Source organism: Clostridium sp. AF29-8BH (assembly GCF_003478145.1).
GTDB classification, from domain to species: Bacteria; Bacillota; Clostridia; order Lachnospirales; family Lachnospiraceae; genus Otoolea; species Otoolea fessa.
Genome location: NZ_QUEL01000003.1, coordinates 1 through 115,343, shown reverse-complemented (window position 1 = coordinate 115,343; position 115,343 = coordinate 1). Strand labels below are relative to the sequence as shown.

General features: G+C 46.4%; 117 protein-coding genes, 1 tRNA gene, 9 pseudogenes and 1 riboswitch (1 of these 128 running past the window's edge). Of the genes and pseudogenes, 95 read left to right on the top strand and 32 right to left on the bottom strand.

Features of this window, described 5'->3' with window-relative positions:
• Positions 1–1,023: pseudogene (locus DWZ16_RS03610) on the top strand (relaxase/mobilization nuclease domain-containing protein); it begins 388 nt to the left of the window's first position.
• Between the two features lie 278 nt (positions 1,024–1,301).
• On the opposite strand, the gene DWZ16_RS03605 reads toward DWZ16_RS03610, so the two are convergent.
• The 15 genes and pseudogenes from DWZ16_RS03605 to DWZ16_RS03520 form a co-directional block, all read right to left on the bottom strand.
• Entirely contained in the window at positions 1,302–2,171 is an 870-nt protein-coding gene (locus DWZ16_RS03605) for a zinc metalloprotease HtpX (RefSeq protein WP_002588966.1), read from the bottom strand.
• Between the two features lie 49 nt (positions 2,172–2,220).
• Complete coding sequence (locus DWZ16_RS03600) at positions 2,221–2,484, bottom strand: DUF1292 domain-containing protein (RefSeq protein WP_002304397.1); 264 nt, start codon at positions 2,482–2,484, stop codon at positions 2,221–2,223.
• Between the two features lie 16 nt (positions 2,485–2,500).
• Positions 2,501–2,755, bottom strand: a complete 255-nt coding sequence (locus DWZ16_RS03595; RefSeq protein WP_002588965.1) for a hypothetical protein — start codon at positions 2,753–2,755, stop codon at positions 2,501–2,503.
• 9 nt (positions 2,756–2,764) lie between these two features.
• Positions 2,765–3,805, bottom strand: a complete 1,041-nt coding sequence (locus tag DWZ16_RS03590) for a hypothetical protein (RefSeq protein ID WP_117527657.1) — start codon at positions 3,803–3,805, stop codon at positions 2,765–2,767.
• 19 nt (positions 3,806–3,824) lie between these two features.
• Positions 3,825–4,694, bottom strand: a complete 870-nt coding sequence (locus tag DWZ16_RS03585) for a hypothetical protein (RefSeq protein ID WP_002578944.1) — start codon at positions 4,692–4,694, stop codon at positions 3,825–3,827.
• Positions 4,695–5,197: 503 nt separating this feature from the next.
• Positions 5,198–5,501, bottom strand: a pseudogene (locus DWZ16_RS16535) (toxin zeta); the annotation flags it as partial.
• A gap of 286 nt (positions 5,502–5,787) precedes the next feature.
• Positions 5,788–6,333, bottom strand: a complete 546-nt coding sequence (locus tag DWZ16_RS03565; protein ID WP_002304402.1) for an AAA family ATPase — start codon at positions 6,331–6,333, stop codon at positions 5,788–5,790.
• A gap of 60 nt (positions 6,334–6,393) precedes the next feature.
• Positions 6,394–6,542 (bottom strand): annotated as a pseudogene (locus DWZ16_RS03560) (zeta toxin family protein); the annotation flags it as partial.
• A gap of 1 nt (position 6,543) precedes the next feature.
• The gene (locus tag DWZ16_RS03555; RefSeq protein ID WP_000301765.1) at positions 6,544–6,816 is read right to left on the bottom strand and encodes an antitoxin; all 273 of its coding nucleotides are present in this window, start codon (positions 6,814–6,816) and stop codon (positions 6,544–6,546) included.
• A 16-nt stretch (positions 6,817–6,832) separates the two neighbouring features.
• Positions 6,833–7,048 carry a peptide-binding protein gene (locus tag DWZ16_RS03550; protein ID WP_001835296.1) on the bottom strand — a complete coding sequence of 72 codons (216 nt, stop codon included), beginning with the start codon at positions 7,046–7,048 and terminating at the stop codon, positions 6,833–6,835.
• 91 nt (positions 7,049–7,139) lie between these two features.
• On the bottom strand, positions 7,140–8,036 hold the full coding sequence (locus DWZ16_RS03545; protein ID WP_002304405.1) for a ParA family protein: 897 nt from the start codon (positions 8,034–8,036) through the stop codon (positions 7,140–7,142).
• Positions 8,037–8,137: 101 nt separating this feature from the next.
• Positions 8,138–8,398 (bottom strand): annotated as a pseudogene (locus tag DWZ16_RS03540) (topoisomerase DNA-binding C4 zinc finger domain-containing protein); the annotation flags it as partial.
• A gap of 169 nt (positions 8,399–8,567) precedes the next feature.
• Complete coding sequence (erm(B), locus tag DWZ16_RS03530) at positions 8,568–9,305, bottom strand: 23S rRNA (adenine(2058)-N(6))-methyltransferase Erm(B) (RefSeq protein WP_002292226.1); 738 nt, start codon at positions 9,303–9,305, stop codon at positions 8,568–8,570.
• A gap of 46 nt (positions 9,306–9,351) precedes the next feature.
• Positions 9,352–9,441 (bottom strand): annotated as a pseudogene (locus tag DWZ16_RS16530) (peptide-binding protein); the annotation flags it as partial.
• Positions 9,413–9,649, bottom strand: a complete 237-nt coding sequence (locus tag DWZ16_RS03520) for a helix-turn-helix transcriptional regulator (protein WP_229217805.1) — start codon at positions 9,647–9,649, stop codon at positions 9,413–9,415. The gene DWZ16_RS03520 and the pseudogene DWZ16_RS16530, both read right to left, overlap by 29 nt.
• Before the next feature lie 314 nt (positions 9,650–9,963).
• On the opposite strand from DWZ16_RS03520, the gene DWZ16_RS03515 reads away from it, so the two are divergent.
• A complete protein-coding gene (locus tag DWZ16_RS03515) occupies positions 9,964–10,341 on the top strand; it encodes a helix-turn-helix domain-containing protein (RefSeq protein WP_002578940.1) in 378 nt (125 codons plus the stop codon).
• 162 nt (positions 10,342–10,503) lie between these two features.
• Here DWZ16_RS03515 and DWZ16_RS03510 read toward each other — a convergent pair whose 3' ends face one another.
• Both DWZ16_RS03510 and DWZ16_RS03505 read right to left on the bottom strand, forming a co-directional pair.
• Positions 10,504–11,058 (bottom strand): ImmA/IrrE family metallo-endopeptidase, encoded by a 555-nt coding sequence (locus DWZ16_RS03510; protein ID WP_002304410.1) that lies wholly within the window; start codon positions 11,056–11,058, stop codon positions 10,504–10,506.
• A gap of 51 nt (positions 11,059–11,109) precedes the next feature.
• Positions 11,110–11,559 carry a helix-turn-helix domain-containing protein gene (locus DWZ16_RS03505; protein WP_002304411.1) on the bottom strand — a complete coding sequence of 150 codons (450 nt, stop codon included), beginning with the start codon at positions 11,557–11,559 and terminating at the stop codon, positions 11,110–11,112.
• 286 nt (positions 11,560–11,845) lie between these two features.
• On the opposite strand from DWZ16_RS03505, the gene DWZ16_RS03500 reads away from it, so the two are divergent.
• The 29 genes and pseudogenes from DWZ16_RS03500 (at position 11,846) to DWZ16_RS03360 (ending at position 33,501) form a co-directional block, all read left to right on the top strand.
• Positions 11,846–12,409 (top strand): hypothetical protein, encoded by a 564-nt coding sequence (locus DWZ16_RS03500; RefSeq protein ID WP_002304412.1) that lies wholly within the window; start codon positions 11,846–11,848, stop codon positions 12,407–12,409.
• 262 nt (positions 12,410–12,671) lie between these two features.
• A complete protein-coding gene (locus DWZ16_RS03495; protein ID WP_002304413.1) occupies positions 12,672–12,977 on the top strand; it encodes a helix-turn-helix transcriptional regulator in 306 nt (101 codons plus the stop codon).
• A 513-nt stretch (positions 12,978–13,490) separates the two neighbouring features.
• Entirely contained in the window at positions 13,491–13,898 is a 408-nt protein-coding gene (locus DWZ16_RS03490) for a type II toxin-antitoxin system PemK/MazF family toxin (RefSeq protein WP_002578938.1), read from the top strand.
• Between the two features lie 6 nt (positions 13,899–13,904).
• Positions 13,905–14,141, top strand: coding sequence for a helix-turn-helix domain-containing protein (locus tag DWZ16_RS03485; protein ID WP_002304418.1), 237 nt, complete (start codon positions 13,905–13,907; stop codon positions 14,139–14,141).
• Positions 14,142–14,258: 117 nt separating this feature from the next.
• Complete coding sequence (locus DWZ16_RS03480; RefSeq protein ID WP_002304420.1) at positions 14,259–14,882, top strand: helix-turn-helix domain-containing protein; 624 nt, start codon at positions 14,259–14,261, stop codon at positions 14,880–14,882.
• A gap of 4 nt (positions 14,883–14,886) precedes the next feature.
• On the top strand, positions 14,887–16,260 hold the full coding sequence (locus DWZ16_RS03475; protein WP_002304423.1) for a tyrosine recombinase XerC: 1,374 nt from the start codon (positions 14,887–14,889) through the stop codon (positions 16,258–16,260).
• Positions 16,261–16,345: 85 nt separating this feature from the next.
• Positions 16,346–16,651 (top strand): hypothetical protein, encoded by a 306-nt coding sequence (locus DWZ16_RS03470; protein WP_002304425.1) that lies wholly within the window; start codon positions 16,346–16,348, stop codon positions 16,649–16,651.
• A gap of 751 nt (positions 16,652–17,402) precedes the next feature.
• Positions 17,403–18,017, top strand: a complete 615-nt coding sequence (locus tag DWZ16_RS03465; RefSeq protein WP_243021912.1) for a ParB/RepB/Spo0J family partition protein — start codon at positions 17,403–17,405, stop codon at positions 18,015–18,017.
• A pseudogene (locus DWZ16_RS03460) lies at positions 17,935–18,270 on the top strand (AAA family ATPase); the annotation flags it as partial. The gene DWZ16_RS03465 and the pseudogene DWZ16_RS03460, both read left to right, overlap by 83 nt.
• Positions 18,264–18,566: pseudogene (locus tag DWZ16_RS03455) on the top strand (NifB/NifX family molybdenum-iron cluster-binding protein); the annotation flags it as partial. The pseudogenes DWZ16_RS03460 and DWZ16_RS03455, both read left to right, overlap by 7 nt.
• Before the next feature lie 264 nt (positions 18,567–18,830).
• Positions 18,831–19,040, top strand: coding sequence for a DUF6219 family protein (locus DWZ16_RS03450; RefSeq protein ID WP_015516636.1), 210 nt, complete (start codon positions 18,831–18,833; stop codon positions 19,038–19,040).
• A 3-nt stretch (positions 19,041–19,043) separates the two neighbouring features.
• Positions 19,044–19,499: a thioredoxin-dependent thiol peroxidase gene (bcp, locus tag DWZ16_RS03445; protein WP_107000940.1), complete on the top strand. Its 456-nt coding sequence runs from the start codon at positions 19,044–19,046 to the stop codon at positions 19,497–19,499.
• Positions 19,499–20,248 (top strand): peroxide stress protein YaaA, encoded by a 750-nt coding sequence (yaaA, locus tag DWZ16_RS03440; RefSeq protein ID WP_118522287.1) that lies wholly within the window; start codon positions 19,499–19,501, stop codon positions 20,246–20,248. Before bcp ends, yaaA begins: the two co-directional genes overlap by 1 nt.
• A 127-nt stretch (positions 20,249–20,375) precedes the next feature.
• Positions 20,376–20,783 (top strand): Fur family transcriptional regulator, encoded by a 408-nt coding sequence (locus tag DWZ16_RS03435; protein WP_107000938.1) that lies wholly within the window; start codon positions 20,376–20,378, stop codon positions 20,781–20,783.
• The gene (gene rbr, locus DWZ16_RS16525) at positions 20,776–21,957 is read left to right on the top strand and encodes a rubrerythrin (protein WP_107000937.1); all 1,182 of its coding nucleotides are present in this window, start codon (positions 20,776–20,778) and stop codon (positions 21,955–21,957) included. Before DWZ16_RS03435 ends, rbr begins: the two co-directional genes overlap by 8 nt.
• Entirely contained in the window at positions 21,941–22,255 is a 315-nt protein-coding gene (locus DWZ16_RS03425; protein WP_347475107.1) for a hypothetical protein, read from the top strand. Before rbr ends, DWZ16_RS03425 begins: the two co-directional genes overlap by 17 nt.
• 44 nt (positions 22,256–22,299) lie before the next feature.
• Positions 22,300–22,674 carry a desulfoferrodoxin family protein gene (locus DWZ16_RS03420; RefSeq protein WP_107000936.1) on the top strand — a complete coding sequence of 125 codons (375 nt, stop codon included), beginning with the start codon at positions 22,300–22,302 and terminating at the stop codon, positions 22,672–22,674.
• Between the two features lie 90 nt (positions 22,675–22,764).
• Positions 22,765–22,923, top strand: a complete 159-nt coding sequence (locus tag DWZ16_RS03415; protein ID WP_107000935.1) for a rubredoxin — start codon at positions 22,765–22,767, stop codon at positions 22,921–22,923.
• A 573-nt stretch (positions 22,924–23,496) separates the two neighbouring features.
• Positions 23,497–23,769: pseudogene (locus DWZ16_RS03405) on the top strand (antirestriction protein ArdA); the annotation flags it as partial.
• Positions 23,770–23,885: 116 nt separating this feature from the next.
• Positions 23,886–25,352: a phospholipase D family protein gene (locus DWZ16_RS03400; RefSeq protein ID WP_118522286.1), complete on the top strand. Its 1,467-nt coding sequence runs from the start codon at positions 23,886–23,888 to the stop codon at positions 25,350–25,352.
• Entirely contained in the window at positions 25,337–26,008 is a 672-nt protein-coding gene (locus DWZ16_RS03395) for a response regulator transcription factor (protein WP_107000933.1), read from the top strand. The genes DWZ16_RS03400 and DWZ16_RS03395 overlap by 16 nt, the downstream gene beginning before the upstream one ends.
• The gene (locus DWZ16_RS03390; RefSeq protein ID WP_118522285.1) at positions 26,008–27,051 is read left to right on the top strand and encodes a sensor histidine kinase; all 1,044 of its coding nucleotides are present in this window, start codon (positions 26,008–26,010) and stop codon (positions 27,049–27,051) included. Before DWZ16_RS03395 ends, DWZ16_RS03390 begins: the two co-directional genes overlap by 1 nt.
• Before the next feature lie 31 nt (positions 27,052–27,082).
• Complete coding sequence (locus tag DWZ16_RS03385; protein WP_118522284.1) at positions 27,083–28,144, top strand: FUSC family protein; 1,062 nt, start codon at positions 27,083–27,085, stop codon at positions 28,142–28,144.
• Positions 28,145–28,264: 120 nt separating this feature from the next.
• Complete coding sequence (locus tag DWZ16_RS03380; protein WP_227589456.1) at positions 28,265–28,486, top strand: calreticulin; 222 nt, start codon at positions 28,265–28,267, stop codon at positions 28,484–28,486.
• A 151-nt stretch (positions 28,487–28,637) separates the two neighbouring features.
• The gene (locus DWZ16_RS03375; protein ID WP_118522283.1) at positions 28,638–29,870 is read left to right on the top strand and encodes an ATP-binding protein; all 1,233 of its coding nucleotides are present in this window, start codon (positions 28,638–28,640) and stop codon (positions 29,868–29,870) included.
• Between the two features lie 54 nt (positions 29,871–29,924).
• On the top strand, positions 29,925–30,098 hold the full coding sequence (locus DWZ16_RS15400; RefSeq protein WP_182426663.1) for a hypothetical protein: 174 nt from the start codon (positions 29,925–29,927) through the stop codon (positions 30,096–30,098).
• 31 nt (positions 30,099–30,129) lie between these two features.
• Positions 30,130–31,770: a hydroxylamine reductase gene (gene hcp / locus DWZ16_RS03370; RefSeq protein WP_107000928.1), complete on the top strand. Its 1,641-nt coding sequence runs from the start codon at positions 30,130–30,132 to the stop codon at positions 31,768–31,770.
• A gap of 382 nt (positions 31,771–32,152) precedes the next feature.
• Complete coding sequence (locus DWZ16_RS03365) at positions 32,153–32,638, top strand: YbaK/EbsC family protein (RefSeq protein ID WP_022359144.1); 486 nt, start codon at positions 32,153–32,155, stop codon at positions 32,636–32,638.
• Between the two features lie 26 nt (positions 32,639–32,664).
• Positions 32,665–33,501, top strand: a complete 837-nt coding sequence (locus DWZ16_RS03360) for a Tim44 domain-containing protein (protein ID WP_118522282.1) — start codon at positions 32,665–32,667, stop codon at positions 33,499–33,501.
• A 129-nt stretch (positions 33,502–33,630) separates the two neighbouring features.
• Here the strand turns inward: DWZ16_RS03360 and DWZ16_RS03355 are convergent, their stop codons facing one another.
• Positions 33,631–34,461, bottom strand: coding sequence for an alpha/beta fold hydrolase (locus tag DWZ16_RS03355; RefSeq protein ID WP_243021916.1), 831 nt, complete (start codon positions 34,459–34,461; stop codon positions 33,631–33,633).
• Between DWZ16_RS03355 and DWZ16_RS15880 the strand changes: the two genes are divergently transcribed.
• The gene (locus DWZ16_RS15880) at positions 34,384–34,617 is read left to right on the top strand and encodes a hypothetical protein (RefSeq protein WP_243021917.1); all 234 of its coding nucleotides are present in this window, start codon (positions 34,384–34,386) and stop codon (positions 34,615–34,617) included. The two genes, DWZ16_RS03355 and DWZ16_RS15880, sit on opposite strands and share 78 nt — an antisense overlap.
• 38 nt (positions 34,618–34,655) lie before the next feature.
• On the opposite strand, the gene DWZ16_RS03350 is transcribed toward DWZ16_RS15880, so the two are convergent.
• Entirely contained in the window at positions 34,656–36,464 is a 1,809-nt protein-coding gene (locus DWZ16_RS03350) for a bifunctional lysylphosphatidylglycerol flippase/synthetase MprF (protein WP_118522280.1), read from the bottom strand.
• Positions 36,465–36,952: 488 nt separating this feature from the next.
• Between DWZ16_RS03350 and DWZ16_RS03345 the strand changes: the two genes are divergently transcribed.
• Positions 36,953–38,143: an iron-containing alcohol dehydrogenase gene (locus DWZ16_RS03345; protein WP_022359140.1), complete on the top strand. Its 1,191-nt coding sequence runs from the start codon at positions 36,953–36,955 to the stop codon at positions 38,141–38,143.
• Positions 38,144–38,334: 191 nt separating this feature from the next.
• Here the strand turns inward: DWZ16_RS03345 and DWZ16_RS03340 are convergent, their stop codons facing one another.
• Positions 38,335–39,624, bottom strand: coding sequence for a RelA/SpoT domain-containing protein (locus DWZ16_RS03340; RefSeq protein ID WP_118522279.1), 1,290 nt, complete (start codon positions 39,622–39,624; stop codon positions 38,335–38,337).
• 413 nt (positions 39,625–40,037) lie between these two features.
• Here DWZ16_RS03340 and DWZ16_RS03335 point away from each other — a divergent pair, with 413 nt between their 5' ends.
• Complete coding sequence (locus tag DWZ16_RS03335) at positions 40,038–41,021, top strand: 3'-5' exonuclease (RefSeq protein ID WP_022359138.1); 984 nt, start codon at positions 40,038–40,040, stop codon at positions 41,019–41,021.
• 158 nt (positions 41,022–41,179) lie between these two features.
• On the opposite strand, the gene DWZ16_RS16520 is transcribed toward DWZ16_RS03335, so the two are convergent.
• A complete protein-coding gene (locus DWZ16_RS16520) occupies positions 41,180–43,549 on the bottom strand; it encodes a TIGR01906 family membrane protein (RefSeq protein ID WP_333489789.1) in 2,370 nt (789 codons plus the stop codon).
• Between the two features lie 440 nt (positions 43,550–43,989).
• Here DWZ16_RS16520 and DWZ16_RS03320 point away from each other — a divergent pair, with 440 nt between their 5' ends.
• Positions 43,990–44,652: an HAD family hydrolase gene (locus DWZ16_RS03320; RefSeq protein ID WP_107000922.1), complete on the top strand. Its 663-nt coding sequence runs from the start codon at positions 43,990–43,992 to the stop codon at positions 44,650–44,652.
• Between the two features lie 139 nt (positions 44,653–44,791).
• Here the strand turns inward: DWZ16_RS03320 and DWZ16_RS03315 are convergent, their stop codons facing one another.
• The gene (locus tag DWZ16_RS03315; RefSeq protein ID WP_118522278.1) at positions 44,792–45,694 is read right to left on the bottom strand and encodes an SH3 domain-containing protein; all 903 of its coding nucleotides are present in this window, start codon (positions 45,692–45,694) and stop codon (positions 44,792–44,794) included.
• Positions 45,695–46,338: 644 nt separating this feature from the next.
• On the opposite strand from DWZ16_RS03315, the gene trmB reads away from it, so the two are divergent.
• From trmB to trxA, 3 genes are all read left to right on the top strand, one after another.
• A complete protein-coding gene (gene trmB / locus DWZ16_RS03310; protein ID WP_118522277.1) occupies positions 46,339–46,974 on the top strand; it encodes a tRNA (guanosine(46)-N7)-methyltransferase TrmB in 636 nt (211 codons plus the stop codon).
• 250 nt (positions 46,975–47,224) lie between these two features.
• The gene (locus DWZ16_RS15395; protein WP_182426662.1) at positions 47,225–47,368 is read left to right on the top strand and encodes a hypothetical protein; all 144 of its coding nucleotides are present in this window, start codon (positions 47,225–47,227) and stop codon (positions 47,366–47,368) included.
• A 61-nt stretch (positions 47,369–47,429) separates the two neighbouring features.
• Complete coding sequence (trxA, locus tag DWZ16_RS03305; protein ID WP_022359131.1) at positions 47,430–47,747, top strand: thioredoxin; 318 nt, start codon at positions 47,430–47,432, stop codon at positions 47,745–47,747.
• 261 nt (positions 47,748–48,008) lie between these two features.
• On the opposite strand, the gene DWZ16_RS03300 is transcribed toward trxA, so the two are convergent.
• Positions 48,009–48,081: transfer RNA gene (locus tag DWZ16_RS03300), tRNA-Lys, on the bottom strand.
• Between the two features lie 735 nt (positions 48,082–48,816).
• Here DWZ16_RS03300 and nrdD point away from each other — a divergent pair.
• The 4 genes from nrdD (at position 48,817) to DWZ16_RS03280 (ending at position 52,765) form a co-directional block, all read left to right on the top strand.
• Complete coding sequence (nrdD, locus tag DWZ16_RS03295) at positions 48,817–51,006, top strand: anaerobic ribonucleoside-triphosphate reductase (protein ID WP_118468978.1); 2,190 nt, start codon at positions 48,817–48,819, stop codon at positions 51,004–51,006.
• Between the two features lie 78 nt (positions 51,007–51,084).
• Positions 51,085–51,582, top strand: a complete 498-nt coding sequence (nrdG, locus tag DWZ16_RS03290) for an anaerobic ribonucleoside-triphosphate reductase activating protein (protein WP_118522276.1) — start codon at positions 51,085–51,087, stop codon at positions 51,580–51,582.
• A gap of 209 nt (positions 51,583–51,791) precedes the next feature.
• A complete protein-coding gene (locus DWZ16_RS03285) occupies positions 51,792–52,406 on the top strand; it encodes a hypothetical protein (protein ID WP_118493264.1) in 615 nt (204 codons plus the stop codon).
• The gene (locus DWZ16_RS03280; protein ID WP_118493262.1) at positions 52,349–52,765 is read left to right on the top strand and encodes a hypothetical protein; all 417 of its coding nucleotides are present in this window, start codon (positions 52,349–52,351) and stop codon (positions 52,763–52,765) included. The genes DWZ16_RS03285 and DWZ16_RS03280 overlap by 58 nt, the downstream gene beginning before the upstream one ends.
• 195 nt (positions 52,766–52,960) lie before the next feature.
• On the opposite strand, the gene DWZ16_RS03275 is transcribed toward DWZ16_RS03280, so the two are convergent.
• A complete protein-coding gene (locus DWZ16_RS03275; protein WP_022359127.1) occupies positions 52,961–53,200 on the bottom strand; it encodes a helix-turn-helix domain-containing protein in 240 nt (79 codons plus the stop codon).
• Between the two features lie 217 nt (positions 53,201–53,417).
• Entirely contained in the window at positions 53,418–54,335 is a 918-nt protein-coding gene (locus tag DWZ16_RS03270; RefSeq protein WP_118493260.1) for an AraC family transcriptional regulator, read from the bottom strand.
• 447 nt (positions 54,336–54,782) lie between these two features.
• On the opposite strand from DWZ16_RS03270, the gene DWZ16_RS03265 reads away from it, so the two are divergent.
• The 28 genes and pseudogenes from DWZ16_RS03265 to DWZ16_RS03140 all read left to right on the top strand — a co-directional run bounded on the left by DWZ16_RS03265 (position 54,783) and on the right by DWZ16_RS03140 (position 86,007).
• Positions 54,783–56,726 carry a glycoside hydrolase family 127 protein gene (locus DWZ16_RS03265; RefSeq protein ID WP_118522275.1) on the top strand — a complete coding sequence of 648 codons (1,944 nt, stop codon included), beginning with the start codon at positions 54,783–54,785 and terminating at the stop codon, positions 56,724–56,726.
• A gap of 106 nt (positions 56,727–56,832) precedes the next feature.
• Positions 56,833–57,390 carry an ABC transporter permease gene (locus DWZ16_RS15875; RefSeq protein ID WP_243015326.1) on the top strand — a complete coding sequence of 186 codons (558 nt, stop codon included), beginning with the start codon at positions 56,833–56,835 and terminating at the stop codon, positions 57,388–57,390.
• Entirely contained in the window at positions 57,279–57,767 is a 489-nt protein-coding gene (locus DWZ16_RS15870) for an ABC transporter permease (RefSeq protein ID WP_243015327.1), read from the top strand. The genes DWZ16_RS15875 and DWZ16_RS15870 overlap by 112 nt, the downstream gene beginning before the upstream one ends.
• Before the next feature lie 11 nt (positions 57,768–57,778).
• Entirely contained in the window at positions 57,779–58,708 is a 930-nt protein-coding gene (locus tag DWZ16_RS03255; protein ID WP_243021911.1) for an ABC transporter permease, read from the top strand.
• A gap of 29 nt (positions 58,709–58,737) precedes the next feature.
• Entirely contained in the window at positions 58,738–58,902 is a 165-nt protein-coding gene (locus DWZ16_RS15865; protein ID WP_243021910.1) for a hypothetical protein, read from the top strand.
• Between the two features lie 11 nt (positions 58,903–58,913).
• On the top strand, positions 58,914–59,993 hold the full coding sequence (locus DWZ16_RS03250) for an ABC transporter ATP-binding protein (RefSeq protein WP_118522274.1): 1,080 nt from the start codon (positions 58,914–58,916) through the stop codon (positions 59,991–59,993).
• Positions 59,990–60,928, top strand: a complete 939-nt coding sequence (locus DWZ16_RS03245; RefSeq protein ID WP_022359121.1) for an ABC transporter ATP-binding protein — start codon at positions 59,990–59,992, stop codon at positions 60,926–60,928. Before DWZ16_RS03250 ends, DWZ16_RS03245 begins: the two co-directional genes overlap by 4 nt.
• Positions 60,929–61,121: 193 nt before the next feature.
• Positions 61,122–62,810 (top strand): peptide ABC transporter substrate-binding protein, encoded by a 1,689-nt coding sequence (locus tag DWZ16_RS03240; protein ID WP_243021909.1) that lies wholly within the window; start codon positions 61,122–61,124, stop codon positions 62,808–62,810.
• A gap of 257 nt (positions 62,811–63,067) precedes the next feature.
• Complete coding sequence (locus DWZ16_RS03235; RefSeq protein ID WP_118522272.1) at positions 63,068–63,775, top strand: FCD domain-containing protein; 708 nt, start codon at positions 63,068–63,070, stop codon at positions 63,773–63,775.
• Between the two features lie 585 nt (positions 63,776–64,360).
• A riboswitch (molybdenum cofactor riboswitch) is annotated at positions 64,361–64,480 on the top strand.
• A 193-nt stretch (positions 64,481–64,673) separates the two neighbouring features.
• Positions 64,674–65,114, top strand: a complete 441-nt coding sequence (locus DWZ16_RS03230; protein ID WP_117796806.1) for a C-GCAxxG-C-C family protein — start codon at positions 64,674–64,676, stop codon at positions 65,112–65,114.
• Between the two features lie 85 nt (positions 65,115–65,199).
• Complete coding sequence (locus tag DWZ16_RS03225) at positions 65,200–68,121, top strand: molybdopterin-dependent oxidoreductase (protein ID WP_118522271.1); 2,922 nt, start codon at positions 65,200–65,202, stop codon at positions 68,119–68,121.
• A gap of 513 nt (positions 68,122–68,634) precedes the next feature.
• Positions 68,635–70,929 carry a pyridine nucleotide-disulfide oxidoreductase/dicluster-binding protein gene (locus DWZ16_RS03220; protein ID WP_181357205.1) on the top strand — a complete coding sequence of 765 codons (2,295 nt, stop codon included), beginning with the start codon at positions 68,635–68,637 and terminating at the stop codon, positions 70,927–70,929.
• 5 nt (positions 70,930–70,934) lie between these two features.
• The gene (locus DWZ16_RS03215; protein ID WP_022360474.1) at positions 70,935–71,171 is read left to right on the top strand and encodes a DVU_1557 family redox protein; all 237 of its coding nucleotides are present in this window, start codon (positions 70,935–70,937) and stop codon (positions 71,169–71,171) included.
• Between the two features lie 175 nt (positions 71,172–71,346).
• Positions 71,347–72,840: a radical SAM (seleno)protein TrsS gene (gene trsS / locus DWZ16_RS03210; protein ID WP_207663866.1), complete on the top strand. Its 1,494-nt coding sequence runs from the start codon at positions 71,347–71,349 to the stop codon at positions 72,838–72,840.
• A gap of 29 nt (positions 72,841–72,869) precedes the next feature.
• Positions 72,870–74,759: a DVU_1553 family AMP-dependent CoA ligase gene (locus tag DWZ16_RS03205; RefSeq protein ID WP_107000904.1), complete on the top strand. Its 1,890-nt coding sequence runs from the start codon at positions 72,870–72,872 to the stop codon at positions 74,757–74,759.
• Between the two features lie 129 nt (positions 74,760–74,888).
• Complete coding sequence (locus tag DWZ16_RS03200; protein WP_022360477.1) at positions 74,889–75,290, top strand: NifB/NifX family molybdenum-iron cluster-binding protein; 402 nt, start codon at positions 74,889–74,891, stop codon at positions 75,288–75,290.
• 11 nt (positions 75,291–75,301) lie between these two features.
• Entirely contained in the window at positions 75,302–76,987 is a 1,686-nt protein-coding gene (locus DWZ16_RS03195; protein WP_107000902.1) for a DVU_1551 family NTP transferase, read from the top strand.
• Between the two features lie 21 nt (positions 76,988–77,008).
• The gene (locus tag DWZ16_RS03190) at positions 77,009–78,028 is read left to right on the top strand and encodes a molybdopterin-binding protein (RefSeq protein ID WP_107000901.1); all 1,020 of its coding nucleotides are present in this window, start codon (positions 77,009–77,011) and stop codon (positions 78,026–78,028) included.
• Between the two features lie 69 nt (positions 78,029–78,097).
• Positions 78,098–78,952: an XdhC family protein gene (locus tag DWZ16_RS03185; RefSeq protein WP_182427291.1), complete on the top strand. Its 855-nt coding sequence runs from the start codon at positions 78,098–78,100 to the stop codon at positions 78,950–78,952.
• On the top strand, positions 78,949–79,173 hold the full coding sequence (locus tag DWZ16_RS03180; RefSeq protein ID WP_118522270.1) for an XdhC family protein: 225 nt from the start codon (positions 78,949–78,951) through the stop codon (positions 79,171–79,173). Before DWZ16_RS03185 ends, DWZ16_RS03180 begins: the two co-directional genes overlap by 4 nt.
• A 390-nt stretch (positions 79,174–79,563) precedes the next feature.
• A complete protein-coding gene (gene modA, locus DWZ16_RS03175; protein WP_107000899.1) occupies positions 79,564–80,418 on the top strand; it encodes a molybdate ABC transporter substrate-binding protein in 855 nt (284 codons plus the stop codon).
• 200 nt (positions 80,419–80,618) lie between these two features.
• Positions 80,619–81,398 (top strand): molybdate ABC transporter permease subunit, encoded by a 780-nt coding sequence (modB, locus tag DWZ16_RS03170; RefSeq protein ID WP_107000898.1) that lies wholly within the window; start codon positions 80,619–80,621, stop codon positions 81,396–81,398.
• Positions 81,395–82,483, top strand: coding sequence for a sulfate/molybdate ABC transporter ATP-binding protein (locus tag DWZ16_RS03165; protein WP_107000897.1), 1,089 nt, complete (start codon positions 81,395–81,397; stop codon positions 82,481–82,483). Before modB ends, DWZ16_RS03165 begins: the two co-directional genes overlap by 4 nt.
• Before the next feature lie 22 nt (positions 82,484–82,505).
• Positions 82,506–83,495, top strand: a complete 990-nt coding sequence (locus DWZ16_RS03160; RefSeq protein WP_181357203.1) for an NTP transferase domain-containing protein — start codon at positions 82,506–82,508, stop codon at positions 83,493–83,495.
• A complete protein-coding gene (moaC, locus tag DWZ16_RS03155; RefSeq protein WP_107000895.1) occupies positions 83,470–83,946 on the top strand; it encodes a cyclic pyranopterin monophosphate synthase MoaC in 477 nt (158 codons plus the stop codon). Before DWZ16_RS03160 ends, moaC begins: the two co-directional genes overlap by 26 nt.
• Positions 83,943–84,923: a GTP 3',8-cyclase MoaA gene (gene moaA / locus DWZ16_RS03150; RefSeq protein WP_107000894.1), complete on the top strand. Its 981-nt coding sequence runs from the start codon at positions 83,943–83,945 to the stop codon at positions 84,921–84,923. Before moaC ends, moaA begins: the two co-directional genes overlap by 4 nt.
• A gap of 130 nt (positions 84,924–85,053) precedes the next feature.
• Positions 85,054–85,489 (top strand): annotated as a pseudogene (locus DWZ16_RS03145) (MOSC domain-containing protein).
• Between the two features lie 29 nt (positions 85,490–85,518).
• Positions 85,519–86,007, top strand: coding sequence for a molybdenum cofactor biosynthesis protein B (locus DWZ16_RS03140; RefSeq protein ID WP_107000893.1), 489 nt, complete (start codon positions 85,519–85,521; stop codon positions 86,005–86,007).
• Between the two features lie 176 nt (positions 86,008–86,183).
• Here the strand turns inward: DWZ16_RS03140 and DWZ16_RS03135 are convergent, their stop codons facing one another.
• The 5 genes from DWZ16_RS03135 to DWZ16_RS03115 form a co-directional block, all read right to left on the bottom strand.
• Entirely contained in the window at positions 86,184–86,885 is a 702-nt protein-coding gene (locus DWZ16_RS03135; RefSeq protein ID WP_022360489.1) for a response regulator, read from the bottom strand.
• Positions 86,878–88,839, bottom strand: coding sequence for a DUF4118 domain-containing protein (locus DWZ16_RS03130; RefSeq protein ID WP_107000892.1), 1,962 nt, complete (start codon positions 88,837–88,839; stop codon positions 86,878–86,880). Before DWZ16_RS03130 ends, DWZ16_RS03135 begins: the two co-directional genes overlap by 8 nt.
• Before the next feature lie 81 nt (positions 88,840–88,920).
• The gene (locus tag DWZ16_RS03125; RefSeq protein ID WP_146143920.1) at positions 88,921–89,205 is read right to left on the bottom strand and encodes a hypothetical protein; all 285 of its coding nucleotides are present in this window, start codon (positions 89,203–89,205) and stop codon (positions 88,921–88,923) included.
• Between the two features lie 17 nt (positions 89,206–89,222).
• A complete protein-coding gene (locus tag DWZ16_RS03120) occupies positions 89,223–89,870 on the bottom strand; it encodes a potassium channel family protein (RefSeq protein WP_022360492.1) in 648 nt (215 codons plus the stop codon).
• A gap of 13 nt (positions 89,871–89,883) precedes the next feature.
• Positions 89,884–91,224, bottom strand: a complete 1,341-nt coding sequence (locus DWZ16_RS03115; RefSeq protein WP_107000890.1) for a TrkH family potassium uptake protein — start codon at positions 91,222–91,224, stop codon at positions 89,884–89,886.
• Positions 91,225–91,310: 86 nt separating this feature from the next.
• Here DWZ16_RS03115 and DWZ16_RS15390 point away from each other — a divergent pair, with 86 nt between their 5' ends.
• The 17 genes from DWZ16_RS15390 to DWZ16_RS03030 all read left to right on the top strand — a co-directional run bounded on the left by DWZ16_RS15390 (position 91,311) and on the right by DWZ16_RS03030 (position 105,706).
• Entirely contained in the window at positions 91,311–91,463 is a 153-nt protein-coding gene (locus DWZ16_RS15390) for a hypothetical protein (RefSeq protein WP_182426182.1), read from the top strand.
• A 187-nt stretch (positions 91,464–91,650) separates the two neighbouring features.
• Positions 91,651–92,145: an NAD(P)-binding domain-containing protein gene (locus DWZ16_RS03110; RefSeq protein WP_118522269.1), complete on the top strand. Its 495-nt coding sequence runs from the start codon at positions 91,651–91,653 to the stop codon at positions 92,143–92,145.
• Positions 92,145–92,417, top strand: a complete 273-nt coding sequence (locus tag DWZ16_RS03105) for a hypothetical protein (RefSeq protein ID WP_118522268.1) — start codon at positions 92,145–92,147, stop codon at positions 92,415–92,417. Before DWZ16_RS03110 ends, DWZ16_RS03105 begins: the two co-directional genes overlap by 1 nt.
• Positions 92,418–92,671: 254 nt before the next feature.
• Entirely contained in the window at positions 92,672–93,850 is a 1,179-nt protein-coding gene (locus DWZ16_RS03100) for an ATP phosphoribosyltransferase regulatory subunit (RefSeq protein ID WP_118522267.1), read from the top strand.
• Positions 93,844–94,560 (top strand): ATP phosphoribosyltransferase, encoded by a 717-nt coding sequence (gene hisG, locus DWZ16_RS03095; RefSeq protein WP_107000887.1) that lies wholly within the window; start codon positions 93,844–93,846, stop codon positions 94,558–94,560. Before DWZ16_RS03100 ends, hisG begins: the two co-directional genes overlap by 7 nt.
• A 6-nt stretch (positions 94,561–94,566) precedes the next feature.
• Entirely contained in the window at positions 94,567–95,394 is an 828-nt protein-coding gene (locus DWZ16_RS16515; protein ID WP_118522266.1) for a pyridoxal phosphate-dependent aminotransferase, read from the top strand.
• A complete protein-coding gene (locus DWZ16_RS16510; RefSeq protein WP_118522265.1) occupies positions 95,391–95,774 on the top strand; it encodes an aminotransferase class I/II-fold pyridoxal phosphate-dependent enzyme in 384 nt (127 codons plus the stop codon). The genes DWZ16_RS16515 and DWZ16_RS16510 overlap by 4 nt, the downstream gene beginning before the upstream one ends.
• Before the next feature lies 1 nt (position 95,775).
• Positions 95,776–96,372, top strand: coding sequence for an imidazoleglycerol-phosphate dehydratase HisB (hisB, locus tag DWZ16_RS03080; protein WP_107000885.1), 597 nt, complete (start codon positions 95,776–95,778; stop codon positions 96,370–96,372).
• A 62-nt stretch (positions 96,373–96,434) separates the two neighbouring features.
• The gene (gene hisH, locus DWZ16_RS03075; RefSeq protein ID WP_107000884.1) at positions 96,435–97,052 is read left to right on the top strand and encodes an imidazole glycerol phosphate synthase subunit HisH; all 618 of its coding nucleotides are present in this window, start codon (positions 96,435–96,437) and stop codon (positions 97,050–97,052) included.
• Between the two features lie 127 nt (positions 97,053–97,179).
• A complete protein-coding gene (gene hisA, locus DWZ16_RS03070) occupies positions 97,180–97,890 on the top strand; it encodes a 1-(5-phosphoribosyl)-5-[(5-phosphoribosylamino)methylideneamino]imidazole-4-carboxamide isomerase (protein ID WP_107001021.1) in 711 nt (236 codons plus the stop codon).
• 84 nt (positions 97,891–97,974) lie between these two features.
• Complete coding sequence (hisF, locus tag DWZ16_RS03065) at positions 97,975–98,733, top strand: imidazole glycerol phosphate synthase subunit HisF (RefSeq protein WP_107000883.1); 759 nt, start codon at positions 97,975–97,977, stop codon at positions 98,731–98,733.
• Positions 98,734–99,019: 286 nt separating this feature from the next.
• A complete protein-coding gene (gene hisIE, locus DWZ16_RS03060) occupies positions 99,020–99,706 on the top strand; it encodes a bifunctional phosphoribosyl-AMP cyclohydrolase/phosphoribosyl-ATP diphosphatase HisIE (protein WP_107000882.1) in 687 nt (228 codons plus the stop codon).
• 264 nt (positions 99,707–99,970) lie between these two features.
• Positions 99,971–100,783, top strand: a complete 813-nt coding sequence (locus DWZ16_RS03050) for a dCTP deaminase domain-containing protein (protein ID WP_107000880.1) — start codon at positions 99,971–99,973, stop codon at positions 100,781–100,783.
• Between the two features lie 83 nt (positions 100,784–100,866).
• Entirely contained in the window at positions 100,867–103,494 is a 2,628-nt protein-coding gene (locus DWZ16_RS03045; RefSeq protein ID WP_147352092.1) for a P-loop NTPase fold protein, read from the top strand.
• Positions 103,495–103,632: 138 nt separating this feature from the next.
• The gene (locus DWZ16_RS03040) at positions 103,633–104,502 is read left to right on the top strand and encodes a retron St85 family effector protein (protein WP_107000878.1); all 870 of its coding nucleotides are present in this window, start codon (positions 103,633–103,635) and stop codon (positions 104,500–104,502) included.
• A 170-nt stretch (positions 104,503–104,672) separates the two neighbouring features.
• A complete protein-coding gene (locus DWZ16_RS03035) occupies positions 104,673–105,347 on the top strand; it encodes a reverse transcriptase domain-containing protein (RefSeq protein WP_118522264.1) in 675 nt (224 codons plus the stop codon).
• Positions 105,344–105,706, top strand: a complete 363-nt coding sequence (locus tag DWZ16_RS03030; RefSeq protein ID WP_118522263.1) for a hypothetical protein — start codon at positions 105,344–105,346, stop codon at positions 105,704–105,706. The genes DWZ16_RS03035 and DWZ16_RS03030 overlap by 4 nt, the downstream gene beginning before the upstream one ends.
• 284 nt (positions 105,707–105,990) lie before the next feature.
• On the opposite strand, the gene DWZ16_RS03025 is transcribed toward DWZ16_RS03030, so the two are convergent.
• Positions 105,991–106,572, bottom strand: a complete 582-nt coding sequence (locus DWZ16_RS03025; RefSeq protein WP_107000876.1) for a hypothetical protein — start codon at positions 106,570–106,572, stop codon at positions 105,991–105,993.
• Positions 106,573–106,715: 143 nt separating this feature from the next.
• Positions 106,716–107,525 carry a hypothetical protein gene (locus DWZ16_RS03020; RefSeq protein WP_107000875.1) on the bottom strand — a complete coding sequence of 270 codons (810 nt, stop codon included), beginning with the start codon at positions 107,523–107,525 and terminating at the stop codon, positions 106,716–106,718.
• A gap of 479 nt (positions 107,526–108,004) precedes the next feature.
• Here DWZ16_RS03020 and DWZ16_RS03015 point away from each other — a divergent pair, with 479 nt between their 5' ends.
• The 8 genes from DWZ16_RS03015 to DWZ16_RS02985 all read left to right on the top strand — a co-directional run.
• Entirely contained in the window at positions 108,005–108,517 is a 513-nt protein-coding gene (locus DWZ16_RS03015) for a transcription termination/antitermination NusG family protein (protein WP_107000874.1), read from the top strand.
• A 228-nt stretch (positions 108,518–108,745) separates the two neighbouring features.
• Positions 108,746–109,516: a hypothetical protein gene (locus DWZ16_RS16505; RefSeq protein ID WP_412694275.1), complete on the top strand. Its 771-nt coding sequence runs from the start codon at positions 108,746–108,748 to the stop codon at positions 109,514–109,516.
• Positions 109,443–109,958, top strand: coding sequence for a sugar transferase (locus tag DWZ16_RS16500; RefSeq protein WP_412694274.1), 516 nt, complete (start codon positions 109,443–109,445; stop codon positions 109,956–109,958). Before DWZ16_RS16505 ends, DWZ16_RS16500 begins: the two co-directional genes overlap by 74 nt.
• Positions 109,959–109,961: 3 nt before the next feature.
• A complete protein-coding gene (locus tag DWZ16_RS03005) occupies positions 109,962–110,912 on the top strand; it encodes a DUF4422 domain-containing protein (protein ID WP_107000872.1) in 951 nt (316 codons plus the stop codon).
• Between the two features lie 27 nt (positions 110,913–110,939).
• A complete protein-coding gene (locus DWZ16_RS03000; protein WP_107000871.1) occupies positions 110,940–111,728 on the top strand; it encodes an ABC transporter permease in 789 nt (262 codons plus the stop codon).
• A gap of 9 nt (positions 111,729–111,737) precedes the next feature.
• A complete protein-coding gene (locus DWZ16_RS02995) occupies positions 111,738–112,478 on the top strand; it encodes an ABC transporter ATP-binding protein (protein WP_118522262.1) in 741 nt (246 codons plus the stop codon).
• A gap of 61 nt (positions 112,479–112,539) precedes the next feature.
• On the top strand, positions 112,540–114,423 hold the full coding sequence (locus DWZ16_RS02990; protein WP_107000869.1) for a DUF4422 domain-containing protein: 1,884 nt from the start codon (positions 112,540–112,542) through the stop codon (positions 114,421–114,423).
• Between the two features lie 17 nt (positions 114,424–114,440).
• A partial coding sequence (locus DWZ16_RS02985) for a glycosyltransferase family 2 protein (RefSeq protein WP_182427290.1) occupies positions 114,441–115,343 on the top strand: 903 nt, incomplete at its 3' end.

Below are 115,343 nucleotides of genomic sequence, written 5' to 3'. Positions count from 1 at the left end.
CCTCGCTGGATGCCACACGGAAATTCAAAAACTTCTTTCTTTCCGGTCTGGCGGTGCAAAGACTCAGTGATATGGTTTGCCTGGAACACGGGCTGTCCATTATTACACCGAAGCCGTATCGGGAGCGCCAGAAAAGAACTGTTTATCCCAAGAAGCGTACCCAGCGTGACGAATTATGTGATGCGATTGATGCGGTGCTGAAGCAGAAACCAAAGAGCTTTGATGGCTTTGTTCAGGCTCTGGCTGACATGGGATTTGAGTTCAAGGATGGAAAGCAGCCTGCGTTCAAGGGCGAGAATCAGAAGCGTTTCATTCGGCTGCGTTCCCTGGGCGAAGGATATAGCAAAGAGGAAATTCAAGCGGTTATCTCCGGCAAGAACCTGCACAAATCAAAAGGCGGCTCTGCCAAGCTCCTGCCCCGAGCAGTTCCAGATGCTGATTGATATTCAGGCAAAGATGGCCGAGGGCAAGACGGTCGGTTATGAAAAGTGGGCGAAGAAGTTCAACCGAAAAGAAGCTGCCCGAACGGTAATCCTACTGAAAGAAAAAGGCTTGGGCAACTACGACGATCTGACTGCTCATATTGAAAATCTGTCTGCCCGGTTCGATGCGCTTTCTGATTCTATCAAGGTCGCAGAGAAACGTATGGTTGAGGTTCAGGCGTTGCAGCAGCACATCAAAAATTATCGCAACACAAGGCAAATTTATATCGAGTACCGCAAGTCTGGATATAGCAAAAAATTCTTTGAAGAACACCGTCAGGAAATCACAATTCATAAAGCGGCGAAGCAAGCCTTTGATGAATTGCAGATTACAAAGCTCCCGTCCATGCAATCATTGTATGAGGAGTTTCATCAGCTGGCAGTCCAGAAAAAGCAGGACTACGCTGAGTACCGTCAGATCAGAAAAGAGAAAGAAGAACTGCTGATTGCCAAACGGACGGTTGAAACGATTTTGAATATCGACAGGCAGAAAGAGCAGGAAAAAGAGAAAGAGAAAGAGGAAAAGAAGAACTTCCGTTAAAGCAAAAAGCCACGGTCTGCACTCCCCAAAGGGTGCGGATCGTGGCTGCTTTTTTGCTTTTCGATTTCGGTGCTTTCAACCATGGGCAAATTTTTATTCTACTGTTCTTTGAGAAACGATTGAAAATCGTGTAGCCATCATCGGCAGATGATGTTCAAAGGGGATTGGGGATGCTTCCCCAACAAGCAAATTTGCGAAGATTGCACCGAAGGGAAAATCGAGAAAATGAGTGAACCTGTACAGGTTTACACTGCTTGCCAATTTGTGAGATTATGAATTTAGTATCGAGAATAGGGTACACCTAAATTTTGCAATGCTGCAACCCTATCATCGTTGCATGGATGAGTTGAGTATATTGCACTGAGAAAACCATCATGCGGAACATCTGAGATATGTTGGTCTAATACCGTCGCTAATTCAAGACCAAAACCAATTTTATAAGCAAATTCATCAGCCAGATACTCATTTTGTCTCATAGACCACATCAGAAAAAGCATACAGAACTTTACCCATAACCAAGAAAGTGCTGTTGATATTCCTGCGAAAACTGCGGTAATTATACCCATTACACCACTACGAGAGCATATTGCGAACAGCCCCATGATTGCAGAAAAAATCCAGTAGGATATTTTGATTAACAGGAGGCACCCGGATATAAATATATTGCCCCCGCCAATCAATAATTGGATAACAGTATGTCCGTATGAGAGATGTCCGATCTCATGGGCGAGAATTCCAAGTATCATATCATCGGAGAGTAAAAGCAATCCGTCAGTTATGCATAGTGTTTGCCTACCTAGAGCAAATGCATTTGGAGCAGGATCATGGATAATCTTCACTTTCACTTTTTTAGGACAGTATGATGTGTTCTCTTTTGCTTTATCTAAAACATATTGAACCAGCGGGACAACTCGAAGTTTTATATCTACTCTTTTTATATCGCTTGCTCCTGCGAAGGCAGCCAGGCACATTTCGCCTAATGGGGATAAGCTGATAGCTACTGTGAAAAAGTAAATACAAATCAGTTCAACAATGCTTCCTGACGAACCGAACACAGCAACAATCAGCAGAATATTAAGAGTAAAGAACAGAAGAGTTCCTAAGTTTGAGAAGCGAACAATTCTGCCTACACGATGCCAAATATCCATAATGCACCCCCCTTTTATCGTGTTGTTGGTTTGAGCTTGCATTGTTTAATTACTCAAATGTAAAGAAATCTTTGTTTCGCTCTTTGAACAGAGCAAAGACAGTCTCTAACACAAATTCGTTTTCAACACCAACATATTCTTCTGTTTCATCGTCAATTTCTTTCAGCTGCAAAATAACAACTTGCCCATCCGAATCTCCAATAGGAAGCAGGACAACATATTCGTTCTGGCGATACGGTATTAAGTCAAGAAATTCAAATTCAACTTCGTTCCCATTCTCATCATTCAAAGTTATAATGTTGTCTTCATCCATGTCGTCGTTCCTTTTCTTAATATAAATAATTATCGTTGATAATGATGCCTAATAGTTCAAAGAGATTATCCTTTTTGGAAAGAATGCATTTTTTCATGGCTTGTTTAATTTGTTCCGTTGAAATGCTATCAGGCAACATTTCCCTTGGGACACCATGACCGAATTGCCGAAAATACTGTTCTTCGATTTCATAATACTCATTATCAATTTTCGGTTCAGGTGTATTAAGGAAGCTATTCATAAAATCTGCAACGCTCTTGTTTTTGTCCATTGTATGCACCTACCTTTCTCTGCTCAAGACCCTAACATGATTATCTGGTCTAATAGAATCAATCATTGAAGAAAAAATACCAAACGCTGTAGAAAAGAAATTTGCTAATAGCTCTAATTTGCCTTGGTCTCCCATAGACGCTTCAAAAAAGTGGGCAAAGGCTTCTGCTTGTAGATTGCCCGGTCTCGTCCAATAGTTCCTTGAGTGACCATAATTTCCGTGCAATTGACCATTTGTTGTCGCATCAATTAAGTCCGAGAAGGAGTGAGCTGAATCCTGCCTAATACGGGTCAGAAAAGCAGTTTGCTTTTCCACTGGAAGATTGTTATATAAGCTCAGGATTCTTTGTCCGTCCTCAACCAGTGCCTCAGCAAATTCTGGAGTATTGGATAGATTGCTCCGATAGTTGCACGAAGCATGGTCGATCATGTGAGCAAGCTCGTGGAAATAAGTTGTTCCTGCACCTCTTGGATTTGTCATATCAGAAGCTGCATTGTAGTAGACTCCTCGTGAATGCCCTATATAATTTCCCGGTGAGTAATGTGCTGTCTGATCCGGTGGATATTCAGAATCTTGTATCATCAGTTTACCAGCGAAATGGTCAAACACTTCTCTGACATTCTGCTCTGCATTTTCATGGCGTTGTGATATAACAGCGATATATCCGTCTGGTGTGCTACCTTGGGTTAGCACGCCAAGGCAATACTGATAAGACGAATTACCAACATTAGGTGTTTGCAGACCCTGGAGGAAAGAATTTCGTGCAGAAGGAGTGTCCAAATTAACATTATCATATTCTTGTACACTTTTGGCAAGTGAAGCAACGTATTTTTCGGCCTGAAGCATAATCTGTAAAATATCATTCAGGGCTTTGTTGCAATCTTTTACGATAGTTCCCAGCTCATCGTACTTCTTGTCATTCCATCCAATTCCCAATTGCTGATATTTCATCTTCACAGAACTTCTTGTAGTTTCGATAGAAGAAATGGAGGTCCGCATATTTTTCAGTATTGTCAGTAATTGAGTTGCATCAGCATTTACGTTGCTCAAACACTCACCTCCTCATTTGTTAATCATTTCGAGTGTAGCTACCTGTTACTAAAACCGGGATATATGTATCAAGCGATTGAGCTGCAAGTGTTCGATGTCGCCCATCACTCTGAAATACATAATAAGAACCTACCTGCGCAACCTGGACAGGATTATTGTAATAGCTACGAATGGTATCATCTAACACTGGGTTTTGTGAAAGCTCATCCAAAGACATTCCTGACTCAGTATTTTGACGAACATCTTGGATGTGCGAAGCTCGCCTTAGAATGTTTTCTCTCGACCATCCCTCTCGACCATTCCGTGTCCAAAATCCTTCCGGGTTCCCAAGTTCTCGGTCACTGAGATAAACTCCTTCAATATCCCTTGCTCTAACGTATACGAGTTCTGGATTTTCATTTCGAGAAAAGGTATAGTTCCCGTTCTCCCAATAATCTCGATATTCTTCATAGTGATTTCCACGGGAAAAATATCGTTCAGCTGATAGTCTGTCTTGAACAAATGCAAGATTAGAACCAAAGGTATTTGACTCAAAGGTGGTTGTATCTGCACTTGATGGTGTAACAGCAAAACTACTGGTCTGAGGTGTGCTTGCAGATATTCCATTTGTAGATCCTAGTTGAACACTTTCGTATTCACTAAGGCTCTTGGCGAGTAAAGCCACATATTTTTCTGCTTGAAGCATAATTACCAATATGTCATTGAGAGCCTTGTTGCAGTCTCTTACAACCACGCCCAACTCGTTGTATTTTTTATCTTGCCATCCAGCACCTAACTGTTCATATTTCATCTTTACAGATTTTTTGGTAGTTTCGATGGAGGAAATGGAATCCTGCATTTTTTTCAGCATTGCGAATAGCTGAACGGAGTCAGCATTTACCATACTCATTTCATCACCTCCTGGCAGCGGATTTTGTGAAGTGCAAAGCGGCGATGTGTCAGGAAAGTCTGACACATCACTGCTTCGGCAAGATTTAATTTAGAGAGGAAAGAAATTGTTCCAACTCAGCAGCGGTCGGTGCAATGTACGGTTTCATCTGGTAACTATCCTTAACACCGTCTGTGAAGTATACGCTCCTTTCTTTTTTCGTTTTGTTGGTTCATTTTCGCCAGTGTGTTCGTGTCGTTTGCTGTGACGAGAACGCAACATAGACACAAAGAAAACACAAGGGCGAGCTTGCTCGTTTATATACCCTTGTGTTTTCGACTGGATATGTTAAGGTAACAAACAGTAAATGACACGTTACAGACTGCAAAATGTACCAACTGAAAAAAGAAAGAATACCGTTGTGTGCTTTATTTCTCGATCAGCTTTTCAAACATGAGGAAAGGTTTTTATAAAAAAAGAGTAGTTACCGTTTTTTGGTAACTACTCTTTTCCTTTTTTAAGGTTTAAAGTCCTGGAAGTTTAGGTGTTTTGGGTATTGGTGGTGTAGGTAGCTGCAAGCTTTCCAATTTTTGTTGAATTGCTTTAAATTCAGGGGTTTCTTGGTGTTGATTTTGAACCATTTTTTGCTCTATTCTCTCCAAAGTCGGTTGAATTTCTTTCCCTGATACTTTACGATTTAATTCTCTTTCTAAGGTCTCTTTCGGACTAATGGAAGGCGTTTCTAAACTTGAATAGAAGTTTCACTCCTTCTCTATTATAAAGCCTTATATCGCTAAATAAGCCCGTTTTATGAAGGGTTTCTAAGCTGAAATGAACGGGTTTACACCCGGCCTTGACCTCCGCCCGCTGTCCCGCTGAATGGGTGGACAAGGCGGCCAATCCCTCAAAGTGCTTGGACGCTCTCTTTCTGATTTTGGAGCGTTTCTTTTCTAAAAATTGAAATGGGCGGGAAGCCATTTTAGGGCTTTCCCGCCTTGATTACTTTTTAGCAAAGACGGGCGTGACTGTCAACGGCGGCGCATGAAATGCGCCGTTCATCTTGACCGTTGACTGGCTCGGCTGGCTTTGCTATCTTCCTGACAAATGGGAATGTCTAAGATAGTAAAGACGTCCCACATGCAACTCTTTCTTTTATTGCGGAAACCGTATCTTTAATTGTGAATGTAGTTGTGTCTATGACATTTGATTCATATATCCCCAAACCGGAAAATTGCTCCCACATTGTTTCCACTAATTCAATATTTGTTTTTCTATCTAATTTTGAGCGTTCCACAGCTCGCTTCATAGTTTCTTTTTTACTCGCTCTTAATACAATATAGTGTACCTCGTAATCTTCTTGGGCAAGAGCTTTCCATGGCTCCAAAAACCATGGCCCGACAATCCCATCTACAATTACATCATATCCGCCACGAGCATATCGCTTTGCAGCTTCTAAAAAGGCTTCAATGACAACCAGATTTTGCTTGTTGGATTCTGGCAAATGTGGTGGTATTGCGCCTTTGCTTAAGTAATGAAAAAAGTCATCGGTGTGCATATGCACTGATTTATCCATATCTGATTCCTTTGCGACAATTGACGCAGTTGTTGTTTTTCCTGTCCCCGGTGAGCCTGTAATCACAATAATTCTTCCTTGATTCATCTGTATTTTCCCTCACAATTTGAATTTATCACTTTGTTCCTGCCTGCTCAATCATCTTCTTCGCAAACTGGTTTTCCCTGACCCTGATTGCCCACCAAGTAAAAAAGCGGTTGGCGATTCAACCGCTTTTTTACTTGAACCAATTCTTCTAAATTATCATTTAAGCGATTCTCAAACTGTTTGTCAGTAAAATTGACTATATTTGCCATATTAAGCCACTTTCTCTTTATTCAAAACTTGTTTTGAGTAACGATTCATTGACCGCCAATACTCATGAACGGCTTGTAATTCTTCTAAAGAATAATCAAAAAGATTTACACGTTTTGCAAGCTTTAATTGGTTTAATAAATTGACTTCCAATAATTGAGAGTCATTTTTATTTAATTCATGGTTCAAAACATAGTTTAATACTCGATTATAAACGCTTGCCGATAATTCGTTAATGATCTCTATTTCAAATGTTTTTTCATACGTAACTGCCATTTCATTTTCACTCCTTTTAAAGTTTGTCAGGTAAATATTTCCGTATATATTCTTCTAAGGCTTGATCCATAACTTCTTTTACGTTTCCGCCATTCTTTGCTGTTTCGATTTTTATGATATGGTGCAAGTCAGCACGAACACGAACCGTCTTATCTCCCATTATATCTTTTTTTGCACTGATTGGTGTATCATTTCGTTTTGCTTTTTGTGCGCCTAAATTTCCCACAATCACTCACTTCTTTCTATTTCTTCTTATTCTTATTTTATCATCAACAATCACAAATCACAAGTGATTTGTGATTAATCACTTGTGATTTGTGATTCTATTCTTTTTCGTTTTCTAATTGAATGATTCGCTCAAGCATTTCAAAAAATACGTTCTCATACATGGATAAAACTTTTTTGTCATAGCCTTTGTGTTCTGTAATTCCGTTTTTAGACCAGGTACTTACTTTATTACTTCGCTTGATAATATTTTGGAAAACCAAGTTATCTTCTTTATGTTGCTTGTACAGTTCTTCCAGGTTTGATTTTATCGTTGCGCTGTCCGTATCAACTAAATAAGGAACAAAACCGATCATATCTAGTCCAGGGTTAAACTGTTCTTGTAAATCAATCAAATAGGAAATATAGTTTTGAATGTTGTTTGTACTTTCTTCTTCTGCTTGTAAAGGGATCATAACGTAATCACTTGCCACGATTGCATTATTTGTATAAACGCTTGGCGTTGGTACAGTATCAATAATAATGAGATCATAGTCACTTTTTAAAGGTGCTAAAAGAGTAGCAAGCAATCTACTTTCATTTTCAAAAGTCCATGAGCGAGTTAATTTTGGCAGTAACATCAAATCAAACGTGCCAGGGATCAAGTCTAAATTATCAGTCAAATGAACAATAGAAGAAGCCAAGTTTCCATTTTTCAGTCCTTCATAAAAATTAACACGTGGCAATTCTACCTTAAATGTTTTTGCTAAGTCTTTTGTCAATGTTGCTTGTAAGTCCTTATCGATCATTAAAACTTTTAAATTAAATTTGTCTGTCAAGTAAGCAAACATAGTCGATAATTTTGACTTTCCAACACCACCTTTAAAATAATTGTTTAAGATAACAATCGCTTCATTTTTACTGTTTAAAATACGTCTTAATTCTTCAAGTATTTTGAGTTCTTCCTTCTCCATAACTACGCCCCATTCTTTTTTTGTATAGTAATATTGTATCATTAGGAATCACAAATCACAAGTGATTTGTGATTAATCACTTGTGATTTGTGATAAGTGATTTGTGATTAATATATAAAAGCCCTCTTTAAAGGCTTTTATGCTTATTTTGAAAAAGAGATAAAATCAATATATCCCTTTTCTCCGATTTTTACAACGGCATTGTAGGACTTTCTATCTTTCGTTTTGATTCCTTTTACCAGGGTTTCTTTTCCCTCTAGTAATTCTTTTACATTTGTTTTGGTGAGTTTTTTCTTTCTAAAATGTTCAGCTAAAGTGAAGGTACATTCAGGATAATTTGAACAACCATAAAACGATTTTTTTAATACAATATTGTTGCCACACTTAGGACATTTTCCTACAAGGGGTCCCGAGCGCTTAGTGGGAATTTGTACCCCTTATCGATACAAATTCCCCGTAGGCGCTAGGGACCTCTTTAGCTCCTTGGAAGCTGTCAGTAGTATACCTAATAATTTATCTACATTCCCTTTAGTAACGTGTAACTTTCCAAATTTACAAAAGCGACTCATAGAATTATTTCCTCCCGTTAAATAATAGATAACTATTAAAAATAGACAATACTTGCTCATAAGTAACGGTACTTAAATTGTTTACTTTGGCGTGTTTCATTGCTTGATGAAACTGATTTTTAGTAAACAGTTGACGATATTCTCGATTGACCCATTTTGAAACAAAGTACGTATATAGCTTCCAATATTTATCTGGAACATCTGTGGTATGGCGGGTAAGTTTTATTAAGACACTGTTTACTTTTGGTTTAGGATGAAAGCATTCCGCTGGCAGCTTAAGCAATTGCTGAATCGAGACTTGAGTGTGCAAGAGCAACCCTAGTGTTCGGTGAATATCCAAGGTACGCTTGTAGAATCCTTCTTCAACAATCAGATAGATGTCAGACGCATGGCTTTCAAAAACCACTTTTTTAATAATTTGTGTGCTTAAATGGTAAGGAATACTCCCAACAATTTTATACCTCTGTTTGTTAGGGAATTGAAACTGTAGAATATCTTGGTGAATTAAAGTGACACGAGTATTCAGTTTTAATTTTTCTGACGATAAGTTGAATAGATGACTGTCTAATTCAATAGACGTTACCTGTTTACTTATTTTAGCCAGTTTCGTCGTTAAATGCCCTTTACCTGTTCCAATTTCGTAAACGGTATCGGTTTCTTTTAAATTCAATTGTTTTATTATTTGGTTGAGTACTTTTTCACTCGTTAAAAAGTTTTGAGAATATTTTATATTTTTGTTCATGTAATCACTCCTTCTTAATTACAAATTTTTAGCATCTAATTTAACTTCAATTCCTATTATACAAAATTTTAAGATACTGCACTATCAACACACTCTTAAGTTTGCTTCTAAGTCTTATTTCCATAACTTCTTTCATTTGGGAATAATTCAAGCTGGCGAATCATATAATGTGTACTTGGAATGTAATCAAAATAAAACAATAGTGCTAGATATAAACTCCATGGAATTGGGCGTGTCCGATTTTCGTAGGCACTATAAGTTTGTCGTGAAATACCAACAGCCGAAGCAATTTCTTCTTGTGATGCACCAACTTTTCCTCTGAGTGCGGGTAACTCAATCGCCAATTGAGTGGCCAAGTTCTCTTTCTCATCTTTACTAAAATTCCAAAACTGCTTATAAGCATCTCGCCCTACAAATTGAATCAATAAATCTCCTCCTGGGTATACTCTTTCGTAGAGTAATGTACTCTACGAATTTTTTATTTTAAAGAACCTCAAGATAGCTCATATTGTCGTCTTGGGGTTCTTTTCATTCTATCATTTAATGCAATCTGCCTATAAAATTTTATCATATTGCATTTATAAATGCAACTTGCACCCGATGTTGGTTGTTGAGATTTTTGGTACATTTTATAATGTATAGCAGAATCATACACAGCATGGAGGTGATTGAAACGCAACCGGAAATTGATTACGTTAAGATTGGTCAGCGCATTAGAGCTGCCCGACTGGAAAAGGGTTATAGTCAGGCTGATTTGGGTGCGTTGGTTGGTTGCTCGAACAATCATATGAGCCATGTTGAAGTTGGACAGACGAAAGTTTCTTTGGCAATGCTTCTAAAACTGGCATTCGTCTTGGAAAAGAACTTTGACTATTTTTTACTGGATACCCCATATGCAAAATGCGACAGCATCATTGATAATGAGATTGCTGCAAAACTGAAAAAGTGTAATGTAACAACATTGATAACCGTAGGAAAGTTGATTGATGTCTTGATTGACCAGCAAGAGATGATAAAAAAAGCGGAGCTTGATTGATATAATGAAAAAGAAGCCCATTGACGGTACAGAGTGAACTGCTATGGGGTTCTTTTTTGCAGCACAATATACTGATTCTTTAAGAAGCAAAAAGTCCACCAGTCATGATGCACTACGCATCGTACTGGTGGACTTTTTCTGTAAAGATATAAAAATAGATATTCATATATCGCCATAACCAATGTCGTTATCGTAGGCATGAAGATCTTCTTTCAGGAAATCTGCTTTACGAATATACATCGAATTTACCAGCTCTCCTTTTTCGTGGAGCAGGCTGAATTTGTAGTCTAATAATGCTGCCGGTACATAGAGCATTTTAGCCGTTTCAAAAAATGTGTGTTCCGAAAGGCATTCCAGGACTTTCCCATCTTCTAACAGAAGCTCCGCCGCAAAGAAGTTTGCTTCATTTTCTTCGATTGATCTATCATCAAAAACTTCCATTTCTTGAAAGCCGTGCATCATAGCGATTTTTGTATGCAGGACAGCGTGTCCTAATTCATGTGCGACTAATATACGCTCCAGGATACCGTTCACATTGTGATCTATCACGATATTCTTTTGTCTGGACTGGTAATAGAAGAAGCCCTTCAATTTCTTCTGTAAATCGTAATAGTGGATTTTGATACCTAACAGCTGACATAGCTCGTAAGGGTCTCTGGTGTGATATTTTCGCACAAGCTTATCGACAGTTTCAATGATATGCTCTGCCGTTTTCATTTGCTTCACCTCCGAATCGCACACAGAAAACATATTCTGTGCTTGAGGATTTTACTCTTTATCTTTATGCTTTCTGTATTTCTTCGGAGTGTACTTTTCCCGTGCTGTTTTCTTAGAGTCCATATAAACTGACATAATCGCCTGGAAGAATACATCTTTTGCGTCCTCGTCCAATTCTCCACCGGCAAACAGAGAATTTACACGACCCAACACTTCCTGAGCTTCTTTTGCTCCTTTTGAACCGAAGTTTTCCTTTGCCTCTAAAATAAACATATCCTGATCTATATGGCTCTGGCTATCCGTTTCAGATTCGTCCAAAAGATAGGACACAGAGATATGCAGTGCTTCAGCAAGTTTTCTGATGTTGCTTTTTCTGGGGAGTGTTCCGAGCTGCTCATAGGTGTAAAGGGATCTTTCGGAAATGCCGGTCATCTGGGCAAGCTCCGTTTGAGATAGGTTCATAGCCAAACGAGCTTCTTTAATTTTTTCTCCAAATGTCATGGTAGTATCCTTCCTTTCAAAAAATATTTATTCGTAACTTCCGATTATTTGTTGACAAACTTCTGGAAAATGCTATAATAAGAATCATAACAGAAGTTTTAATTCCACTTAATTATATATCGGAACTTTTATAAAGTCAAGAACTTCCGATTTCACTTCTGTTATTTTAATCAAATATCGGAAGTTATAGTCATTCTTGTCCCATGGTATTTGTTTCCCTTTAGCCAAGTGACAGGAGTTAGAAAGGAATTCTTATTTTATGGATTAGGCTGAAAGGAGATTCTGAATGAGCAGATATAATACACAGGTATTAAGCAGTATTCGAATGCTTTGCCGGATGCAGAACATTGACGAGAAGGTTCTGTATGAAAGAGCAAAGCTGATTTTATCCATATATCGAGAGGTGTGCTGGTCTACCATTGATCGTGCGAATGATGTATGTGATACCCTTATTTGTACTTACGGTGACAGCTTAGATGGTGCATTGATTTATCTGGAGAACTTTGCTCCGGATGAAGCGAGAGAACGATTTGAAGAACGCATTCGCAGCTTATTTGAGACAAAGTGGATCATTGAACTGGTAGATATGGCTATGTTGAAAATCAGAGAATATCCAGATAAAGGCGCTCTGTACTGTGAGATTATCTCAAAGGCATATCTCAACCGCTTCAAGTACAGGGAATCAGAAATGCTGGAGGTTTTGAATATGGAACGCAGCACCTACTATGACCGAAAGAAAGAAGCGATACTGTTATTTGGTCTGTCACTTTGGGGAACAGCCATTCCTAAATTGAAAGATTTCCTGGAAAGTGCCCGGGAGGAAGAAGCATTGTGTTATTGTGAATGCTAAGACAGGATTTTAGTCCGACTAAAATCCGATGAAAATACGACGGTTCCCCTACTGAAAGTCCGACTTGTCCAGTGTTAAAATGGCTATGCTGGGAGATAGCGGCATAAAATTGAATAGAGAGAGTTACGCCTCGTGCCTGTAATGGGTACGGGGCTTTTTTTATACCTGCCTATTTTCCCCCATAATTAACACAAAGGCATGAACGAGAGCTTGGAGTAATTTACTCCGGCTCTTTTTTTATGCCTGCAAGGAGGACAGGCAGATGGCAAAGGGTATTGAGAATCGGGCACGATCTCCTCCCGCTGTTTTTGATTTTGCAACTTCACAAATTCAAAAACACGGAGGAACGAAAATGTATTACGACTTGGTTGAAAGCGGAAAAAGAATTAAAGCCTTGAGAAAGGAACATGGGCTTACACAGGAACAGCTTGCGGAGCAGTTAGGTGTTGCCGCAAACACCATTGCACGAATTGAAACCGGCAACAGAGGTATCTCTATTGATTTGGCAATCGAACTGGTTGTGCGCTTTGAGACAACCCTTGATTACATATTTTTAGGTCGTGAATAACCTCAAAACTATACCTACGAGGCAATAAAAACTTGCATGAGGAACAGGTACAATTTAGATACAGCCAAAGAAAATCGGCTGCTTGATCCTTGAAAACTGAATACACAGTCATCGAATACGTTCCTGTTGCCGGTGCGAGAGCATCAGCCACATCAGCGGTACGCCGAGACGTATCGGATAGAGAAACAGAACGACTTTCTTCTATAAATTAAGCGCTTGTCTCTCTCCCGATGCCAGCGATCAATACTGGCTTGTAAATATTGGGTTGCTCCCAATACGGCCATGAAAGCAACAGGATTAAAGATACTTCTCTACGGAGCTGGCGGAGAACCCGGCAGAGGTTAGATTCCTATGGAACTGATTCGCAATCAGTCGTTCGGTGATTCCCTGAGGGCGTAAGCCTCTTTCCCAGGGGTGCGTGGCAAATATGGGACACATAGACTTTTGGACTGACTGCCTGATTCCTTTCTGGCAGTCAGTTATTACATAGCCAACGAAAGGAGGTCATGGCACATGATGAAAGAAAATTGGGTATATTGCCGTGGTGATATTTATTGCGCCAAGCTGGACCCGGTAGTTGGGTCGGAACAAGGCGGCATCCGTCCGGTTATCGTCATTCAGAACGATACCGGTAATAAACACGCTCCCACATTGATTGTGGCAACGGTCACCACCAGAATCCATAAGAAAGCGAATATGCCGACGCACTTTGTTATTTACGACAATCCTGCATTCAAAGAAGCGTCCGTTGTTCAGCTGGAACAGATTCGTACCATTGATAAAAGCAGGATTGATAATTACTTAGGTAAGGTAACGCCCCGTGAAATGGTAGCGATTGAGAAAGCCTTATCTGTCAGCCTGGCAATGGAACAGCTGAAAAAGCGTTCCCCAAAACATAAAGCAAAGAGAGCGAAGGAGTGAACATAAATGTTTGAAGAAAGAATCGCTGCCATGAATCAGCGCACCGAAGAAGCGATGGCTGCTAACGCAGTTCAGTTTGATAAGAGAACCTATACGGTTGATGAGATTCAGGATATTCTGGGCATCAGCAGAACCAGCGCATACAACCTTGTGAAAAAGAAAGTTTTCCATAGCGTCCGCATCGGTGGCAGTATCAGAATCTCCAAAAAGAGTTTTGATGAGTGGTTGGATCATCAAATGTAAGATTTGTCAAGGGCGTCGTACAACCCGGCGACAAACTTCAAAACATATTGAGAGTTCGATAAAATGTAGCCATGACAAGAAACACATGGCTACATTTTTTACATAGGAGGTTGTACGATGGCGGAAATGAGAAAACGCACGAGTATGTCTGTTCTGGAAATGGGCAGGATGCTCGGTCTTGGTAAAACGGAGTCATACTGGCTCATTAAGAAGAATTACTTCAAAACCATTCTTGTCGGCAACACCATGAGGGTGATGATCGACAGCTTTGAAGAATGGTATGCCAATCAGTTCAAATACCAGAAGGTCGATGGAACCCCTCCCGGCGAGGAATTGAAGAAAACTACATATTCAATGGAGGAGCTTGGACAGCGCCTTGGGCTGAAAGAAGCGACTGCTTACGAACTGGTTGCCAAAGGGCATTTTGATGTGGTCGATGTCCTGGGCAAGCGCAGAGTGACAAAGGAGAGCTTTGAAAGATGGTATGCTTCTCAAACCGATTACCGCACGGTAGAGGATCAGGAACTGGATGCAGATATTATGGCATCCACCTACGGTCTGCCGGAAATGGCAAGAATGCTTGGGGTACATCGTCAGACCATTTACTATATCGTTGCCAATGAAGATTTTGAGCTTATCAAGGTTGGCAGGTATAAGCGAGCTACCAAAGAGAGCTTTGAAAAATGGTATCACAATCAGACCCGCTACCAGTTAGCGGAAGATAGACAGGAAAGGAGCTGATTACATGGCATCTATCGTTAAGAGAAAAAAGAAGTATTCTGTGGTTTATACATACACCGATGAGAACGGCAACAAGCGTCAGAAGTGGGAAACCTTTGAAACGAATGCCGAAGCAAAGAAAAGGAAGTTGCAGGTTGAATATGAGCAGGAGTCCGGAACCTTTATTCCCCCTTCTGCTAAAACCGTCAATGATCTTTTGGATGAGTATATGTCAATCTATGGTGTGAACACCTGGGCGATGTCTACCTATGAAAGCAGAAAGAGCCTGATTGCAAACTATATTCGTCCCCTCATCGGTGATATGAAGCTGGAGGATGTCACGCCGAGAATCATGGACAAGTATTACCGAGATTTGCTTTCTGTCAAAGCGGTTTCTTCTAAGTATGTAAAAGCCCGTACAGAATATCTGACTCCGCATACTGTCCGAGAGGTTCACAAGACATTGCGAAATGCTTTCAATCAAGCGGTCAAGTGGGAATTGATGACCAGAAACCCTGTGGAGCACGCTACGCTGCCGAAAGAAGAACACAAGACCAGGGATATCTGGACAGCAGAAGTGCTCCAGAAGGCTCTGGAAGCCTGTGACGATGATATTCTTCGTCTGGCTATTAACCTTGCCTTCTCCTGTTCCCTGCGAATGGGCGAGCTTCTGGGGCTTACCTGGGACTGTATTGACATTTCCCCCACCAGTATTGAACTTGGTCAGGCAAGCATCTTCGTTGAAAAGGAGTTGCAGAGAGTAAATCGTGAAGCGATGGCAGATCTGGACGGTAAGGACATCATGTTCAAGTTCCCACCGACCTTCGCCAGTACGCATACCGCATTGGTTCTCAAAACTCCTAAGACCAAAACAAGTGTCCGCAAGGTGTTCTTACCGAAAACCGTAGCGGAAATGTTGGTACAGCGAAAGGCTGACATCGAAGAACTGAAAGACCTTTTCGGTGACGAGTTCGTAGACTTCAATCTGGTTTTCTGTTCTTCCAATGGCAAGCCGATTGAGGGGCAGGTTATCAACCGTGCTTTCAATAAGCTGATTGAGGAGAAGGGACTGCCGAAAGTGGTTTTCCATAGTCTCCGACATTCCAGTATCACTTACAAGCTGAAGCTGAACGGCGGCGATATGAAATCCGTTCAAGGCGATTCCGGTCATGCACAGGTCAAGATGGTAGCGGATGTTTACTCCCATATCATCGACGATGACCGCAGACTGAACGCTGAAAGAATGGAAGCTGCGTTCTACTCAGGCAGACAGGCAACGCCTGAGCCGGTTCAACCAGCCGCAACGGAAAGCTCCGCTGATGATAAAGAACTTCTTCTGAAGCTTCTGCAAAATCCGGAAATGGCAGCACTCCTGAAGTCGCTGGCAAAAACATTATAGTAACTGCAAGGGCAGATCCTTTTACATAGCTACAATAGCTGTAAAAGGGTCTGCCCTTATTTTTTTGTTATGGAGGTCAACGAGTATGGATAGAATCTTTATGGACGAGTATTACGAGCATCTGAGAGCTGACAATATCGAGGCATTTTCCAAGGAAAGGAACGACGAATATGTTGGCAGAGCTGAGGAATACAAAGCAGCAAAGTCGGCATTGCTTGAAGGATTGGGACTTGAGCATTTGTTTGACCATAGCCATGAACTGACTCCGAAAGAGAAAGAAATATGGATGCTGTTCGATAGGGTTGATGTAGCAGAGCTTCTTGCAAGGGATGCTTTTGCCAAGGGTGCTTATATGCTCGGCGCTGAGGATAGAGAGATTATGCTGAAATAAAAAAAGACCTGCTTCGGCGGGTCTAAATTACATAGAATCATTGAGTCTGAAAAACCTTTGAAATTCTTAATAATTCTGGTTGAAAAATTCATTTTGAAATGATATATAAAACAGACTGAAATCTGTGTCTAAGGACACCCGCACCCTCACACGAGAATGAATAGGATTTCCTATCATTTCGCATCACGAGAAGTTACATAGTGACATTTACTTGCACTTGCAACGTCCACCAAAAATCGAAAGACTTGCTAATTTCGAGCCAATCGGACGGTGTAAAATCCCTCTGAATTAGCTATCACAGCGTAGTATCAGATGGGATTTGAAATGCTGAAAAACCTTGTATTTCCAAGCATTTTTAAGCATTAGATGCCACTTCCCGATGTCGTATCGGGTCTACTCCTAAGCACTAGTTGAGGGTTCGATTCCCCCTGGGAACGTGCATTTTTTGCAGCAATGATCGTAAAAGTTCATTGCTGCTTTTTCTTTTTTCCGGTGCTCGTGAGCACCGAGAGAACACTTAAACGCAGATATTGAGCACCGAAATTTCTTAACGGGCACCAATGCAATAATTCAATCCTGGTACCGAACGGAGATAACTACAGCGTAGGATAAGGATTGGGGTGTCAATGAATGTAAATATGGTTTTCTTGCCTGAACAAAACAGGCCTGACGGATCTATCCGCTCAGATTAGATTAAGAATCTATTCTGGGCGGATTTTTTCGTTACAGATATTTTAGAGGAGGATAGCTTATGGATAAAAAAACGGATGTAAGAGATCCGGATGAAAAAGTTGTTGAGATTGAAATGGAACGGTTAAGAGCATTTCCAAATCATCCATTTAAAGTGATCGGAGACAGTCAGATGATTGAGCTGCAGGACAGCATAAAAAAGTATGGTGTACTGAATCCATTGATTGTTCGTCCAAAGATTGAAGGCTACTACGAAATTATTTCTGGCCACAGAAGAAAATATGCGGCTGAGAAGCTGGGATATAAGAAAATTCCGGTAATCATTTGTATGTTGCAGGATGATGAAGCAGTAGTGATCATGGTCGATTCCAATTTGCAGAGAGAGCAAATTACACCAAGTGAAAAGGCCTATGCCTATAAGATGAAATATGATGCCATCAAAAAAAAGGCAGGCAGAAAGAATTGTAGTCAAGTTGACCACAATACAGGAAAGAGGAGTATTGACGTAATCGGAGAACTTTGTGGTGACAGTGCGAAGCAGGTGCATAGCAGTATCAAATCAAAAAGGTGGAGTTGGAAAGACGGTATCGTGCGTGAATTTAGGAATCGGACTGGCACAGGAAGGGAAAAAGGTTCTTCTGATAGATGCAGATCCGCAGGGCAGTCTCACAATTAGTTTAGGGTATGAGGAACCGGATGAAATGGAGTATTCTCTTGCAACGCTGATGCTAAATATTGTGAATGATGAAAAACTGAACATGGAAAAAACAATCCTTCATCATAAGGAAGGTGTGGATCTGATACCGGCCAATATAGAATTATCAGCGATTGAGGTATCTTTGGTAAACGCAATGAGCAGGGAACTGATTATGAGGTCACTTATTGAGAGATTAAGGGAATTTTATGATTTTATCATTATAGATTGTATTCAGAAGTAGTAGATACGAATGGAAGCGGACATGGTGCATTGGCAGGAGTTCTTAATGCATTAAATGCCGATGTTTTGATCTGCGGCGGAATAGGAGGAGGTGCCCAGACTGCGTTAGCGGCAGCAGGCATTAAGCTTTTTGGCGGAGTTTCAGGAGATGCAGATAAAGCAGTAGAAGCTTTTATCAATGATACACTTGATTATAATCCAGATGTTAAGTGTTCTCACCATGAGCACAGCCACGGAGAGGGACATACATGTGGTAAACATGGATGTGGAAACCATAGCTGTCATTAAGAAGAATAGCAAAAAATACAATACGAAAGGATGCGTCAAGGTAATGGGAGAATTATCGTGATACATCCTTTTGTATTATTTGATAAGATGGCAGATTACATTTTCAATAAGGCGGTTAAAAACTGTGAATGCTATATCGATCTCTACATGGATTGAGTATTTTTCTTTTCTTACTTGTAGAAAGTGATGAATGGAAGGTATAATATTGTTAATGATCCAGAGATATTTATTTTGGAAACAGCTTAATCAATTTGGAGGTATAAAATGAAAGCACATAAATATTGGTCAATCGGAGCAATAGTTACAATGGTTGGAACTTTTTATACAGGATATAAAGGGTTAAAAGCAGCACACAAATACTTTGCATTTGGCTCTCTGATATGCATGATTATGGCAGTCTATTCTGGTCATAAAATGATTTCAGGTAATAAAAGAACAAGAAAACAGGTGGAAAATACAAAAGCGGAGGAATAGTAAATGTTAGAGATAGGAACAAAAGCACCGGATTTTGAATTGCCGGCTCAGAACGGAGAAGTGCATAAATTAAGTGATTATTTAGGTAAAAAAATAATTTTATATTTTTATCCAAAGGATAATACACCAGGATGTACGAAGCAGGCATGTGGCTTTTCTGAGCGTTATCCACAATTCACCGAGAAAGGTGCGGTGATCCTTGGAGTCAGTAAGGATTCTGTAGCCTCTCACAAGAAATTTGAGGAAAAATATGGATTGGCATTTACACTTTTGGCAGATCCGGAGCGTAAGGTGATCGAAGCATATGATGTCTGGAAAGAAAAGAAAAACTATGGCAAGGTTTCTATGGGTGTGGTAAGAACCACATATCTTATTGACGAGCAGGGAATCATTAGAAAGGCAAATGATAAAGTCAAGGCGGCAGATGATCCTGAAAATATGCTTAAGGAATTAAATTGATGAAGATTATATTGTCACCTGCAAAAAAGATGATTGTAGATACAGATAACATAGCACCGGTTGAACTGCCTGCCTTTATTGATAAGACAGCAGAGATATTAAGCTGGATGAAAAGCAAATCAAAAGAGGAACTGAAAGCTATCTGGAAATGTAATGACAAGATTGCAGAGCAGAACTTTCACAGATTGGAAAATATGGATCTTTATAACAGACTTACTCCGGCTGTTTTAGCATATGAAGGAATTGCATTTCAATATATGGCACCAGCTGTGTTTGAAATCCAGCAGTTTGAGTATCTGCAAAATCATTTAAGAATCCTGTCTGCGTTTTATGGCATTTTAAAACCACTGGATGGTGTGACTCCTTATCGCCTTGAAATGCAGGCAAAAGCTGAGATTGAAGAAACAACAAATCTATATGATTACTGGGGGGACCGGTTATATCATTCAGTAATTGATGACAGCAGGATTATCATTAATCTTGCATCAAAAGAATACTCGAAATGTATAGAAAAGTATCTGACACCACAGGACAGATATATTACGATTGTATTTTGTGAGTTATCCGGAGATAAATTGGTAACAAAAGGTACCTATGCCAAGATGGCTCGTGGTGAAATGGTCAGATTCATAGCGGAAAATAATATTGAAAATCCGGTGGAGATTCAGAAATTTGACAGACTCGGATATTCGTTTAGGTCTGATTTATCTTCAGATTCAGAATATGTATTTGAACGCAAAATAAAATAGTTATTCAGGTAAAAGATGCTCAGTTTAGCACCTTTTATAATAATGAGAATCATTACTATTTTTATTGACAACAGGATGATAGTGGTATATAATCCTTATTAAGAACTAATCCTAATAAGGAGGACGGATGACAAGTAGGAGAAATACCATTCAAAAAGATCTCGTAAGAAATACCGTATACGAAATGAGAAGACACGTTACGGCAATTGAAGTGTATGAATTTATAAAAGAAGCATATCCATCAATTGGAAAAGGAACTGTATATAGAAATCTTGATATATTGGTAGAGGAAGGTGCATTAAGAAAGGTTGAAGTTCCGAATGGACCGAACCGATTTGATTTTACATTGAAAAATCATTACCATGTAAGATGTATAAAGTGCGGTGAAATTTTTGATGTGGATATGGATCAAATACCGGATTTGCTGGAAAGAATTCATAACACTCATGGAATTGAATTTGTGGATTACGATATTTCATTTAAAGGCATTTGCCCGAAATGCAGGGAGAAGGTAAAGGAGGAACAGCATGGATAGGAAAGCAATGTATAAGTTGAGTTATGGACTGTTTATATTGACCGCTAAAGAAGCAGAAAAAGATAACGGATGCATCATTAATACAGCCATTCAGGCAGCTTCGGAACCAAACCAGTTAAGTATCTGTGTAAATAAGGCAAATTATACGCATGATATGATTCAAAGAACCGGAAAATTTACTGTATCAGTCTTAAGTCAGAAGGCACAATTTGAATTGTTCAAACATTTTGGCTTCCAATCAGGAAGAGATACCAATAAGTTTGAAGCATTTGAGCAGTGTGCCAGGGGCACGAATGGTATTTATTATATTACAGAAGGTACAAATGCATACATTTCTGTGACAGTTACTAAAACAGAGGACTTAGGTTCACATACGATGTTTATCGGTGAGATAACCGATATGGAAGTTTTAAGCAATGTTCCTTCAGTAACATATGATTATTATCAGAATAACATTAAGCCTAAGCCACAGGAGGTTGGAAAAACAGAGGACAGTCAGACAATATGGCGTTGCAGAATTTGCGGATATGAATATGTAGGCGAGGAATTACCGGATGACTTTATATGTCCTTTGTGCAAGCACCCGGCATCAGATTTTGAAAAAGTAGTAAAGAAAACGGAGGTAAAAGAGATGGCAGAAAACAAATATGTAGGAACACAGACAGAGAAGAATTTACAGGAGGCATTTGCGGGGGAATCACAGGCAAGAAATAAGTATACCTATTTTGCTTCTGTAGCGAAAAAGGAAGGTTACGAGCAGATGTCAGCATTGTTTTTAAAGACTGCAGATAATGAGAAAGAACATGCAAAGATGTGGTTCAAGGAATTAGCAGGAATTGGTGATACAAAGGAAAACCTGGCGGCAGCGGCAGAAGGCGAAAATTATGAGTGGACAGATATGTATGACGGCTTTGCTAAAACAGCTGAGGAAGAAGGATTCCCTGAGCTTGCAGCAAAATTCAGGGCAGTAGGTGAGATTGAGAAGCACCATGAGGAAAGATATCGTGCACTTCTTAAGAATATTGAAACTGCACAGGTATTTGAAAAGAGCGAAGTTAAGGTATGGGAATGCCGTAACTGCGGACATATTGTGGTAGGAACAAAGGCTCCTGAGGTATGTCCGGTATGTAACCATCCACAAAGCTATTTTGAAGTACATGAAGAGAATTATTAAGGAGATAAGATTATTAGCAGTCAAGAACAGTGCTTATGAAATAATAAATAAAAAGCACGCTACATATTATGGAATGGCAATGTCTGTAAAAAGAATCTGTGAAGTAATTATGAGAAATGAAAAATCAATACTTCCGGTATCGCACATAATTCATGGCGTATATGATATTGACGGAGTATCGTTAAGTATGCCAGTTATTGTAGGTGTTGATGGTATTGAGTCTAATATACCTATTAATTTAAGTGGTGAGGAAGCATTAAAGCTTAAGAAATCTGCAGATTCTTTGAAAAGATTATAGAGACGATTGAACTATAAATTATACACATGGAAGGAGATAAAAGCATGGAAGTAAAGTATTATATATGTAAGCATTGTGGAAACATTGTTGAAAAGGTAAAGGATAAAGGTGTTCCTGTAATTTGTTGCGGAGAACCTATGCAGGAATTAAAAGCCGGTGTGACAGATGCGGCTGTTGAGAAGCACGTGCCTGTATATACAGTGGAAGGCAATTATGTTCATGTCGTGGTCGGAGAGACAAAACATCCAATGCTTGAAGAACATTTCATTGAGTGGATTACATTAAATACCAATCAGGGAATATACAGAAAACAGTTAAATCCAGGGCAGGAGCCGATAGCAGATTTTTGTCTTTGCGATGGTGAACAGGTAGAAGAAGTATATGCATATTGTAACCTGCATGGATTATGGAAATGCTAAAAGCATTTATACATATTAAGATTTAAGAACAACACAAATATAACCGTAATATAGGCTGTGTATTAATGTATTTACAAGGAGGAACAACAAATGAAATATGTATGTGATGTTTGCGGATGGGAATACGATGAGGAGAAGGGATATCCAGAAGGTGGTATTGCACCTGGTACAAAGTGGGAGGATATTCCGGAAGATTTTGAATGTCCGTTATGTTTTGTAGGCAAAGACCAGTTTTCAAAGGCTGAATAAAAATGAAAGCAGGACTAATGGATGTATGAAATGAAACCAGAATATTATAATGGAATAAATATGATAGAATTGATATAATATTGGAAAATCTTCGTGATTATACAGTAAAACACTTTACTGATGAAGAGCAGTATATGGAATCTATTAATTATAAGAAGTTATTTACACAGAAAGTTCAACATCTGAAATTTATACACAAACTTGATGAATTTATAGAACATCATAATGATGAGATAGAAGATCAAGATGAACAGATTATGGTTATATGTGTAGAGTCTGCGGATAGAGGATAGGGGAATGTGCAGCATGTTTCCGTATTACTCCCATGTTGTTACCAATTGCTATCCTTTTGCTACCATTTTACCTCTTTTTTTCAGAATTGACCTGTGCTAATATTATCATAGACAAATGAGACATGAGCTACAAACTTACATTTCATTTGTTTCTCTTTTGCAAAAGAATACGGACAAAATATAAAGCGTCTGCTCATTGCCGGAATGGTGATGAGTATGGCGCTTTTTTTGATGCCGAAAACCGGGTGATGACCTGAAAAATGAAACAGGAGGAAATAGCATGGCATATGAATATGGCCACGATTGCCCATTTGAAGCTTACATCACGAATCTCGGAAAATATAACGAAGGGGAGTTGGTAGGCGAATGGGTAAAGTTTCCTACCACATCAGAAGATCTGAAAAAAGTATTTGAACGAATTGGAATCGGTTCAAAAGATGACTTTGGTAATCCTTATGAAGAATGGTTCATAAGTGATTATGACTGTTATGTCGATGGACTGTATGAAATGCTGGGAGAATACGAAAGTCTGGATGAACTCAATTATCTGGCTTTCTTTAAAAAGAAGCCGGTCATATTTTTTTATGAAAAATAAATTTTGTTGAGGTTAAATTGAGATTGACTTTGTATTGTATAAGTATGAAATAAAAAGGAATCAGGTGCTGTACAATGAAAAAGCATAAAATATGTAAAATCCTTCTTGTTATACTGGCAATTTTTTTATGTGTGGCTTTTTATGAATTGCTCGGAATCTGCGTTGCATATAAAAAGCAGCCGGAAGTGTCCAATACAACCAAAAAAGAAACAAAAAATGGGTCATGGAACGAATGCAGTGAAAATACAGAACGGGCAGTAATCATAGAAAAGAATCCAGAAGCGCTTTTACAAAGAGTGCGTTTGATCAAGAATGCAAAAGAAGACATTATTCTTTCTACTTTTGCATTTCAATCCGATGAAAGTGGAAAATTGATCTTAGGAGCACTGCATGATGCGGCAGACAGAGGTGTGCATGTTCGTCTGTTAGTAGATGGAATGGAGAGCTGGATTGATATGGAAGGAAATCCGTATTTCTATGGATTATCTTCCCATGAGAATGTTGAAATTAAACTGTATAATAAGGCCAATCCGTTGAAACCATGGAAGATGATGGGGAGAATGCATGATAAATATTTGATTGCAGATGGTAAGACATATATTCTTGGTGGAAGAAATACATACAATTATTTCCTGGGTGATTTTCCGGGACATAAGAACTATGACAGAGATGTGTTAGTGGTTTGCAATGAACCTGAGAAAGAAAATTCAGTTAACCAGTTGTTAGAGTATTTTGAAACGATATGGGAACAAGAAGACAGTGGTTATTTTCATGACAATAAAAAACTGGCAAATAGAAAATCTGTAAAGAACGCAGTTTTAGAGCTGCAGAACGGCTATCAGAAATATTTTGAAGAGAATAAGGAAAGAATCTGCGATACCGATTACACGGACGAAACTTTTGAGACAGAAAAGATTGCATTAGTGTCAAATCCTATCCACACAGGTCCCAAGGAACCAGTAGTCTGGTATCAACTGGGAGAACTAATGAAAAATGCAAAAGAGCGCGTGAAAATTCATACACCATATATTATCTGCAATGATATGATGTATAATACATGGAAAGAGATTGCGGAGAGAGTTCCGGATTTTTCTATCATGACCAATTCGGTTGCCAACAATGGAAATCCGTTTGGTTCTGCTGATTATGCGAGAAACAGAAACAGAATTTTAAATACAGGAATTGATATCTGGGAGTATGAAGGCGGCTATTCTTACCACGGAAAAAGCATCCTGATTGATGATGATCTATCCGTAATCGGTTCCTTTAACATGGATATGAGAAGCACGTATCTGGATACGGAACTGATGCTTGTAATACGTAGCAAAGAGATTAATAAACAGTTGGAAGAAGGTATGATGGAATATGAAAGAGTGTCCCGACAGGTATTGGAAGATGGAACCTATCGTGATCCGTATCATGTAGAGCCAATTGAATTGACAAAGAAGCGTCAGAGAAACGTACTTTTGGTACAGCATCTGCTTGGATGGCAAGATATCTGTTCTGATAAAGGAGGAAGAAGATCATGTTTCAAATATTAATTGTAGAAGATGATAAAGAATTAAGCCAGCTATTCCAAAAAGTGCTTGAGAAGAATGGATATCAGGTCAAAAGTGCATCGGATGGAGCACTGGCATTAGAAATATTGGATAAAGAGTATATTGATCTGATCATTTCCGATATTATGATGCCGGTTATGGATGGTTATGAACTGGTGTCGAAACTCCGTTCAGCAGGATATCAGATACCGGTACTTATGATCACTGCGAAAGGTTCCTTTGATGATATGCGCCAGGGATTTCTTTCGGGAAGTGACGATTATATGGTAAAACCGGTAAATGTGAATGAAATGGTTTTAAGAGTCGGAGCACTGCTTCGCCGTGCACAGATATTGAATGAACACAAAATTGTGATCGGTTCAACAGAGTTTGATTATGATGCAATGACGGTTACAACTGATAAGGAAAGTCTTGTTTTGCCTAAAAAAGAATTCCTGCTTTTATATAAGCTTGCAGCTTCGCCAGGCAGAACATTTACAAAACAACAGTTGATGGATGAAGTATGGGGATACGAGACGGAGGCAGACCCACATACGATAGAGGTACATATAGGAAGAATCAGGGAGCGTTTGAAAGATAACCCGGATTTTGAAATCGTAACAATGCGTGGAATTGGATACAAGGTGGTGAAAAAATAATGGAACAAAAGAAAGAAAAAGGATTGCGGATCCGATCCTGTCTGACTGGTGCAATCTGGCTGGCACTTGTATTTTCAACAGTCATATCTGCGTTATTATTTGCTTTTTTGAATCATTTTTTTAATCTGCCGGGCAGCATACCTGTGCTTGGCTGGCTTTTGATTTTCAATACATTGATTGCAGGGCTGATCACTTCCTTTATCAATGCAAAGTTACTGGAACCAATTACCAGACTCAGTAAAGCAATGAAGAAAGTTTCGCAGGGAGATTTTGAACAGCATTTGGAAACGAACAGCCGTATCGCAGAAGTTGGAGAATCTTATCAAAGTTTTAATGTGATGACAAAAGAGCTTCGTGCAACAGAAGTACTGCAGATGGATTTTGTCTCCAATGTTTCTCATGAGTTTAAGACTCCGATCAATGCCATTGAAGGATATACAATGCTGCTTCAGGGAGAAGAACTGTCTCCGGATCAAGAGGAATATGTAGAAAAAATCTTATTTAACACCCAAAGACTTTCTGGATTGGTTGGTAATATTTTGCTGTTATCCAAGTTAGAGAATCAGAACATACCAATGAAAAAAACAGAATATCGTTTGGATGAACAGATCCGTCAGGCATTTCTTTCCCTGGAGACAAAATGGACAGAAAAAGAAATTGGTTTCCAGGTAGAGCTGGAGGAAGTTAAATATACTGGGAATGAAGGACTTTTTATGCATATATGGATGAATCTTTTAGATAATGCGATTAAGTTCAGTCCTGCAAAGGGGACAATTATGATGTTTCTGAAGCAGAAAAAGGATTCTGTAATGTTTATTCTGGAAGATGAAGGACCGGGAATAGAAGATGATGTGAAAACCAGAATATTTGACAAGTTCTATCAGGCAGACGGTTCTCACAAAGCAGAAGGAAATGGTCTCGGCCTTGCACTTGTGAAACGGATCGTAGATAGTGCTGGCGGGACGATCAAGGCAGAAAACCGGGAATATGGAGGATGCAGATTTGTTGTAGAGCTTCCAATACAGAAAGATGAGGCCATATAAGTTTAAGAAAAACAGATAGAGGAGGAATTACATGACATTTTATCAGGAATTGCAGTTAAATCAGGCAGGTTCTAAAAATCTGTTGAAAAAGAGTGAAACAGTGAAAGAAAAATTATATCATATGTGGGTATATCTGGTGAAGATAGCTGTTACAATGGCATTTTGTTTTTTATTTGTTACTATTTTCAGTATCTTATTTGGAAATGAGAATAGTATTGTGGGTGTAGTAGTTTTATTATGCCTTATGGTATTTCGGAATGCGGATCTGGGGATCCACACCGGACAATCTACGATGCTTTTGGCTTTGTTCTTTGTAATTATGACTGTATGTCCGCATTTAGCAAATCAGTTTTCACCGGTATTGGGAATGCTGTTAAATATTGCGGCACTGGCTGTGTTGATTCTGTTCGGATGCCATAATCCATTCATGTTTAACCAATCCACATTGGTTCTTGGTTATCTGTTATTGTATGGATATGATGTAACAGGAAAAAGTTATCAGATGCGATTAACCGGAATGGCATTAGGTGCAGCACTTACCTGTTTCGTATTTTATCGAAATCATAAAAACAGAACGTATAAAAGAAATTTGAATGATTTGGTACAGGAATTTGATATATCTTCTTCCAGAACAAAATGGCAGATATGTCAGATTTTATGCGTACCGATTGTCCTTTGCATTGCAGAACTTTGTAATATGCCACGTGCAATGTGGGCTGGTATTGCGGCCATGTCCGCGATTTTGCCGTTTATGGAAGATATGCACTACAGAGTCCGTAAAAGGATTGTCGGAAATATTGCAGGTGTTATATGTTTTACAGTACTATATTTTCTGCTTCCTTCGTCAATCTATGCATATATAGGAATCCTTGGCGGAATTGGTGTAGGACTTTCTGCAAAATATGGCTGGCAGGCAGTATTTAACACATTTGGTGCTTTGGCCATTGCTACAGAGAGTTATGGACTAAAAGGAGCAGTTGGCCTTAGAGTGATTCAGAATGTTTTTGGCGTTGTATTTGCATTAATATTTTGTGCTGTGTTTTATTGGCTTATGTCAAAAAAAGGAAACGTGGTAACCGTAGATGCAGAATAACGTGGGATGGAAAGAAAAAGGGTTAATCCGGAAATGGCAGCTTTGCTGACGAGTCTGGCGAAGAGTATGAAGATGTAAGGGAAAATGTAAGATCTGTTGGCTTTGGGAAGAATCCTAAGGGTGACAGATCTTTTTTTATACCTGCCTATCTTCCTTCATTTTAACACAAAGGTATTCTTCGTATTTAAGAAAGTCCAGGAAAAGAAGAAGGAACAGGAAGCGGCAAAGCCTGATCCGGATGCTGATTATGTGGACGATGACGAGGACTATGGGTACGATCCGGAGTTTGAGAACGATGATGCAGATAGCTCCGTCGATGAAGATGATAATGAACCTGTGTAAACAGGATAGGCTTGATGCCTGGGGCAGCCTTCGGAGTGCCTTTACATAATTTCCACTTTCAAAAAATAAAAAATTTTATGTTTTTGAAAGCGACATCTTGCATATACTATTAGCAGACAGTATAATAAGTACAGTGAAGCGGTTTCGAGAAATGAAAAAATTTCAATTTTTGAAAGCGGGTGACGATATGAAAACAATCACGAGAGCAAAATATCTCAATAGAATCATTGAACTGAATGACACTCCTGACATCAAGATCATCACGGGCATTCGTCGATCCGGTAAGTCCAAGCTGATGCAGGCGTATATTGAGTATCTGAAAAGCCATTTTGAAAACATCAATATCATATTCATTGACTTCATGGATTTGGCGTATGAGGAAATCAAGGAATATCATGCCTTACACGCCTATGTGGAAGAACATTATCAGGAAGGTAAAACGAACTACCTGTTTGTAGACGAGGTTCAGATGTGTCCCAAGTTTGAGTTGGCAATCAACAGCCTGTACTCTAAGGGAAAATACGACATCTATGTAACCGGCTCCAATGCTTTCATGTTGAGTGCGGATCTGGCAACTCTGTTTACCGGACGCTATATTGAAATTCATGTGTTTCCTTTCAGCTTCCAGGAATATTGCCAGTATTATGATGATGTTAGTGATAAAGATAAGCTCTTTGATGATTACGCTATCAAGGGCGGTTTAGCAGGTTCTTACGCTTACAGAACCGAAAAAGACAGAACAAACTATATCAAAGAGGTCTACGAAACGATTGTAACAAGGGATTTGGTGCAGAAATATGCGCTCCCGGACACTTTGGTTTTACAGCGTCTGAGCGAGTTCCTTATGGATAATATCAGCAACCTGACTTCTCCTAATAAGGCCAGTCAGCTGCTGACAGCAAATGAGACTCCGACCAATCATGTAACCGTCGGCAAGTACATTAAGTATTTGTGCAATGCTTTTGTATTTTATGATATTAAGAGATACGACATCCGAGGCAAGAAATACCTTGAAAGCTCTGAAAAGTTCTATTTGTGTGACAGCGGCATTCGATATGCAATACTGGGAAGCAGAAATATGGATTACGGCAGAGTATATGAAAACATCGTTTGCATCGAACTTCTTCGCCGTGGATACGATGTCTATGTCGGCAAGCTCTATCAAAAGGAGATCGACTTTGTTGCTCAGAGAGGCAGCGAGAAGATTTATATTCAGGTCAGTGACAACATTTCCGGGCAGGAAACATTTGAGAGAGAATGCTCTTCTCTGCTTCAGATCCGAGATGCTTATCCGAAAATGATTATTGCCAGAACCAAACATCCAAAATATAGTTATGAAGGAATCGAAATCCATGATATAGCCGATTGGTTGCTACAAGAATAAGCAGGGCGAAATATCTCCGTCATTCTCTTTTGAAATGACGGAGATTACAGAAAATTGTATCAGGCTGCAAAAATCCCTCCGGAACTTTTAAATCAGATGACAAATAGCACCACGGATGACGCTATTCTTGACGCTGATGGCGCTAATCATGGCGCTGATAATATGGAAGGCAGCTTCGTTATCTATCCCTATCAAGAATATAAATCACGAGAAATGCAGATTATATAAGACACGATAGATGCGATAGGAGGAGTGAACAATGGATCAGAAAATGTTTTGTTATCAATGTCAGGAAACGGCCGGATGCAAGGGCTGTACGGTGGTCGGTGTCTGCGGTAAGCAGCCGGATGTGGCGGCAATGCAGGATTTGCTTGTGTGGGTGACGAAGGGTATCAGCGCGGTGACGACACGGCTTCGCGAGGAGGGACGTGCGGTGGCAGATGAGGTCAACCATCTGGTTACCGAAAATCTGTTTACGACGATCACGAATGCCAATTTTGATAAGGCGGCGATTGAAAAAAGAATTGAAAAGACGCTGGAAATGAAGACGGCACTGTGGGAGCAGCTGGAACGTCGGGACAATCTGCCGGAGGCGGCTGGCTGGACAGGTGAGCCGTCTGAATTTATAAAAAAAGCGTCGGAAGCGGGCGTTCTGATCGGGCAGAACGAGGATATTATTTCCCTTCGCAGCTTGATTACGTATGGCTTGAAAGGTTTGTCTGCCTATACCCGGCATGCGAACGTCCTGCTGCAGGAGGACCGGGAGGCGGATGCATTTTTACAGCGGGCGCTTGCGGCGACGCTGGATGACGGTCTGAGTGTGGATGATTTGATTCACCTGACGCTGGAAACCGGCGAATATGGTGTCCGGGGAATGGCGCTTTTGGATCGAGCAAACACCGAGACTTATGGAAATCCGGAGATTACTACGGTTGATATCGGTGTCGGAAGTAATCCGGGCATTCTTGTTTCAGGACATGATCTGCGCGATATGGAAATGCTTCTGGAGCAAACGCAGGGAACCGGCGTCGATGTATATACACACTCAGAGATGCTTCCGGCGCAGTATTATCCGGCATTTAAGAAATATCCGAATTTTAAGGGTAATTACGGCAATGCATGGTGGCGTCAGAAGGAGGAATTTGAGACGTTCAACGGACCGATCCTGATGACGACGAACTGCATCGTGCCGCCGAAGGATAGCTACAAGGATCGTCTCTACACAACCGGTGCGGCGGGATATCCGGGCTGCACGTATATCAACGGTGGAATCGGAGGAAAGAAGGATTTTTCAGTGATCATCCAGCATGCGAAGCGCTGTGAGCCGCCGACCGGGATTGAGCAGGGGCAGATTGTCGGAGGCTTCGCCCATGCACAGGTGCTGGCGCTGGCAGATAAGGTAGTGGATGCGGTCAAATCGGGAAAAATCCGAAAGTTTGTCGTCATGGCGGGGTGTGATGGGCGTGCTAAGAGCCGCATTTACTACACCGATTTTGCAAAGGCGCTGCCGGAGGACACGGTAATTCTGACGGCTGGCTGTGCGAAATACCGCTACAATAAGCTGAATCTGGGCGATATTGAAGGAATTCCGCGTGTCCTGGATGCGGGGCAGTGCAATGATTCATATTCCCTGGCGGTCATTGCGATGAAGCTGCAGGAGATTTTTGGGCTGGATGACATCAACGACCTGCCGATTATTTACAACATTGCCTGGTATGAGCAGAAGGCGGTCATTGTTCTTCTGGCGCTACTCTCACTCGGTATCAAGAATATCCATCTTGGACCGACGCTTCCGGCATTTTTAAGTCCGAACGTGGTAAATGTATTGGTGGAAAAGTTTGGAATCGCGGGAATTGACAGCGTGGAGAGCGATGTGGAATTATTTTTCGGGGAGAAGTGATAAATACAGGACGGAACTGGATAAGAGGGAATCGAACAAAGCCGGGATTTGGATCTGAAATCTGGAGATAGATTTGCAAAAAATCTGTGTTGGTTTTACAAAAAGCGGTCGGAACGATCTTGAAAATGGCAGTTAGTGAAATAGGGGGCGGTTCTCTGGCAAATGCAGGGAACTGCCTTTTTCGTGTAATAGGAAATTCCTTGGAATTCCCTATTACACAAAAAGACACTAACGTGCCAATGATGTGCATTCTTTTTTATTTATAGAAATATTGATATGGAAAATGAAAGTGTGATATGATGGGAAAGATGAATGAGTTCTAAAATATAAAAGAAATTGATACGGCAGATCAATCGATAGAGGATACGGGAGGAAAACAACCATGTCACTGGAAAAAGCAGAAAGTTACTTAAAGGAAGCCGGATTTTTGGATCATGTTATTGAGTTAAAAGAGTCCACAGCGACGGTTGCGCTGGCAGCGGAGGCATTAGGCGTGGAGCCGGGGATGATTGCGAAAACGATGTCTTTTTTGCAGGGAGAACAGCCGGTATTGATTTTGACAGAAGGTACTGCGAAAGTGGATAACCGGAAATATAAAGATACGTTTCACGTGAAAGCAAAGATGATCCCGTTTGAGCAGGTGGAGGAGGTTACCGGTCATGCGCCGGGTGGGGTCTGCCCGTTTGGTATCAAGGATGGAATCGAAGTGTATCTGGATGAGAGCCTGAAGCGTTTTGAGACGGTTTATCCGGCAGCGGGAGACGACCACAGTGCGGTACGTCTCACGATCCCGGAGTTGGAAGAAGTGTCCGGAGCGAAAGGCTGGGTGGATGTCTGCAGGGAGCCGGAGGATCAGCAGCGCGAGTAGGTGTGGGAGATTTTAGGAGAATTCATATGAGAGATGTGAAAGCAACGGGGAGAAGCAGGGGAGAAAATGAAAACGGCGGAATCGGGGTGGGTTCCAGATTGGGAAAGAAAGGTCGCCTGTGCCGGAAAACGTTCGTCCGCCTGCTTTGCCTGACAGCAGCCATGATGGTTCTTGGATCTTTTACCGCCTTTGCCAGAGCGGGAGGTGCTTCCGGCGGCGGAGGCGGCGGAGGTGGTGGAGGTGGTTCTTCCCATCATCATACAAGCAGCAGCCGGGGACAAGGCGGACGGGCGGGTGCGTTTCAGGCGCTTTTGCTTACGGGAACCTTTGTGATGCTGGGAAGTGCCGGAACCATTACATACCTGCACCGGGCAAAAAAGAAACAGGCGGCAGCCCGTGAAAAATTGAAAGAATTTTCCATCGGAGAAGATCATTGGGATCGGAGTGAGATACAGGAGCGGGTGCGGGAATCATATTACCGGATTCAGGAATGCTGGCGGGATCGTGATCTGGAAAAAGGGCATCCTTACCTGAGCCAGAAGATGCAGCAGGAGTTTCAGACGAAATTTGAGTGGAGCAGGATGCGCCATGAGGTGTTTGTCATGGAAGGGATCCAGCTTCTGGATGCGATTTTGGTGGAAGCGGAGAATGAGGACGGCGACGACCGCGACTATATCTGGTATTTGATCCATGGAAAGATGATCGACTATGTGTATCACGAAGAAACCGGAGAACTTTTGAAGGGTTCCCGGAAAATGGAAGATTTCTTCGAATATTGGAAGTTTGTTCTGGAAGATGGAAACTGGGTGCTGGATGAGATCTGCCAGAAGGAAGAAGTGGATAATGGGCGGAAGTTGTGCTGAGAGGTGCTTTGAGTGCTCGAACACGGCAGCTGCGGATGCTGTCCGGTAGATATGCTTGAAGAGGAAAAGTATAGAACCTAAAAGTGAATGGAGCAAGGAAAGCGGAGCAGCAGGAAGAGTGAGGAGACTTTAGCTGCGGCGCAGAAATGCCAGAATTGCGCGCAGATAAGGCGCCGGTGTCCGGAATATGGAAGTATGCCGCCCCCCGGTCATTAAAAGAAGCCGACTGGTTGGAATCTGCCTTGCTAACCAGCGGGAGTGTGAGGGCTTAATGAGATCCCGGGTTCCGGCGATCAGCAGCACAGGAACGGAGATGGTTTGCAATTTCCGGGCACTTAAACGGGGCGAGTGAAGTAAAAGAGAAGTCAGATTTCGACGGCGGAGGACGCGGTGCGTCAGCCGGGTAAGAAAGTCAGGCTTCTTTTTTTGTTCTGCCGGAATCCGGGGGAAAATTGACCCGAAATGGCATTGCCTTTCTTTGTCGGCACAAACTGCGGATGTGGCGGAAACAGAGAGATTCTTCTGAAATGGCAGGGAAACTTTCGGGGTGGACAGTGCAGAGACCGCAGAGGACCCGGAGGATGCAGAGGCAGAAGAAAAGCTGCATTTTAAAACAGGCAGCAGGAGATTCCCCAGGAGATTTAAAATGCTGTGCAGCATTTGGGCGGCAAGGTGCAGCGGCGTGAGCAGCCCGTCCGGTGAGGCGTTGGCGCTGATACAGATGAGCGTTTTCAGCCGCTCCGGGTATTTGCATGCGATCTCCAGCCCGATATTGGCACCATCGCTGAATCCCAGCAGGTGGACGGAGGAAAGATGTAAGTGGTTAAGCAGGGCGATAACGTCGTCTGCCATATCCTCTGTAGAGAACCCGTGGAGCGCTGTGTGGACAGACAGCCGGGAACGCCCATGTCCCCGGCTGTCCATCAGAATCACCTGAAAATCGGGCAGAAACGTGCGCAGAAATGGGTAAAAGACGGCAAGGGACTGGCTGTTTCCATGCAGGATAAGGAGCGGTGTGCCGCTGCCGTACTGTTCATAGTAGATTTCTGCGCCGGAGGTGGTGAGATAGCCGGAACGTTTCATCGTAAGAGCGCCTCTTTTCTGGTAAAAAAATGAAATTTATCAGGCTGCATCCAGCATGATAAAAGCTGAGTTTAGTCTGCCTTTTTATCTGCATCTGTCTGCTTTCTTGTGTCGGGCTGCTTCGTGCTGGAAGAAGCAGCCCAACTTACCTGGCGAGATGGTTTACTCTGATGTGTCAGGGAAGTCCTCTTGTTTCTTAGTCGCTGAGCCCATCCTTTTACCAGATCCTCCGCTGCCTCGCGGATCTGATGCGGATTCTGAATCGTCACAAGGGCATAAAACATGTCTGGTGTTGGAATCTTCGGCAGGTAAATATAATAAGAAGGAACCCATTCGGTCGGGCTGTATTTTTCCTTGGCACGGTAGAGGTCGCGGAATCCATAACAGTCGTTCAGGTGGTTGTAAGCGAAGCAGAGCAGCTTTTCGACCGGATTAGAGCTGTCATTTTCCAAGCCAGCGAGCGGGGCAACACCGAGGCTGCCATACTCAATGCCCTCGTCTTTGAAAACCTGAAATGCGTCGTAAAGAATCGTCTCCATCACGCCGCTCGGTGCGCCGGTTCCGTGGCGGGTGACGTCCGCCATGTAGCCTCTTTTGCCGAGAAATGGGACAAACACGATGAATGCCACGATTTTTCCGTCGGCGTCGGTGGCGTAGAAATATCGCTTGTCCATCGGATTTTCCAGCCCGACAGTTCCCATAACGAAAGTCAGCATCGAACTCTTTTTCTGTTGCAGCCATTCGTTCGTGATGCGGTTCAGATCTGCCTCAATCTGTGCATCCCGCTGCTTCAGCGGGCAGTATTCATGGACGACGACCCCGGCTTTCCGGGCGTGGTTGATGTTCATCCGCATCTTGGCGCCTTTCTTGCCAGAGATTTCATAGTCCGCAAGGTGGAAACGGGCTTCCTCCCCGTTTTTGACCCATCCAAAGCCTTGCTTCTTATATTCTTCCAGAAAATGGTCAGTGACGCTGATAAAAAACAGGTTGTGAGCGCTGCGCTGGCAAAATTCTTTAAATTCTGCCAGGAGAACCGGAAAATCGCTGTCCGCGCAGATGGGATCGCCGTTGATAACGATGGTGCTGCCAACGACTCCGTAGGGGATGACGCCGTCCACCTTCTGACCGAAATATAGGAGCTTGTCATCTTCCAGCGTCAGGTAGGCGCTGGGATTCTGGCTGTACAGGTTGACGAGGGTGCGGGCATGCATCAAATCCGAAGCATGGCTGACTGGACGAAGCAGCCATGGGCGGACCGCATACAGAATGGAGGCGAGGATGCAGCCCCAGCTGAACCAGAATGTAACCAGTTCGACTACATGTGTTTCACGTGAAACATTGCCCGGATTTCCCATGCCGAAAATCATGGCAGTTCCCTGAATGAGACTATCCATCAGCGAATCAAGAGAGGTTTCTCCCAGCGGTTTTACCGAAAAATGATAGCTGATACCGGCATTGACGATGATGCCTGCCAGTGCCAGCAGTAGAAACAGGAGAGAGCGTCCGAGGCTGCGCCGGTCAGACGGGCAGCAGAAGTCCTTCCGAAAACACAGGAGAAGCAGAAATAATACGGCTTCTGCCAGGTGAAACGGAAGATACAAAGGCGAAGAAAGTGCTGTCAGCCCGCGTAAAAAGCTTAAAAACAGCAGGAGAACAGCAATGTTCCAGGCGGCGCGCTTCCGTTTCCAAAGCTGGAAGGTCAGGATGAAGAGCACGACAGAAAAGGCACGCTGTACCATGTGCCCCATTTCCAGAAGGATACCGACGCGGTTTGCCAGTCCCAGCTCTGGCAGGAAGCTGAGAATAAAAAGTACAAGGGAAAGAACGCCAAGTGCGCCGATCAAGGTGTTTTCCAGTTGGATTCGTGAGTTCTGTTTCATATTATAATGTCCTCCGTGTCAGTCTTGTACAGATATAATCTGTAAGGTGCTATGAAACGGGCATAAGCGCACAGGCGGCTTATGCTTGCCCTTGTTATAGTACGGAAAAACAGGGATGTCAAGATAAGATTTTGCATGGAAATAGGCGTGGAGAAATTCCGTTACTGTTTACGGGTAGGCACTTTTGGAAGCGAAGGTGCCGTAAGAAAACATGGTGGCAGCAGGAATTCTTTATGATAGAGGCAAAGGCACAGGGGGATTATGCAGACAGAAAAGGAACGGTTCAAAATGGAGAAAAGAAGCAGTTTGTTGGATGATTGACAAGCGAAGAACGCAGTTCTATGGAAATCAAAGTAATAAAATGTAAAATTTTTGAAAAATACACAAATATATCAAAAGTGAATAGTTAAAACAGTTGAAATCCACCAGAATGCGTGCTATAATCTGGGTATAGGGTGGTTAAAAAATTAACAGGAGGTAGTATCAATATGGCTAGATTTACATTACCGAGGGATCTCTATCATGGAGAAGGATCTTTAGCGGAACTGAAAAATCTGAAAGGCAAAAAGGCAGTCGTTGTCGTTGGCGGTGGTTCCATGAAACGCTTCGGTTTCCTTCAGAAAGTAGAAGATTATCTGAAAGAAGCTGGCATGGAAGTGGCTCTGTTTGAGGGAGTAGAGCCAGATCCGAGCGTTGAGACCGTTATGAAGGGCGCAAAGCTTATGCAGGAATTTGGTCCGGACTGGATCGTAGCGATCGGCGGTGGTTCTCCAATTGATGCAGCGAAAGCGATGTGGGCATTCTACGAGTATCCAGATACCAAGTTTGAGGATCTGATCACTCCGTTCAATTTCCCGACACTGCGTACAAAAGCAAAATTCTGCGCGATTCCGTCTACTTCTGGTACAGCAACTGAGGTTACGGCATTCAGCGTTATTACCGATTATCATAAGGGTATCAAATATCCGTTAGCAGATTTCAATATCACACCAGATGTAGCGATCGTGGATCCGGAGCTGGCTGAGACCATGCCGCAGAAGCTGACCGCAAACACCGGTATGGATGCGATGACCCATGCGATCGAGGCGTATGTATCCACACTTCATTGTGATTACACCGACCCGCTGGCACTTCACGCAATCAAGATGATTCATACCTATCTGGTTAAATCTTACAATGGCGACAAAGAAGCGAGAGCACGTATGCACAACGCACAATGCCTGGCAGGTATGGCATTCTCCAATGCACTGCTTGGTATCGTCCATTCCATGGCACACAAGACAGGTGCAGCTTACTCCGGCGGACATATCGTTCACGGTGCAGCGAATGCGATGTATCTTCCGAAGGTTATTAAATTTAACTCCAAGGAACCAGAAGCAGCTTCCCGTTATGCAGATATCGCGAAGTTCATCGGTTTACAGGGAGACAGCGACGAGGCTCTGGTTGACGCTCTGATCGCCGAGATCAAAGAGATGAACAAGCAGTTAAATATCGCTCCGAGCATTAAGCTCTATGAGGGCGGAATCATTGACGAGAAAGAATTCAATGACAAACTGGCAACCGTGGCAGAGCTGGCAGTTGGCGATGCATGTACCGGTTCCAACCCGCGTTCGATCAATCCGGAGCAGATGGCGAAACTTCTGACCTGCTGCTTCTATGATACAGAGGTTGATTTCTAATTTAAGAAGCTTCTGAATTTAGAATGCAAAATTAGAATGTAAAACATCGTGTTTCGATGTTGGAAGCGGTTCTGAAAAGAATCAAATATGTAAAATAAAGAAGCCATCCGGCTAAAAACTGGATGGCTTTTATCGTTGTGTTTTTTTGCTATCTGGTGTTTTGCATTTTTGGTGATTGGCGCGTTTGTGTCCTATGTGTTTTCTGCATGGCTGTTTTTCTCACCGTTTTCTCCGTCTGCCATTGCGTCATGCTGTCCGGTCAGCTGTGCCAGAAGTGCTTTCGCTTCCTCCGTACAGCGGAGAATCTGTGCCTGGTCCGGCAGCTCGATGTCGTGGATCAGGACATTCCGCAGCTTGCGGAGCTGGACAATCTGGTTGATCATTTCTTTGTCAAAGAGATCCATCCGCTTGAGTGTATTGATATTGAAGGCACCGCGGGAACGCGTCGAGGTGCGCCGTGCAGTCTTGTTGAGCAAGCGCTCTAATGGTACCCACTCATCGAGGAACTGGTTGACTGCCTGCAGGGTTTCCGGTGAGGCGGTCTCCGGTTCCGTCCGCAGCTCCTGGTAGCACTGGTAGCGCTTTTCATTGCCGGAGATAATCTGATCGATGATCTGCTGGGAAATGGTGCGCCGATCCTTTTCAAATTTGACAGACCGCAGAATCGGGGTAATATCTTTGAGGCCGGTAAGCTGTAAACGCTGCAAAAGCCGGTAGAGCAGGGCAATATTTCCCATTCGAAGCTCGATGTCCTCGGTTTTGAGATGGCTGCTCAGGAAATTATAGAGATAGGACGCCAGCTCGTACTGGCTTCCAAACGCGGCATTGCGGCTGCGGAGCCGCTCATTTCCGGCTGCCTGTAGGCGTTCCAGCGCGATCTCGCCGGCAAGGACCAGACCATTTAACTCATCTAAGATCGACAGCTCTTCCTCGGATAAAGTTCCCTGCATTGGCTTGTAAATCAGATCATGTTCAACCTCGGACCAGGCGTGCATGATCAGGGACGCCACCTGGATCTCGATGCGCGCCGATCCGTATTTTTTCTGTGATTCATTCAAAATTTCATCGCGCATCCGCGCGCGGTAATGGTTCGCCCAATAGCCGGAAAACCGTTTGTGGTAAGTCGGGGGTTTCGACTGTTCCGGGAACTGTTTAAATTCCAGGATGTTGAAAAGCTCCGAGATGATCGCATCTACCTTGCCGCGGTCACCGGGGAAATACAGGGAGACGCGTACACCGGACAGATCGGCAATGTCGTCGTAGATTTCCTCGAGTGTCTGGTATGGTTCTTCACGTCTGGAATTGCGCCGCTGCACTTTTGTGCGGAGTCTGGCGGGATTCTTGGCGCGAGAGGTCACGATCGCCCGGATACCGGCATTTTGCAGGGCGAGCTGGAGTTTCTCTGCCGCGAGCCGCCCGGCTGCGTCGTAGAACGTCCATTTCATCTTGTATGTATCGATAAATTGTTGTATTAAATCCATAAGCAGCCCCTCCCAAGGTGCATAATAAAGCTTAGAAGAAAGCATTCTGATAAAAGAAATGCTTCTTCTTTCTATCATGAAGTATAGCAAAGATGGAAGCACTCTGCCAGTGGTTCTATGTAAAAAATATGTTACTGTACACGCATACGTGTCCAGTAACGGAATTTGCCGTGGCTTCGCATTTAAATACGGCAAATTCCTGCTGCCACCACGTTTTCTTACGGCACTTTCGGTTCCAAAAGTGCCTACCCGTGTATAGTAACAAAAATATTACTGTCCCCGCATGTGTGCCCGGTAACCTAATATGGACTTATACACAGATTTGTGGTAAAGTTATGGACAGTGACAACGTGAAGAAAGAAAAGTAAGAGGTAACGCGGAGAAAACGGAACCGTTACAAAGAGACGAGAATTATGGGACAGTTTATAGTATTGGATCTGGAATGGAACCAGAGTCCGGCGGGCAAGGAAGGCTCGATGAACCGGCTTCCATTTGAGATTATTGAGATAGGCGCGGTAAAATTAAATAAAAATCTTCAAATCATTTCGGAATTTCGCCGTCTGATCCGCCCGCGGGTGTACCGGCAGATGCATTATAAGATATCAGAAGTGACGCATATGTCGATCGAGCAGCTTGACACAGAAGGCGAGGATTTTGTGCGTGCGATGACCGAATTTTTAGAATGGTGCGGGGATGATTACCGGTTCTGTACGTGGGGCTCGATGGATCTGACCGAATTGCAGCGGAATATGGTATATCACGGGATGGAGCTGCAGTTTCCATCGCCGCTTCTCTATTATGATTTGCAGAAAATCTATGCTCTGATCCACGGCACCAAGCAAAAGGAGTCGTTAGATACCGTGGTAGAGGAATTGCACCTCACGGAAGACCGCCCGTTCCACCGGGCGCTGGATGATGCGTACTACACGGGGCGTGTCATGAGTGAGATGGACTTTTACAGCATGATGGAGTATGTTTCAGTGGATTATTACCAGCCGCCGCTGACGGAGGAGGAAGAGATCTACCTGGAATTTCCAGAATATGCGAAATTTGTGTCGCGTGAGCATGAGACGAAGGAAGAGATTTTGGAGGAACGGCGTGTGGCGGAGATGGTTTGTTACAAATGCCGCCGGACCTTGCGGAAAAAGATCCGCTGGTTTTCCTCAAACCAGAAATTTTACTTCTGTCTGGCGGTCTGCCCGGAGCACGGTTATATGAAGGGAAAGATCCGGATGAAGAAGTCGGAGGACGGCTCGTTCTTTGCTGTTAAGACGACGAAGCTGGTCGGTGAAGAGGGAGCGGCCTACGTGGAGCAGAAGAAGGAGGAAACGAAGAAGAAGCGCGCGGAACGCAACAAGGCGAAGAAGTCTGGAAAGGCGGCAGAAGCAGCCGAGTAGGGTGAAGGCAGCCGAGCGGATGGAGCGTATGAAATAGAAATTAGAGAAAAGAAAAAATTCATAGAAAAGAGTTACTGGATATGGAAATGTTTCTCCTGCCTGTTTAGAGTAAGGTAAAAGAAGAGAATTTCCACATCTGGTAACTCTTTTTGTGTCAGTTATGGGATTTTATGCGATCGTTTCTTCCTTTTTTTCGCCAGCGCCGTTCGGCGGTCCTGCATCATCAGGTCGAAATCTGCTTCGGACATTCCGCTGTCGCGCAGACGTTCCGCGCGCCGTCTGCGGCGTTCTGCGAGGGCGTCCTCCTCCTGGCGGCGCTGCATCTGGAGAAAACGGATGCCGGCGGTGACCGCGCCGATCACGACAAGAATGGCGGTCAGTGCGGCGATGAATGCCGGTGGAACGCGGACGGAAATATGAAACAGCTGTCCAAAGGATTTACCGGTGGAACTATTTTCCTGATTAGCAGCCGATTCGGGCGGATTGGAGAGCGGCAAGGCCTCCGAGGAGCCGTTTGAGAGGGCAGTGTCGGAGCTGTCCTGCGCGGCAGCTGTTGCCGCCTGGGATACAAGCTTTTCGGGAATATCTGCCGCTGTCTGGCTGCTGTCGGTGAGGGTCAGATATGCCTGGCCAACCTTGTGATCCCCGAGCGAATAAGTGACACAGGCGATCGTGCCGTCCGGTGCGCCAGCCGGGATCTCATAGTCGAAGGAGGTCGTTGTCTCCGAGAAATCCGCTGTTTTTGGAAGTACCACGCGGCTATCTGGGTCGATGGACAGGGATTCGCCTCCGGCGGTAGACACATCTGAAATTTTCAAATCTTTTCCGATATTTGAAAAAGTTTGATCATAATCTGCAATTTTGACCGACTGGAAATTGTTAAATCCAAAGTCGAGCAGCCGGCTGGTATCCTCATACTGCGTGTTGTTGCTGTGCAGGATGACGGTAATCAGTGTCGTATCGCCCTGTCTGGCACCATTGACCAGTGTGTTGAGGGCGATGGAGGTATAACCGGTTTTGCCGCCGAGGACGTCCGGACGGTAGTACTGCGGCCAGTTCTTTTTGACCAGCTTATTGCCCGGGGAGATGCCCTGTCCCTCGGGATTTTTCTGGTTCGGCGGCAGTTTATAGTAGGTTGTCTCGACGATCTTGGCAAACGTAGGATTTTCAAATGCCGCCCGCGTGATGAGCGCCATGTCGTAGGCGCTGACATAGTGTTCCTCGTTATTCAGACCGCTCGGATTTGCAAAATGCGAATCCTGGCACCCAAGCTCGGCGGCTTTTTCATTCATCAAAACAGCAAATGCATCAGCGGAGCCAGCTACGTGCTCGGCGAGTGCGTTGGCAGCCTCATTGGCTGATTTTAAAAGCAGGGCGTAGAGGCAGTCCTTGACGCTGGCAGTATCGCCTGTATCGTATCCGGCGCTGCTGCTGTTGGATTCCACGTTGTAGACCGCGCTCTCGGAAAAGGTGACTGTCTCATCGAGGGAACAGTGCTCCAGAACGATGAGGGAGGTCAGAACCTTCGTGATACTGGCAGGAGAGTAGGTTTCGTGGATGTTTTTTCCATATAAAACGACTCCAGTGTTGGCGTCCATGACGATCCCGGCATCGGAGTCAATCGAAATGTCCGACGGCCATTCAGTGGAGGCAAGCGCCTGCATCGGGGCGGCGAGCAGGGACAGCAAAAGTGTACCAATTAAAAACAAGGACAACTTGCTGCCTGTGCTGCCAGCTATTTTCGTCTTCAAATCCGGAGCAGCCGGGTGGCTGGAACTACCTGGAGAGCTGACACCTCCGGAATTTCCGGAATTTTCTGCCCCTGATTTGCCCCTGCGGTGTTCCCGCAGGATACATGCAAGGCAGAGAAGAAACAGGGCGCCGGTCATCAGGCAGAAGGTGATGCCGATCCGGGCGGCGGTGTCCATGAAAAATGGTTCCGGCACGATGTTGATCAGAAGATCGGTCCGCGGATCGAGCTGCCAGAGATCGTTGGTAAAGAAGATTTTGTGGAAAATAATAAAATATTTCGTAAAATCAGTGGAAATGATCCCGGCAAGCAGGGCGGTCACGCCCAGAAATAAAACCGTCCCGGCGCAGAGCATCCGTGGCAGCAGGTGTTTTAACGGAACCTTTAAAAGTGCCAGCAGTGCAACCGATGCCGCTGCCAGAAACAGGCAGAGGCGGCGCAGCGCCAGTCCTCCGAGAAAGAGGTTGCGGACATCCGCCATGTGCGCCTTTTCCCTGGCGTTGAAAAATTCGCGCGGCGTCCCGTCTACGACGGTGTCAATGTTCAGATCGTCGCGGCTGCCGCGCAGATACGCCATCATCTCGTCCGTCACGTAAAGCAGGTCGTCCATCTCCATATGGACATCATCGGCAACCTGGTAGCGGGTGTATTCATTTTCATAATAATGCGGCGTCCAGTAAGCGACGGCTTCCACCGAGGTGATCAGAAACATGATCATCAGACTGAAAGCACAGATAAGCCCCAGAAGCCAGCTTAAATATGTTTTTTTCTGTGTCATATAAAACCTTTCGCGGCTGTCAGATTGTGGTACAGCTGCAGCCTTTCATTTTATGTGATAAATTTGTAAAGAGGTCGTTTGTTTTATTTTCCTTGAAACGGCTCTGTATGTTAAAGTTTCCGTTTCGTTATCCAGTATAACAGTTTCGGGGAAGCATGAAAAGGCGCGAAATGGAAAAATATGTGAAATTTTTGTTACTGTTTACGGGTAGGCACTTTTGGAACCGAAAGTGCCGTAAGAAAACATGGTGGCAGCAGGAATTTGCCATATTTAAATGCGAAGCCACGGCAAATTCCGTTACTGGGCACGATGCGTGAACAGTAATAAATTTTTCGAAAGAATGGCGGGAGGGTGGAATAGGGGCTTGTCAGCTGGCGGGGGATTCCTGTATACTGGGGGAAGATGTTATAATCTGGAGCAGAAAGAGAGAGGATACGAATATGATAAAGGCAGTCATCTTTGATATGGATGGGGTCATCATTGACAGTGAAGGAATTTATCTGAATTATCTGTATGAATATGCAAAAACGAAAAATCCGGAGGTGACTCTGGAGAGTCTGCACGGGACGGTGGGGACGACGAAGCAGGACTGCTGGATGGTTGTGGAGAAGGCGATCCACAATGGTCAGACCTGGCAGGAGCTGCATGACGAGTATCTGGGGCGCTGGACGGACATTTTTAATTCGATTGATTATCTCTCGATCTTCCGCCCGGAGATTCTGGATGTGATGGATCGCCTGAAAGCAGAGGGCTTCCGGCTGGCGGTCGCATCCGCGACGAATATTGAGCAGGTGGAGCGCATTTTAAAGGAAAATGGCGTGGCGTCCCGTCTGGAGCGGATGATCAGTGCGAGTACGTTCAAGCGCAGCAAGCCGGATCCGGCGGTTTACCTCTATACGGCGGAGCAGATGGGCCTGCAGCCGGAGGAGTGCCTTGTGATTGAGGATTCGACGGTCGGCATTACGGCGGGGCACTGCGCGGGAATGACAGTGGCGGCGCTCATCGATAACCGTTTTTCCTTTGACCGGAGTCTGGCGGACTATGAGTTAAATTCGCTGGAGGAGATTGTGCCGCTGGCGGAGAAAATTCGGGATTTAAAGTAAAATTTGAGTTGAGTAAATTCAGGGATTCATTGCGGAAAGTATAATTGCGAAAGTGATGAACCATTGTACAAAGAAAATGAAAAGGAACCATATATGTCAGGGAGAAGAATCACTGCATGTATGGTTCCTTTTTGGCTGATTACTGCGAAACCTGCCGGATAAAGTCTCTGGAAACGTAGGCTTCCTGTCCGTTGTAGCTGATTACCGCCCATTTTTCGTCGTAATCACGGAGATATTCCACATCGGTATCTGGTGCTAGAACACCAATTCTGTCGGTGTCGGTGGATGGTTCCGGACGGACATTGACTGTGTCGGTGGTCCGGTAAACGGTCGATTCTGCGGCAACGGTCTCTGCCTCGGTTTCTGGAGCCAGCGATTCGGTGCTGACGGCTGCAGTAGAATCCGGTTTGGCATCCGTCGCAGGGCGTATCATCTTGATGATCAAAAGCAGCAGGATGATAATAATAATCAGAAGCACTGGTTTAATAATGCTTCGAAATTCAAAAGACGGACCGCCTGCATAGGCGCGCGGACGGCGTCCCTCGGAGCTGCCGGAACGTGTGCCGGCAGGTTTTCCGTTTCCAGAGCCGGCAGAGGGATGGCGGCTGTTCCCACGAAGGCGGGAAGAAGCGGAGGTTGGAGCTGCACTTCGGGAAGCCCGGGTGGATTTTTTTGTGTCATTGTAGTCATTTGCGAAGGTGTAGACCTCCTGCGACAGAAGGTGATGCGCCTGATTGGCGTTGTAGGCGCTGTTGTCTCCCTCATGGATCGCCTTGTTGCCGATCGTGCGGATCTTGTGGTAATGTTCGCAGGTGGTCTTGCTGATTTTTCCGGCGCTGTAGAGGGCATCGATCATTTCCAGAAGGCCGGTCTCCAGGATGCCATACCGCTCGCAGAGGCATTTGACCATGTATTCAAGGGTCTGGCGGGCTTTCACCATCGCCAGGTTATAATTCTTCTGTCCGATCAGGCGCTCGGTCTCGCGAACCCCGCCGTGGATTTGTTCCCAGGTGCTCTGACCTGTGTTAGCTGTTGTTCCCATAGGCATATCCTCCTGTGTATATGATGCAGGTCCGAAACCGGCGTGCCGACGGCTGTTCCCGGACGGATCCTGACTTTTGAATGTCCGGCGAACGGGTGAAAAGACGGCAGCCATTTCGTGACCGTATGTTTGGTTTTGCTCTAAAATTATTATAATATAATCGCTTGAATTATTCATCTATAAAATGATAAAAATTGGAAAAGTTATGAAATTTGTAAGAAAAGAAGGCAAAGTCGGACGGATTAGAATGGGTGGCATGGAGGAGAGCGGTTGCTGTTCACGGGTAGGTATTTTTGGAACCGAAAGCGCCGTAAGATGATGTGATGGTAACGGCGATGTTACTGTTCACGGGTAGGCATTTTTGGAACCGAAAGTGCCGCAAGAAAACGTGAGGGCAGCAGGAATTTGCCGTATTTAAATGCGAAGCCACGGCAAATTCCGTTACTGGGCACGTATGCGTGAACAGTAACACGGGGATCGTAAAATGGTGTGAAAATAGAGCACCTTTGCTTGCGAAATGGGGGCTTCAATGGTAAGATAAGGATAGATCCGGCGGGTAAGCCGGGGCGTCTCAACGGAATGATACGGTACGGAAGAAAGTCCATCCGGGACGGCGCAGATTGTAGACAGCAGGAGGAACGAAGATGAGATTACGCCATATACCGGGCGCAGAGCAGATGATAGAAGAAACCCCGCATGTGGTTCATGGGGCGAAGGAGAAGAAGGGAACCTGGCAGCAGATTTTTGGAAATGACCATCCGATCCGCATCGAGGTGGGTATGGGTAAAGGTCAGTTTATTTTGGAGCAGGCGTCCCGCAACCCGGATGTGAATTTTGTGGGTATTGAGAAATATTCGACGGTTCTTTTAAAGGCGATCCGCAAGAGAGAACAGATGGAACTGTCCAATATCTATTTCTTATGTGAGGATGCCAGAGAACTGGCAGAGATTTTTGGACCGGGGGAAGTAGAGCGGATTTATTTGAATTTTTCGGATCCGTGGCCGAAGGACCGCCATGCGAGACGGAGACTGACCTCGCCGCCATTTATGGCAGTGTACGATCAGATTCTCCAGAAGGATGGAAGAGTCGAGTTCAAGACGGACAACCAGGATTTATTTTCCTATTCCCTGGAAGCTATCCCGGAGGCGGGCTGGCGCATCATAGAATATACCCGTGACCTGCACCACAGCGAGATGGCAGAGGGTAACGTCATGACCGAGTACGAGGCAAAGTTCTCGGCGCAGGGCAAGCCGATCTGCAAGCTGGTAGCAGTGCGGTAGGAAAATCGTTACTGTACACGGGTAGGCACTTTTAGAACCGAAAGTGCCGTAGGAAAACGTGGTGGTAGCAGGAATTTGCCGTATTTAACGGTTATCTGAGCTGGCAGAGCCGGAATAAAGAAAATAAAAGCTGCATATATTTACTATAATATAAAGAAGGATGGCTGGATGCGCGGCGGTGCTTTTTGTGAGAAACCTGGGATCACATGAACGGTGACGATGCGCGCCGTGTGTTTGCCAGAAGTCAGGAATGGATATTAAAAAGCAGCTCACACGGAAACTTGTTCAGGCGACCAGCGATAAGGTGGAACTGAATAAACAGGCGTTAAAATGGAAAAAATCGATGGAAGAGGCAGCAAAGGCACTGGGAGGCGGTAAAAAGAAGCCGTCGTAAAGAGAAACAGGGCACTTCTGTTGACTGCCTGTATGGATAGAACGAAAGGAGGAAATGAGTGATGGAGATGAAGTTTACGACCGCGAATTTTGAGGAGGAGGTACTGAAATCGGAGATTCCGGTACTGGTTGATTTTTATGCAGACTGGTGCGGTCCGTGCCAGATGATGGCACCGGTGATCGGGCAGCTGGCGGGCGAGTATGAGGGAAGAGTGAAGATCGGAAAGCTGAATGTCGATGAGAACCCGGATATTGCAGTCCAGTATAAGGTTATGTCGATTCCGACGATGATTATTTTCCGGAATGGGGAAGTGTTCAGCAAGGAAGTCGGAGCTAGTTCAAAGAAGGAAGTGGAGAAGGCGATTGGGCGGGCGCTGTAAAAGCTGCGTCTTTAGAGTCCGGCGTGGGGCAGTTTGAAAAGAATCGCATCTTTGAAATCCGGCGTGCGGCAGCTCGAAAAAGCTGGCGCTTTTCCTCGCTGTCGGGCATTCGCCCTATAAAGAAAAAAAGAGATAACGGATGCTGCTTATGTGCAAGCACAACGCGTCATCCGCCATCTCTTTTTTTCTTTGCACGCCTCATTGCTAACGCACAAAGTGCCTGCCCCACAGCTCTCGGTCTGCGAAACAAGCACTTGATAGTGCGCCTTCAGGGACTCGAACCCTGGACAAATAGATTAAGAGTCTACTGCTCTACCAACTGAGCTAAAGGCGCTTGTTTTGTTTTCTTGCGGATGCCTCATCCGTAAGACATGTGTTATTCTACTCCATCCAGAATAAAATGTCAACAGTTTTTTAAATATTTTTAAAAATATTTTAAAAGCATTATTTTCGGTATTTTTAAAACAGATAAGGGTATGGGCGAAGGAGACTCAGAGGGTATATGGGATGCAGCCATGGGAGAAATGACGAGGTGGGTTTTGCACATGGGACGGTGGATAAGTCTGGAAAGAACGTCGTGGAAAGGGGATCACAGATTTGGGTGTTTGTAAAGGGAGAAAATGATTTTTGTGCAAAATTCTGATTCGAAAAAATATAGGGGAATCCTCTTCCATTTTTAATCTAATTGGTGTATGCTTAAATACGTCACGACGAACACACTATATATTGTGTTATGAAAGAAAATGAGTTCAATATTTTGTGTGTAATTCTAAAAATTACCTAAATACAAATCAAAAATAAAGCCAATCGTAAGACAAGTCGGAACGGAAAAGAATCCTGTCAGTGAAGGCATCCGGACATGAAAAATAGCCTGTCAGAAGAAGGCGCTTCTCTCATGAATGAGGAAATGAGGGTAAGCTGGGGGACGGGAAATGGATACAGATGGATGTTCGATGTATGCCATACAAAGTAGAAAGAGAAATCACAGAAACAGGAACCGGCGAGTCAATTTATAGATTATAGAAGACAAGTCATAAAACGGGCTTAAGGGTAAGGAGAGGGAACAGGGATGGAAGACACAGTAACAACCAATGTAATCAAACGAAATGGAGAAGAAGTACATTTTGACCGGGCGAAGATCGTAAATGCGATCACGAAAGCGAACGGCAATGTGGAGCGTATTCACCAGATGAACCCGTACCAGATTGAAGCGATTGCAGATACGATCGCCGAGCAGGTGCAGGAGACGCCGCACGCGGTGAATGTGGAAGACATCCAGGATATGGTAGAGACCAGCATTATGGAGATGCGTGGTTATGAGGTTGCACAGAAATATGTGCGCTACCGCTACCGCAGGGAGTTAAAACGCAAGTCCAACACGACCGATAACGGCATCCTGGCACTTTTGGACCATATTAATGAAGAAGTGAATCAGGAAAACTCCAACAAGAACCCGGTCATCAACTCGACCCAGCGTGACTACATGGCGGGCGAGGTCAGCAAGGACTTATCCAAGCGTGTGCTGCTGCCGGAGGAGATCGTCCGCGCGCATGAGGAAGGCATCATCCATTTCCATGATACCGACTATTTTGCACAGAAGGAGCACAACTGCGACCTGATTAATCTGGAGGATATGCTGCAGAATGGCACTGTGATCAGTGAGACGATGATCGAGAAGCCGCACAGTTTCTTTACGGCCTGCAACGTGACCACCCAGATCGTGGCGCAGGTAGCCAGCAACCAGTATGGCGGACAGTCCTTTACTCTGGCGCATCTGGCACCGTTTGTGGACATCAGCCGTCAGAAGCTGCGCAAGAACGTGATTGCAGAGCGCACCGAGTGCGGCGAGGCACTGGATGAGGATATCATCAACCGCGTGACCGAACGCCGTCTGCGCGAGGAGGTTAAGAGCGGCATCCAGACGATCCAGTACCAGCTTATCACCCTGATGACCTGTAACGGACAGGCTCCGTTTGTCACGGTATTTATGTATCTGGACGAGGTCCCGGAGGGACGGACCAGAGATGACCTTGCGATGATCATCGAGGAAGTGATGCTGCAGAGAATGCAGGGCGTCAAGAATGAAAAGGGCGTCTGGATCACACCGGCGTTCCCGAAACTTATCTATGTGCTGGATGAGGACAATATTACGGAAGGTTCGAAATATTGGCACCTGACTGAGCTGGCAGCGAAATGTACCGCGAAACGGATGGTTCCGGACTACATTTCCGCTAAGATTATGAAGGAATTAAAGAAGGGCGAGGTTTACCCGTGCATGGGCTGCCGTTCTTTCCTGACGGTAGAAGATTCCCAGATGCTGCCGAACGGTAAGCATAAATTCTATGGACGTTTCAACCAGGGTGTTGTCACGATTAACCTGGTCGATGTGGCTTGTTCTTCGGAGGGAGATATGGACCGTTTCTGGCAGATTCTCGATGAGAGACTGGAACTGTGCCATCGTGCGCTCCGCTGCCGTCATGAGAGGCTGCTCGGCACGATCTCCGATGTGGCGCCGATTCTGTGGCAGAATGGTGCGCTTGCCCGCCTGAAAAAGGGTGAGACGATCGACAAACTCCTGTACAACGGCTATTCTACGATTTCTCTGGGATATGCAGGTCTGTATGAGATGTGTATGCGGATGTTAGGAAAATCCCACACCGATCCGGAGGCGAAGCCATTTGCACTGAAAGTTATGCAGCGTCTGAATGATAAATGCAAAGAGTGGAGAGAGGCAGAGAATATCAGCTATTCTGTATACGGCACGCCGATGGAGTCTACGACTTATAAATTTGCAAAATGCCTGCAGAAGCGCTTCGGTATCATTCCGGGCGTTACGGATAAGAACTATATCACGAACAGCTACCATGTACACGTATCCGAGAAGATTGACGCGTTCAGTAAGCTGAAATTTGAGGCAGAGTTCCAGAAGCTCTCCCCGGGCGGTGCGATCAGCTACATCGAGGTGCCGAATATGCAGACTAATATTCCGGCAGTTCTCTCTGTGATGCAGTTTATCTACAATAACATTATGTACGCGGAGCTGAACACCAAGAGTGATTTCTGTGAGAAGTGTGGCTATGACGGCGAGATCAAGATTGTTGAGGATGAGGCTGGCAAGCTGGTGTGGGAGTGCCCGAACTGCGGCAACCGTGACCAGAACAAGCTCTTTGTCGCACGCCGTACCTGCGGCTACATCGGAACCCAGTTCTGGAATCAGGGACGTACCCAGGAGATCCGCGATCGGGTGCTGCATCTGTAGGATGTGGTGAAAGCCTTGGCTTGCCAGGTTCGGACGGTTATAATAAATGGAAAATGAGATGGTCTAGGGGAGGAAGATATGTATTACGGAACCATCAAAAAGCATGATATTGCCAACGGTCCTGGCGTGCGCGTCAGCTTGTTTGTGTCGGGGTGCCGCCATCACTGTAAGGGCTGTTTCAATGCGGAGACGTGGGATTTCCGATATGGACAGTTATATACAGAAGAGACGGAGAAAGAGATTTTAGCGGCATTGGAGCCGGGATATATACAGGGCTTTACGCTGCTCGGCGGAGAACCGTTTGAGCCAGAAAACCAGATGGAACTGGTACATTTACTCCGGAAGGTGCGCGAGACGTATCCGGAGAAGGATATCTGGTGCTACAGCGGCTATCTCTGGGATCGGGATCTGGCAGCCGGCGGCGTTGTCCATACAGAGGTGACAGACGAGATGCTGTCCTACGTGGATGTGCTGGTGGACGGCGAGTTTGTCGAGGCAGAGAAGGATCTGACGCTCCAGTTCCGCGGCAGCCGGAACCAGAGGATTCTGGAGCTTAAGAGAATAGGAAGAAAATAATAAGAATGAGATAAAAAGCTGCTGCAGATCGGAAAAAAACTTTCTGATCTGCGGCAGCTTTTTGCATTACAAGGGAGATACAGCAAGCATATACGTGCCTTTGTAATCCGGGGCAGGCTATCATAAGTGGATATTTTCTTCAAGGGGCATAAATAACCCACCTAAGCATCCGCATTTGTGGTAAGATGGACTTAATAGGGGGTATAGCTATGGAGTCTGGAATTCTGATGATTGTGATAGTGGTTATTGGTGTCTTTTATCCGGTATATACAGCCTGGATTTCTCTGGTGGCGGCACCGGTGTATCTAAAGATAGGTTTCCTGTTTGCGATGGCAGGAGCACTTCTCGTCATGAGAATCCTGCGGAAAGAAAAGCAGATAAAATGGATAGTTCTGATCGGCATTCTGGGGGCATATGCCTGGAGTCTGTATAGTTGGTATGACGAAGAGTGCCATTACCAGTATGCGAGAAGCGTGCATGGAGATTCGGGCAATGCTTTGATGCTGTTTGTTGGCACCTTTACATGTCTGATACCGTTGTTTTTGCTGGATGCCGAACTGACCTGGTGGATGGAGTCCCGGAAGAAAAAGAAAGAAGAGAGTCCTGAATCTGAGAAGGAAACAGAGAAAAAAGAAAACCGTCTGGCAGCAGGAATGAAAAACTGGTTTGGAAAGCATCGCCAGACTCTCTGTACGCTGCTTATCTGTGCGATGGGCTGTGGACTTCTCGTGGTTCTGCTATATCCGTATAAGTGCCGGGAGGAAGGATGTTACAATCTGGCCTCGATGACTTATACTGTGAACAGCACTGGGCAGAGAAGATAGAAGAAAGTAAACGGGAAGAAGAGGAACGTAAAAAAAGAGAACGGGCTGAGCTGATAGAATTACAGAAGAAAAAAGAAGAAGAGGAATCCAGAAGCCATGAGGAATATCTTAAACGGATAGAAGAGGATCCCTTGTGGGAACTGAAACAACGGAGTCGTAAAAACACACCTGCGCAGAGGGGAATACCACCGGTGCAAAAGAAGCTCCAGAATCCATATGCAGCGTATGATGCGGGATATGATGATGTTATGGAAGGCGATGATTATGACTGGGATCGCTACCGCCGGGATTCAGAATATGCCGATGGTGTAGATGATGCCCTGGATGAGCGGGAAGAGTATGGACGGGATGACTGGTAAGGTATCTTGCTGGTGGACACCTTATATATAATATTCGGATAGGTTAAGCGGTACTGTCTTTTCAGAGGCGGTACCGCTTCTGTTTTTAAAAATAGGATCACCAAAAAGAGCTGTCACAAAAGCCGGTGCAAACCGTCGGTTGACAGCTCTTTTTTGGCGTGCGATCCGCACATGAAATCACTTGTTTCCGAATGTTTAATACATTCCATCGTAAGGATCTTCTTCCTCATGAACTTCAAATAGATCGCCGGGCGTACAGTCCAGTGCGGAGCAGATGCGGGCGATGGTGCTGAAGCGGATGGATTCAGTTTCATTGTCCAGAATTCGGCTGGCATTTTTATAGCCAAGCCCGGTCATGGCGATAAAACGGTATTTCGTCAGACGCTTTTCAGCCAAAAGTTTATGAATGCGAAGTTTAATCGTGACAGTTTTCAATTCGGAATTTCCTCCTTTGTATACACACAGTGTTACCTTAAATATAAAGGATTTTCAATGTGCGGATAACTGGCTTAAACAATAGCTGATGTAGAGGAACTGATAGATACATTAGAAACGATTCACTGGTTTGGGTATAAAAAAAGAACTGCCACGCTCATGACAGTTCTTACGAAAACAAATAGTATAGTAAAAAAACATCAGCGGTGAATCGCCTCTAAGGCGTCTCACTCCCCCCATTCTCTTCTGCGTAAAACATCCGGTACTGCGCCGGGGTGATGCCGATCTCCTGCTTAAATACGCGGATAAAATAGGAGGGGATCCGCAGTCCTACCATCTCACCGACCGACTGGATCGCCGCGTCGGAGTGGAGGAGAAGCTGGGAGGCGTGTTCGATGCGTAGTTTTTTCAGGTACTGCATCGGGCTGGCGCCGTATGCCTGGTGGAAACTGCGGATTAAGTGGGACGGGCTGTAGGAATACTGGCGCGCCAGATCGTTTAAGGAGATCTCCTCCGTGTAGTGGGCATCCAGATAGTCGCGCAGCGTCCGGGCGATGCTTTCCTTCTCGCGGCTGTAGCAGTACGGCGCATAGAGAACCTGGAGAAATTCAATGAAATCATTCTGGATCTCAAACGGTGTCCGCACGGAGGATGGAAAGCTCTTTTTCTGTGTGTATTTGCTGAAAGAAACCAGGTTCATCCGCTGCAGATACTTTTCCAGCTTCTCCCGGTTGGCTTCCGGCACGGTGCCGGTGCGCGGCAGGGAGAGAATGAAATTCTGCGGCGAATAGTAAAATTTCGGCGCGGCGCGCCGGGTTATGTTGTCCGGGTAAAATTCATCGGACAGGCTGTATTTGCCGTTGGTATAGAAATGCACCCAGCTCGTCGTGGTCTTTTCCTGGCAGACGCGGCTGCCGCGGTGCGGGGTATCGGGGGTAATGATAAAAAACTGCCCGGCATTCAGTTCAACGCGGAACGGATCCTGTTCGAGATATAAAGTTCCGCTGTGAACATAGATAAGATCAAAGACATTTCGGATCGTCCGGCGCTCATGGATATCGCCGGGGCGGTAAACACATCCGCCTCCGACGATAAAATAAGGAAGGGGCGGACAGTTTAAATTAATAAAATTCATGATGTATGTACTCCCGTTAAAAAAAACAGCCACGTAACAGGAATCCTGTCTGAACCGCAGAGAAGCAAACGAAAAACAGGACAACTTTGTCAGGTTGTTAAACAAATTTAAAATATCAATTTTATTATATCAAATAGAGAGAAAAACAGCAAGAATCTGTTTGGAAAATCTCTTATATTTGCAGAAACAAAACACTCTACTTGGGAAAATAAGAGGGGATGAATGAAGAATAAAGAAAAATCAGAGAAAAAGAAGGAATGAAATCAGGCTGATTTTGTTCTATAAAAATACGCGTATTCTTTTCTATAATATGCAAAATGTGTTAGATCGCTTTTCCACTATTTGAATGGTATACTTATAAGAAAACATACAAAAAAAGAAGTCTTTTTCAGATTATTGATAGGCGCTTACGGATAAGTGAATAATAAATCAGGAGGTTTTCTGTGAATGATAAAAAAGGAGACAAGTTTCATTGATTTGAAACAGGTAAAGATAGACGACCCGTTCTTTTCGCGGGTACAGAATGTGGTAATTCACACGATGCTTCCGTATCAGGAACGGGTGCTTCACGATGAGGTGTCCGGAATCCGAAAGAGCCATGTGATTAAAAACTTCCGCATTGCAGCGGGAGATGAGAAAGGAACGTATTACGGGCGTGTATTTCAGGACAGCGACCTGGCGAAATGGCTGGAGGCGGTGGCGTACTCACTGACCGTCGAGGCAAATCCAGAGCTGGAGGCGCGTGCCGATGCGATCATCGACCTGATCGGGCGGGCGCAGCAGCCGGATGGCTACCTGGATACCTATTTCATTGCGGCGGAGCCGGAACATAGGTGGCAGAACCTGACGGACTGCCATGAGATGTACTGTGCCGGACATATGACGGAGGCAGGCGTCGCGTACTATCAGGCGACGGGAAAGACGCAGCTTTTAGATATCTGCTGCAAGCTGTGCGATCATATCGATCGGCGGTTCGGACGGGAAGCAGGCAAAGTAACCGGCATTCCGGGACATGAGGAGATCGAGCTGGCGCTGATGCGGCTTTATCAGGCAACCGGGGAAGAGAGATACCGGAAGCTGGCGGCATATTTTATCGATGAGCGCGGACGGGATCCGGAGTTCTTCCATAAAGAAGCGGCGGCTAGAAGCTGGAGCCGCACCGATTACATGGACAAGCAGCCGCCGTCCTACATGCAGAACCACAAGCCGGTGCGTGAGCAGGATACGGTGGAAGGACACGCGGTCCGTTGTATGTATCTTCTGACGGCGGCGGCAAACCTGGCAGCGCAGAATCATGATGAGGCGCTGATGGCGGCCTGCCGGAAGATGTGGGACAACATGGTAGACCGGCGGATGTACATAACGGGTGGAATCGGTTCCACCTATTACGGCGAGGCATTTACCGTGGATTATGATTTGCCGAATGATACCGCTTACGCGGAAACGTGTGCGGCGGTGGGGGTCTGCTTCTTCGCGAAACAGATGCTGGAGGCGGATCCGGACGCGCGGTATGCAGATATTCTGGAGCGGGAGATTTACAACGGAACCATCAGCGGCATGCAGTTAGACGGAACGAAATTCTTTTATATCAATCAGCTTGAAGCCAATCCGGGCATGCCGACCAACGCATATGGCGAAGAAGAATACACACCGGAGCGGATCGGCTGGTATGACTGTGCATGCTGTCCTCCGAACCTGGCGCGTCTGATGACCTCACTTGGTTCCTATGTATGGTCTTCAAGTGAAAATACGATCTATTCCCATCTGTTTGTCGGGGGAACGGCTACCTTTGAAACAGCGGGCGGCGTGAAGATAGCGCTTACATCGAAATATCCGTGGAACGGCTCCGTTACCTACACGGTAGAACCGGAGCAGGCGGGAGCAGAATTTACTTTGGCAGTCCGTTATCCGGGCTGGTGCCATCAGATGCAGGTGAAGGTCAATGGCATACCGGTTTCCGGGGCAGTCAAGACAGACAAGGGCTACTGGATGATCCAGAGAAGCTGGCAGCCTGGTGATACTGTTTCCTGCGAGATGGAGATGGAGCCGGAGCGGGTCTATGCACACCCGATGGTGCGGGCGGATGCCGGATGCGTGGCACTCAGACGCGGACCAATCATCTACACCTTTGAGGGCGTGGACAACGGAGAGGATCTTCAGACACTGCGGATTCCGCGGGAGGCGAAGATTGAAGCGCTTTCGTATCAGGCGGATCTGCTGGAAGGTATCGTGGCGCTGCGCGTGACGGGCTGCCGGAAGAAAGCGGCGGTTAATCCGGCGCTTTATGCAGAAGATGCGGCACCGGAAAAGATGGTAACCCTGCAGGCAATTCCGTACTATGCATGGTGCAACCGCGGCATGACGCATATGCGCGTGTGGATGCAGGAATAGAGAGATAAAACCGTTTGTCTTATTTTATACTTCGGAGTTGAAAGAATATCCGGGCTATAAGAGAAGGAGAGAGACGTATTATACTAAGAAAGAAGGGAGTACGGACATGAAGAAATATATCGGAAAACGTATCATGATTTCTCTTGTCACGCTTCTGATCATCATCCTGGTACTTTTTATGCTGCTGCAGCTGATGCCGGGATCTCCGTTCAACGATGAAAAGCTGACCGCGGATCAGATTGCGATGATGTCGAAGAAATATGGACTGGACAAACCGTTGATCGTACAGTTTTTCACGTATGTGAAGAACCTGCTGCAGGGCGATTTTGGTGTATCGTATGTTATCTCCAAGGATACCTCCATCTCGGTTCTGTTAAAGAACCGTGTGCCGGTCAGCTTTGGAATCGGACTGGAGGCAGTTTCCTTCGGTGCGGTAGTCGGACTGATTTTAGGTATTCTGGCAGCGCTCAAGAAAAATAGCTGGCTTGATACCATCTGTACTGTGATTTCAGTTCTGGGCGTCAGCTTCCGTCCTATGTTTTTGCATTGGTTATGGCATATTTCATCGGCTACAAGGCACAGTGGCTGCCGCTTCTGTTTGACGGCAAGAAGTTCTTCGCATCGTCGATCATGCCGATGCTGGCGCTGTCGATGTTTACGGTAGCGACGGTGGCTCGATTTACGAGAACCTCCCTTCTGGAGGTGCTGGACAGCGACTACATGCTGCTTGCGGAGAGCAAGGGAATCACGGGACGCCCGCTTCTGGTGCGCCATGCACTTCGAAACGCGCTGATCCCGATCATTACGGTACTGGCGCCGCTGGTTGTCGATCTGATGATTGGTTCCCTGGTTATCGAGAAGATCTTCTCGATTCCGGGCATCGGAAGTTTAATGATTGCAGCGATTCAGTCCAACGATTACAACGTGACGATTTCGCTGGCATTTATCTACAGTGTCATGTACATTGTCCTGATGCTGGTGGTTGACGTCCTGTACGGAATTATCGACCCGAGAATCCGTCTGGCGAAGAAATCGGATTGAGAGGTGATGGCATGAAAAAACGGAGTGACGAAAAGACAGATGAGAAAATGACAGTCGGGGATGTGGCTTCCGTTCGGGAGCATGTGTTATCACCCGAAGAATATTTAAGCCAGATCGAATTTCTGGACGATGATTTTGAATTCCAGCACAAAGACGGCTTTGAACATGTCGATACAAACTTTGCAAGCCAGAGCTACTGGAAAGAGGCAATTGCACGGTTTAAGAAAAATAAGGGCGCAATGTTCAGCTTTGTCTGTATTCTGTTTCTGATTGTGATGGCGCTTGTCGGACCTCACATGAACCAGTTTACCTACGATCAGCAGATTATTACCAACCAGAACATGGCGCCGAGAGTGCCGGGACTGGAAAATATGGGTATCTTAGATGGTTCTGAGACGATCCGTACATCCACCGGAAGCAAAGAAATCAACTATTATGAGAGCAACGATCTGACCGATACCTACTACTGGTTTGGTTCCGATTCGCTGGGACGCGACCTCTGGACCAGGACCTGGAGCGGAACGCGGATCAGCCTCTATGTAGCGGTTCTGGCGGTATTCATCGACCTTGCGTTTGGTCTGACGTATGGACTTGTATCCGGATATTTCGGCGGAAAAGTCGATATGATCATGCAGCGTATCGTCGAGATACTAAACAGTATTCCGTACCTGATCACGGTTACCCTGCTTTTGTTAGTTATGAAACCGGGGCTTATGTCTATCACGTTCGCCCTGATGTTTTCCGGGTGGCTGGGCATGAGCCGAATCGCCCGCGCGGAGGTCTTAAAGCTGAAAGAGCAGGAATATGTGCTTGCTTCCCGGACGCTGGGAGCAAAGAGTTTCCGCATTATTTTCAAAGAGATTTTACCAAATATTTTTGGTCCTTTGATCACACAGACGATGTTCTCGATCCCGCATGCGATCTTTACCGAGCATTCTTAGCCTTTATTGGCCTGGGGGTGCCGGAGCCGATGGCTTCGCTGGGTTCCCTGATTTCGAGTGGATATCAGAACTTTACAAGCCATCCGTACATGATCGTGTTCCCGTTAATTGTCATGGGACTTCTGATGCTGTGCTTTAACATGCTGGCGGATGGTCTGCGTGATGCATTGGATCCGAAGATGAAGGATATGTAGGAGGAAATGGCATGGAGAAAAAAGAAGAAATTTTACGAGTGCGGAATCTGGACATTTCCTTCGAGACGACAGCCGGAGTGGTCAATGCCGTCCGGGGCGTCAACCTGACGGTAAACCGGGGCGAGACGGTTGCAATCGTTGGGGAATCCGGTTCCGGTAAATCGGTTTCTGCGAAGGCGATCATGGGAATCCTGGCAAAGAACGGAACGATCGACCGCGGACAGATCACATTTTCATATTATCGTAACCCGGAGGAACGGGTCACCAGAGAAATTCTGCAGATGAAAAAAGAGGAAATCCGCCGCCATATCAACGGAAAACGGATCGCGATGGTCTTCCAGGATCCGATGACCTCCTTAAACCCGCTGATGCCGGTTGGGAAACAGATCATGGAAGGCATGATCTGGCATTACCATACACCGAAGGAAGAGGCATATGAGAAGGCGCTGGAGCTGATGAAGCTGGTCGGCATCACCGACGCGGAGAAGCGAATCAAAAACTATCCGCACCAGCTCTCCGGTGGTATGCGCCAGAGAATCGTCATTGCGATCGCACTGGCGTGCGATCCGGAACTTTTAATCTGCGACGAGCCGACGACGGCGCTGGACGTTACGATTCAGTCGAAGATTCTGGAGCTGATTCAGGAGATTCAGAAAAAACGGCAGCTGTCGGTTATCTATATCACGCACGATCTGGGCGTCGTTGCGAAGGTTGCCGATTATGTCAACGTCATGTATGCAGGCAAGATCGTCGAGAGCGGCACGGTCGAGGATGTATTCTACGATCCGCGCCACCCGTACACATGGGGACTTCTCTCCGCGATGCCAGATCTGGGAACGGACGACGAACGTCTTTACACAATCCCGGGCAGCCCGCCAAACCTGCTTCACAAGGTAACGGGTGATGCGTTTGCACCGCGGAATAAATATGCGTTAAACATTGACAGTCGTCTGGAGCCGCCGATGTTCAAGATATCGGAGACACACAGCGCCGCGACATGGCTGCTGCATCCGAAGGCGCCGAAGGTCGATATGCCGCCGGAGCTTCGGGATCGAATTGAGAGAATGAAGAAAGAGGGGGGAATCGCATGAGTACAGTGACAGAGACAAACAAAAAGCCCCTTCTGGAAGTAAAAGGACTCAAGCAATACTTTCCGGTCAGCCGGAAATTTACCGTAAAAGCGGTTGAGGATGTCAGTTTTTATATCAATCCGGGCGAGACCTATGGTCTTGTGGGGGAATCCGGATCGGGAAAGACGACGATCGGGCGGGCGCTGATCCGCCTCTACGATCCGACCGCAGGACAAATTACCTTTGACGGGATGGATATTTCCGGAAAAATGAGCCGCCAGACAGAGGCGAGACTCAGAAGTGATATGCAGATGATTTTCCAGGATCCGATGGCATGTTTAAATCCGCGCCAGAAAGTAGCGGATATCATTGCACAGGGGCTGGATATCCATCACCGGTACCATTCCCAGAAAGAGCGGACCGAGATGGTGGCAGACATCCTCCACAAGGTAGGTCTGGCGCCGGAACATGCAAACCGGTACCCGCATCAGTTTTCCGGTGGTCAGCGGCAGCGTGTCGGCATCGCCCGGGCGCTTGTCATGAACCCGAAGCTGATCATTGCCGATGAGTGTATCTCGGCGCTCGATATGTCCATTCAGGCGCAGGTTGTCAACCTGATGAAGGACATCCAGGACGAGACGGGGCTTGCATACCTCTTCATCGCCCACGACCTCTCGATGGTTAAATATATTTCCGACCGCATCGGCGTTCTTCATCTGGGCTACCTTTTGGAGACGGGCACGACGGAGGAGATTTTCTCCCATCCGGTACATCCGTACACCCGAAGCCTGATTTCGGCGATCCCGAACCCGAACCCGGTGGTAGAGCGCAGCCGGATTGCACTGCACTATGATTATAAGACGAGCGGCCTGGATTACGGCGCAGGTACGATGCATCAGATTGAGGGCACACATTTTGTGCGCGGAACCGATGCAGATTTGGAAAAATGGGTGTAGATTTAAAAGAAAGCCGATGCATTCCGGCACAAAATCAACCATAATAAATGTGATAAAATGACCTGTTTAGCGGGTGATTTTATAGATGAGCCGAACCAGCAGACAACTGAGGATAGACAGCCGGGACCAGGAAATGCAGCATGAAACGGGAATGGTTTGGTTTTATTAAAAAAACAAAAAAGGAGGAAGTATTATGAAGCTAAGAAAAGTAATGGCGTGGACGCTGGCTTCTGCCATGTTTGCTGGACTTTTGGCAGGCTGCGGCGGATCGACCCAGACAACAGAGACAGCAGCGGTTGAATCTGGAAGCGAAGAGGGCGGCAGCTCGGCTGAGGGCGGCAAGGTGCTTCGCTATCAGGCAAGCACTCTGGTAGACTCCCTGGATCCGGCACTTTCCAACGACTACACATCCAGTGGTGTTATCTCCCAGTTTATGATGGGTCTGATGACCAAGGATGAGTCAGGTGCTCCGGTTTACGGCGTGGCGGAGAGTGAGGAGAAGTCCGAGGATGGTCTGACCCTGACCTTCAAGATCCGTGACGACGCAAAATGGTCCAACGGCGATCCGGTAACGGCAAACGATTTCGTTTACGCATGGAGACGAGTAGCCGATCCGGCAACTGCAAGTGATTACCAGTTCTTTATCACAACCGCCTGCATCGCAAATGCGGAAGAGGTAACAACAGGTGAAAAACCGGTTGAGGAACTGGGGGTAGAGGCAGCGGACGATAAGACATTAGTCGTAACTTTAAGCTCCCCGTGTGCTATCTTTGATTACCTGATGGCATCCGGCGCATGCTTCCTGCCTTTAAATCAGAAATTTGTAGAGAGCTGCGGCGGCAACTTTGCAACTTCCGCAGATACCCTGCTAGCAGATGGTCCGTTCAAGGTATCTTCCTATGAGCCGTCTGCCATGAAAGTAGAATTAGTAAAGAATGATCAGTTCTTCGGTGCATCCGATGTCAAACTGGACGGTGTTGAGTTCTCGATCATTACCGACAGCCAGACAGCAGCCCTTTCTTTTGAGAATGGCGATCTGGACGTTGTAACCTTAAGCGGTAACCTGGTAGAGCAGTATGAGGATGATCCGAGATTCTCCACCAGAAGTGACGGTTACAACTGGTATCTGACCCCGAACATGAAGAAAGAGGGGCTTGACAATGTAAATATCCGTAAGGCACTGGCAAAATCGTATGACAAAGAAGCGATCACAACCCGTGTTCTGAAAGATGGTTCCACACCGATGGATTACTTCGTACCGCAGGGCCTTGCAACCAATGAAAAGGGCGAAGATTTCCGTGAGGCAGCAGGCAGCGCATACGACAGCTGGACCTACGATGTAGAGGCAGCAAAAGAGCTGTGGAAGACAGGTCTTGGCGAGCTTGGCAAAGATTCCTTATCCTTCACTTTAATGTGTGAAGATACTGATTCTGCACAGGCTGTTGCACAGTTCTTACAGAGCGAGTGGCAGAACAACCTGCCGGGTCTGACCATCGAACTTCAGGTACTTCCGAAGAAAGCCCGTCTGGAATACATGCAGAAAGGTGAATATGATATCGGTCTTACCCGCTGGGGTCCGGACTACGCAGATCCGATGACTGATCTGGATATGTGGATAACCGGCAGCTCCACCAACTACTCCCAGTTCTCCGATGCAGACTACGATGCAACCATCCAGTCCGCAAAGAAGGGCGATCTGGCACTCGACCAGGATGCTCGTTGGGAAGCTTTAGTTGGCTGTGAGAAGACGCTGGCAGATCAGTGTGTTCTGTTCCCGATTTACGGACAGTCTGTAGCCGTTATGACCAATCCGGATGTAAGCGGTATCCAGTACTACTCCGTAGGGCTTCCTTATCTGTTCATCAATGTAGATAAAAAGTAATAAATAAAAACAGATGGATCAAAATCTGAAATGATTTTAGATTCAAAGCGGACCGCAGAGTGAGAAAATGTACCCTGCGGTTCGTTTTTTTTGTTATTTTATGGCATTTTCGCTGTCAAACTGCAGCCTGCTTGTAACGGTTCACAGGTGGGAATTTTCTGAACTGAAAATTCCGTACGATACAGTAAGGGATGATTTACACGAATCGGAAATGATGATACAATCATAGAAATAGTACAGAGTATTGAGGTGGAAAGATGGCAGGGAAAAAACGAAACAGCAGCTTTGAAATACTGACAGCCATGCAGGACTTAAACACCCCGGCGGGAGCACTCCAGCTGGCGCAGATCCTGCATCTTCCGTCCGCCAGCATTGGGCGGGAGCTTCTGGATCTGGAGAAAGCAGGGCTGCTTGTCAAGGTGCAGAACAAGGGGCGGATCCTGACGCCGCAGGGCGAACGCTTTTTGGAAGAAGAACGGTCACGCCGGGAGAAGATGAAGGCGGCGAATGAGCTTATCGAGGCGGCGTCGATGGAGACAGAAAGCGGGCTGGAGGATATTCTTTTGGTGCGGAAACTCCTGGAGGGATATGCGGCGGAGGCATGTGCAGAGCGGATTGAGCCGAAGGAACTTCAGAAATTAAAAGATCTGCAGGCAGACTATCTCTATGCAATCCGCCATGGAAGGGCGGGAAGCGAGGAAGATCTGGCGTTCCATCTGAAAATCGCGCATCTCTCAGGCAGCCCGTCTATCTTGCGGATGTTAAAGCTCATCCTGACCGACCAGGACGCTTATGCGCGCTTCAACCAGGCAGCAGTCCGCTCTGACGAAGTCCGGGAAAATGAACACGAAAGCCTTCTGGCAGCGATTGAAGCCGGAGACGGGGCACTGGCGCGCCGGGAGATGGAGCGGCATCTGGAGCATGTAGGGGAGAACCTGCAGGCGTATTTTGTGGGGAGAAAGTAGGATTTGTACGGATTATAAATAAGAAAAAATTTATGCAAATCACATCTTCGATGCGGAATTTGTATGTGCAAGAATTCTGTTCTTAAATATGCTTGCGTTATCTGAAATAAAAAATAATGGTTTGCAGAATAAAATTTAAAACAGAAAAAGAAAATGAAAAAAGGATACTTAAAAATGTGAGGATTTATAGCGGATAAATAACAGATATTCATGTTTGATTATGAATCAAAAAGATATAAATTTCATATAAGTGAAATCAAAGTGAACAAAATTCACGTTTAAACAAATGAAAATGAAAAATTATGAAAGCGTGTGAACCGTTATTTTTTTAAAAAATACTCGATCAAATAGTAGAAAGGAAGAATACAAATCTTCAAATAATACAACATTTGAACGGAAGTTATGCTGAAATTCTGTAAGTAAACAGATATTACAAGGGTAAAATAGCATGTTGAAAATCCCGTATTGAGGTAAAATAAGGGGCGAACAAGTATCCTGTCGATGTAAAAAATTTCAAAATTATGAAAAATGAGATTGACTTTCGATGAAAAGCAGAGTACCATAGAGGTATCAAAACCAAAATAGAAACAATCTGTTTTTCGAGCCGAAATTGCTAAGCGGGAAACCGTATGCAGTCAGGCCAATGGGTACATCTGGAAATGGAAGTGCCTTCCGCATTTGAAAAGAAAGAGAGATTCGCTTTACATCGATGGATACGAGAAGCTGTCAGGCTTCTTGTATAGATAGGGTATATATGTGCTGACAGATAGGTATAGATATAGGTGTATCCATATCTATAGGTGCAGATGTATATACAAACTCGGATACGTTAAGCGGTACTGTCTTTTCAGAGGCGGTGCCGCTTTTCTTTTTGTGTTTCTAAGAACAGGAGGTGCGGATGGAGCCGGATATTAAAAAACTGAACCAGCTGCTTTTATCGGGAAGCTGCTGCAGTCAGGCATTTGTTTCGCTGGGACTTACCCTTAAGGGCGAGGAGAACCCGAGCCTTCTGAAGGCATCTGCAGCACTCTGTCTGGGAGTCAGAAGCGGGCTGACCTGCGGAGCTTTGACCGGTGCGGCGATGATGATGGCGCTCTTTGAGCCGGAAGCGGCATACAGCGAGATGATACCGGAACTGGCAGACTGGTTTCAGGAAAACTATGGTGAAATCTATGGAGGAAGTGATTGTCATTCGATTTTAGGAGATAACATGGCCAACAAGGCACTTCGGTGTCCCCAGGTGGTAGAGAATACCTACCGCAAGGCCAGAGAACTTCTGGAGGACTATGGCGTGGATCTGACGGATCTGGCAGAGATGCTGGAAAACGCGGATGACTAAGGAATCGTAAGTATTGGGTATGATGCGGAAGGATAGTCGGAAGCATCAGGGCTCTATTTATTTTAAAGAAGGAGGACGAAACAGCATGAAATTAAGAAAAATGATGTTGAACATCAACGGTGTTGATCGTATGTTTATGTGCGATCCGGAAAACGATAAACTGTCAGATGTTCTGCGCCGGATCGGTCTGACCGGTGTTAAGGTTGGATGTGGAACCGGTGTCTGCGGTTCATGTTCCATCATTCTGAACGGACAGGTAATCCGTTCCTGTACCAAGAAAATCAGCCAGGTAGAAGAGTATTCCAAGATTACCACCATCGAGGGTATCGGTACTCCGCAGCATCTGCATCCGTTACAGGTTGCATGGATGAACTGCGGTGCTGTACAGTGTGGTTTCTGTGTACCAGGCTTCATCGTTTCCGCATATGCTCTGTTAGAGCAGAACCCGGATCCGACCCGTGAAGAGGTTCGTGACTGGTTCCAGAAGACAAGAAACGTATGCCGTTGTACCGGATACAAACAGATTGTAGATGCAGTTATGGCTGCAGCTAAGGTTATGCGTGGCGAGTGCAGCATCGAGGATATCAAGTTCCACAATCCGGAAGATGGCAACTACTACGGAAAACCGGTTGTTCGTCAGGATGCACTTGGTAAGGTTTGTGGTCTGACCGACTACGGCGATGATCAGGCTCTTAAGATGCCGCAGGGCGTTTTATATGCAGCTATCGTTCAGCCGAAGGTTACCCATCATGCAAAGATTCTGGCTATCCATACTGAGGAAGCTGAGAAGATGCCGGGCGTTGTTAAGGTTATCACAGCAAAAGACCTCATCGCAGCAGGCGGAACTAACATCATGGCTGAGGGTCAGTTCCATGAGAGAAGTACTGTTATGACACCATCCCGTAAAGTTCTTCAGGATGAGAAGATCTATCGTTACGGTGATGTTATCGCTATGGTAGTAGCTCATACACATCGTCAGGCTCGTGCAGCAGCCGCTAAGGTTACGATGGAATACGAACAGCTGCCAGAGTATCTGACATATCTGGATGCAGTTATGCCGGATGCTATCCGTATCCATGAGGATACCCCGAACATCTTCTGCGAGCAGCCGGTATTAAAGGGAGCAGGTCTGGAAGATGCAGAAGAAGTAAGAGACTTAATCGACAAAGCACCGCACGTAGTAGAAGGAAGCTTCTCCTCCTCCCGTGAGCCGCATCTTTCCATCGAAGGTTGTGTACTTCAGTCTTACTGGGGCGATGATGGTCTGCTGACCATTCAGTGTAAATCCCAGTGTGTATACTCCTCTATCGGACGTCTGGGTAACTGCCTTGGTGTACCGAAGGATAAATACCGTATCATCATGAACCCGACCGGCGCAAGCTTTGGATGGTCTACCAACGCAGGCGATATCGCACTGTGTGCAGCTTGTACCGTAGTTACCGGCGAGCCGGTATCCCTGTCCATGTCCTATGAAGAGCATCAGCACTTCAGCGGCAAACGCTGCCCGGCATACTCCAATGGCCGTCTGGCATGTGATAACGAAGGCAAGATCCTGGCTGCTGAGTTTGATATCGGTATGGATCACGGCGCTTACTCCTGGGGCGGTGACGACGTTATGACCAAACCGGCACGTTTCACCTTCTTCCCGTACAATGTACCGAACGTAGCAGGTCTGGTTCGTGTAGCCAACGTAAACCATGCATTTGGTACTGCTTACAGAAGCTATGGTTCTCCGCAGGCATATACACTCAGTGAGCCGCTGATGGATATGATGGCAGAAGAGCTGGGCATGGATCCGTTCGAGTTCCGTTATAAGAATATCTGCCGTGAAGGCGATAAGAATATCAACAGCTATGTATATCCGCAGTATCCGATGGAGAAGATCATGGATACTATGCGTCCAATCTATGAGAAAGCAGTGGCTGATGCGAAAGCAGCTGACACACCGGAGAAGAGAAGAGGCGTTGGTATCGCATGGGGCGGCTTCAACGTTACTGAGGGCGGCGGCGATAGTGCTGAGGTTGCTCTTGAGCTTATGCCGGGCAACAAGATCCGCAAATACGACACATGGCATGCAATGGGTCAGGGTGCTACAACCGGTTCTCTGGTAGTAACACTGGAAGCTCTGAAAGAGATGCATCTGACACCGGAAGATATCCAGCTGATTCAGAATGATACCAAGACCTGTCCGGATACCGGTATGGCTGGTGCCAGCCGTTCCCTGTACATGGATGGTAATGCAACCATCATCGCAGCGAACAAGCTTCTGGCAGCTATGAGAAAAGAAGATGGTACACTTCGTACCTATGATGAGATGAAGGCAGAAGGCATCGAGACCAAGTATCTTGGCCGTTATGAGACCAACACAACTCCGGGTCTGTGCCGTCTGGATCCGAATACCGGTATCGGCGACCCGACTCCGGCATTCACATACTGCCTGAACCTGGCAGAGGTTGAGGTTGATACCAAGACCGGTAAGACTACCGTTCTGAAATTCGCCTGTGTTGACTTCGTTGGACGTATCGGTAATATCGATGCTGTTAACGGTCAGGCATACAGCGGTATCATGCATGGTATCGGCTTCGCCCTGAAAGAGGACTACGCAGACGTTAAGAAACATGCGAACATGTTTGGCGCTGGTACTTCCTACATCAAGGATGTTCCGGATGATATCAACCTGATTCATATTGATGGCGCTATCTCTGATGGTCCGTTCGGTTCTTCAGGTGCTTCTGAGGCATTCCAGGCATCTGGCCACTGTGCAGTTCTGAATGGTATCTACAATGCCTGCGGCGTACGTATCCATGAGATCCCGGCACTTCCGGAGAAGGTAAAAGCTGGTCTGGATGCAATTGCAAAGGGCGAGAAACCATACGAGCCGAAGAAATACTTCCTTGGTTCCGATATGTATGAGGAACTGGAGAATATCAAAGAGAATCCAGTACAGGTAGGAACCCAGAGCTTCTACGTATCCCTGGATGATCCGACAGCTGAGCGTCCGTTCTAATCCGATTAGGAAGAGGAATGCGTGGCTGCACATAAAGCGGGCAGCTGCGGCAAGGCGTATCGCGTGATTGTAAATAAGAATTAAATAAAAGCTGCTGCGAACCTGCAGAATCTATGTTTAGAGAGGTAGGTTTTGCAGCGGCTTTTTTGTAATAGGAAATTCCTTGGAGCAATGATGCGTACTCATGTGAAGATGCAGGTTGCCGCAAGCGGCCGCGCGAGACGCCCGAATGTGCCAAGACACATTCTTTCGTTATGGTGTATAATAAAAAATATTAAAATGGGTTTCTGGAATTTTTACTTATCGATTGAGGACGGGATAAATGATTCTGGGAGAGGATAAATGGTTACTGTTCACGGGTAGGCACTTTTGGAACCGAAAGTGCCGTAAGAAAACGTGGTGGCAGCAGGAATTTGCCGTATTTAAATGCGAAGCCACGGCAAATTCCGTTACTGGACACGTATGCGTGAACAGTAACGATAAATGCAGGAGAAAAGAAGGGAGGTCCGCCCTGTGAGCTATTTGGAAGATTTTGAAAAGACGCTGGCGGAGAAATGCCATCAGAACGAGCCGCCGTTCTGCCAGGCAGCCTGTCCGTTCCGGCTGGATATCAAGGGGCTGGAAGAAAAGTGGAAAAAGGGACGTTTCAACGCGGCGTACCGGACCTATCAGAATACGGTGGGATTTCCGGATATTGTGTCGAAGCTGTGCAGCCATCCGTGCGAGAAGGCGTGTCTGCGCGCGAAGCTGGACGGGGGAATCGCGATGGGGCTTTTAGAGCGGGCGACGGTCAAGTACGCGAAGCGGAAGGCACCGAATGCGTATAACCTGCCGTCGAAAGGGAAAAGGATCGCGATCGTCGGAGGCGGTCTTTCGGGGCTTGGCTGTGCGCTGCGTCTCTGCAATAAAAAGTACGATGTAACGGTTTATGAGCGGGAAATGGTTCTGGGCGGTCAGGCGAGAAACCAGATGGATCCGGCGGAATTTGATGCGGAGATCGAAGCGCAGTTCCAGTTTGAGGAATTTTCACGCCATCTCGGTGAAACGGTAACGGATCTGGAGGCACTCCGGGCGGACTATGATGCCGTGTATGTGGCAACTGGGGCAGACGGCGCGGACTTTGGTCTGGAAATGGACCCGGACGGCGCATTTGCGACCCGGACCCAGGGCGTTTTCATTGGCGGTTCTCTGACGGGCGGCGACAGCATGAAGGCGCTGGCGGATGGGCTGGCGGTTTCGCTTGCGATCGAACGGTATCTGAAAACGGGCGGCATGAATGAGCCATTTCGAAAGGAAGGGACACTTTTAAAGCTTCAAACGGATGGGATTGAGCGTGCCGAGCGGGTGGTTCCGGCAAACGGGGAATCGTATACGGAGGAAGAGGCGATGCAGGAGATCGCGCGCTGCCAGAAGTGTTCGTGTGATGCCTGTATGCGTGCTTGTGATCTGATGCGCCTGCATGAGAAAACACCGCGCCGTTTGTATGAAGAGGTTTACATAACAATTCATCCCGGTACGTTATCGCGCGATGGTACGTGGGCGACGAGACTGATCAGCACCTGCGATCACTGCGGGCTGTGCAAGGAGGTCTGCCCGCAGCATATTGATTTTAGCCAGTTTTTGCTCGAAAGTATGCGGGCAATGCGGAAAAAGGGCGCGATGCCGTGGCCATTTCATGATTTCTGGCTGCGCGACATGGCGTATGCCTCCGGAAAAGCGGGGCTTACGCGGAAACCGGAGAATGTTAAGCAGAGTTCCTACGCCTTCTTTCCGGGATGCCAGCTCGCCGGTTCGGATCCGCGCTATGTGACGCGGACATATGAGTGGCTGCATTCCAAAAAGCCGGATGCGGCGATCTGGATGACCTGCTGCAGTGCACCTGCCGAGTGGGCAGGCGAAGTGGACATCCACGCGGCACATCTGGAAAAAATGCGGCAGCAGTGGAGAGAACTGGGCGAACCAACCGTGATTTTAGCCTGCCCGAACTGCCGGAAGATGTTTGAAGAATACCTGCCGGAGCTGCCGGTCGTTTTCCTGGAGGAAGTGATGGAAGAGTGGGGCATGGAGAAAGATGCTGCTTTGGAACCGGACAATGCTGAAAAGGGTGAAATGGAAGCAGGAAGTACCCAGCAAGCGCAGTCGTATGCCTTGTTTGATCCCTGCGCCAGCCGCTATTACCCGGAATTGCAGGAGAGTGTACGCCATCTGGCGGATGCGGCGGGGATTACGTGGGAAAATCTGCCGTATGACGGGAAAAAGGCGCGCTGCTGCGGATACGGCGGACATATCGGGATTGCTTCTCCGAGCCACACAAGCTATATGACAACTTCCCGTGCAAAAGAGGAGGAACTGCCGTATGTGACCTACTGTGTCAACTGCCGGGAGTCCTTTGCCGGACAGGGCAAGGAGGCGGTTCATATCCTCGATCTGTTGTTTGGGTTAAATGGCGCGGGGCGCCCGGCGGCGACGGTGACGGAGCGCTGGCACAACCGCCTGGCGGCGAAACGGGAACTGCTTAAGACGTACTGGAATGAGACGATCGAAGAGGAAACACATATGAAATTAGAAGTTGAGAAGGAGCTGGAACGCAAATTGTCAGCGGGTCAGATTTTGATCGAAGATATGGAGCAGGTCATTGAACACTGTGAGCGGGAAGACCGCGGTATTATCGACCCGGAGACGGGACATCGGATCGGGCATCTGAAGATCCAGCATATGACCTACTGGGCAGAGTACGAGGTGCTGCCGGACGGCGGTTATAAGCTCTGGAATGGCTACAGCCACCGCATGAATCTGGAAGGAGAGTGATGAGTATGCCGACGATTGATGGAGGCGGAAGAGATCAGCGGATCAAAGAGGCGTTGGAGAAAAAAGTCATCTGCCGCCGGTGTCAGGTGGAGATGGTGCCGAAATCCACATTTTTTGACTATCTGGGGCACAATTTCCACACCGAGATCCTGTGCTGCCCGAAGTGCGGCGAGGTATATCTGCCGGAAGCGCTGGTAAAAGGGCGTATGGCGGATGTGGAGAGAGAGCTGGAAGATAAGTAGATAGTAGATATAAGTATGATTCATGAGAGATGCTTTTGGATCTGAAAAGGATAGGTGAGACAGGCTGGCTGCGGGGATTTGCCATGTGTGAACATGAGAACACAGCCCATCTGCGGCTGGCTTCATCATGGGAGAATTGTAATGAATTGAGATAAGGGGATGAAGGACGATGGTAATGAACTTACAGGACAGAGCCCTCCTGCCAGAAGAAATGCGCCATACATACAGTGTCTGTCCGGTCTGTTTAAAACGCATTCCGGCAAAGCGGGAAGAGCGGGACAGGCAGATATATCTGGTAAAAACCTGCCCGGATCACGGGACATTTTCCAGTGTAATCTGGAGAAATAAGCGTAAGTTTGCCGACTGGCGCGGGGAACGTCCGGCGGTGGGAGAAAATGAAAATCTAAATTGCCCGGCGGGCTGCGGTCTGTGTGCGGAGCACAGACGCGCCACCTGCTGTACCTTGCTGGAGATCACAGCGCGGTGCAATATGAACTGTACCTTCTGTTTTGCGGAGCCGGACGGGGCCAAGGATCCGTCCTTAGACACGGTAAAACGCTGGATCGACGATCTGACGGAGCCGGGAAAGACACTTTTGCAGCTTTCCGGCGGGGAACCGACAGTGCGGGACGATCTGCCGGAGATCGTGGCGTATGCGAAGCAGGTTGGCTGTAAATATGTGCAGTTAAACAGCAACGGTCTTCGCCTGGCGGAGGACGAGGCGTTTGTAAAGCGTCTGGCGGATGCGGGACTTTCGTTTGTATTTATGCAGTTTGACGGCGTGGACGATGCCGTATATGAAAAACTGCGCCGCCGCCCGATGCTGGAAGTGAAAAAACGGGCGATCGAGCAGTGCGGCCGGTATGGAATCGGCGTGACGCTTGTTCCGGTCCTTGTTCCGGGCGTCAATACGGAGCAGATCGGGGACATCATCCGGTTTGCCATTCAGCGGTCGCCGTATGTGCGCGGCGTGCATTTCCAGCCGGTCAGCTATTTTGGACGTATCCCGGAGCTTCCGGCGGATGATGACCGCTATACGCTGGATGAGCTTCTGGAGGCGGTTGTCAGCCAGAGCGGCGGGCTTATCAAAGAGGAACAGATCGCGCCATCCTGCTGCGATCACCCGATGTGTGGGTTCCACGGGGATTTCATCGTGATGCCTGGGGATAAATTGATGCCGCTGACAAATTATAGTGGAAAAACCGAGACAGAACCGGAGGGCGAAGGCTGCTGCTGCGGTCCGGATCCGGCGGAGAAGAACCGTGAATTTGTCGGACGGCGCTGGGAACGGCGCGATCTGGAAGAGACGTGCTGTTGTGGAGAAAGTCAGCCGGAAAAAGAAAGCTGCTGCTGTGGCGGAACCCAGCCAGAACCAGAAAGCTGCTGCTGTGGCGGAACCCAGCCAGAACCAGAAAGCTGCGGTTGTGGCGGAACTCAGCCCGAATCAGAATTCTGCTGCTGTGAAGAAGAGTCGGTTGACATAACAAATATGGAGGACTTCTTAAAGCGTGCCAAAAGCCACGGCTTCACGATCACATCCATGGCGTTTCAGGATGCCGGCAATCTCGATATCGAGCGTCTGCGCCAGTGCAGCCTGCATGTGTATAAAGACGGGAAGAAGATTCCGTTCTGTGCGTACTACTTGTCTCCGATGGAAAGAGGCAGATAATAGAGGCGCAGAAAGGAGAGGTGCAAAAAATGGATACAAATGAGTGCAGTCTCTGCCGCCCCGGTGGATTTGCGCTGACGAGGCAGATGTTCCAGTTTGCGGGAATTGAGATACCAGAGGCGGGAGCGGCAGATACGGAGTCTATAGATCCTGCAGTGCCGTTTCGCGTCATCGACATCGGCTGCGGAGCTGGCGGCACGATGCGCTGGCTTTCTGAGCATTGCCCGGGCTGGCAGATTTCCGGCCTGGATAAGAATCCGGATGTGCATGAACCTGGCTGGATAGAGACTGGATGTGCGGAGAAACTGCCATATCCAGATCAGACGGCAGATATCATTCTGATGGAATGCAGTTGTTCCAAAGCTGCGGAACCGGCGGCGGCGCTCCGGGAGGCGTACCGGGTGTTAAAGCCGGAGGGATGGCTTTTGATGAGCGATATGTATGCCCGGAAAAAAGAGCTTTTCTTAGACGGGATGCTGGGACGGCTGGAGTCCGCTAAAACAATCTGTGACCGGATGGCGGATGCGGGTTTTGCGCTTGTAAATATGCAGGATGTGTCTGGAACGCTGGCGGAGTGGATCGGGCAGCAGATCTTTGATGGAAATCTGGAATCCGTCTGCGCGGCGCTGGGGGCGGAACGGAAGATTTTAAAAGAAGCGGGCTGCGGTTATTTTATTGCAGCGGCGCAGCCGTCCGGGTTATGGCGGACACTTTCGTATGTAAAGGAGAAAAGTCCATTTTATCAGAAGAAATTTACATCCGTCTGGGGACAGCTTGGGGAAATGGCAGGTTCCGATGTACGGCTCGCGCCGGATTCGTTTTCATGGGCGGATTTCCGGACACTTCCCCTCACAACCCCGGAGGAACTGAAAGCGGAGCCGGAAACATTTTTATGTGTTCCAGCCAAGGAGATCGCGCGTATCATCACGCTGAAAACCTCCGGCAGTACAGGGGCACCGAAGCGCCTGTTTTTTACCGAAGACGATCTGATGCAGACGGCGGATTTCTTTGAAACAGGGATGCAGTACATGGTAAAGCCAGGCGATCGGGTCACGGTTTATATGGAAGGACCGGGATTTTTTTCGATTGGAGGACTTTTAAAAGAAGGATTGGGGCGCATCCGGGTGGAGACGAAGGTTCACGGGCTGATTCACGATATGGAAGCGGCAGCGCGGGACGGCGAGGGGGCAGACTGCCTGATCGGTGTCCCAAGCCAGATGTATGCGCTGGCAGCCCATGCGCCGGGACTTGGCCCGAAAACAGTGCTCTTAAGTGCTGATTATGTGCCGGTCAGCGTGCAGCGTTTTTTGGAAAGAACCTGGAACTGCCGGGTCTTTACGCACTGGGGTATGACGGAAACTGGTTACGGCGGCGGCGTACAGTGTGGGGCGCGCGGGGGTTACCATATGCGGGACCGGGACCTTTTGATTGAGATTCTGGATCCGGAGACGGGACAGCCGGTTCCGGAAGGGCAATACGGCGAGCTGGTTCTGACAACGCTTCGGCGGCGGGGAATGCCGCTTGTGCGCTATCGGACCGGCGATCTGGGGCGGATGATTGCAGAACCGTGTGCCTGCGGATGTTTAAAGCCTAGACTTGATAAGGTTGAGGGACGGCTGGATGACAGCGTCCGGCTGTCCGGCGGCAAGGTGCTTTCCATGCACCTATTAGATGAGCTTTTATTTGCCCTGGATGAGGTGGAAGATTTTCAGGCATCTTACAATGCGGCGCAGAAGCATCTGACGGTGGCTGTTATGAAGAAAGCGGGTTATGCAGATACGGTAGGAAGCAGAGTGAAAAATGTCAAAGCAGCATTAACGGAATACTTTGGGAACTGCCTGACCGTTTCTGTGATAGAAAAAGAAATTTCCCCCTATATCGGTTCGGGAAAAAGGCGGCTAATCATCGAGGAAAAATGAAAAATGAGTGGCAAAATTCAATATCATGAAAAACTTGACGATGAGTTTTGATTGCAGTATCATAAAATTAAAAATAATTGAGAAATTTTGAAAAAAATCAGCAAAATTTGACAAGAACAAGGAGAAAAAATGAACATAGCAATTGCATCAGAGACAGAGGAGATCGACGGACTGGTGCCGGCGACTTTTAAGGAGAGTCCGTTTTTGATGATTATTGACGCGGACAAGAACCAGATTTTCCATGTCTATGGAAAACAGGATCCGGACAATCTGGTATTTGCGAAGAAGGTGGTAGAACATGACTGTGAGGCAGTCATCTGCGGACCGATCGAGAAAGAACCGTTTGAGATACTGGTAAAGGCGGGCGTGACCCGTTATCTGGGAAGCGGGCATACGGTTCAGAAGGCATATAGCTATATGAACCGTTATAAACTGGAGCTGATCCGCGACTACATCGGCGGACCGGGACCATTTGGACACAGCCATGATTTCAGCTGCGAGTGTGGGGAAGAAGAGGAACACGAGCACTAGGAAAGGACAGAATGCGGACGATTTATTTGATCCGGCATGGGAAGCCGGAATTTCCAGATGAACGGAAATATTGCATCGGGCGGACGGATCTGCCGCTTTCAGAGGAAGGGCGGACACAGATTCGGGCGCTGGGGGAGACATTTGCGGGACGCAGAATTGAAAAGATTTATACCAGCCCGTTAAAGCGCTGCCGGGAGTCAGCCGCGATCCTGCAGGAAGTGATTGACAGAAGTATTCCGATTGAGGTCGTAGATGGTCTGGCGGAGATTGACATGGGGGAATGGGATGGTCATTCCTTCGATGAAATCCGGGAACAGTTTCCAGCGGAGTATGTGGCACGAGGGGCAGATATGTACGATTTCCGACCGCCGCAGGGAGAGAGTTTTGCAGATTGTGCAGGGCGCGCCAGGACAACCTGGAATGAACTCCGGATGAAGAGCCGGGGCGATATTCTGGTAATCGGACACGCGGGTTGGTTTCGGACACTGATCAGTGGCTGGGAGAAGCGGAAAAAGACAGAACTTCTGCAGATTCCCTTTGGCTACGGACAGGTGTATGAAAGAAAGGATTATGTATTTGACGCCTTGATCTCGGCGGCGGGGCGATCCTCGCGGATGGGGGATTTCAAACCACTCATGAAGCTCGGCGCCCAGACGGTCCTGGAACGTGAGATACAGACGCTGCGGGCGTGCGGCGTACATGAAATCACGATCATTACCGGACGCCGGGCGGAAGATATACGCGCGGCGGCTGCGGGACCGGGAATCCATTTCATCCACAATCCGGCGTATGCGGAGACGAAAATGTTTGATTCCGTCTGCCTGGGGCTTTCCTATTATAAGGAAAAGCGGAAAACGGCAGGAAAAGAGACGCTGGATGGCATTTTCTTTTTCCCGGTGGATGTGCCACTGTTTACGCCATTTACGCTGGAATATGAAAAATACCGGTTTGCGGAAGGCGATGGGGATGTCTATCTCCCGGAGTATGAGAAAACACCGGGGCATCCGCTTCTGATCCGTGCAGATGTGATCGAAAAACTGCTGCAGCATGACGGGACGATGGGACTTAAAGGCGCCTGTGAACAGCCGGGAATCCGCCGGATTTTCCTGGATGTGCCGGATCCAGGCTGCGCGTTTGATGCGGATACGCAGGAAGAGTTTCAGAAATTGCGTGACTGGGAGAGAAAACGTCCTGTCCCGGACAAAGAGGAGTGCGAGCGTCTGCTTGCATGGTTCCACACGCCGGAGGCGGCGGTGCGCCATAGCCGGGTGGTTGCGGAGCTGGCCGTGGAATTGGCAGATAGAGTTCTAAAGTATAGGGCGGAAAGGTGTGTGGAGATGACATACAAAAGCCCGCCAATCGATAAATATAAAATCTACGCGGCGGCGCTTCTTCACGACATCGCTAAAGCATACCCCGAACATCCGGAGACAGGGGCGGGATGGCTGCGGCTTCTGGGACATACCGGGATCGCGGATATCGTTGCGGATCATATGGATCTGCCGGAAGAAAAGCTGGGATATCTGAATGAAAGCCTGATCGTGTATCTGGCGGACAAGCAGGTACAGGGAGAACGGCGTGTAACGATCGAAGAACGGTTTGCGGCAAAACGGGAGAAATTTAAGGATAACCCGGAGGCGCTGGAGGGCGTGGAACGGCGGTATCAGCTGGCAAAGCGTGCGGAGGCATTACTGTAAAAAGGAAAAGAGGAAAATCATATGAAATTAATGAAAACAACCGAGGCAGTCGGACAGGTACTCTGCCATGACATGACGCAGATTATTCCGGACGTGACGAAGGACGCCGTATTCCGTAAGGGACATATCGTGCGCGAGGAGGACATCCCGGTGCTGCTTTCCATCGGAAAAGATCATATTTATGTCTGGGAAAAGGACGATACAAAATATCATGAGGACGAGGCGGCGGACATTCTGCGCGGCATCTGCCAGAATGAGTATATGCGTGCAACCGATCCGAAGGAAGGCAAGATTGAGCTGATTGCGGAGACGGACGGTCTGTTTCAGGTTGATGAAGAACGCCTCTTAAAGGTCAACAGCCTGCCGGAGATGATGATCGCGACCCGCCGGACGAATTTTCCGGTAAAAAAGGGTGATAAGTTAGCCGGAACCCGTGTGATCCCGCTGGTAATTGAAAAAGAAAAAATGGAGGAGGCGAAAAAGGCAGCGGGTTCAGAGCCGCTGTTAAAGCTGATTCCGTATAAAAATAAGAAAGCGGGCATTGTGACGACCGGAAATGAAGTATTTTATGGACGGATTGAGGATAAATTTGGCCCGGTCATCCGGGACAAGCTTCAGGAATTTGGTGTGGAAGTTCTGGGACAGAAGATTATAGGGGACAATCCGGATAAAATCACGGAGGCAATCCGGGAATGGCTGGATCAGGGTGCCGATTTTGTTGTCTGTACCGGTGGCATGAGCGTCGATCCGGATGATACGACACCGAGCGCGATCAAGCAGACCGGGGCGGAGGTTGTCTCCTACGGCGCGCCGGTACTCCCGGGAGCGATGTTCTTGCTGGCATATACGAAGGACGGAAAGCCGATCATGGGACTTCCGGGCTGCGTGATGTATGCGAAGAGGACCATCTTTGATCTGGTGCTGCCGCGTGTGATGGCAGATGTGCCAGTGACAAAAGCGGATCTGGCGAAAATGGGCGCAGGTGGTCTGTGCTTAAATTGTCCAACCTGTATTTTCCCGAACTGCGGTTTTGGTAAATAATCGAGCCAGAGAGAGGCGATGAGGCAGCAACCGCGATGGCACAACTGCGAAATGAGAAATGGATGGCTCATGCAGTATAAAAGAGAGGAAGTGCGTGATATGAATCTGTATGGGGAGATTCTGAAAAAACTGGAAGGGACGCCGTGTCTGGCGCTCGAGAGAAGCTTTGTGGGAGAAGAGGGAAATCTAGCAGATATGCGCTGTGAACTGAAAGAAGGCGCAGAGGCGTCGGAGATTGGAAAAGAAGCCCTGACACAGGGGCAGCCGGTCTGTGGGCGCGCCGGAAGCAGTTGGAATGTGGCGGAACCATTTTTCCCGAAAGAGCGCCTGATTATTCTCGGAGGCGGCCATGTGGCTCTTCCGGTGGCAGAATTTGGCGCGCGCGTCGGATTCCTGGTAACTGTGGTGGACGACCGCCTTTCCTTCGCGAATCCGGGACGATTCCCGATGGCAGAGAAGGTGATCTGTGATGACTTTGGGCATGCGATCAAAGAACTCAAGATTCAGGAGAGCGACTATATCTGTATCGTTACGCGCGGACACCGCCACGATGCGGACTGCCTGCGGATGATTGGAAAAGGAAAAGAACCGGCGTATCTCGGCATGATTGGTTCGAGACGCCGCGTCGGTATCGTGAAACAGGAGCTTCTGGAAGAAGGTTACGATCCAGAGCGGATGAGCCGTTTAAAGAGCCCGATCGGTTTAAAGATCGGCGGTGTGACACCGGAGGAGATCGCGATCTCGATTCTGGCGGAGATCATACAGGTAAAGCGCATGGATCGGGAAGACAAACGTGTGAAAAACCGTTCCGATCTGGATTTTGATGTGCTGAAACGCCTGGCAGAGGAGCCGGATGAGTCGAAAGCAGTGGTCACGGTGATTGAATCAAAGGGATCCTCCCGCGCGGGGCAGGCGCGAAGATGATTGTCTACCGGGACGGACGGATTCTCGGCAGCATCGGCGGCGGCTGCAGCGAGGCGGCCGTGCTGGGCGAGGCACGTTCTCTGATCGGAAGCAGCAGGTACAAAGTAGTTCATGTAGATCTGACCGGCGAGGCAGCGGAAGATGAAGGAATGGTCTGCGGCGGCATTATGGATGTGCTGGTGGAAGACTTTGCCACGGATCGGGAACCGTGTGACCGGTAAGGAAACCGAAGCACCGGCGTATTTGGATAAAAAATTTCAAATAAATGAAAAATAAAAAGATAAAAATAAAATACATGAAAAATCATCATAACAATTTCACGAAAATAGACGGAAGGGCTTGGAAAGAAAAACTGGAAAATTCATAAGAATAAAGGGAAAATGCAGAAAAAAGCCGCGTTATTTTTTGATGCACATAACGACGACGAGCATTAAATAAGAATTATTGTAAAGATTGACAAAAAAAGTGCCACGTGCTACTATTTGATTAGCAAATATCATTATAATTTTTCAAAAATAACGGAAGGGTAAAAACCACATTGCTATGGCGTAAGGAATCGAAACGAGGAGGATGCCGGAAACATGTGCGTGAAATGAGGGAGGAACCAAGATATGAGAAAAACGTGGGCACTTGTAATAGCAGCAGCGATGGCGGCAGCATCCCTGACCGCATGTTCATCCAGCAAACCGGCTGAGACAGCAGCACCGGAAACGGAGGCAGTTGAGACAGAAGAGACCGAAGCAGAAGCAGAGGCAGCCGGCGACCAGCAGGAGATTCTGGTAGCGGCAGCAGCCAGCCTTCAGTACGTTATGGAAGACAAGATTCAGCCGGCATTTGAGAAAGAGAATCCGGACATCAAGCTGAGCTTTACCTTTGACAGTTCAGGAAAGCTGCAGACCCAGATTGAAGAGGGCGCAGATGCAGACGTATTCTTCTCCGCAGCGATGAAGCAGATGAACGCGCTGGAGGACGAGGGACTGGTTGATGCAGATTCTGTCGTAGAGCTTCTGGAAAATAAGATCGCCCTGATCGTTCCGAAGGATTCCACACTGGGAATTACCGGTTTTGAGGATATTACAAAGGCAGAGAAGATTGCACTCGGCGATCCAGAGAGTGTTCCGGTTGGACAGTACTCCAAGGAAGCCTTTGAGAACCTGGGTATGTGGGATGATGTAGAGGCTAAGACAAGCTTTGGTACCAACGTAACCGAGGTTTTAAGCTGGGTAGCAGCCGGAAGCGCTGATGCAGGTATCGTGTACCTGACCGATGCAACCACCAGCGACCAGTTTGACCAGGTAAAGGTTATCGGATATGCACCGGAAGGAAGCGTATCGAAGGTTATCTATCCGGTTGGCGTTGTAAGCGCAAGCACAAAGAAAGATGCAGCACAGAAGTTTGTAGATTATCTGGGAACTGATGATGCGCTCTCCTTCTTTGCGGAGTATGGCTTCACAGCAAATAAATAAGCCGGGAGCGATGGCTGTCTGGGATATGCAGCCGACTGTGTGAACAGAAAACAGGACGGCGAAGGACAGACAGTGAACAACGTAGGGAATAAAATCCGCCGCAGAATGCAGGGTCCGCTGAAAACCAGGTGTTCTGCGGCAGTTTTTATCTCAGTCGAGAAGACTCCGAGAGTACATTTCATAGGAAAGGGGGAAGAAAGATGGACTGGTCTCCGATATGGATATCGATGAAAACAGCAACGCTGTCGATCATTATTACGTTTTTTCTGGGAGTCTGGATGGCGCGGCTGGTGGTATCGGCACGCTCTGAGAAAGTGAAAATGGTGCTGGACGGCATCCTGACGCTTCCGATGGTCCTGCCGCCGACGGTAGCAGGCTTCTTCCTGCTGATGATTTTCGGTGTAAAACGACCGCTCGGACAGCTGTTTCTGGAATTGTTTGGCGTCAAGATTGTATTTTCATGGGCGGCAACGGTGATCGCGGCGGTGGCGATCTCATTTCCGCTTATGTACCGGGCAGCGCGCGGCGCGTTTGAACAGGTCGATGTGACGCTTATCTATGCGGCTCGGACGCTGGGATTTTCCGAGAGCCGCATTTTCTGGAGGGTGATTCTGCCGTCGGCGATGCCGGGCGTCCTCAGCGGCGCGATCCTTGCCTTTGCGAGAGGACTGGGCGAGTTCGGTGCGACCGCGATGCTGGCGGGCAATATCGCCGGAAAGACGCAGACACTGCCGCTTGCCATCTATTCACAGGTGGCGGCTGGAAAAATGTCGATGGCATACCAGTATGTGTGGATCATCGTGGTGATTTCCTTCCTGGTCGTCGTGCTGATGAATGTGCTGTCGCGGCGGGATATGCGCGGAAGCAGCAATCATAAAAAGAAGGATAACAGTGTGGAAGCGGGCGGTCAGGATGCAAAGGTTTCGGTGGAACTGTTTGCGGACAGGGAAGCGGATGCACAGAAGGGAGGCGCGGGATGAGCCTGCAGGCGGCAATCAAAAAGAGATTTTCCGGCTTTTCGCTGGACGTATCGCTTAACACCGATGGCGGCGTCATGGGCATTCTCGGCGCCTCCGGAAGCGGCAAGAGCATGACGCTCAAGTGTATCGCCGGAATTGAGACGCCGGACGAAGGGCGGATCGTGTTAAATGGCAGGGTGCTCTTTGATTCGGAAAAGCGCATCAACCTGCCGCCGCAGAAGCGGAAAATCGGTTATTTATTCCAAAATTATGCATTGTTTCCGAATATGACCGTAGAAACCAACATTGCGGCGGGGCTTTCGGGCAGCAAGGAGGAAAAACAGGAGGCGGCTGCCCGCATGATCCGTCTCTTTAAATTAGAAGGGCTTGAAAAAAGGTATCCGTCCCAGCTTTCCGGCGGACAGCAGCAGCGTGTGGCGCTGGCGCGCATTCTCGTCTATGAGCCGGATGTGATCATGCTGGATGAACCATTTTCGGCACTTGATTATTATCTGAAGGAACAACTGCAGTTCCAGGTGCGCGAGGTACTCCGCGGGTACACGGGCGATGTGCTGATGGTCAGCCACAGCCGGGACGAGGTCTATCGGTTCTGCGAGAAGAGCATCATCTTAAACCGCGGACAGGTGGCGATGAAGGGAGAGACGCGGGCGATTTTTCAGAAACCGGAAAATGTCACTGCGGCACGCCTGACAGGCTGTAAAAACTTCAGCCGGATCCGGCGGATCGGCGAATATGAGGTGGAGGCGCTAGACTGGGGACTCACGTTTCAGACCGAAGAAGCAGTTGCCGCGGAGCATGCCTATATCGGCATCCGGGCGCATCAGTTTTATCCGGCGCGCGGCAGTGCGAATGAATTTACGTGCGAGTGGGGGGACACACTCTGCCAGCCATTTGAGTGGGATATTTTGCTGCGTCCGGTGGAAAACGCAGAGGCAGCGGGTGACAAAGAAAATGCACCGGAACGCGAGGTGATCTGGTGGAAGGTAGACTATAAGCAGAGTGATTCACTAAACCGGTATCAGCGCGGCGACCGCGTCCGGCTGGGAATCGCACCGGGAGATATCATGCTTTTAAAAGAAGGTTAGAATGATAGAAAAGGGGATATGTATGGCAGACGGGAAAACAGGCGCGATCATCCTGGCGGCAGGGCGGTCGGCGCACATGGAAGAATTAAAGCCGATGCTCCGGATGGGGCAGACCACGATGATACAGCGGGAGATCGACACGATCCGGCAGGCGGGGATCTCGCCGATCGTCGTCGTGACCGGGTATCAGGCGGATGTGCTGGAACGTCATATTTCACACCGTGGTGCGGTCTGTATCCGAAACAAGCGGTATGAGACATCGCAGATGTACGGCTCAATCTGCATGGGACTGCGCCATATCCAGAAAAAAGCCGATCGGGTGCTGTTGTTCCCTGCCGACGTGCCGATGATCACGGCGGACACAATCGAGAAGATGGCGCAGGCGCCCGGAAGCATGGCAGTACCGGTCTGTCAGGGAAAAAAAGGACACCCGGTCATGCTGTCGAAGGAAGTGTTTGGACATATCTTAACGTACCGGGGTGGAAAAGGACTCCGCGGCGCAATGGATGCGTGGGGCGAAGGCGTCCGGGAGATCGAGGTTGAAGATCCGGGTGTTTTACTGGACACCAATACGAAAATGGACTACGAATCGCTGCTTGCCTACGAAAAAGACAGGCAGAAGCGCGGGGAGCTGGCATTTCAGGCGTCGATTTCGCTGAGCCGCGAGGAAGAATGCTTCAGCGCGCTGACGGCGGATTTTCTGGAGGCAGTTGCTGAGAGTGGTTCAATGCTCGGTGCCTGTCAGATCCGGGATATTTCCTACAGCAAGGGCTGGAAAATGCTCAAGATCGCGGAGGCGCAGCTGGGAATCCAGTTTTTAGAGCGCCAGACGGGCGGAAGCAAGGGCGGATTTTCTGTGCTGACGCCGGAGGGAAAGGTGTTTTTAGAAAAATTCCGCCGGATGGAAGCAGCAGTGCAGGCGGCAGCAGAAGCAGCGTTTGAGAAAATCTTTCTGGAGCCGGAAGAAGAGGAAAAGGAGGATACAGATGGAAGAGAAATTAACGCATTTTGATGAAAAGGGAAATGCGATCATGGTAGATGTAACGGAAAAGAAGATTACCAGCCGGACGGCGACGGCATCCGGCAAGATTCACGTCAATGAAGCTGTCATGAAGGCGGTTCTGGAGGGAACGGTTGCCAAGGGCGATGTGCTGGGGGTGGCGCGTGTGGCGGGAATCATGGCGGTGAAGCAGACCGCACACCTGATCCCGATGTGCCACACACTTCTCATCACGAAATGCAGCGTGGATTTTGAGGTGAATGAAAAAGAGCTGACGATCAAGGCACTTTGTACTGCGAAGCTGGAAGGAAAGACCGGCGTCGAGATGGAGGCGCTGACCGGTGTCAGCGTGGCGCTTCTGACCATTTATGATATGTGCAAGGCGATCGACAAGCGGATGGAGATCGGAGAGATACATCTCGATGCAAAATCGGGAGGAAAGAGCGGGGAATTTGTGCGATGATAGACGGATACGGCAGAACGATCGACTACGTCCGGATCTCCGTGACCGACCGATGCAACCTGCGCTGTGTGTACTGTATGCCGGAGGAAGGCGTCTGCAGCATTTCACATGAAGAGATCCTGCGGTTTGGTGAGATCGAGAGGGTCTGCCAGATTCTGGCAGAGAACGGCATTCAGAAAATCAAGCTGACCGGAGGCGAACCGCTGGTGCGCCGGAGACTGCCGGAGTTAGCAGCAGCGTTAAAACAGATTCCGGGAATCAAGAGCCTGACGATCACGACGAACGGTGTTTTATTAGAAGAAATGTACGATGCGCTGGCGGAGGCGGGGGTTGATTCAGTCACGATCAGCCTGGATACGCTGGATGCGTCGGTGTACCGGCAGCTCACACGCCGGGATGAGATCGAAGCGGTCAGACGCGGCCTTCGGACGGCGATCCAGAAAGGCAGGATGCAGATCAAGATAAATTGTGTGCCGGTGCTTGGGATCGAGGAGCAAAAGCTTTTAGAGGTGGCGGAACTGGCGAAAAACCATAACGTGCACGTGCGTTTCATCGAAATGATGCCGATCGGCATGGGAACGCAGTTTGCCTTTGTGAAAGAAGATGCGTTGAAGCATGCGCTGGAAGAGGCATTTGGAATCTTTACCCCGTGCGGGGACGTGGCAGGAAATGGCCCGTGCCATTATTTCGCAGTCCCTGGCTTTCAGGGGCGGATCGGTTTTATCAGCGCGGTCAGCCATAAATTCTGTTCCGAATGCAATCGGATACGGCTGACCTCAGAAGGATTCTTAAAAACCTGTCTCCAGTATGACAATGGGGTGGAATTAAAGACCATTCTGCGCGGCGGCGGTACCGATGAAGACCTGCGCCGGGCGATCGGACAGGCGCTTGCGGAAAAGCCGAAGGGACATAGTTTTGAGAAAAAGACGGAATTTACGGATCGGGAACACCGGGGAATGTCCCAGATAGGCGGATAAGCAGGGTGTTTGTGAGGATTATGATTATGGTTTCTGCGGTGAAAGTGTGAGCCGGCGGAATGTTACAAGTGAAATATCGTATATGAAATATGAAATCGGAAAATTTATGGATAGAAAAGGGGAAACAATCATGGGAAAAGTAATCGCAACGTGTACCAGTGAAATCAAAGGTGTTCAGAAGAAAAATGTCCATCAGGTCTGTCTTATCGAGGACTATGGAATCGAGGGTGACGCCCATGCGGGCAAATGGCACCGTCAGGTCAGCCTTCTTTCATATGACAGGATTCAGGAATTCCGCGCGCGGGGGGCGAGGTCGAGGACGGCGCGTTTGGTGAAAATCTGGTCGTGGAAGGAATCGATTTCAAGACGCTCCCGATCGGACAAAATTTAAATGCAACGACGTCGTGCTGGAATTGACACAGATCGGAAAAGAATGCCACCATGGATGCGCGATCTTCCAGGCAATGGGCGATTGCATCATGCCGCGCGAGGGCGTATTTACGAAGGTGCTGCACGGCGGCGTGATCAAAGAGGGAGATAATCTGGAGATTCTGGAAGAAGCGTAGGAAAGAGATCAAAGAGAGGTGGGAAACCAATGAGAGCAGCAATTATTACATCCAGTGACTCTGGGTACGCGGGAAAACGGGAGGACGTGAGTGGTCCGGTAATCGCAGAAATGGTGAGAGAGGCTGGTTATGAGGTGGTCTGGCAGAAGGTGCTGCCGGATGACCAGGCGATGTTGGAAGAGGTGATGAAGGAGATCTGCGATGAGGGAAAGGCCGATCTGCTCTTAACAACGGGCGGAACGGGATTTTCTCCGCGCGACGTGATGCCGGAGGCGACGCTGGCGGTCGCGGAACGGATGGTTCCGGGTATCCCGGAGGCGATGCGGGCATACAGCTTACAATTTACAAAGCGGACGATGTTAAGCCGAGCGGCAAGCGGGATCCGCAAACGCACGCTGATCGTCAACCTGCCGGGCAGTCCGAAGGCGGTGCAGGAGTGTCTGGAATACATTCTGCCACAGCTGGATCATGGATTAAAAATCCTTTTGGGGCTTGATGGGGAATGTGCTAGAAAGTAGGGAAAGCAGCAAAAACGAAGATGGAAAAACAGATATAATATATGAGACGATGTATGCTAATAGCGAGGACTTTCAAGTCCTCGCTATTTCAACGATGGTCAGCGCATTTGTGGCTGAATGGAATGACCACAAGAAATCTACTCCATTCAGTCATGAATGTTCCGTTCAGGAATTACTTACTCGATGCGGAGCATCCGATAGCCGATTCCGATGTGTGTTTGTATGTATTGCTGCCCGTCTTTTCCGCGTTCCAGCTTTTTGCGCAAGGTTGCCATGAACACCCGCAGAGAAGCGATATCGTTTTCCCAACTGCTGCCCCAAATCTGCTGCGTGATATAGGTGTGTGTCAGAACCTTACCAACATTTTTGGAGAGCAGGCACAGCAGCTTGTATTCGATGGGTGTCAGGTGTAGCTCTGTGCCGTCAAGATATGCGCAGCCTGCCGCATAGTCGATTTTCAGCGCACCATTCGTAAAAATCGGAGAATCCTGCACGGAGTCTGTTTTCATCATCGACAGTCTCCGCTGCGTCACCCGCAGTCGTGCCAACAGTTCGTCCACGGAAAAAGGCTTCGTTAGATAATCATCCGCCCCAGCATCCAGCGCCCCGATTTTATCGGAATCCTCTGTTCTGGCGCTGATCACAATGATCGGCATATTCGACCACGACCGGATTTTTTGGATGACTTCCACGCCGTCCATATCCGGCAGCCCCAGATCAAGCAGTACAATGTCCGGGTTGTGAGACAGCGCTTCCATCACGGCACTTGCGCCGTTTTGCGCCGAAAGATACCTATATTCGTGAGTTTTTAGTGTCATCGTTATTAAATTTCGCACCGGGGTATCATCTTCTACAACGAGGATGAGCGGCTTATTCATTTAAGTTCACCTCACTAAGTGGTATTGTAAAGGAAAAGATGCAGCCATGCGGCGAATTGTCTTTCAACGTCATTTCACCATGATGTGCATGGACAATAGTTTGACAGAGCGTAAGTCCAAGTCCAAGACTTCGGCGGCTGTCGCCAATTGGATTCCCCCCAGTAAAGAACATTTCAAAAACACGTTCCTTCAGTTCATTCGGAATACCGGGACCGTTATCGCTGACACATATTTCAGCCATATTTTCTCGCGGGATTGCCGTGATCCGGATGTTCGAGCCAACTGGAGTATATTTGACTGCGTTATTCACCAGATTGATGAGCACCTGCATGATGAGTCCTGCGTCCATCCGTGCCAGCAACAGTACGTCTCCGCAATCTACTGCGATGTGATGTTCTGCCGCTCTTCGGTCAATATGCCTGAGTGCTTCCGATATGATGTCATCCACGACCTGATCAGAAAGGTGCAGCTTTACGCTGCCGTCTACAATTTTCGTAATGGAAAGCAAGTTCTCAACCAGTCCCGTCAGCCATTGTGCATCGTCATAAATGTCCGTAAAAATCTGTTTCCGTGTCTGCTCATCCAACACGTCATAGCTGTGCAGCAGCGTATCTGCGTTGCCGGAAATCGAGGTCAGTGGTGTCCTGAGATCATGAGAAATCGAACGCAAAAGATTGGCGCGAAGCTGTTCGTTCTTTGCAAGAACGGCAGCTTCTTCCTTTTCTCTGGCATTTCGCAGGTTATCCAGCGCCAGAGAGCACTCGCCGAGGATGGAGAACAGAACGCTGGATGTAAATGCGTCAGGCTGCGTTTGCTTTTCCATCGGAATCCCGACAACACCGTAAATCTGCTGCCCGGTACGGATGGCAAGATACAGCCGTTTTGCTTTTGGAAAGTTTTGCGTCGTTGCTCCGGCGCGCTTGCGGTTTTGCCAGACCCATTGAACCACGTTCTGTTCCCGGTCGGTATCTGGGATGCTGTATGGACTACTTCCGTCAGCCGGATAAATGTTCCCATCCAGCAGAGCGTTGCCCTGTGCCGGGTAAATCAGAACGTCTCGCTGCATGAGCTTTTGTATCTGCGTCGCGGTCATCCGATAGACCTCCTCCGGCGTTTCCGCTTTTTGGAGCTGTCTGTTCATATCAAAAAGGAGCTTCGTGCGATAAGCGTCCCGTGCGGATAGCTGTGCGTGGGCTTTGAGCTTGGCCGCAAGTGTACTTGTCAAAAGTGCAGCCGCGAACATGACGGCAAAGGTTATTGGGTATTTGCTGCCATAGGCTGCCAAAGACAGCCGGGGCTCCGTCATAAAATAATTGAACAGGAGGACACTCAAAAAAGCGGACAGCACACCGCAGGTATATCCGCTGGTAAAAGTGGAAGTCAGAAGCACACCCAGCAGGTAAACCATGATGATATTGGCATTTGCAAAGCTGAGCCGCAGAAAAATCCATCCGATGACCGTCGTAACTGCCAGAATTCCGATGGTCAGAAGTAGTTCCCGGGCGGTCGGAAACGCCGGGCGGATAGTAAGCGGCTGATTTCTGCGGCAGTTCTTATAGGCTTCCACATCCGGAATAATATAAATATCTACCTCCGGTGCAAGCGTAATGAGCTGTTCTGTCAGCGTCGATTCGCTCCAGAAATGCCGCCGCTGTATGCCGCTTCGTCCAATCACAATTTTGGTCACATCAGAGAGCCGCACATATTCCGCGATCTGTGTCGCCACATCTTCACCATGCGTTGTGACAATTTCTGCGCCAAGCTGCTGCCCCAGACGCATATTCGCCTGCAAACGGACGGTATCTTCCGCGTTCATATCAGCGTCTCCGGGGGTCTGCACGTAAAGTGCGGTAAGACTGGCGCAAAATGCCTGTGCCATTTTCCCTGCCATTCGTACAATGCGTTCATTGGATGGAGACGAGGACAGGCACACAAGAATATGCTCTTTTGGCATTTCGCTTCCTTTATTCTGCACATTTTCACCACCCCTCTTAAACAATATTATAGCAATTATAGCACCAAAATGTGAAGGTTTCTACTGCGCCCAATTGGATTTGTTGTCCGGAAAAGAAATTTGCTCTGAATCATAGATCACGATTTCTACATGGGCATGACTATTGCGAAACTGAGAAAATGTTTCCTCAAGTTCGTCAGGAGAAATATTTCCGACCAGATGCACGCACGGTTCAGCCTGCTGTTGTTCAGACGATTCTTTGATGCGCTTCTGATTTTCGTCCAGAAAGCGATCCAGCCGTTTCATCAAAACCCAGCCGAACAGGAACATTAGCGCCGTCCCAGCGATCAAAACGCTATCTTCCATATACCCTCACCGTCCATTCAGATTCGGAAGCACTTTTGCAGCGCTTTGTATTCGCCCAACGCTAAAATCGTTATTTCCCCGGACAGCACCGTATCCGGCGTAATGGAAGCGTCGATTTTTCCTGAATGTTTGATGCCGAGAATGTTAATGCCATACTTTCTGCGAATATCCAGTTCACCAACACTTTTGCCGATCCACCCGGCCGGAACTTCTACTTCAAAAATGGCGTGCTGCTCGTCGATCTCTATGTAGTCGAAAATATGGTCGGCAGTGTATCGGATCGCTGCCCATTTTGCCACCTGTTTTTCCGGGTAGACTACCTGGTCGGCACCGTTGCGAAGCAGAAACTTTGCCTGCACATCACGCTCGGCACGCGACACCACGCACTTCGCCCCCAGCTCTTTCAGCAGCGAGGTGGTTTCCAGCGAGTTCTGAAAGTTACCGCTGATGGTTACGATGCAGACATCAAAATTTCCGATGCCAAGAGAGCGAAGAAACTCCGCGTTTGTACTGTCGCCAATTTGTGCATTGGTGACATATGGCAGCACATCATTGATTCGTTCCTCGTTTGTATCGACCGCCATGACCTGATGCCCCAGCTGAGAAAGCTGTACTGCAATATGCCGTCCGAAGCGGCCTGTGCCAATCAATAGAATGTTTTTCATGTGAAAAGACTCCTTATCCAATCGTGATTTTTTCCTGCGGCAGCTTTGCATTCCCCACTTTTTTGCTGGAAAATGTCGCATAAATAAGGGTAAGACCGCCGACTCTGCCCAGATACATGAGCGTGATCAACACCATTTGCGATGGAATGTGCAGCTGCGGTGTAATACCAAGTGTCAATCCCACCGTCCCGACCGCCGATGCCGTTTCATACAGGCAGGCAGACAGCGGAAGATTCTCATATGCGCTGATAAAGACAGCACCGCCAAAGAACAGCATCAAGTACATTGTCAGAATGGTCGCGGCGGTCTTGACGGCGCTGCAATCGACTCTGCGTCCGAAAAATCGGGCACTATCGCGCTGGCGGAAGGTTGCAGTGGCATTGGCAAGCAGAACCGCCAGTGTCGTTGTTTTCATACCGCCTGCTGTAGAACCTGGAGAACCGCCGATCAGCATCAAAAGGATCATTACGCCCTGTGATGCACCGGACATCGTGGAAAGATTTACCGTGTTGAAGCCCGCTGTCCTCGGCGTGACAGACTGAAAAAAGGATGCCAGCAGCCGGTTTCCGGCGGGAAGCGCGGAAAAGTCTGAAAAGAAGAAAAACATAGCAGGCAGAAAAATTAAAAAACCTGTCGTGACCAGAATCACCTTGCTCTGCATTCGGTAGCGATGAAACCGCCACTTGTTTTCAAAGATGTCATCCCACGTCAGAAATCCAATACCTCCGATCACGATCAGCAGCATAATCGTGATATTGATTATCGGGCTGTCCGCGTAGCCGGTAAGAGATGGATAGCGGTTGCTTTCTGTCCCAAGAATGTCAAACCCGGCATTGCAAAAAGCGGATATGGAATGAAATACCGCCATCCAGATGCCACGCCATCCGTAGTCCCGGCAGAATACCGGCAGCACGGCAAGCGCTCCCAGCAGCTCAATCAGAAACGTCCCTCGCAGGATGAAGCGTGTCAGACGGACGATTCCGCCGACCTTTGGTGCTGAAATTGCATCCTGCATGGTGCTGCGCTGCATCAGAGAAATCTTTCGCCCGGACAACAGCGCAAACGATGCTGCTACGGTTACGACACCAAGACCACCAATTTGGATCAGTGCCAGAATAACCGCCTGCCCAAAGGTTGACCAGTAGCAGCCTGTATCCTGTACTACAAGCCCTGTCACGCAGACGGCAGAGGTCGCAGTAAACAGCGTTTCATTGAATGGAGTTACATTCTCTCCAGTCGTGGAGATCGGCAGCATCAGCAGTAGCGCTCCGAGTAGAATGACCCCGGCAAAACCCAATGTGATAATTTGAAAAGACGAAAGACGGCGCTTTCGTCGAATAATCTCGTCCGGCATAAAGGCAGCTCCTTATTTCTGTGATGGTCATATTATATAGCTGGAGATTTTAAGAGCGGATAAGGGAGATTTACGACGTATTAAGATTGAATAAAGATGAGGAGATTGCTTGTGCAGATTGGGCAAGATGGCTTATTTCAATCGCTTTATTTGCGGAAGTGGACAATTTCAAAGAAAATGGCAAGGAGGATATGAACGATAAAATAAGGCGCCGGATCAAAGTGGGGTGCGAAGGTTGAGGGAGGAATTACGATGAAAAACCGGAAAAGTGCGCCGAGATATGAGTAGGATGCTGGAAAATATGTGTTTTTGGTTGTATACTGTGTATGTGAATAAAATCGGGGGAGTAACTATCAGAAAAGTTCGCTCGGAATCGTCTGGAAAAATTTCGGGTAAACGGAGAGGAGAAAGAGAGGGTAGAAGTTTATGAAACTGGGATTTATTGGAACGGGAATCATTACGACGTCCGTCGTGACTGGATTCTGCGAGAGCGGAATGGAGAATCTGCAGATCGTTGTATCGCCGAGAAATAAAGAACGGGCGCAGATGCTGCATGAGAAATACCCGGAGATCGTGTCGGTCGCGGCGGATAACCAGGAAGTTGTGGACCGGTCGGACTGGGTCTTTGCGGCGCTCCTTCCGAAGGCGGCGGAAGATATCTTAAAACCGCTTCATATCGGACCGGAGAAGAAGTTTATCAATCTGGTTGCAACGCTGAGCTTAAAGCGCATTGAGGAAATGTTTGGACCGAGAGAGATTCTGGCGGATGTTGTGCCTCTGACCTTCGCGGCGAACCGCTTCGGACCGGTGGTGATTTACCCGGATATCCCGGAGGTAGTCGATCTGATGAGTCACGTCGCAAGCCGGTTCCGGTCGATACGCCGAAGCAGATCGCGATCCTTAGGAGCACGACGGGCCTGATGAGCGCTTACTATATGCTTCTGACCGTCATTATCCAGTGGTGTGAGAGAAACGGGCTGGATGAGCCATCCGCACGGGCATACATCACCGAATTTACTGGGGCGCTGTCCCGCAAGGCAGCGACGTGGGACGGGGATCTGGAAGACCTTGCCAGAGAAATGACACCGGGAGGACTGAACTGGATGGCGCTGACGCATCTGGAGGAAAAGGATGCGTATACGCCTTGGACGGAGATTCTGGGGCCGATTTTGGAGAAGGTTATAAAAGAATAGAGTCGAGGTGGAAAAACTCGGGGCGCACATTTTTCACGCCCCGAGTTTTTCTTTTAATTAAAGTGTGAGTATTCTAAAAAAGTAGTTGCTTTTTTTAAGAAGGAATGATAGTATATAGAAAACACTTTAGTACGCTACCATGATAGCAAGATAAACAAAAGTGATGGGAGCTATAACGGCAGGATATAGACGAGCGGGTGATTGTCCGGCGGATTTTGTTGAGCCGGGGCGGTTGCGGCGGCAGTTGAGAGGAGATAGAGCATGAATTTAGAGATTCAGAGCCTCGGAGGGCGGAGGCGGCGACGCTTCGCCTGAGAGGTCTTTATGAGAGCTATGGATACCGCAAGTACCGGATGGGGCGGTTTGAGGAATATAGTTTGTATGCAGCGAATAAAAGTTTCCTGCTGGGGGAAAATGTGCCGACATTTACGGATCTGGACGGACGCTTGATGGCTCTCAAGCCGGACGTGACGCTGAGCATCGCGAAGAACACCAAGGCAGATAAAAATACGTGCGAGAAGGTCTATTATCTGGAGAGTGTGTATCGTGAGAGCAAGGAAAGCCACACTTACAAAGAGATCAGCCAGATGGGACTGGAGTGCATGGGCGGCGTGGATGACTGCGTGATCGCGGAGGTGCTGGCGCTGGCGCTCAAGAGTCTGGCGGATTTTGAGACGGACTATGTGCTCAAGATTTCCAACATGGATTTCGTGGTGGGACTGATGGAAGAGCTTCCGGTCAATGCCGATCAGAAAGATATCATTTTAGGGCTGATTCGGACGAAAAACCGCAGCGGATTGGAAAAATTGTGCGCGGATCTGGCACTGCCGGAGGGCGATACAGAGAAATTGATGAAGGTTTCCGGGCTGTACGGAGAGTTTGGGCGGGTGCTGGCAGAGGCAGGTGCGATCGCGGATACGCCGAAAATGAAGGAGGCGGTTGCACTTTTATCCCGCCTGTATGAGGTTCTGGAGGCGATGGGACTGGGCGGACAGCTTGACAAGGTGCGGCTGGATTTCTCGATGATCAATGACATTGAATATTATAACGGTATTATTTTCCAGGGATTCTTAGATGGTCTGGCACGCCAGGTTCTTTCCGGCGGCCAGTACGACGGTATGATGGCAAAATTAGGAAAGAAAGCCGATGCGATCGGATTTGCCATCTATTTGAAAGAGCTGGAGCGCCTGCCGGAAAAGAGCATCCGCTACGATGTCGATGCGCTGGTACTCTATGAGCCGGATGTCGATGTAGTGCGCCTGTGCCAGGCGGTTGAAAGTCTGCGCCGTCAGGGACTGCGCGTGCGGGTGGAGAAAGCTGTGCCGGAGGATCTGCGTTACTGCTATCTGTACCGGTATGACGGACGTCTTTCCCTGGAAGAGGACCGGGAAAATGCCTTTCAGGAGAATGGAAAGGAGGGCGCGAGATGTTAAACATAGCACTGCCAAAGGGAAGACTGGGCGATCAGGTGTATGAGCTTCTGGCGTCGGTCGGATATGACTGCAAGAGTATTTACGACGAAAATAGAAAACTGGTGTTTGAGAACCCACAGACGGGTGTCCGCTACCTGCTCGTAAAGCCGAGTGATGTGGCAATCTACGTCGAGCACCATGCGGCAGACGTCGGAATCGTCGGAAAAGACATTCTGATGGAGAGCAACCCGGATGTATACGAGCTTCTCGATCTGGGACTTGGAAAATGCCGGATGTGCGTGGCTGGAAAAGAGGATTACGTCGAGGACAAAGACCGACCGGTGCGCGTGGCAACGAAATTTACGAATATTGCGAAAGAGCATTACGCGAAGCTGGGACGCGATATTGACATTATTAAATTAAACGGAAGCATTGAGCTGGCGCCGATTCTGGGACTTTCGGACGTCATCGTGGATATTGTAGAGTCGGGCAGCACGATCCGTGAAAATCACCTGAAAGTGCTGGAAGAGTTCCTGCCGATCAGCGCCCGTTTCATCGCCAACAAGAGCAGCTTTGAGTTTAAAAACAAGCAGATCACCGAGATGGCGGAAAAGCTGAAGGGCGCGGTGGAAGAACACCAGAAGAAGAAAGAACAGGAAAAGAAGGAAAAAGCAGAGAAAGAGAAACAGGCAGCAAACGAAGCAGCCGCAGAGGACAAAAAGGAGGCGTAGGCAGATATGAGCCGTTTTTTGAGCAAAGCAAGCGAATCACTTCTTCCGTACACACCGGGCGAGCAGCCACAGGGACGGAAATTTATCAAGCTGAACACCAATGAATGCCCGTATCCACCGAGCCCGAAGGTTGCGGAGGCGATTCTGGCGGGGTATGAGGAAATTGCGGCTGGTTGTGGCACTGCGGGGGCAGCAGGCAGGGCAGAAAAGGCTGACTGTGGATGTGATGCAGGTGCGACAGAAGCTGGAAAAATGGCGGAAAAAGTGGCTCAGATTATGCCGCCGGAACTGGCGAACCTTCGTCTCTACTCGGATCCGGAGGAGCGCGTGCTGATCGAGGCGATCGCCGCTCACTACAGAGTCGGAACCAATCAGGTCATCGCAGGCAATGGCTCCGATGAGATCCTGGGATTTGCATTCCGGGCCTTCTGCGATTCGGAAGCACCGCTGCAGTTTGCGGATCTGACCTATGGCTTCTATCCGGCGCTGTGCGGTCTCTATGGCATTCCGTTCAGGGTAGTTCCGCTGGAGGAAGATTTTACCTTAAATATTGAGCCATATAAAAATTGCGGAAATAACGTGATCATTGCCAATCCGAACGCCCCGACGGGGATGAACCTGCCGCTCTCTGCGATTGAGGAAGTGGCGGCATCCAATCCGGACCGCGTCGTGATGGTGGATGAGGCATATGTGGATTTCGGCGGAGAATCCTGTGTATCACTGCTTCCGAAATACGAAAATCTGGTGATTATCCAGACCTTTTCCAAATCCCGCAGCTTAGCCGGCGCGCGCGTCGGATTGCGATCGCAAACCCGGAACTTATCGCGGATATGAACCGGATCAAATACAGTTTTAACCCGTATAACGTCAACCGCCTGTCGATTCTGGCTGGCGCGGCGGCGATGCGCGACTGGGACTACACGAAAGAATGTACCGGGCGCATCTGCAAAACGCGTGAAAAAACGACCGAGGCGCTCCGGGCACTTGGATTTACTGTGCTGGATTCGAAGACCAACTTCATTTTTGCCAAGAGCGGCGATATGCCGGGAAAAGTCTATTTTGACGGACTGCGCGAGGCAGGAATCCTGGTAAGACGCTGGGACAGCGAGCGGATCAAGGATTACGTCCGCATTTCCATTGGATCGGAAGAGGAAATGGAGACATTTGTGAAGGAGACGGAAAAACTGGTGGAAGCAGCGAGGAAAGGAAGGTAGCATGGCAGCAGAACGGAAAGTATCTCTGGAACGGAATACCGCAGAGACGAAAATCAGCCTGTCGATTGATTTAGATGGAACGGGAAAATATCAGGTCGATACGGGCTGCGGATTTTTAAACCATATGCTGGAACTCTTTGCCAGACATGGACGGTTTGACCTCACATTGAAATGTGACGGAGATACGCAGGTCGATTACCATCATACGACAGAGGACATCGGAATTGCCCTGGGACAGGCAATTTTAGAGGCGCTGGGCGACAAAAAGGGAATCCGTCGCTATGGAAGCTTCCTGCTTCCGATGGATGAAACACTGGTGATGACGGCCCTCGATTTAAGCGGACGCTCCTATCTGGTCATGGATGTGGACATCCCGACCGAAAAAGTGGGCGATTTTGATACCGAGCTTGTAAAGGAATTTATGACTGCACTGTCCTCCAACAGCCGGATGACGCTGCATTTCAAGATGTTTCACGGAGAAAACAGCCACCATATCATCGAGGCGATGTTTAAGGGACTGGGCCGGGCACTTGGTGAGGCGGTGTCGATCGATGAAAAATATAAAAATGAGATTCCTTCGACAAAGGGAGTTCTGTGATTTTCGCGCGTGACTGTGAAGGTACTGAACAGTTACCACATTAGATAATAGGGAGGTCGCGAATGATAACGATTATTGATTACGGCGTCGGAAATTTATTTTCCCTCAGTTCTTCTCTGAACTATCTGGGATTGGAAAATAAAGTCAGCCGGGATCCGGAAGATCTGAAAAAAGCGGATCACATTATTTTACCGGGCGTCGGCGCGTATGGAGATGCGATTGCGAAGCTGCGGGGATCCGGCATGGCGGAACCGCTCTTAGAAGAAGCCAGGGCGGGCAAGCCGATCATGGGAATCTGCCTTGGAATGCAGCTTCTCTTTGATAAAAGCTATGAATACGGCAAGCATCGGGGTCTGGGACTGATTCCGGGTGTGATGGCAGATTTGAGGGAAGACATTCCGGCAAACTTAAAAGTGCCGCATATGGGCTGGAACAGCCTGCATCTGACCGAAAAAGGGAAGAAGCACCCGCTGTTCAAGTACAGCAAAGAGGGCGATTACGTCTACTTTGTCCACAGCTTTTACGGAAAGGACTGTGAAGAAAGCCTGCTGGCAACGTCAGAATACGGTATTCCGGTGACCGCGTCTGCGGCCAATGGAAATGTCATGGGCTGCCAGTTCCATCCGGAGAAGAGCGGAGAAGTGGGACTGCGGATTCTGAAGGCATTTGCGGAGATATAAGATTATAGGTTTGAGAAAGAAAACGGTCTGTTGGGGCTTGGCAAAAAGCGCGAGAATAAGCGCGTGAATGGAAAACAGAAAATCGTGGATTGCGAGGAAAACAGACGGTGATGGAGAGGACAAGAACATGGAGTTATTTCCGGCGATTGATTTGCGGGGCGGCAAGGCCGTGCGACTGGTGCAGGGCGATTATAACCAGATGACAGTATTCAGCGACCGACCGGAAGAGGTGGCGCTGGGATTTAAAGCGCAGGGCGCAAAAAATCTGCATGTAGTCGATCTGGACGGCGCGAAAGATGCGGCGCTGGCAAATTTTGATACAATAGAGAAATTAATCAAGACAACGGGACTTTTTGTGGAAGTCGGCGGCGGCCTCCGCAACGAGGCATCCATCGATAAATACCTGTCACTCGGAGCCGGACGCGTGATTCTCGGCACGGTGGCAGTCACAAATTACCCATTTGTCGAGGAAATGGTCCGCAAATACGGAGATAAGATTGCGGTCGGTGTCGATGCCAAGGACGGCTTTGTGGCAACCCACGGCTGGCTGGAGACGAGCGAAGTGCGCGGCGTAGATTTCTGCCGCCGCCTGCGCGATACCGGAGTGAAAACGGTGATTTACACCGATATTTCCCGCGATGGGAAGATGCAGGGAACGAACCTGGAGCTTTATAAAGAATTATCGCAGATTGAAGGGCTGGATATCGTGGCGTCCGGTGGAATCAGCAGCCTCAAGGAGATTGATATTTTGAAAAATGAGGTGTATGGTGCAATTTTAGGAAAAGCGCTGTATCTGGGTGCGATTGATTTGAAGGAAGCACTGAAATATTCCGTTTAGGAGAAGCATCGTATAAAAAGCGGCGAAAAAATCATTCGAATCGTTCGAATAAATAATCAGAAAAAGAAATCAGGAGGGAACGGCATGATTTCAAAACGTATTATTCCGTGTCTGGATGTAAAGAACGGGCGTGTCGTGAAAGGCGTCAATTTCGAGGGAATCCAGGATGTGGCGGATCCGGTCGAGATGGCGGAATTTTACAACCAGAGCGGCGCGGATGAGCTGGTATTTTATGATATTACGGCAAGTGTAGAAGGAAGAAAAATCTTTACGGACATCCTGACGGAAGCGGCAAAACGGGCTTTCATCCCGCTGACGGTCGGCGGCGGCATCAGCACGCTGGATGATTTTGACCGGGTATTAAAATGCGGCGCGGACAAAGTCAGTGTCAACAGCGGCGCGATCAAAAATCCGGAACTCATCACCGAGGCGGCCCACCGCTACGGCGATCAGTGCGTGGTGCTTTCGATGGATGTGAAACGCGTGGGAAATGAATTTCACGTATTTAAGCAGGGCGGCCGGGTCGATACCGGTATCGATGCGCTGGAATGGGCAGAATCCGGTGTCAAACGCGGCGCAGGCGAGCTGGTAGTCAACAGTATCGATACCGACGGCGTGAAGCAGGGATTTGATATTCCGATGCTTTTAGAGATTGCAAAGCGCGTCGATGTGCCGATCATTGCATCCGGCGGCGCGGGAAAGAAAGAAGACTTCTTAGAGCTCTTCCAGTATCCGCAGATCGACGCGGGACTGGCAGCAAGCATTTTCCATCGGAAAGAAGTGAATATTAAGGAATTGAAACAGTATCTGGCGGAGAATGGGGTGGAGATGCGGTTGATCTAAATCATCCTAAATTGCGAAGGGAGTGAGAAGTTTGAGGGCGGTGCTAAGTTCGAAAAGACCTCACTAAGCACCGGCGTATGCGATGTTTTCTACAGTTTTTGGATGCCTGTTCTCCTGTGGATCATAAAGGAGAGCGTCGGCGTTGCGCTGACCGTACGAAAACATGGGCTATCAGGCAAAAATCCCATTGCTGTAGGCAATTTTTAATGGATTTTGCGCGTGACTGTGAAGATACTGAACAGTTACGATGTAATTAAAATTTTATGTGGTAAGGCAGGATAAAAATATGAGTGAGAATATCAACGAGATTGCAGGCGTAGAGGCGTCGTTTAAAGTGGATGAATTGAAGTTTAATAAGAAAGGTCTGATTCCGGCGATCGTGCAGGATCATTATAGCAAGAAGGTTCTGATGATGGCGTGGATGAATAAGGAGAGTCTGGAGATCAGTCTTCGGGAGCGGAAGACCTGTTTTTACAGCCGCAGCCGTCAGGAGCTTTGGAGAAAGGGCGAGACGAGCGGGAATGTGCAGCATATTTCCAGTATTTATGCGGACTGTGATAAGGATACGCTGATTGTCGAGGTAGTCAAGGAAGGTCCGGCGTGCCATACGGGCGCGGAGAGCTGCTTTTTTGAGCCGGTTTACCAGAATGAGGAGATCACGCCGTTTTCCTATGAGGGACTTTACGACCTGATTCTGGGACGTAAGACGAATCCGAAGGAAGGAAGCTACACGACGTATCTGTTTGATAAAGGTCTGGACAAGATCCTCAAAAAAGTCGGCGAGGAGTGTACGGAGGTTATCATCGCAGCAGCGAAGAAGGACAAGGCAGAGACAATTTACGAGCTGGCAGATCTTTGCTATCATGCGATGGTTCTGATGGCAGACGCAGGCATCAGTGTAGAGGATGTGACGAAAGAGCTGGCGAAGCGGCATGTGGTGGATCATAAGGTGAAGCAGGAGTATATGAAGTAAAAATGCTTTAAAGAAGATGAAGGCGGTGTCTGGCAGGGGTGCTGGATGCCGCTTTTTTGTTATAGAGGCTCCTAAAAAAGTGACAAAAGAGGACATGAAAATATATGGAATAGATATAGATGCCTTTGTGTTCTTTTGTTTATTATGTATAATATTTACTTTATTAATTGTTGAGAAAAAAAGAAAAATAGACCTGTCAATCACCTTGAAAAAGGATCCGGATGTGCTATAATATTAGAATCAAAGAAAAGGCAGGTGAGTTATATGATATTAGTTGATAAAAATATAAAGGAATTATCTGCTGAAGGAAAGCTGATTAAAGAAGCGTATACGGAAGAAAATGTCAATAGTATATCATATGATTTGACACTTGGAAGTTTTGCAGACAAGGCAGAGACTGAGAAAAAATTGATACCTGGTGCCACGGTGATAATAAAAACGAAGGAAAAATTAAGTATTCCAGATAATATTACCGGGCGAGTGGGAGAAAAGAATTCACTGTTAAGAATGGGATTAAAAGTGGATGGTCCACAGTACCAGCCGGGTCATACAACCTATGCCTTTCTTCGCGTCCAGAATATCTCTGCGGATGAGATAACTTTGAAAGTTGGCATGCATATAGCACAGATATACTTTGAAGAATTAAAAGAACGACCAGAAAAAACATATGCAGAGCAGGAAAATGCATCCTTTCAGAACGAAGATGAGTATAGACATTTTGGAAAATACGAAGAAGCCTATAGAAAAAATATTAAAGCTTTCGAGAAAATGCAGGATATCAAAGAGAATATTGAGAGTGCGTCACATCGTATTTATGGAAATGTCCTGACATTGATGGGAATTATAGTTGCTATTTTTTCGCTGATATCTATTAATTCACGTATATTTGATGGACAGACAATCAGCCCATCGTATATCATTGCGATGAATTTATCACTGACATTCTGCATTGCCGTGATGCTGGGAATGATTCTCTTTTTAATTAATAAGGGAAGAGGAAAAGGTTTTGCGATTATATATGGAATTGTATTGTTGATTCTGGGAATTGCATCGGTTATATTTTGTTCAAAATTCTAAAAATAGGCCTTATAGAAGAAAAGCGGTATCCAGCGTTTTAAACTGGATGCCGCTTTTACTTTTCTAGGGGATAAATGGTATAGGTGGAACAAAGCTTGAAAGGTGGGAATGAAATATTGCATATAAAGGATCGGATAAAAGAAAAACTTCAAGAATGGAATGGTTTCTGGTTAGATAAAGATTCTGCCAGTACGAGCATTATATGGGCGCTTGTGTTTTCATGTTGCATTCTAGTGCTGGATTCATATGGAGCATTTACATATTGTAAAAATCAGTATGGTGTGTTTAGAGTTTATATAGTGTTGATTTTCAGCTTTTTGATATTGGCGGTCTTGGTGTGGAAATGGAACTGGTGGAAGTTGCTGCAAATACCCCATAAAAATTCGGCAGATGCAAGTATGTTTTTTATCATGCTTTCGTCTTTGATGATTGGTGTGGGAGAGTGCATATATAAAACTTTGTACTGTTACAAATTGTTACTTTTAGGGGCGTTATTGCTGCTTTCGAGTTTAGTTTTACGTTGGCGGTGGAGAACTTTTTTTCGAAATGCAGAACAAGATAAAAAGAAATTGGTTGATTTGCTCCAATTATTAAATGGAGAACTTCATGCAGAAGGTCAGCCGATCCTTTTTTCGGAGTCTACTCCGGATAAAGATTTACTGGGGCGTCAGGGGCTTGTTAATATGATTTGCAATTCTGTTAATGCCTGCAATGCTGAACATGCATATGTGATTGGAATTAAGGGTGCATGGGGAAGTGGTAAAACAACTATTTTAAATATTGCAAAGAAGGAATTGCGTGAAAAAAAAGAAAAAATAATCATTATAGATGATTTCGATCCATGGATATTTGGTACACAGGAAGCACTTCTGACTGCAATGTATGATGAGATATTGTCTAAAACAGGGCTTCAATATAGTTCCTATAGAAATCGAATAATAGCTAGAAAGCTGCAGAAAACAGTTGCTGATTCTAAAAAGTTATTAGGCGTATTTGATGTTTTTCTAAATGATGAAAAAACTGCTTATGAAACTGTAAAACAATTGAAACAGAATCTTGCTCGATATTTATGTTTTATTGACAAAAAGATTGTCTTAGTTATTGATAATATAGATCGGGCTGAGGCAGATAATATTTTATTTTTATTTAAGCTTATCGGGGCAGTGTTTGATCTCCCCAATATCCTATATATTTTGTCATATGATGATAAACGGATTAAGGCGGTGTTTGAGGATGAGAAAAAAATCAATCCAAAGTATATTGAGAAAATTGTCCAGCAAGAAATCGCAATTCCTGATATTCAGAAGGAAAGGCTGGAGACCATCTGCGATGAATGTATAAAAAATCTCTTGCAATGCTATGGTGTAACTGAGGATTGGTTAAATCAGTATACTAGAATCATTCAGGTGATCAGTACCTCCATTACTAGCTTGAGGCAGTTGAAGCGCCTTTTCAACACTGCGTTTGTAACAACATTTTATTATGATAATATTCTATTTAAACCGCATTTACTGGCGATTGAAACAATACGTTTTTTAGAGCCAGAGTTATATGAAACGATAAAAAGTAATCCTCAATTCTTTATTTCCAGAGATTTTGGGATTATTCTGAGCAGAGTTGGTTGGAATGGAAGCAGGCAGGAATTTAATACAGAAGGAAAAAGGTTTTTCGAAGAATTGTTTCAAAAGTTTGAACAATATGAAGATCTGCTGGCAGAGTTATTTCCCTATGTTCAACGGTATAAGGAAAATCAGGAATTAAAATCAGAACGTTTTGTTGAAGCTGGTGAAGAAAAACATATTACAATTGCGACGATTTCCAGCATAAAGTATTTTGACCTATATTTTTCATATGGTACTAACGATCATCTTGAAATAATGTCCCTGGTTAATAACTTTATAATTTCAATTAATGGGTCAAAAGAACAAGAGGGTGTTGCGTATACTCAGGAAAAGATTATAAAACTTCCGAAAGAAAGGCAAAGAGAATGGCTTGAATGTCTCCAAAATAAAACGAAAGAACTGGATAAAGACAAACGTATTCTTGTTGCAAAGGGAATTTGCAATGTACTTACATACATTGACCGTTCTCCTTCGTTTAGGTTTGGTTCTGTCTATCAAAGAGCCTTAATTGTAGCAACAAAATTGGCAGGAGGTGCTGATACGGCTGCGCTTAATGATTTTGTTGAAGCTTGTTCGAGGAGATATAATATTTTAGCATTGGAAGAGATGATTTCGGATTGCAAATCTTTTAGGAGAACAGAAGACCATGAATATCAGGAGCTGCAATTGATTCTTGAAAGAAAATATGATGAATTATGTAATCAAATTATAGAACAGAAGATCGATTTATATGAAGCCCCTGTTTATCAAAGATTTCAAATCTGGTCTTTATATGATGCATTTGAAGAGAAAGAGAAAATTCATATTTATATGAAAGCAATTGTCAACCAAAAAAATCTTTTCCGCGTGCTGGCGGATGTGATCGAAGAGTCGGATGGAATCAGAGGGCATGGATATACATTTAACGAAGGAAAAGAGAAACTTTTGTTTGGAGAAATAGGTTTTCTTCAATCGTTTATTGAAAATGTCACCCCGCAAACTGAAACCGAAAAATTCATTTTAAAATTGAGGAAAAACAAGCAGGATATCCGAGATGAAAATTCAAGAGGTACGGAATATTTAGTTACCCCATTTAATTGGAATTTATAATGTGATAATATAATAGAGAACTAAATAAATCGATGGGACTGGCGCATCAGCGAGAGTGCGGCAAGGACTTTTTAATTACTTCAAAGGGACAGCGGAAATTTCAGAGTAAAAAAATGCTGAACAAGGCGAGGAAATACGATGGAACTGTTAAATATATATGAAAAGATATACAAGGACGTTTTCTGCAAAACATTCAGCCGCTTCTTTTTTGTGTTTTTGTGCGGAGGTGCAGATAAAAATAACATTAGAAACCGGGTCAGAACGTATTTAGAAAAGGAACGGTTTCAAGTTCTCTATCCGGAAGATCTGTTTATGGATATGCTCAATCGGGATAAGAACAGTGATCTGCTCGAATACGAAAATCTTCTGGCGGACAGTGCGGATGTTGTGTGCATCATTTGTGAAAGTATGGGGTCGGCAGTCGAGCTGGGAGCCTTTGTTCAGAGTGAAAAATTCGAACAAAAACTGATCGTCTGCATGAATCAGAAATATGCCAGAGATAAAAGTTTTATTATGATGGGGCCGGTCAAGCATCTGGAAAAGAAGAACAAAGAGGCAGTCATACGATATAAAGATACAGAACCGGAAAAACTGGGAGCTGCATTGAGCAAAAAAATGACCATTTTGCGCCGCTTTGCACAAAAAGGAAATAAGATGCAGAGTTTTGAAAATATAGCTGCCTATATTTCGTTTATACCGGTTATTGTGTACTTTTTCAAAGATGTAAAACGGAAAGAGCTGCATAAAACATTAAAAGAATTGCTTTTAAAGAATAAGGAGCTGCCAGCAACCTATAATAAGCTGTTTAATGCATCCCTGAAATATATGGTCCGTTCTGGGAGCCTGACAACAAGGTTTGATGAAAATGAGAATGATGAGATATTGTCATTATCGAAGGCGGGATATATGGAAGTGAATGATTTGCTGAAGCTGTCGTATGCGGCTAATCGGACTGTCTTGCATGATAAGATACGGTGTGATATACTGAGAGAGCAATTAAATAATTAGTCGCCCTTTTTAGTTTATACATAACGTATTATTACATTGTGTTCGGAAGAAGATTCTTGCTTCCTTGGTGTATGGTCCACATGATTCGTTATGCTTAGCAGTATAGTTCATAGTCATGAATTATCCAGCTAACCCTAACGAAAAACTTATGGTGAAAGGGGCGACTTTTTATGTCTCAAAAAATATCTCCATTATTAATCAATTCTTTAAAATTACCGGTGTTTGAGACGTTGGAAGAATTATCAGAGATAACCAGGCTGAGTACGCGTCTGCTGTATTGTCTTTCCAAGAAAACGGATCGGTATTATAACGTCATAGAAATCCCCAAGCGCAACGGAAAAATGCGTGAAATATCAATTCCATCCTATACATTACATATCGTTCAAAGATGGATTCTGATGGAAATATTGAATAAATTAGTTCCTTCAAGCAGTGCGATGGCTTTTAGGAAGGGTGACAATTTTGGGCATAAACAAAATGCTATTTACCATGCAGATACCTTATATGGGCTGGCGATTGATTTGAAGGACTTTTTTCCAAGCATAACAGCGAATAAAGTGTATACGCTTTTTTCTAATCTGGGCTATAATCACTTTGCAGCAGCGATACTGACGAATCTTTGTACGCTGGATGGAAGATTGCCGCAGGGAAGTGCATGTTCCCCGGCGATATCCAACATCATATGTATGAATATGGATAAACGTCTGATTGGATTGTGTGAAAAAAGAGGAATCCGTTTCTCACGCTATGCAGATGATATGTACTTTTCCTGTGATGATAAATTGCTGTTATTGAAAAATTATCCCATTATAAAAAAGATAATCGAAGATGAGGCTTTCTATTGAATGAAAGAAAAACACATTTTCATACGCCATCGAATAAAAAGCAGATCACAGGAATAACGATTTCACCAGGAAAAGCGGAGAACGCGGTAGAATTAAAGGCTCCAAGAAAGCTGAAACAAAAAATTAGAGCGGAGATTTTCACTTGTTTAATGACAGGGGATTATAAAAATCGGGAGCATATTTTGGGAGAGATTGCGTATGTTGAATTTATTGAGCGGGAAAATAAGTATCCTTATAAAGATCGAATAAGGCATTATATTGAAGAAAAATCAACTAAGATACAGTATTTTCCGGAGCTGGTGCAGGCTTATAATGAGAATCGATTTTTTAAGGATATGCCGTTGCTGGAGGGAAAATAATAAGAAGCTGCCTTTTTGTGAAAATTGGCAGCTTCATTCTATCATGCAGTCGATTGCATTTGTTTTGTGATGAGAAAAACAATTTTTCTCACTTCTTAAGACTTTTCTAACCTTTTCTTCCCATACAGAGATTTCGCTTTTATGAAAAACGATGCTCATCTTACCAATAGCTTATGAGGTAAAATAAGGAATATCAGTACGGAACAAAAAGTTACTGTTTTTTTATGTATAAACAACCAAAAAGGACACCTTTTCCTGTCACTCTCGCCCGCTCTTGGCATATCTCACTTATTCATATCCGTATCAATCACCCTAAAAATTCGTTTCACAACCACCAATAAATTAAAAATGACTAAAAACGAGCAGGCATAAATTAAAAAGCTGAAAACCCAGCTAAGCTGTCCTGTGAATAAATTTACTAAACACAGGATTAATACAGATACACACATGGTTATTTCAAACATGACAATATAATAGGTTTCTATCAATGCCTGTTTTGAGGTGTTTGCTTCTATACTGTAATAATCCAAATCTTCTTTAATTTTAGCTTTCATCTGGATGATGGTTGTCAAAAGTGCAAATAACATGGATGTTAAAATGGAAATTAATACAGTTAAAATATTTTGGATCGTTTCGCTGATTGGATTTTCTCTGGCAATAATTCCAGCCAGAAGAATCGGCAGGATCATATAATTTAAAAGTGGTGCTATCAACAAATGTCCTTCTTTATCCTTAAAACAACTAAAGTAATTTTTAAAAATATCCACCAAGGAAGCGTATTTAAGTTTAAGAACACAGCTATTAAACAACCATATTACCAGTATGATACTCAGAGAACCTTCTCTGCTTAATATCCAATGTTTCATCAATTCACCTTCTTATGCTAACCCCATGCTCCGCATATATTCTTTTGCTGTTTCGCGCATTTCGGACTTTAATATGTCTACATCGGGATGCCCTGTTTTGACTCCGGCCTGATCGGTGATGTCTTCTGTCACAACCAGGGCATCTAAATTGCCGATATCAATGGTTTTTCTGTCTTGCCTAGGCGAAATTTGAATTTCAGGCAGTCATAATCGAAATCGGATACAGAAACAACTTCACATAAGCTCCGCTGTCCTCTTAAGACCTCCCGGATCTTATCGGCGCCCTTTTCAAGAAAACCCAAAGGATTATGGATGATCCGTTCTTCATACACGGCCTCATCATTTCCGCGTATCCCATTTCGCTCAGAAATATCCTGGGAAATTCCGTATTTAATCATCCGGAGTTCTTTTAAAACACCATCTACCAGGTAGTGTTCTACATATTCTTTAGGCATAAGAGTTTCTAATGAAAAGTTCCAGCCTTCATATGTGTGTCTGACAAATTTTTTCATGCGGTGTTCAAATGCTGATTTCATGCTGCTGCGGCCTTCGGTCTGAAAAATAAGTATGCCACGTTCCGGTCTTATAGGAGACAGTGCCAGATAGAAAGCGAATGGTATAACTTCAGCCTCTTCAACGGTCTTCTTGTGGGTCAGTTTTCTGGTTTTTGTGTGAATGAGTTCGGCTTCAGTTCCATATTCTCCGGTTTTTACAACTCCTGTAAAAGCATTAAAAATAATATGTCCATCCTCATCTTTTACACATTCCACCTCAAATGAGTTGACTTTAAAAATGTTCTCAGCATGGTTATCAATATCAAATTGTTTCGCATTCTGTTTAGAGAAAGCTGAAATCATATCTATAAAAGTTAAATGTCCATGTTTCTTTTCAAAGTGATACTTTCCGGTATGAAAAACATTTAAAGCATATATGGTTAAACCTATTTTTTTCATGGCATTGGCCTCCGAGGTATTATTTATAAATCTGTAATTTGTAAATGCTAACAAGCCAATTATAGAACTTATGTTCTGCGATGTCAACTGAGTTCGCTATCAGTCCGATATGTATTTCTAAGTAAATATAGAATTTTGCCTTTTTACCCTTTATTTTAAGAATTTCCTAAACATTCCTTCCCACAAACTTCTATTGAATCCCCCCACAAACCGTAGTATAATAAACTAGACTTCGCATAGGCACAAATCCTCTAAAATCAGGCGTGCCGGATGCGGATGTATGAAAGCGCGTTAAGAGACGCAGAATAAGAATCAAAAGCACGTGGAGTAAGCTGCCTGTGATCAATGTCATGGTCAGATGAAAGATGGAACATAGGATGGATCGAGATCGTATCCGGGCAGCCAGAAGGCGGCTCCGGGATGGCGAAGCATACCCATTGTGCACCTGAAAGCAGGGAAAATGCAAAGGAGAGTGCGGTATGTGGTATGTGATCCAAACACAGACAGGCAGGGAACAGGAGCTGACAGAATGCATCGAACGCGTTTTGAAAGGAAATGGATACCAAGCCTGTTTTGTGATCGAGCAGGAATGCGTCTGGCGCAATGCCGGGGAACTTTTGGAATACCAGAAACCGCTCTTTCCATCCTATGTTATCGCGGACACCGACACGCCGGAGGAATTCTTTCTGGCATTAAAGCGGGTCCCGAAGCTCTCCAAACTCCTGCGGACGGACTGTGAATTCTGGGAGATCCAGGAGGAAGAAAAGAAATTACTTTGCCAGATGATGGAGTTGGATGAATGTCTTGTCCGCCGCTCCTTTGTCACCCTTGACGAAGACGGCAACATCCTAACCGCCCAGGGACCATTATCCTTCTTCCAGGACAAGATTGTACGCAAGCGCATCCGTAAGCGGATCGTGACGGTCGAGGTCGAGCTTCTGGGAGAAAAGCGCAGGATAGAATTGGGAATCCGTCTGCCGGAAGATAAGTAAGACAAAGGTAAGGGACAGACTGTAAAAACAGAACCTTAAATTATAAAATTAAATAAAAAGGAAGGAACCAAAACACAAAAGCATGAATCAATTCGAACCATATAAGCGGCTGATCAAGCTGGGCTTTGCCTGATTCTGATCGCGCTGCTGACAGGACTTTACGGTGCCATCTGGATCAACTGGTACAACAAGATCATCTGGGCGCCGTTTTTCCGCAGGGGTAACTGGATGATGATATTCATCTATGGACTCCTGCTTATTTTCTTTATGCAGCTGTACGGCGGATTTAAGATAGCGCTCCTGAAACGGGGCAATCTGATCTACTCGCAGATACTGGCGGTGGTAGTCACCAATATCATTACGTATTTCCAGATCAGTGTGCAGGATAAGAAATTCACGGCACCTCTGCCGCTGGCAGTCAATCTGGTCGGCGCAGTCATCATCATTCTGGCATGGACGATGACATTTCTGTGGCTGTACCGGGGGATGTTTCCACCGAGAGAACTGCTGCTGATATCGGGCGATCACTCCGACTATCATCTGATCGAAAAGATGAACGCCCGCGAAGATAAATACATCATCAGCCAGATCATCAGCTATCACGAAGGCCCGGAACGGGTAAAGGCGGAGATTGCCAGATATGACAGCGTGATTGTCGGAGATATTCCGGCGCACGAGCGCAACTATATCATCAAATACTGCTTCGGACGGAATATCCGGACTTACAGTGTACCAAAAATTTCAGACATTCTGCTTCGGAGTTCGGTGGAACTGAATCTGTTTGATTCGCCGCTGCTGCTTTCGAGGAATAACCAGGGACTGCAGATTGAACAGGCCATCATGAAGCGGATCATCGATATCATCGGATCGCTCGTCAATCGTTATCACGATTCCGGTTTTTTTGATTGTAGGAATCAGCATCAAGGTGACAGACGGCGGACCGGTGATTTATCATCAGACGCGCCTCACAAAAAATGGCAAGAAATTTCAAATCTATAAATTCCGGACCATGGTGCAGAATGCGGAGGCGGATGGAAAGGCAAGACTGGCCAGTGAGGACGATCCGAGAATCCTGCCGATTGGCCGCCTCCTTCGTGCAACCCGCCTGGACGAGCTGCCACAGATTTACAATATTCTGAAAGGCGATATGTCCATCGTGGGTCCGCGGCCGGAGCGCCCGGAATTAGCAGCCGAACTGGAAAAAGAGATACCGGAATTTTCCTTCCGCCTGCAGGTCAAAGCCGGACTGACCGGTTATGCCCAGGTATATGGAAAATACAACACAACCCCTTATGACAAGCTGAAGCTGGATTTGACGTACATACGGAACTATTCTGTTCTGGAAGATCTGAAGCTGATTATCATGACGCCGAAGATCATGCTGATGAAAGAGAGTACGGAAGGGGTCAAAGAAGAACAGGAGCCGACAAACGGAAAATAAAACATGGAAAAACAAGCAGATATACGCATTTTGATTGCCTGTCATAAGCCAACGTATGTGCCGGAAAATCCCCTTTTTTATCCGATACAGGTGGGAACGGCTCTGACAGATCGGCGGCTGGAAGGAATGGCATACCATGACAATGAGGGCGATAATATATCCGAAAAAAATCCAGATTATTGCGAACTGACAGCCCAGTACTGGGCGTGGAAACATTTGGATTGCGATTATTACGGATTTTTCCATTATCGCCGTTATCTGACCTTTCGCAATCTAAGCCCGGTGACTGCGAAAGGGAAAATAATAGGAAAACGTCATATCCCATATATAGAATTAGATTCCGTATGGGAAGATCTGACACCATACTGGATCGAGGAAGACTGGATGTGCCGCCAGATCGAACAATACGATCTTCTGACCGTGTATCGCGAACGAATCAATACAACGGTTTACCGACAATACTGTCAGTATCATGATGGAAACAATCTGAATCAGATGCTGGCACTTTTAAACCGGATTTATCCGGAATATGCAGATGCGGCGGACGCATATATGCATTCCAAAGAAATCTATTATATGAATATGTATATCATGAAAAAAGAGCTGTTCCAGAAATACATGGAATGGCTTTTTACGCTTTTAAGCGCCTTTGAAGCAGAGAGAAAAGAAGCAGACAGGCAGAAACAGGAGCCGAGACTGATTGGGTATCTGGCGGAGCGCCTGTTCGGCATCTTTTACTTATATCAGAGAAACAGGGGGACGCAGTGTGCGGAACTTCCCTATCTGAAATTCTATCATACCGAACCGGGAAAGGAGGAAAGCACATCCAATATACGGGAATTCAGGCTAAAACCGACAAAGATCAAAATAAAAATAGACATGCGCAGATTAAACCGCTTATTTCCGGCAGGAAGTTTAAGACGGGTTCTGCTGCGCGGACTTTTTCTGAGATAAAAGAAAAAAAAGAGAAAGGAAAAAGATATGAATTTGTTCTTAAAACGACTGGGCGGATTTTACAAATACCGCTTCCTGATGCAGCAGCTTGTCACAAAAGACATCAAGCTGAAATACCGCCGGAGCTTTCTGGGGTATCTTTGGAGTATTCTGAATCCGCTGATGGTTATGGTTATCATGGTAATTGTATTCTCCAATATGTTCCGGTCGGATATTACCAATTTCCCGGTATACCTGATTATCGGACAGACTCTTTATAACTTTATGAGTGAATCAACCACACAGGCGATCTTTTCCATCATTGGAAATGCGTCCCTGCTAAAAAAAACGTATGTACCGAAATATGTATTTACCGTCTCTAAAATCACAAGTTCCTTTGTAAATATGATATTTGCTCTGGGGGCACTTATTATCGTATTTATTGTGTGCCGGGTAGTCCCGAATGTATTCTTTCTGTTCATTCCGGTGATTCTTTTGCAGGAATATCTATTCTGCCTGGGACTGGGAATGCTGTTAGCACAGGGATGTGTATTCTTCCGTGATATCCAGCATATTTACAATGCAGTACTGACCGCATGGATGTACCTGACCCCATTATTTTATCCGATCACCCTGCTTCCGGAGGCACTGCGGAAACTGGTTATGACCCTGAATCCGATGTACTTCTATATCACGCAGTTCAGACAGATCGTTCTGGAATGCCGGATGCCAGATCCGTATCTGATCATCGCCGGATTCGTGGCAGCAGGTATCGCACTTCTGGTCGGAGTGGGCGCGTTCTTAAAGACGCAGGATAAATTTATCTTATATATCTAGGAGGCAGAAATGGCATCGGACAAAGATACAATCATAAAAGTAACCAATGCGGCGGTCCGTTTCAATATGGCTTCCGAGCGCATCGATAACTTAAAAGAATATTTTGTAAAACTGATCAAACGGGAGCTCATGTTTCAGGAATTCATGGCTCTGAAAGATATCAATTTTGAAGTAAAACGCGGGGAAGCGTGGGGCCTCATCGGAACCAATGGTTCCGGAAAATCAACCCTGTTAAAACTGATCTGCGGCATCCTGAAGCCGTACCGCGGCACGGTAGAAGTGAGAGGAAGCATTGCACCACTGATCGAGCTGGGTGCCGGATTCGACGGGGAACTGACGGCGACGGAAAACATTTATTTAAATGGCGCCGTTCTCGGTTACAGCAAGGAATTTATGGATGCGCATTATGATGAGATCGTCGAGTTTGCAGAACTCAAAGATTTCATGAATATGCCGATCAAAAACTATTCCTCCGGTATGGCAGCCCGTCTGGGATTTGCTATCGCCACGATCGTGCAGCCGGAGATCCTGATCGTCGATGAGGTACTGGCGGTCGGAGACGCAGCGTTCCAGGAAAAATGCCAGGAGCGCATGCATCATATGCTGGAAAATGGTACGACGCTTTTGTTCGTCTCCCATACGATGGCAACGGTGCGTCAGCTCTGCGACCATGCAATCTGGCTGAACAAGGGAAATGTGGTTATGCAGGGCGAGGCAGAGAGCGTCTGCGATGCTATATGGAAAGCCTGAATCTGCCGGAAAACGCATAAAAATCCCGCAAAATGCTGTAGATGAAAGGAATGTAATATACATGGAAAAACAAGCAGGACAGAACCCGGATATCCGGATCTACGTGGTCTGCCACAAACCGGCCTATGTGCCGGAAAACCCATATTTATACCCGATTCAGGTAGGAACGGCACTCTCCGGAAAAAAACTTCCGGGGATGCTGCATGACGATGAGGGAGACAATATTTCCGAACGGAATAAGACATACTGTGAGCTGACGGCACAGTATTGGGCATGGAAAAACGAAGAGGCGGATTACTATGGATTTTTCCATTACCGCCGCTATCTGGCATTTGATCCGTCTCTGAACAAAGACGATGGATGGGGGAATATTGCCTATGACCGCATCTCAGAAGAAGCGATCGAGGAAATGAAACTTCAGCCGGAGATTATGCGCGATCTGATCACAAAATATGACGTGATCAGCGTCCGCGGACGCCGGTATCCGCGCATTAAGACAGAAGGAAAAACGATGGATGTATACCATGAATATGGCATGGTTCCTTTCCAGCACCGGAAAGATCTCGACATTACCCTGCAGATTTTGAAAGAAAAATATCCGGCGTTTGCACAGACAGCAGATTCGTATATGCAGTCCGAAAACGCCCATGAGTGCAATATGTTCATCATGAAAAAAGAGATCTATAAAGACTACTGTGCATGGCTCTTTGACATCCTTTTTGAGACAGAAAAGCGGATCGACAGTACCTGGTACAGCGTGGAAGAATACCGGGTGATGGGATATCTGGCAGAACGCCTTTGCGGCATCTACTATGAGTGGCTGAAAACCCAGCCGGGAATCCGGGCGGGAGAATTGCCGAAAACCCTGTTCAAAGAGACAGCGCCGAAAGCGGTTCTGGAGCCGGTTTATCCGGCAGGCGTGCCGATCGTGCTGTCTGCCAACGATAAATTTTCACCGTATCTTGACATCATGATCCGCTCGGTGATTGTGAATGCCTCACCGGAGAGAGAGTATGACATCATTATTCTGTACAACGACATTTCTGAGAAAAATCAGCATCTGATTTCCATGGCAGCCAGGGACAAACAGAATATATCGATTCGTTTCATCCGAGTATGTGAATACTTCGATGCGGGCAAATTATTTGTCGATCAGCACTTGTCCGTAGAGACATATTACCGCCTGATCATCCCGGAAATCATGCCGAATTATCACAAGATTCTCTACCTGGACTGTGATATGGTAGCCGATCATGACGTAGCAGAACTGTATGATTTCGACCTGAACGGAGCTGTGATCGGGGCAGCAAAAGACATCGATGTGGCAGGACAGCTGAATCTGAACCAGAACAACTGGCAGACCTATGCGACCGAGATATTGGGTCTGGATAGCCCGTATGACTATTTCCAGGCAGGTGTCCTGATTCTTGATCTGGACGGACTCCGCAGGACGATGAGTTCAGAAGATATGATTCAGATGGCACTGACCCATTCCTATCGCTGTCACGATCAGGATATCCTGAACATCGTGTGCAAAAACAAAGTAACTTACCTGCCACAGCAGTGGAACACGCTGATGGACTGGCAAGAGATTGGACGCAGCCGTATGGACATTCTCAAGATGGCGCCGAGACAGCTCTATGAAGCATACACACAGGCGAGAAAACGCCCGTATCTGATCCATTTCGCTGGATACCAGAAACCTTGGGATGTGGTGGACTGTGATTTTGCGGAATATTTCTGGGAGTATGCGAAGCTGTCGCCGTATTATCCGATGATCCTGAGAAAAACGAAACGATGCCTGATGGATGAGAGAGAAGCGGAACTGTCAAGAATCGCAAGGATGGAGCAGAACGCGGGCATCCGGAAGATCGCCAATAAGGTGCTGCCGATTGGGAGTCGGAGGAGAGAGTGGGTTAAGGGAATCATTAAGAGAAAACGTTAGTGTATATTGGAGGGGTTATGCCAAAAATATCCATATTGATACCAGTTTATAATGTTGAAAAATATCTGCGGGAGTGCCTGGAGAGCGCAATTAACCAGACAGAAAAAGATATCGAAATCATTTGTGTGGACGATGCATCAGAAGATAGTTCACTAAAAATACTGCAAGAATATGCGAATCGAGACAGACGTATTAAATTAATAAAACATGCTGAAAATATGGGTTTATGCAAAACTCGAAAAGATGCAGTAGAAATAGCGACAGGTAAATATATATTATTTTTAGATAGTGATGATTATATATCTTTGAATACTTGCGAATATCTTTTTTGCATTATGGAGAAAGAAGAATATGATTTTGCACAATTTGGAGCAGAAATTTTGGCGGGAGAAAAACTGGCAGACGATTTGATTTTATGGGTTGATCATTTTATGAATCCAGAGGACACAAGTGGGATACAGAAAGATATTTTAAGTGCCTGTTTTGTTGAACATAAATTTAATTGCAACTTGGTCAATAAAATTTGGAAAACAGAGTTGTGCAAAGAGGGATTTGCTAAGCTTTTAGATGGAAAATATGTATCTGCAGAAGACAGATATGCACTGTTTATTCTTTCTTATTATGCCAAACATGTAGGAATAATAAAAGAAAAGTTTTATCATTATCGCTTGGGTGTTGGAGTTACGGGGGGAAACGTATTAGATATTAAACGTTTTGAAAGTAGATGTAAGGGCTCTGTAATTGTCGAAAACGTAAAACAATTTTTGATTCATCAATGTAAATTCGAAGACTATAAAAATGAGTTTTTTAATTTAAAAGATGAAATTTTGTTGGATTGTATTGATTGTTGGTTATATAAAATCGAAGAGAAAAATGCAAGAAAATGTTTTGAATTATTATTACAGTATTGGGATGCTCAA

What these genes read in the sequence shown, in the direction of transcription:
- DWZ16_RS03515 (WP_002578940.1), top strand. Translation starts at nt 9,964, where the DNA reads ATGGAGGTGATTGAAACGCAACCGGAAATTGATTACGTTAAGATTGGT.
- DWZ16_RS03015 (WP_107000874.1), top strand. Translation starts at nt 108,005, where the DNA reads ATGTGGTATGTGATCCAAACACAGACAGGCAGGGAACAGGAGCTGACA.
- DWZ16_RS03040 (WP_107000878.1), top strand. Translation starts at nt 103,633, where the DNA reads ATGGAACTGTTAAATATATATGAAAAGATATACAAGGACGTTTTCTGC.
- DWZ16_RS03000 (WP_107000871.1), top strand. Translation starts at nt 110,940, where the DNA reads ATGAATTTGTTCTTAAAACGACTGGGCGGATTTTACAAATACCGCTTC.
- DWZ16_RS03475 (WP_002304423.1), top strand. Translation starts at nt 14,887, where the DNA reads ATGGCATCTATCGTTAAGAGAAAAAAGAAGTATTCTGTGGTTTATACA.
- DWZ16_RS03180 (WP_118522270.1), top strand. Translation starts at nt 78,949, where the DNA reads ATGATTGTCTACCGGGACGGACGGATTCTCGGCAGCATCGGCGGCGGC.
- rbr (WP_107000937.1), top strand. Translation starts at nt 20,776, where the DNA reads ATGGATAGGAAAGCAATGTATAAGTTGAGTTATGGACTGTTTATATTG.
- DWZ16_RS03270 (WP_118493260.1), bottom strand. Translation starts at nt 54,335, where the DNA reads ATGAATTTTATTAATTTAAACTGTCCGCCCCTTCCTTATTTTATCGTC.
- DWZ16_RS16510 (WP_118522265.1), top strand. Translation starts at nt 95,391, where the DNA reads ATGAACCGGATCAAATACAGTTTTAACCCGTATAACGTCAACCGCCTG.
- DWZ16_RS03200 (WP_022360477.1), top strand. Translation starts at nt 74,889, where the DNA reads ATGAACATAGCAATTGCATCAGAGACAGAGGAGATCGACGGACTGGTG.
- DWZ16_RS03495 (WP_002304413.1), top strand. Translation starts at nt 12,672, where the DNA reads ATGGCAAAGGGTATTGAGAATCGGGCACGATCTCCTCCCGCTGTTTTT.
- DWZ16_RS03120 (WP_022360492.1), bottom strand. Translation starts at nt 89,870, where the DNA reads ATGAAAAACATTCTATTGATTGGCACAGGCCGCTTCGGACGGCATATT.
- DWZ16_RS03160 (WP_181357203.1), top strand. Translation starts at nt 82,506, where the DNA reads ATGGCAGACGGGAAAACAGGCGCGATCATCCTGGCGGCAGGGCGGTCG.
- modB (WP_107000898.1), top strand. Translation starts at nt 80,619, where the DNA reads ATGGACTGGTCTCCGATATGGATATCGATGAAAACAGCAACGCTGTCG.
- DWZ16_RS03425 (WP_347475107.1), top strand. Translation starts at nt 21,941, where the DNA reads ATGAAGAGAATTATTAAGGAGATAAGATTATTAGCAGTCAAGAACAGT.
- DWZ16_RS03320 (WP_107000922.1), top strand. Translation starts at nt 43,990, where the DNA reads ATGATAAAGGCAGTCATCTTTGATATGGATGGGGTCATCATTGACAGT.
- DWZ16_RS03345 (WP_022359140.1), top strand. Translation starts at nt 36,953, where the DNA reads ATGGCTAGATTTACATTACCGAGGGATCTCTATCATGGAGAAGGATCT.
- DWZ16_RS03360 (WP_118522282.1), top strand. Translation starts at nt 32,665, where the DNA reads ATGAGAGATGTGAAAGCAACGGGGAGAAGCAGGGGAGAAAATGAAAAC.
- yaaA (WP_118522287.1), top strand. Translation starts at nt 19,499, where the DNA reads ATGAAGATTATATTGTCACCTGCAAAAAAGATGATTGTAGATACAGAT.
- DWZ16_RS03470 (WP_002304425.1), top strand. Translation starts at nt 16,346, where the DNA reads ATGGATAGAATCTTTATGGACGAGTATTACGAGCATCTGAGAGCTGAC.
- DWZ16_RS03140 (WP_107000893.1), top strand. Translation starts at nt 85,519, where the DNA reads ATGAGAGCAGCAATTATTACATCCAGTGACTCTGGGTACGCGGGAAAA.
- trxA (WP_022359131.1), top strand. Translation starts at nt 47,430, where the DNA reads ATGGAGATGAAGTTTACGACCGCGAATTTTGAGGAGGAGGTACTGAAA.
- DWZ16_RS03265 (WP_118522275.1), top strand. Translation starts at nt 54,783, where the DNA reads ATGATAAAAAAGGAGACAAGTTTCATTGATTTGAAACAGGTAAAGATA.
- DWZ16_RS03395 (WP_107000933.1), top strand. Translation starts at nt 25,337, where the DNA reads ATGTTTCAAATATTAATTGTAGAAGATGATAAAGAATTAAGCCAGCTA.
- DWZ16_RS03390 (WP_118522285.1), top strand. Translation starts at nt 26,008, where the DNA reads ATGGAACAAAAGAAAGAAAAAGGATTGCGGATCCGATCCTGTCTGACT.
- DWZ16_RS03490 (WP_002578938.1), top strand. Translation starts at nt 13,491, where the DNA reads ATGATGAAAGAAAATTGGGTATATTGCCGTGGTGATATTTATTGCGCC.
- DWZ16_RS03340 (WP_118522279.1), bottom strand. Translation starts at nt 39,624, where the DNA reads ATGGATTTAATACAACAATTTATCGATACATACAAGATGAAATGGACG.
- DWZ16_RS03450 (WP_015516636.1), top strand. Translation starts at nt 18,831, where the DNA reads ATGAAAGCACATAAATATTGGTCAATCGGAGCAATAGTTACAATGGTT.
- DWZ16_RS03595 (WP_002588965.1), bottom strand. Translation starts at nt 2,755, where the DNA reads ATGGACAAAAACAAGAGCGTTGCAGATTTTATGAATAGCTTCCTTAAT.
- DWZ16_RS03505 (WP_002304411.1), bottom strand. Translation starts at nt 11,559, where the DNA reads ATGACATTTGGAGAAAAAATTAAAGAAGCTCGTTTGGCTATGAACCTA.
- DWZ16_RS03415 (WP_107000935.1), top strand. Translation starts at nt 22,765, where the DNA reads ATGAAATATGTATGTGATGTTTGCGGATGGGAATACGATGAGGAGAAG.
- DWZ16_RS03195 (WP_107000902.1), top strand. Translation starts at nt 75,302, where the DNA reads ATGCGGACGATTTATTTGATCCGGCATGGGAAGCCGGAATTTCCAGAT.
- DWZ16_RS03350 (WP_118522280.1), bottom strand. Translation starts at nt 36,464, where the DNA reads ATGAAACAGAACTCACGAATCCAACTGGAAAACACCTTGATCGGCGCA.
- DWZ16_RS03245 (WP_022359121.1), top strand. Translation starts at nt 59,990, where the DNA reads ATGAGTACAGTGACAGAGACAAACAAAAAGCCCCTTCTGGAAGTAAAA.
- DWZ16_RS03215 (WP_022360474.1), top strand. Translation starts at nt 70,935, where the DNA reads ATGCCGACGATTGATGGAGGCGGAAGAGATCAGCGGATCAAAGAGGCG.
- hisIE (WP_107000882.1), top strand. Translation starts at nt 99,020, where the DNA reads ATGAGTGAGAATATCAACGAGATTGCAGGCGTAGAGGCGTCGTTTAAA.
- DWZ16_RS16515 (WP_118522266.1), top strand. Translation starts at nt 94,567, where the DNA reads ATGAGCCGTTTTTTGAGCAAAGCAAGCGAATCACTTCTTCCGTACACA.
- trmB (WP_118522277.1), top strand. Translation starts at nt 46,339, where the DNA reads ATGAGATTACGCCATATACCGGGCGCAGAGCAGATGATAGAAGAAACC.
- DWZ16_RS03510 (WP_002304410.1), bottom strand. Translation starts at nt 11,058, where the DNA reads ATGAAAACGGCAGAGCATATCATTGAAACTGTCGATAAGCTTGTGCGA.
- DWZ16_RS03025 (WP_107000876.1), bottom strand. Translation starts at nt 106,572, where the DNA reads ATGAAACATTGGATATTAAGCAGAGAAGGTTCTCTGAGTATCATACTG.
- DWZ16_RS03600 (WP_002304397.1), bottom strand. Translation starts at nt 2,484, where the DNA reads ATGGATGAAGACAACATTATAACTTTGAATGATGAGAATGGGAACGAA.
- DWZ16_RS03135 (WP_022360489.1), bottom strand. Translation starts at nt 86,885, where the DNA reads ATGAATAAGCCGCTCATCCTCGTTGTAGAAGATGATACCCCGGTGCGA.
- DWZ16_RS03375 (WP_118522283.1), top strand. Translation starts at nt 28,638, where the DNA reads ATGAAAAAATTTCAATTTTTGAAAGCGGGTGACGATATGAAAACAATC.
- trsS (WP_207663866.1), top strand. Translation starts at nt 71,347, where the DNA reads ATGAACTTACAGGACAGAGCCCTCCTGCCAGAAGAAATGCGCCATACA.
- DWZ16_RS03190 (WP_107000901.1), top strand. Translation starts at nt 77,009, where the DNA reads ATGAAATTAATGAAAACAACCGAGGCAGTCGGACAGGTACTCTGCCAT.
- moaC (WP_107000895.1), top strand. Translation starts at nt 83,470, where the DNA reads ATGGAAGAGAAATTAACGCATTTTGATGAAAAGGGAAATGCGATCATG.
- nrdD (WP_118468978.1), top strand. Translation starts at nt 48,817, where the DNA reads ATGGAAGACACAGTAACAACCAATGTAATCAAACGAAATGGAGAAGAA.
- DWZ16_RS03115 (WP_107000890.1), bottom strand. Translation starts at nt 91,224, where the DNA reads ATGCCGGACGAGATTATTCGACGAAAGCGCCGTCTTTCGTCTTTTCAA.
- DWZ16_RS03235 (WP_118522272.1), top strand. Translation starts at nt 63,068, where the DNA reads ATGGCAGGGAAAAAACGAAACAGCAGCTTTGAAATACTGACAGCCATG.
- DWZ16_RS03280 (WP_118493262.1), top strand. Translation starts at nt 52,349, where the DNA reads ATGTTACAATCTGGCCTCGATGACTTATACTGTGAACAGCACTGGGCA.
- DWZ16_RS03285 (WP_118493264.1), top strand. Translation starts at nt 51,792, where the DNA reads ATGGAGTCTGGAATTCTGATGATTGTGATAGTGGTTATTGGTGTCTTT.
- DWZ16_RS03230 (WP_117796806.1), top strand. Translation starts at nt 64,674, where the DNA reads ATGGAGCCGGATATTAAAAAACTGAACCAGCTGCTTTTATCGGGAAGC.
- DWZ16_RS03035 (WP_118522264.1), top strand. Translation starts at nt 104,673, where the DNA reads ATGTCTCAAAAAATATCTCCATTATTAATCAATTCTTTAAAATTACCG.
- DWZ16_RS15865 (WP_243021910.1), top strand. Translation starts at nt 58,738, where the DNA reads ATGGCTTCGCTGGGTTCCCTGATTTCGAGTGGATATCAGAACTTTACA.
- DWZ16_RS03020 (WP_107000875.1), bottom strand. Translation starts at nt 107,525, where the DNA reads ATGAAAAAAATAGGTTTAACCATATATGCTTTAAATGTTTTTCATACC.
- DWZ16_RS03255 (WP_243021911.1), top strand. Translation starts at nt 57,779, where the DNA reads ATGAAAAAACGGAGTGACGAAAAGACAGATGAGAAAATGACAGTCGGG.
- DWZ16_RS03385 (WP_118522284.1), top strand. Translation starts at nt 27,083, where the DNA reads ATGACATTTTATCAGGAATTGCAGTTAAATCAGGCAGGTTCTAAAAAT.
- DWZ16_RS03225 (WP_118522271.1), top strand. Translation starts at nt 65,200, where the DNA reads ATGAAATTAAGAAAAATGATGTTGAACATCAACGGTGTTGATCGTATG.
- DWZ16_RS03050 (WP_107000880.1), top strand. Translation starts at nt 99,971, where the DNA reads ATGATATTAGTTGATAAAAATATAAAGGAATTATCTGCTGAAGGAAAG.
- DWZ16_RS03400 (WP_118522286.1), top strand. Translation starts at nt 23,886, where the DNA reads ATGAAAAAGCATAAAATATGTAAAATCCTTCTTGTTATACTGGCAATT.
- modA (WP_107000899.1), top strand. Translation starts at nt 79,564, where the DNA reads ATGAGAAAAACGTGGGCACTTGTAATAGCAGCAGCGATGGCGGCAGCA.
- DWZ16_RS03105 (WP_118522268.1), top strand. Translation starts at nt 92,145, where the DNA reads ATGAGCGCTTACTATATGCTTCTGACCGTCATTATCCAGTGGTGTGAG.
- hisF (WP_107000883.1), top strand. Translation starts at nt 97,975, where the DNA reads ATGATTTCAAAACGTATTATTCCGTGTCTGGATGTAAAGAACGGGCGT.
- DWZ16_RS03435 (WP_107000938.1), top strand. Translation starts at nt 20,376, where the DNA reads ATGACAAGTAGGAGAAATACCATTCAAAAAGATCTCGTAAGAAATACC.
- DWZ16_RS03125 (WP_146143920.1), bottom strand. Translation starts at nt 89,205, where the DNA reads ATGGAAGATAGCGTTTTGATCGCTGGGACGGCGCTAATGTTCCTGTTC.
- DWZ16_RS03165 (WP_107000897.1), top strand. Translation starts at nt 81,395, where the DNA reads ATGAGCCTGCAGGCGGCAATCAAAAAGAGATTTTCCGGCTTTTCGCTG.
- hisH (WP_107000884.1), top strand. Translation starts at nt 96,435, where the DNA reads ATGATAACGATTATTGATTACGGCGTCGGAAATTTATTTTCCCTCAGT.
- DWZ16_RS03565 (WP_002304402.1), bottom strand. Translation starts at nt 6,333, where the DNA reads ATGAATCAAGGAAGAATTATTGTGATTACAGGCTCACCGGGGACAGGA.
- DWZ16_RS15875 (WP_243015326.1), top strand. Translation starts at nt 56,833, where the DNA reads ATGAAGAAATATATCGGAAAACGTATCATGATTTCTCTTGTCACGCTT.
- DWZ16_RS03585 (WP_002578944.1), bottom strand. Translation starts at nt 4,694, where the DNA reads ATGAGTATGGTAAATGCTGACTCCGTTCAGCTATTCGCAATGCTGAAA.
- DWZ16_RS03545 (WP_002304405.1), bottom strand. Translation starts at nt 8,036, where the DNA reads ATGATACAATATTACTATACAAAAAAAGAATGGGGCGTAGTTATGGAG.
- nrdG (WP_118522276.1), top strand. Translation starts at nt 51,085, where the DNA reads ATGTATTACGGAACCATCAAAAAGCATGATATTGCCAACGGTCCTGGC.
- hisG (WP_107000887.1), top strand. Translation starts at nt 93,844, where the DNA reads ATGTTAAACATAGCACTGCCAAAGGGAAGACTGGGCGATCAGGTGTAT.
- DWZ16_RS02995 (WP_118522262.1), top strand. Translation starts at nt 111,738, where the DNA reads ATGGCATCGGACAAAGATACAATCATAAAAGTAACCAATGCGGCGGTC.
- DWZ16_RS03250 (WP_118522274.1), top strand. Translation starts at nt 58,914, where the DNA reads ATGGAGAAAAAAGAAGAAATTTTACGAGTGCGGAATCTGGACATTTCC.
- DWZ16_RS03480 (WP_002304420.1), top strand. Translation starts at nt 14,259, where the DNA reads ATGGCGGAAATGAGAAAACGCACGAGTATGTCTGTTCTGGAAATGGGC.
- DWZ16_RS03420 (WP_107000936.1), top strand. Translation starts at nt 22,300, where the DNA reads ATGGAAGTAAAGTATTATATATGTAAGCATTGTGGAAACATTGTTGAA.
- DWZ16_RS03110 (WP_118522269.1), top strand. Translation starts at nt 91,651, where the DNA reads ATGAAACTGGGATTTATTGGAACGGGAATCATTACGACGTCCGTCGTG.
- DWZ16_RS03465 (WP_243021912.1), top strand. Translation starts at nt 17,403, where the DNA reads ATGGATAAAAAAACGGATGTAAGAGATCCGGATGAAAAAGTTGTTGAG.
- DWZ16_RS03185 (WP_182427291.1), top strand. Translation starts at nt 78,098, where the DNA reads ATGCAGTATAAAAGAGAGGAAGTGCGTGATATGAATCTGTATGGGGAG.
- bcp (WP_107000940.1), top strand. Translation starts at nt 19,044, where the DNA reads ATGTTAGAGATAGGAACAAAAGCACCGGATTTTGAATTGCCGGCTCAG.
- DWZ16_RS03005 (WP_107000872.1), top strand. Translation starts at nt 109,962, where the DNA reads ATGGAAAAACAAGCAGATATACGCATTTTGATTGCCTGTCATAAGCCA.
- DWZ16_RS03485 (WP_002304418.1), top strand. Translation starts at nt 13,905, where the DNA reads ATGTTTGAAGAAAGAATCGCTGCCATGAATCAGCGCACCGAAGAAGCG.
- DWZ16_RS16520 (WP_333489789.1), bottom strand. Translation starts at nt 43,549, where the DNA reads ATGACACAGAAAAAAACATATTTAAGCTGGCTTCTGGGGCTTATCTGT.
- DWZ16_RS03130 (WP_107000892.1), bottom strand. Translation starts at nt 88,839, where the DNA reads ATGCCAAAAGAGCATATTCTTGTGTGCCTGTCCTCGTCTCCATCCAAT.
- hisB (WP_107000885.1), top strand. Translation starts at nt 95,776, where the DNA reads ATGGCAGCAGAACGGAAAGTATCTCTGGAACGGAATACCGCAGAGACG.
- hisA (WP_107001021.1), top strand. Translation starts at nt 97,180, where the DNA reads ATGGAGTTATTTCCGGCGATTGATTTGCGGGGCGGCAAGGCCGTGCGA.
- DWZ16_RS03205 (WP_107000904.1), top strand. Translation starts at nt 72,870, where the DNA reads ATGGATACAAATGAGTGCAGTCTCTGCCGCCCCGGTGGATTTGCGCTG.
- DWZ16_RS03315 (WP_118522278.1), bottom strand. Translation starts at nt 45,694, where the DNA reads ATGGGAACAACAGCTAACACAGGTCAGAGCACCTGGGAACAAATCCAC.
- DWZ16_RS03240 (WP_243021909.1), top strand. Translation starts at nt 61,122, where the DNA reads ATGAAGCTAAGAAAAGTAATGGCGTGGACGCTGGCTTCTGCCATGTTT.
- DWZ16_RS03555 (WP_000301765.1), bottom strand. Translation starts at nt 6,816, where the DNA reads ATGGCAGTTACGTATGAAAAAACATTTGAAATAGAGATCATTAACGAA.
- DWZ16_RS15395 (WP_182426662.1), top strand. Translation starts at nt 47,225, where the DNA reads ATGGATATTAAAAAGCAGCTCACACGGAAACTTGTTCAGGCGACCAGC.
- DWZ16_RS03500 (WP_002304412.1), top strand. Translation starts at nt 11,846, where the DNA reads ATGAGCAGATATAATACACAGGTATTAAGCAGTATTCGAATGCTTTGC.
- DWZ16_RS15870 (WP_243015327.1), top strand. Translation starts at nt 57,279, where the DNA reads ATGGCATATTTCATCGGCTACAAGGCACAGTGGCTGCCGCTTCTGTTT.
- DWZ16_RS03335 (WP_022359138.1), top strand. Translation starts at nt 40,038, where the DNA reads ATGGGACAGTTTATAGTATTGGATCTGGAATGGAACCAGAGTCCGGCG.
- DWZ16_RS03605 (WP_002588966.1), bottom strand. Translation starts at nt 2,171, where the DNA reads ATGGATATTTGGCATCGTGTAGGCAGAATTGTTCGCTTCTCAAACTTA.
- DWZ16_RS02990 (WP_107000869.1), top strand. Translation starts at nt 112,540, where the DNA reads ATGGAAAAACAAGCAGGACAGAACCCGGATATCCGGATCTACGTGGTC.
- DWZ16_RS16505 (WP_412694275.1), top strand. Translation starts at nt 108,746, where the DNA reads ATGATGATATTCATCTATGGACTCCTGCTTATTTTCTTTATGCAGCTG.
- hcp (WP_107000928.1), top strand. Translation starts at nt 30,130, where the DNA reads ATGGATCAGAAAATGTTTTGTTATCAATGTCAGGAAACGGCCGGATGC.
- moaA (WP_107000894.1), top strand. Translation starts at nt 83,943, where the DNA reads ATGATAGACGGATACGGCAGAACGATCGACTACGTCCGGATCTCCGTG.
- DWZ16_RS03365 (WP_022359144.1), top strand. Translation starts at nt 32,153, where the DNA reads ATGTCACTGGAAAAAGCAGAAAGTTACTTAAAGGAAGCCGGATTTTTG.